The organism is Larkinella humicola (assembly GCF_008727875.1).
GTDB lineage: Bacteria > Bacteroidota > Bacteroidia > Cytophagales > Spirosomataceae > Larkinella > Larkinella humicola.
The window spans coordinates 1-115343 of record NZ_VTWS01000004.1 but is presented as its reverse complement, the minus strand read 5'-3'; the positions used below and the strand labels follow the sequence as shown (position 1 = coordinate 115343).

The window sequence follows — 115343 nt, the reverse complement described above, 5'->3', positions numbered from 1 at the left end:
CTGCGGTTTTTGAGCCCGCAGCGGTTTATTGTTTTCTGGCTTGGTATGCTTATCGGCCAACTGCCAAAACCACCTTTTTACTCGGCAACCATAGCGACTGGAAAATGGAAAGCTTGTCTGCTTAATTGGCATTTCCCGGATGACCGCGATACGCCGTCCGGTTCAGCCCGCGGGCAATTCACTGGCCGTGTTGCCCTTCGTTAACCTGGGCGATACCGACAGTAACCCCGCCTGCGAGGGACATCTGGATGATATTCATACCTCCGTCTCCCTGATCAAAAACCTGAAGGTGATTGCGCGGGCATCATCCGATGCAGATCCGTGCAGAAATTCAGGCCCTTGAAGCGGACGACGCGGTGGAAATGAATGACGATGAACCGATGCTCATTGGTAAAGCGGCCATTGAACTGGCTCTGACCAAATCCATGATGAAACGCAGGCCCGGAACTACGTTTTCTTTCGAGACTATGGAGGTATTTGGTGATGGAAACCTGGTGACCGAAACCGGAAAAACAATCACCAAAGGTGCCACTGGCAGCGTGGTCAGCACAGGAAAATACATGGCCTTTTTGAAAAACGCGACGGCAAATACAGCTGCATTCGCGACATCAGCAACAAAGACCAAAAAGAGAAATAAAGGGCTTTCTCCATCACATGCTGCACATCCTCACTGCCAATCGTATTTTCCTGGTGAACCGGTTTTTCAAGGGGCGGGAAATGGCAACGGCGTGAGCTATATTTCCTTGTATTCAGCATCGGGCAGTTGCCATTGATTGCCAGCCGATCGGGTAAAAGTATTTTCGTTTTGGTCCATTGGAATGGGCGTGGCGTAGCTTAACTTATTGGAAAATTCAACCGATGTAACGACAGGAGTTGACATGTATAAAATCATAAAAAATCTTAACCTACCAACATGCGGTTTCTCATCTTCATTTTAGCGAGTTTCCTGCTTACTTCCTGCCAACAAAAAACCGCTTCTACGTCGATTTCGGTGGCTGACTATTTTACGTATGGCGATTCCATCCAAGCGGGTGGGGTAAAAATGATACCCATTAAAACTCCGGTGGGTGATTTTAAAGTCTGGATAAAGCGCTTTGGCACCCATCCTAAAATAAAGATTCTGCTGTTGCACGGCGGCCCGGCCATGACGCATGAGTACATGGAATGTTTTGAGACCTTTTTTCAAAAAGAAGGCTTTGAATTTTATGAATACGACCAGCTAGGCTCCTATTACAGCGACCAGCCAACCGACAGCACGCTCTGGACGACTGATCGTTTTGTGGAGGAAGTGGAGCAGGTTCGGCAGGCCATCGGCGCCGACAGCTCCAATTTTTATGTACTCGGTAATTCCTGGGGCGGGATTCTTGGCATGGAATACGCCCTGAAATACCAGAAAAATTTAAAAGCGTTGCTGGTTGCCAATATGATGGCCAGTGCGCCCGAGTACGGAAAGTATGCCGACGACGTACTCGCGAAGCAGATGAAACCGGACGTGCTCGCCGAAATACGGGCCATTGAAGCCAAAAAGGATTTTGCGAATCCGCGGTATATGGAACTGCTCATCCCCAATTTTTATAAGGAACATTTATGTCGGTTAACTACATGGCCGGACGGTTTTAACCGCTCTATGAAGCACGGAAACGGCGTGATTTATACGATGATGCAGGGCCCCAGCGAATTTGGAATCGGCGGGCGGCTGGCAAAATGGGATATCAAAAACCGGTTGAAGGAAATTACCATTCCAACCTTGATGATTGGTGCCAAACATGATACGATGGATCCAAAAGCAATGGAAGAACAGAGCAAACTGGTGCAGAAAGGCCGCTACCTCTATTGCCCGGATGGCAGCCATTTGGCCATGTGGGACGACCAAAAAGTGTTTATGACCGGCGTGATTCAATTTATCCATGATGTCGATTCCGGAAACTTATGAACATCCGCTTCCTCCTGCTGAGTATACTGCTGCTCATCGCATTTTCAGCCCTGGCCCAAAAACCGAGGGCACGGGACATTGGCATTCCGTTTTCAGGAATCCCCGGAAAATGGAATGCCATCACCGACGTCAAGGGCGTCGAAGTGGGGTATAGCACCATCATTTCAGGTCAGGGAAAAAACGTTCGGGGAAAAGGGCCGGTCAGAACCGGCGTCACCGCCATTTTACCCAGAGGTCGGAGAAACAACCCGGTTTTTGCCAACTGGTATTCGTTGAACGGCAACGGAGAAATGACGGGAACGACCTGGATCACCGAATCCGGTTTTCTGGAAACGCCGATCCTGATTACCAACACGAACAGCGTGGGCGTGGTGCGCGATGCCGTGCTGAAATGGTTTGTAAAAACCGGATGGTACAAAGAAGATTACTGGTATACGTATCCGGTCGTTGCCGAAACCTACGATGGTGTTCTGAATGATATTTACGGTTTTCACGTCAAAGAAAGCCACGCGTTCGAAGCCCTGGACAACGCCAAATCGGGCCGTGTCCAGGAGGGCAATGTGGGGGGCGGAACCGGCATGATGTGTCTGGGCTTTAAAGGCGGAACCGGAACGGCATCGAGACTCGTCAAAATCAAGGACTCCACGTATACGGTTGGGGTGTTGGTCCAATCCAATTTTGGCGCCAAACGACAACTGACCATTGCCGGCGTTCCCGTTGGCGAGGAGTTGAAAGACACGCTGAATTATGAAATCAAGGGGCCGCCAGCCTACCGGGAAGAAGGCGACGGTTCCATCATTGTGGTAGTTGCCACGGATGCGCCGTTGTTACCGCATCAACTAAAACGAATTGCCACGCGCGTCTCGCTCGGCATCGGCATTGTGGGCGGGCGCGGAAACAACGGTTCCGGCGATCTATTCATTGCCTTTTCGACGGCGAACCCGACGGCTTTTCAACGGGAAAAATTGACCAAACTCGATCAGCTTCCCAACGACCAGATGAATCCACTGTTTGACGCCACCGTTCAGGCCGTGGAAGAATCCATTCTCAACGCGATGGTGGCCGCCGAAACGATGGAAGGCATCAACGGTAACAAAGCGTATGCCCTGCCGCACAAGCCGGTGATAGATTTATTGCGGAAGTACAAGCGGATCAGGTAAATTTCGGCAAAAGAACCCGCACCGAGTACTGTATGGCATGGCTTACGTCTGTTCTTTCAAAAAAATAGTCCGGAAATGTATGCTTTTTGATCTGGCTGCGAATCCCGACAAACCGCTCACTTCACCCGTTGAACAATCGCTTTCACCGGTTCCGGCGATAACACCCGAACCGTGTGTTCGGTATCCAGCGGAATGTCGACGTAATCCCCCGCCCTGAGCCGGATCGTTTCTAAGCCAATCTGGCATTCACATTCCCCTTCCAGGATCAGAAAACTCTCGCGTTCGTCGTGGTGGTCTTCAGGCTTCACGTCTTCCTTTACCCACAGAAGAAACTGCTCGATACCACTGCCGGCCTGTAGCGGATGAACATACAGATTCCGGAATTCGCGGGTGGGCTGAATCGAAGCCACGGTTCGTTGCCACTGCTCAGCGTCCGAATAGGCGTTGATGAGCGGCAGATGGTTCAAATCAAAAACCGGGGGCTCGCCGAGTTGATCCAGTGTGTTTAGGATGCGGTTTTTTAATCGTTCCTCCGGTACTATGGGCCGCGTTAATGTCCTGGCAATACGGTCTATGGCCTGTTGAACAGCGGGATACAGGCCCGCCATCCGCTCAACTTCCTGAATTTCTCCGGGCAGAAGAAGGCCACGACAATATTCTTCCAGTATTCCCGAGTTAATAAATTCCTGTACCTTACTCATGTCGTGAAAATAAATCCTGACGATTTCAGCTTTCTACCGGTTAAATCCGGTTTTAACTAAGAACGAATATACGTCGAAAAAATAAGAATAAATTATCCTGAACCATATGCGACTCACCGTTACGCCCGAAAACCTCCTCGAATGGATTGCCCTCAAAATCAATCTGGTACCGCTACCGCTTTTGCACGCCCAGATTTTCCCGATTGTGGGCAAAGCCGTGCTTGAAGCGGCCGATAAAGGCGTTTTCGAAGCGGTTCACAACGGCAAACAGACGGTGGATGAGATTGCTGCCGAGTGTCAGTTGAATCCCAAAGCGTTGCGGGAATTGATGGGCTTGCTGCTGGTTTTGGGCTATTTCAAACAACGCGATAACCGGTATACGTTAACCCGCATCAGCCGTCGCTGGTTGCTGAAAGACCAGCAGGAGTCGGTTTTTGGCATGATGCGGTTCAACAACCGGGTCGTCTGGCCGTGGCTGGAGCAGTTGGGAGATTACCTGAAAACCGGCGAAGGCATTCAGTATCATGACCACCTGACCACCGAACAATGGGCGTATTACCAACAGGCAATGGTGGCGGCCACCGGCACGGAAGCCAAAGAGTTTGGCCGGAAAGCTCCGGTGCCCAAAAACGCCACGCTCATGCTCGACATTGGCGGTTCACACGGCCAGCATTCGGTGGCTCTCTGCCGAAAACTACCAAATCTTCAGGCGGTTCTTCTGGATTTACCACCGGCCATCGAGCAGGCAGCTCCGCTGCTGGCACGGTCCGGCATGGGCGACCGCGTTCGGCACCAGGCAGGCAACGCGCTGACGGATGAGTTTGGAGAAGCTCAATACGACATCGTGCTGATGTCCAGTCTGGCGCATCATTTTTCGGAGGAACAGAACCGCGAAGTCGCCCGGAAGGTGGCCAAATCCCTGAAACCGGGGGGTGTTTACATTGTCAATGAATTTATCCGGCCCGAAGACGACGGAAATTCGGCTGGCGTCGGCACCAATCTCGTCGGCAACAGCATGGATCTGTTCTACGGCCTGACCAGCACCGCCGGGAATTACTCCGTTCGGGAAATTCAGGACTGGCAAAAGGAAGCCGGACTGAAACCGTCGAAAGTCATCCCCTACCTCTCGATTCCGGGCCGGGCCATGGTCGTTGCCAAAAAGTAACGGTTGATTTCACTCAATCGTTACGTCGAATCCCTCGGCGATTTAGCCAGCTTTTGCAGCAGTTTCAACCCCTGCTCTTTCAGGTCTTCTTTCGCCTGTTTCACCACGACATCCTTCACCTGGGTGGCCGTCCGACCCGCCAGAAACTGAAGCTGTGGTTTTTTGTAACTCCCGTTTAACGCAAAGTCGATTTTGGCACGATCGACGTTTTCGAGCGGCTGGCCCGTCAGCGACGAAAACGCTCTGGCAAACTGGACACCCGCTTTGCCCGTTGGTACATCCAGTTTCAGAACGTACTTCAGGTCTCCTTCCAGTGAATTGGAGCCCGAAACCGTCACGATATTGTCTTTGATTCTGACATCGAACGGTTTGATGGTTACAAACCCGTTTTTGACGTCCACTTTCATCAGCAGATCTTTGAACTTCGCATTCCGGAGATCAGACAGTTTTGTTTTTTCGACGAGACGTTCCACAATCGGGTTATTTTGCAATGTCGCCTGCACAATCTTCACCAGCGCATTTCCCGTCAAACTATTCAAATCCGGCATCATATCCGGCTCCAGCCGCCCGTTGACCGCAAAGGTGCTCGAAAACCGTCCGACCATGTACTGCGCCAGCGGAAAAACCACTTTGGCCAGCGTCAGATGCCGGTGAGCCTGCGAAATGTCGGCGTTGGCAATGTTGACATCAAAGGCAAACCGCGGTTTTGCCAGGTCCTTCGGGTCGTAAGTGCCGTTGGTGACAAACTGCCCGCCCAGCGAATTGAACGTCACCTGTTTCATCCGCAGGGTTCCGTCGGCCATTTCAAGTTGTCCTTTGACGTTGTTCAGCGGCATTTTGTCGTAAACCGCCTGACCGACGGCCGCATTGACGACAAAACGGATGTTATCAGGAATTTCAACCACCGACGGTTGAGCGGTTTTTGCCTGCGGCTGCGGATCGTCACTCATCCATTCGTTGATACTCAACCGATTGGCCCGTACGTTGAGCGTTCCTTCCAGCGGCTGGTTTTCGTCCAGCAGAAACGGAATGTAGTTGCTCAAAAAACCGTCGGCCGTGAAGGTGCTTGTTCCCAGCAAGCCCTGCGCCTGTTCGACGTTCAGTTTTCCGGGCAGCAGCCTCAGTCGGGCAGAATTCAGTGTCAGCCCCTGCGGCAGACTTTCACCCCGGTAGGTCAGATTTGTAATCGCCATCGTGCCGCTGGTCGGAAGCTGGTCATACCGTTTGGCTTTGGCATCCGAAAGCCGGCCTTTGGTTTCAATGCTGGCGTCGATCAGCCCGGCTAACCGGGTGCCTTCCATCGGAAAAATCCGGGTTAAACTCGTCAGATTCAGTCGGCCTTTGGCGATCACATCGAAGGTATAATCATCGAAATTCTGCACCCTGCCTTTGGCCTGAAAAGGATCACCGGCCAGTTTCAGTTGCAAATCGGCTATGTCCACGCGAGTGTCGGCCCGTTTGCCAGTCCGGTTGGAAAGGCTCGCCTGCACATTGATCGCTTCCACCGGTTCCGGAAACTTCATCGACTTCACCGATCCGTTCTGCAACCGGATCAGCCCATCGACCACCGGAAAGAGCTTGGCGGTTTTATCATAGACGCCTTTTGCTTTCAGATTCAGATCTGCCAGCCCCCGCAGCGTCATGCTATCAATCGGAAACAACTGCGTCAATTCCTCCAGATTCAGTTTGGCAGTCAGATCAGCATCGACGTTGGAACGGGTGAGACCCTGCACCAGCGCCCGCCCGCGAATCGGGTTCCGGCCCAGATCCGCAACCAGTTTTTTCAGGTTAATCACCGTATTATCAGGGTGATCGGTTGCGTTGCTGACGGTCAGATCCAGGGCAATGTGCTCGACCGCCGACGCCAAATCCGGGTATTTGAACCGCCCGTCGTTGACGACCAGATTCAGCAGAAACGCCGGGATTTGCTTCGCATTGTAAAGGCCCTTCACCGTTCCGTCGAAACGCACCGTTCCGTCGGCATCAATGTCCTGAAACCGGTCGGAATACATCCCGGGCACCAGCGACAGCAGGTTTTTGAAATCACTGTCGGGCGACCGATACGTCAAATCGAACCGCATGGACGTATCCGCCGGTGCCGACGTGCCGGTGGCAATCGAGCCGTTGAGTTCCAGTGGCAACTCATTCACGCGGATGCGGTTGTCGGCAAAGGTATAGACGGATTGTTCAAGATCGGCCCGCAGTTTCATGTCGGCATCCAGCTTTTTATCGCTCAGGTATTCCATTCCGTCGTAGGTGAGCGTGATGCGTTCTGCTTTCGTCTTCAGCACCAAATCCGCCATTTCCGCCGACAAACTGCCGCTGCCGGTATGGTTGACCGCTTCCAGCCGAACCGTCATCGGCAAACTCCGGTCGTCATACCGGATCAAACCGTTTTTTATTTCCCATTCGTCAATGTCGAGCGTAAAAGCCGTCTGGCTCGTGTCGGCCTTTTCCGGTTCGTCACTTTCAGTGGCTTTGTAGATGTCGTAGTTGGCCCGCCCATCGCGCAGAATTTTCACCAGCACGCGAGGCTGGTCGAGATACACGCCGTTCAGTTTCAATTTATCGCCCGAAAGCACACTCAGCAGGTTGACTTTCACTTCGAAGGCGCGGGTCCTGAGTAAGGTATCACCCAAAAACGGCGTCTGCCCGACAATGCTGAGTGAATCGGTTTGCAAGGTCAGATTGGGAAAATGGCGAAGCAGCGACAGGCTCACGTTTTCAGGCCGAAACGTGATCCGGGCGTTCACCCGATTGGTCAGTTCCTGCTGAAGGCGGGTTACGATTTTATCCCGAAAAAACATCGGCACAATCCAGGCGACCAGGAGCAGGACGCCCAGCAGCGAGGCAAGGATGATTCCGGCTTTTTTCATGCTAATTGCTTGTGTTCTATTTATATAGGACAAACAAAAGCCGAAAAAGTTTGAATAATTTCCGCGACCGGCTTAGGCAATCACCTGTTTCTCGATGAGCAGAATGAACAAGTGAATGACTTTGATGTGAATCTCCTGGATGCGATCGGCATAGCCAAAGTGGGGGACACGAATTTCAACGTCGGCGGTTCCGGCCAGTTTCCCCCCGTCTTTGCCGGTCAGCAAAACCACCTTCATGCCCCGCTGCCGGGCAGCTTCCACGGCCCGAATGATGTTAGCCGAATTACCGCTCGTGCTAATGCCCAGCAACACGTCCCCTTCGTTACCAAGCCCTTCGATAAAACGCGAGAATACGGAATCGTAGCCATAGTCATTGCCCACACAGGTAAGGTGGCTGGAGTCGGATATGGCGATAGCGGCCAGCGCCCGGCGTTCGGCGCGGTACCGGCCCGACAGCTCTTCGGCAAAGTGCATGGCGTCGCAGTGGGAGCCGCCGTTGCCGCAGGAAATAATTTTACGACCGTTTTGCAGGGCATCGGCCATCAATTGGGCGGCATGTCCAATGGCCGTAATCTGGTTAGCGTCGCTAAGAAACGCATCGAGAACCGAGCGGGCTTCGGTCAGTTCCTGGCGGATGATGTGGTCAAGCATTCCCGAATAGGGTTGTTAATCCGTTGGTACAGTTTCCGGTAAAATAACGACCGGAAACCGTATGAACCAACTCATTTTAAAGAACCAGGGTTCGGTAGGGCAGATTCCAGCGCAAGGCCAGGGACGTCGACGACGTGTTGTATTTCAACCGGTCGGCCTGGCTGTCGCTTTTGCGAACGAGCTGTTGAAAATCGACAAACAGGTTGTGTTTCAACATAAACGACAGCCGTACATCGGCGTAGGTGACCAGGGTTTTACGCCCCTGAGCGATGTGGTGGCCCGATCCCACAGCCTGGCCCGGCCACTCCACCCGGCTCTCATACGGTTTCAGCAAATTGCCGCCATAATTGTAGTTGGGCGGATCGGCCCCGTATTTCATGATGCCAAACGTCCCGGTCAGATTCCAGCGGTCGCGGGGCTGGTAGCGCACAATGGCCAGGCCTTCGATGAAATTGGCTCCGAGCGGATGCGCCAGCGGTTGATTGTAATGCACATAATTGGTTTGGCCGGAGCGGTGGGAATAGGTATAAGGCCGCGCCAGATTCATTTCGGCCTGCAAATCAAGATTCGGAACATCGAAGGCGTCGATGTACTTCAGGCCCGTTTGAAACGCGAATTTATTGACCCACGATCCGTTTCTCGCCCGCAGTTCGCTAATCTTGAACTCATCGAACATCAACTGACCGTAGGCCAGAAAATGACCGACAAAATTGGCTTTAAAATCCAGACCGACCAGGGCATTGTCGGCACTGCCCCGGTACGATTCGATGAAACGGTAGAAAATAACGGGATTAAAATAATTCAATTCCAGTTGGCTCCGGCTGAATACCTCCGCTTCGAACAGGCCAATGTTGAGATGTTCGCCAATGTTGACACTCAAGTGGTGAATCGCGGTGTATTTCTGCGGATTCAGTTCTTCATACGCACCGGCTGGTTTCTGGCTGTTCTGAAATTCCGTCAGCAGGTTGGTGTATTGAAACCGCCCCAACCGGGTGCTGATCTTGAGAAAAAGGTATGGAGAGCTGTTGTCTGATAGAAACAGCGAGCGATACCCGTTGCCAAAGATATTGCGATCGTGACCAAACTGAATGTTGATGATTTTTAAGGCATTGAAGGTAATGTATCCCCTAGCGGAAAGAAAATCCGCTCCGCCAAAGGTGGAATGACGGGTCTCGATGCGTTTGGTCAATCCTTCAAAGGGCGCAAACCCTTCCGCTGAATTGGTGGAATACTGGGTTCCATATTCCCAAATGTACCGGGGAAACAGTGCCTGGTTATCAGACAGGAATGTATAAAAGCTCAAGCGTTTGCGAATGCTGCCGCGAATTTCAACCCCTCTTGAATTAACGTAGGGATTAAACGACGAGCCTACCATTCCGGAATTGGTTTCGACCCCATAGCTAAAGTTGACCACCGGACTGACGTGAATGTCATAATCCTCGTTTTCGTAACTATACAGGTCGTTTTTTTTCTTGTAAAATGCCCCGAAAGCCCGTTTGCTGTCGCCCGCCCGTTTCTGACCCGCGTGTAATTCAGCCGTTCGTTCCTGCAGCAGAGGGAGAGAATCCGGATACACTTTGGGAACCCATTCCCAGCTATCGTCGCGCAGGTAGCGGACGGTGGACCGGTCTACCGGGGATAACCGAACGAAGGGGTCGGCCAGAATACTGTCGGTTAATTGAACGACTGCCTGGCGACTATACGGTTTTACGGAACTATGGAAACCGCTCGTCCACCGGCCCTGTTTGATTTCAAGCCGGTCAATCAGGTGGTAATAATCACTGTTTAAAGGTATCTTTTGGCTCTGACCTTGCGCCGACACCGACGCCAGTAAAGCAAAAGCTATCCCGATTGTAAAAATAGTCCTCATTGGAAGCTTCACACTGGCAACCGTGTGGACGGTGTACCCTAAATAACATCTTCTTAATTCAATGCACAAATTAGGGAAAGGGTTTGGATTATCCGACACATTCCCTTTAAATTACACTGAAAAAGCCCCTATGTTTGTTTTCGCCGATCATCCTTCACTTGCCGACCAATTTATTGCCGAACTCCGCGATGTAACCATTCAGAAAGATTCGATGCGTTTTCGGCGCAATCTGGAACGGCTGGGAGAACTGATGGCCTACGAAATATCCAAGTCGATGTCGTTTCAGGTCGTGAACGTGCAAACGCCACTGGGCGTGTCGTCTACACCACTGATCAAAAAACCGCCGGTTCTGGCCACCATTCTGCGGGCGAGCTTGCCGTTTCACCAGGGTTTTCTGAATTACTTCGACCGGGCCGAGAACGCCTTCATTGGCGCGTATCGCGGTTATTTGCCAACGAGTGAGGATTTTGAAGTGGCAATGGATTACATTTCTAGCCCCGATCTGAGCGGCAAAACCGTCATTCTAATGGACCCGATGCTGGCAACCGGGCGATCGCTGGAGAAAGTATATCACGCGCTGCTACGGTTTGGAACACCCGCCAAAACCCACATTGCCGCCGTGTTGGCCAGCCCCGAAGGCGTCCGGTATGTGCAGGACAAAATGCCGCAGTGTCACCTCTGGCTGGGAGCCATTGATCAGCGGCTGGATTCACATTACTACATTGTACCCGGGTTGGGCGACGCCGGTGACCTGGCCTTTGGCGAGAAAATCTGATCAGAACCCTTCTTTTTTCTCGTCAGCTTTTTCCTTTTTCTTTTCAACCACTTTTTTAGGCGCTTCTTTTGCGCCAGCCGCTGCTTTTGGTTGTGGCTTGGGTTTTTCCTTGGTTTTGTACTGGTCCATGTAGCGGTCCGTAAACTGCGTTTTCTCGAACACGTCCGCAGCAATGATGGAAATGGCCTTGCTTCCCGCTTTGCCACCCGCCATGATGCGGTCGTTCAGTTCCTGATCCGACGTCAGCAGCGCCAGCTGGGCCGTTGCGCCCCCCGACGATTTATAATCCCAGTAGTACCAGACATCCGGCGAAGCTTCCAGGTAAATGGTCGCTTCGTCGCCCCCGTCGCTCTTCCGGATTTCGACAAAACCCTCCATTTCCGCGTTGATATCGACGTTATCAATATTGGAAACCCCAATTGGCCCGGTGCTGTAGAGCGCATTGTATTTGTCCGACCAGCGCAGATTGACGTTTGACAGCACCAGCGAAGCCACAAATTTGGGGGCAGCCTGCGTAATCGAAACGTGCTGGTTTTGCGCTTTGGTGCGGTACACATCCGTCGCTTTCTGACCGATAATGGCGGCTAGTTTGGCGGTTAAGCGGTCGAGGTCGTCATCCGCGGGTTCGTCGTTCTTTTCGTCCAGATTGGCTTTCACCATCTTCTCGGCAATGGCGGCATTCACCGGCTGTGGAATGGGCAGCGCAAAACCGACCAGCGCATTCAACCGCAACGTCGAACTATCGACCTGTGCCCGGCCCGTTCCGGCGGCAAAAACAAAGTTATTCGGTGCAGAGCCCGTCATGCCGGTATTCATGACATTGACCGGTCCCTGAAAATTCATCACGCCCGTGGCATCGTTGAACGTAAATGCGCCTTCGACATCTTCCAGCCCGGCGGCATCCTTCTTCACAATCCGGAACACTTTGTCTTTCGCGTCGTAGGTCATGACGCCCGTTGCCCGGTATAAATCATCATCCTTGTCGCTTTCTTTCATCGACAAAAACGTCGGATACAGCCCGGCGGTGCCTCCGCCCCGGAAATGCAAACCGGCGGTCAGGGGCTGATTGCCGTCATTTTTGAGCGTTTGATCGACTTTGATGCTGAAGGTTTCGCCAATTTTCTCCTTCATTGGAATCCAATCACTGACCAGATTGGCCCGCTTTTTCAGCGCAATTTTAATCGCCCCTTCCAGTTTCAGATCCTGTTCGGGGGCCATCATCGTAATGCTGCCTTTGAAGGCCACTTTGGGTGCCAGCGTCACGTTGTCCCGTTCGTCCACATCGGCCCGGGCCACGGTATAATACGTTTTAGCCAGTTCATTGCTGTTTTTTCCTTTCCGGCCAACGCTCCGGGTATTCGATGCCAGCGCCACGGGAGCGGCTTCTTTCAGTTCAAAACTCCCCATCTTGATGCTGGCCGTGTCGCCTTTGGCCGCAGCGAACTGATACACGGCTTCCCCGGAAAACCGGGTCCGCGACTGCACCTGAATGTTACCGCCTTTCAATTTGTGAAACAGGCTGGTCGTGTCCAACTCCAGCCGGGCATTTTTGAGCGGCAGCATCTCCCCGTTCCGTTTGATGGTAATCAGGCCTTTTTCCGGGTAAATCCGGGCGTCGGCCGAGGTTACGTACGGCACTCCGCTGATGTTCAGCGTCGCTTTCTCCACATCATACACCGCCGATGTGGCATTGAACGTCAGTCCTTCCTGTTCCTCTGCGGTAGCCGTAAAGGTGGATGTTTTGGCGGCTTTCATCGTAATGGTTTTGGCCGCGATGTTCCACTGCGCTTTGCTGATCGACGTTTTATAGGCGGCATTCGGGAACTCCAGACTCGACAGCAGGGTGTCGCTGAACGAGGTCGTCGCATTGTTGGTGGCGATGGTCACGACACCTTTCACCTGATTGAAATCCAGATCGACCTTCGTACCCAGCAACATGGGTTTCGTCGTAGTTCCCTGCTTATCGGCCACGACGCGGAACTGGGCATTGCCCGCCGTAAAGCCTTCTTTGTTAAACTTAATGTTTTCAGACTGTGCTTCCGAATCCGCCCGTTTCACCGTGCCTTTTCCAAACAAACCGGCTGACCGGACCAGCAAATCGCCCTGCAAATTCGTCGTTCCGTTGTAAAAGCTGAAATGGTCGGCTTTGGTGGAAATTTTCATGCTGTCGGCTTTGGGAAACCACTTCATGACGTAGTTTTTCAGGTTAACCGCCGGGAAATAGGCTTTCCCCACCAGTCCTTCTTTGATCTGCCCCGACTCGCCCGACGCCAGAACCGAATCCGGGGTCATCAGGATGTCTTTGGCTGGCAAGGATGCGTTCAGGTGGGAAATAACGCCTTCAGCCCGTAATCCCTTCCGGTCCATCACCAGTTTACCGGTAAACTTCAGGTTGCCTTTTCCACCATAAAGCGGATAACCGGCCGCCGGAGCCGCGTGTTCGAAACCCAGCGAATTGTCGGGCATCGATTTCAGCGTGGTCTTAATGGGCGGGAAAATCCCGTCGGAGAAGAACGTCCCATCGAACGCAATGTCGCCTTTTCCCAGGCTGTCGTTGTCAACCGCCGGGACTTTGAAATAGACGTTTTTGTTGTAAATCAGATTTCCCCGGTTCGGCTGGTTAAAATAAACCGTCATCCCTTCCGGCATCAATAGCCGTTGCGTGGTCTTTTTGTCTTTCTGCCGCCCCGATTTATTGCCTTTGTCGGCCAGGAAAACCGTACCCGGTTTTTCATACTGAATATCACCGCCAATCTCCTGATTCTTCCCTTGTGGCGTGAAGGTAATCGAGTCGATTTTGGTCATGTTCATCGAAAACTGGTCGTAGTTGAAACCCAGTTCCTTGCCCGTATACCGCATGTTGCCGGATTTCAGTTGTCCGGTTAACGTAAACGCCCGGTTTTTCCCAATCCGTAGCGTTTTGTCCGTCGGAACTGCGGTAATTTTCAATGAATCACTGATGCTAAACCGTTCAACTCCTCTGATTGTCAAAAACTTGTCATTCAGATTGATCGTGGCGTTGGTCGTGCTGTCGTTGGAGGGATAGGTCGAGCGAATCAGGAAATTGTCGTAATCTTTCCGGCGCGCATTCGCCAGAACGTACAGAACGCCTTTCCGGCTCAGGCGCATTTCTTCGGATTTGGGGTCCATGTCGATATACCCCAGTGCCACCATACGATTCAGCACGTTGCGCATCACCGGCGGGCTAATCTTGGAAAAGGTGGCCAGATCATCGGCAAAAAACGTCTGGGTTTTCTTGACCGTCACGTAGTTAGCCGCCAGTTGGAGCGGATGAAAGCCGAAATCGGCCGACATCCCGGCATACCGCTCGGGATAGAAGAAATCGAAGGATTCAAACCGCACCGGCACTTCTTTTTTGGCACCAAGCTGGTAGAAATCAACCTTTTGACGCGGCAAATCCCAGCGAACGATTTCGGGCTGAATGTAGAATTTGTGGTAACTATCGCTGAAATAGGTGTCGGAATACCCCGATTTTTCAGCTTTGCTCAAACGGGCAATCCCGGTTTCGCGGTCATACCGGAAGGCGACGCCGGGGTGATAGAGCGTATCGACGGCGTCGATGTAGCCGGTAAACGAGACCAGCGGACTGGAAATTAACGAATCGGCGAACTCAAACCGGCGGCTGCTGGCCTTGAACGCCGGTTTTCCCTTGTAACTGACCTGCAAAAGTGACGATTGCCCATTGGCCGCCGAACCATACAGTTTCGTTCCCGCCAGCGCAATACCGCCTTTGTACGTGATGCCATTCCCCAAATTATTCAGCACGACGTCGTTGGACCACGACATAAACCGGGGGTAGGTTGGTCCCTGTCGGGCTACCCGCTTTTTGCTGTCAAACTCAAAAGTCCCTTTGATCGGTTTGGCGAGGGGCTTGTAGGTTAGCGTCACGTCGTCCGCCGTGATTTTGGGGTTGTTAACCACAAAACTGTAATCGGCCAGCGTCACAAACGTTTCCGGCTGCCCCGCCGATTCCCACGAAAACGAACCGCCTTTGCCAACCCAAATCCCGTCTTTCAACAGCAAGGCACCATCGGTTTTCTTCAAAACGACAGAGTCGTTTGCCGTCGTCACGATCAAATCCGCGCCCTTGATTTCCAGTACCGGCCCGTTCAGCACCGGAATCGGCTTTCGCTCGGTCCAGGACAGGAGCGGGCTGGCCTTTCCGGTTGAATCCAGCGGCAGATCCCAGCCGTCAGAATCGTTCGGTTTGGCGGGTTGCGGCTTTTTGGCCGAAGCAATGGTGTCGGCGGCCGATGTGGGTACGCTGCCGTTTGGATCGGCTAAACGAAGCGTGAACGTGCCGCCGTTGGCGTAAAGTTTGTTGTAGTTATTGGTGTACAAAAACCGCTTTTCGGCAAATAACCGGACGGTTTCCAGCACTTTCGCCAGGCTTTTGGCGTCGTATTTTTCAAACGACTTTTCGGCAATCGTCAGGTAATTGTCGACTTCGGCCGGGCTTACCTGCTGGGTAACGATCAGTTGGTACAGCGCTTCGTAAAACGGCGCAAACTGCTGGGCCGCCTGGTAGCGTTTGGTGTTCATTTTCCGGCTCAACGCGATCACGCGCTCTTTCTGCGGAGCCGACAGCCGGTTTTCGGTGAATAGTGTTTCGAGATTTTTTTCGGCTTTTTGGGAATAGGATCCCCCCGCGTTCATCAGTTTCTGTAAATCCGGCAGAAACTGCTCGGGGTTGTCCGACAGTTTAAACGTTTGCGCCGTTGCCGCCGTTGCCAGCAGGAGAAATATCGCTAAAATGCTGTATACCTGTCTCATCATTCCCGTACGGCACCCGGAACCTAAACGGGATCGACCGCCGGTCCGTGGGTACTTTTGATAAATCGTAGTGAAACCCACTTATTTTGGGACAATTGCCCGGTTTTCGTCAGCCCTTCGGCCAACCCCTTTTCCTCAATATCCGGCGCGTCCTGTTCGTAAAAACCGCTTACCAGCAACGTACTCTCCGGTTTCATCAGCCGGACGTAAACCGGTATATCCTCCAACAACACGTTCCGGTTGATGTTAGCCAGCACGAGGTCGAACCGTTCCGCCGGATTAACGTCATGAATCGTGCCCTGAAAAACATCGATTTGCGAACAACCGTTCAGTTCGGCATTTTCGCGGGCGTTTTCAATGGCCCACTCTTCAATGTCAAACGCGATCACCCGTTCGGCACCCTGCAAAGCCGACAGAATGGCCAGAATGCCAGTGCCGGAGCCAACGTCCAGCACGGTTTTTCCGGCCGCATCGGCGCTCAGTTGATGTTCGAGCATCATCGCCGTCGTCTCGTGGTGGCCGGTTCCAAACGACATTTTCGGATTGATGACGATGTCGTACCGAAAACCGGCATCGGGTTCATGAAACGACGCCCGAACGCGAATCCGATCCTGCACGTCGATGGGCTGGTAATTCCGTTCCCACTCTTCGTTCCAGTTCTTCTTTTCTAACGAATTGATCTGATAGGCTATTGCGGTTTGATTGGCGTATTTATCGATAACCGACTGGACCGCAGTTTCATCAAAAGCGGATTCAGAAATGTAGGCATTCAGACCTTCATCGGTTTCAACGAAGGATTCGAAGCCCAGGGCTCCGAGTTCGGCCATGAAAATGTCGGTATAGTCGGCAGCAAGCGTCAGTTGTAGTTCCGTGTAGTTCATCCGGTAAAGAAAATAAATAAGGACAAGCTTCCGGCCTGTCCTTTGTAAAACCTGTCCTTCGTAAAACCTGTCCTTCGTAAAACCTGTCCTTCGTAAAACCTGTTAGGTCTTCAAGACCTAACAGGTTTCTGTTATCAGCGAATATCAGCGAACCAACTCCATCAAATCCTTGTCATTTACCTCTTTGCGGACATCGGCCATGTCGAGAAAACGCGTATAGATGGTGTCTAAAGTCGGTTTGTCATACCGGAAACCCAGCAGTTCAAGCCGGTGTTTCAGGGCGTGGCGACCACTGCGGGCCGTCAGCACGATCGACGATTCGGGAACGCCGACGTCGTGCGGATTCATGATTTCGTAGTTTTCGGAGTGTTTCAGAAAACCGTCCTGGTGAATGCCCGACGAGTGGGCGAAGGCGTTCCGGCCTACGATGGCTTTGTTGGCCTGCACGGGCATATTCATCATTTCCGATACGAGCTGGCTAACCGGGAACAACCGCTTGGCGTTGATATTGGTCTCAAAACCCAGTTCTTTGTGCACTTGCAACGCCATCACCACTTCCTCCAGCGAGGTGTTTCCGGCGCGCTCGCCAATGCCGTTGATCGTTACTTCCACCTGGCGCGCACCCTGCTGAATCCCGGCCAGCGTATTAGCCGTGGCCAGACCGAGGTCGTTGTGGCAGTGGATGGAAATAATGGCTTTGTGAACGTTCGAAACGTGTTCGTAAATATACTTGATCTTATTTCCGTATTCATCCGGCAGACAATAACCGGTCGTATCCGGGATGTTTACCACCGTCGCTCCGGCGTTAATGACGGCTTCGGTGAGTCGGGCCAGGAACGCAAGGTCGGCCCGGCCAGCGTCTTCGGCGTAGAACTCCACATCTTCCACATACGTCCGGGCGTGCTTGACAGCCGCAATGGCCTGCTCCACAATCTGATCGCGTGTGCTGTTGAATTTATTCCGGATGTGAATGTCTGACGAACCGATCCCGGTGTGAATCCGCTTACGTTTGGCGAATTTCAACGCTTCACCGGCGGCATCGATGTCTTCTTTTTTGGCCCGCGAAAGCGCGCAGATGACCGGTTCGGTCACCGCTTTCGAAATTTCAACAATGGACCGAAAATCGCCCGGGCTCGAAACCGGAAATCCCGCTTCAATAATATCGACGCCGAGACGCTCCAGTTCTTTCGCCACCACGATTTTTTCTTCGGTAGATAATTGGCTACCCGGCACTTGCTCGCCGTCGCGCAGGGTGGTGTCGAAAATATAAATCCGTTGGCTCATGGTTAATAAGAGTAAATTGGGATAGAGTGTTCTCGCTGAATCAAAGTTTGGAAAGTAGTTGCTTTCCCATGGCCTCCGTACCTAAAATCAGGTCGGCTGGCGTGTTGGAATCCGCAATGTCGCGGGTTCGGAAACCGGCTTTCAATACCTGATCGACGGCATCGACAACGGCTTCGGCTTCGGCTTTCATGCCAAACGAAATTTCCAGCATCAGAGCCGCCGACAACACCGACGCCAGCGGATTGGCAACGCCTTTGCCCGTAATGTCGTGGGCTGAACCGTGAATGGGTTCATACAAGCCTGTGGTGTCGCCGATGGATGCCGACGCCAGCATGCCCATCGAACCGGCAATCTGCGACGCTTCATCGGTCAGAATATCCCCGAACAGGTTGCCCGTTACGACCACGTCAAACCGGCGCGGATCTTTGATGAGCAACATCGCAGCGGCATCGATAAACTGGTGTTCCACTTCGACTTCCGGATACCGTTTGGCCACTTCCTGCACCACCTCGCGCCACAGTCGCGACGATTCCAGCACGTTGGCTTTATCGACTGAACACAGCTTTTTCCGACGGGTCATGGCCGCGTCGAACGCCTTGACGGCAATTCGTTCCACTTCGTAACGGCTGTAAATCATCAGGTCATACGCCGTGTCACCGCCGTCTTTCCGTCCTTTTTCGCCAAAATAAACGTCGCCTGTAAGCTCACGAAAGAACAGAATATCAGCACCTTGCAGAAACTCTGGTTTGATGCTCGACGCCTGCAACAGTTCGTCAAACAGCTTGATGGGCCGCAGGTTGGCGTACAGACCGAGTGCTTTCCGGATGCCCAGCAAACCCTGTTCGGGCCGGACTTTCGCCGACGGATCGTTGTCGTATTTGGGGTGACCAACGGCACCAAACAAAATGGCGTCCGACTGCTTCGACTTGGTGATGGTTTCTTCGGGAAGCGGATTACCCGTGGCTTCAATGGCCGCGTGACCAATCAGCGCTTCGTCGTACGTGAATTCGTGGCCGAATTTTTCCGCAATCCGGTCCAGAACCTGTTTCCCAACGGTGGTTACTTCCTGACCAATGCCGTCGCCGGCGATGACTACAATGTGTTTTTTCATTCCTCTTTCAATGAGCGAATGAGTGAATGAGCGAATGAGTGAATAGCTCCGCTAATACCTGCTTCCCGCGAAGCTATTCACTCATTCACTCATTTACTCATTAGAAATTAGCATGGGCTAGATCAAATTTTTTAACTTCTGAACTCAGACTCAACAGGTAATCGATGTCGTCGTAGCCGTTCATCAAACACTGTTTTTTATAGGCGTTGATGGCAAATGCTTCTTTCAAACCGTTTGCCAGAATAATCTCCTGGTTCACCAGATCGACGGTGATCTGCGTTTGCGAATCGGCTTCGATGGCTTTGAAGATTTCCGCCAGAAATTCGTCCGAAACCTGAGCGGGCAACACGAAATTATTCAGGGAATTATTTCTGAAAATATCGGCGAAAAAGCTGGAGATGACTACTTTAAAACCGTAGTCATGAATTGCCCAGGCGGCATGTTCGCGGCTGGAACCCATGCCGAAGTTTTTACCCGCAACCAAAATTTTAGCACCGGCGTAGATTGGATTGTTCAGCACGAAATCGGCTTTGGGCGTGTTGTCGGCCGTATACCGCCAGTCGCGGAACAGGTTATCACCGAATCCTTCGCGCGTGGTGGCTTTCAGGAACCGCGCCGGGATGATCTGATCCGTATCGATGTTCTCAATCGGCAGGGGAGCCGCCGTCGAGACGAGTTTATGCATGGTTTCTTTGCTCATTCTGAATTTCTGTTAACTTTTCCAACAAGGCTGGCAAATATGCTTTAACAGTATTGTAAACGGTTGAAGCTGATATTCCAAAGTATTCGTGGGCCAACTTGTTCCGCATGGCTCGCATCAATTTCCATTCGACCTCTGGATACTTAGCCTTTAATTGGTCTGATAAACGAATAGTTGCTTCTCCAATTATTTCAAAACGCCGGTAAACAGCATCCTGTATCAATGTACTTTGATTAAAATCGAGTTCCGTTACTTGCCTCATATAATCAAAAATGATGTTTATACTTTCAATTATGTCCTGCAAGTAAACCGTATCATCCCGATTCATATCAAATCGACTTTCCTTGCCAATACCCGATCGCGAATAGAAGGCTTAATAGCCTTATACTCAACAATGTCAATTGATTTATGTGTTAAATTCGATAGCTCTTCTTCAAATCGCAAAATATCAAACAACGTTATTCCTTCTGCTTCAATCAGAAGATCGACATCACTTTCATTCGTCTCTTCTCCACGGGCATAGGAACCAAAGACGGAAGCCTTGCGGACATTCTTGCCCAACAGATAGGTCTGAATCGTTTGAAAAAGCGTTTGACTTTGCATCGTGTTACACCAGTTCCCTAACATCCGTCACTTTCCCGGTCACTGCTGCGGCAGCCGCCATGATCGGGCTGGCGAGAAACGTTCGCGCGCCTTGCCCCTGACGACCTTCAAAGTTACGATTGGAGGTCGAAATGCAGTATTTACCCGCCGGAACCTTGTCTTCATTCATCCCCAGACAGGCCGAACAACCCGGTTCACGAAGTTCAAAACCGGCGTCGATAAACACCTGATCCAATCCTTCGGCTTTGGCCTGATTCGACACCTGAACCGAACCCGGCACAATCCAGACTTCTACGCCTTCGGCTTTGGTCTTGCCTTTCACAAATTCGGCCACCGTCCGCAGGTCTTCGATCCGGGCGTTGGTGCAGGAACCGATGAAGACGTAATCGACCGGTTTTCCAATCAATTCCATGCCCGGTTCCAGGCCCATATACGCCAGTGACTTCGTGTAGGATGCCAGCTCGCTCTGCGGTATTTCGCTCAGATTCGGAACGTGACTGTCTACGGCAATGCCCATTCCGGGGTTGGTTCCGTAGGTAATCATCGGGCCGATGTCTTCGGCTCTGTAGTTCAACTCCAGATCAAATTCAGCACCGTCGTCGGTTTTCAATTCCCGCCAGCGTTCAACGGCCTGGTCGAACGCTTCGCCCTGGGGTGCAAACCGCCGGCCGCGAATGTATTCGAACGTCGTTTCGTCGGGGGCAATCAGTCCACCACGCGCACCCATTTCGATGCTCATGTTGCAGATCGTCATGCGGGCTTCCATCGACAACCCGCGAATCGTATCCCCCGCGTATTCAACGAAATAACCGGTGGCACCGCTGGCCGATATTTGCGCAATGACGTACAGGATGATGTCTTTCGACGTCACGCCTTTGCCCAATTTTCCGTTGATGTTGATCCGCATCCGTTTTGGCTTGTATTGCAGAATACACTGCGTGGCCAGAACCTGCTCGACTTCGCTCGTTCCGATTCCGAACGCGACGTTGCCCAACGCACCGTGGGTGCTGGTATGACTGTCACCACAGACGATGGTCATGCCCGGTAAGGTCAAACCTAATTCTGGACCGATGATATGAACGATGCCCTGAAACGGATGTCCCAGGTCGTATAGTTCAATGCCAAAATCGGTACAATTCTTCCGCAATGTTTCGACCTGATGGCGCGAAAGGGCCTCTTTGATAGGCAGATGCTGGTCTTTGGTCGGCACGTTGTGGTCCGCCGTGGCTGTCGTCCGCGCAATGTTGAAAACCCCGATGCCGCGCTTCCGCAACCCGTCGAAAGCCTGCGGGCTGGTGACTTCATGGATAAAATGTCGATCGATAAAAACCGCATCCGGTCCGTCGTTCATCGCCTTGACGACGTGGGCGTCCCAGATTTTATCAAACAGTGTTGTGGGCTGATTCATAGCTATAGTAAGTCCTTTTCAAGCTCAATAATTAGATCAATCCATACTTTGGCAACCGGGACATCATCTGTAGCAGCATCCCAAACCAATTGGTAGTCGATTCCCCAATATTGATGTATTAACACGTCACGTAATCCTGCAAAACCTTTCCAATCAAGTTCATTATAGCGATATCGTATTGCGTCAGGAACTCGTTTGCTGGCTTCGCCAATAATTTCAAGACTTCTTACAATGGCTTTGTTTAAACGAACATCGGTAACGAAATCTTCAAAATTTATACCTGAAGTTTCTTCAATTATATATTGTAATTCCTGCTGAATATGCCGGATAAATTCAATCGTTGAGGGCATATTCAATCTCATTTTCAACTTCTTTTTTAACAAAAGGAGCCATTGCTTCCCAAGTAACTAACTGTACGTCGCGGTTCAGCAATTTTTCTAGGTAGTAGGCCAGATGAACATAGTTCTTGTATTTCTTTCGTCCTTCCAGGAATTCGACTACGAAATCAATGTCACTATCTTCCCGCTGTTGATTACGTACGAACGATCCGAACAAGCCGAGTCTAGCAGCTCCAAATTGCCTGATTGCAGCCTTATGAGACTGAATCAAAGCAAAAACCTGTTCTTTATTCTGTACTGCGTCCATACTACTCAAATCAAAAACTCAAACAAATCCGGCTTGTCGTTCAAATACTCAAACTGAATTTTGGCGTCCTGCATGCGTTTTCGCAAGGGCTCAAAATCCGCTTTGTTTTTTAACTCAATACCGACCAGGGCCGGACCGCGTTCGCGGTTGGTTTTCTTGGAATATTCAAACAACGTAATGTCGTCGGTTTCGCCCAGAACACCATCCAAAAACTCGCGCATCGCCCCGGCCCGTTGCGGAAACCGGATGATGAAATAATGCTTTAGTCCTTCGTAGAGCAGGGAGCGTTCCTTGATTTCTTCCGTCCGGGTAATGTCGTTATTGCCACCGCTAATCAGGCAAACGACGTTTTTACCCCTAATTTCATCCTTCAGGAAATCCAGCGCGGCAATCGTCAAGGCTCCGGCGGGTTCGGCGACAATGGCATCTTCGTTGTAAAGTTGCAAAATCGTGGTGCAAACCTTGCCTTCCGGGATCAGAATAACCTGATCGAGGTTTTGACGGCATATTTCAAAAGTCGTGTTGCCCGGACGTTTGACGGCGGCTCCATCGACAAATTTGTCAATTTCGTCCAGGGCGATGATATGCCCGGCGTCGATGGACACCTTCATGGAGGGTGAACCCAGCGGTTCTACGCCAATCAGTTTGGTTCTTGGACTCAACTGCCGAAAAACCGTCGATACGCCGGACGCCAGTCCGCCCCCGCCAATGGCCATCAGCAGGTAGTCGATTTTGAAATTGGAATCCTTGAAAATCTCCAGTCCAACGGTTCCCTGCCCTTCCATGACTTGCAGATCGTCGAATGGATGCACGAAAATGCTCTCGTGCGTATCGACGTATTCCATCGCGGCATGGTAGGCGTCGTCGTAGGTGTCACCAATCAACACCACCTCCACAAACTCTTTTCCAAACAGCTTGACCTGTTTAACTTTCTGATTGGGCGTGGTGGTGGGCATGAAAATAATCCCCTTGACGGCCATCTTGCGGCAGGCATACGCCAGCCCCTGCGCGTGATTACCGGCACTGGCGCAAACCACGCCTTTTGCCAGCGATTCGGCGGGCAAACTGGCCATTTTGTTGTAGGCCCCCCGAATTTTATAGGACCGTACAACCTGCAAATCTTCCCGTTTCAGGAAAATGGTGGCACCGTATTTATCGGACAGGTTCAGATTTTCCTGCAAAGGCGTGTGCGCAATAACGCCCCGCAATCGCTCAGCCGCCAGATAGATGTTGTCTACGTCCGGAAAGGTTATTTTTTTCTCCGCTTCTACCACGTTACAATAAGTTAAGACCGGCTTTCCGGTTAATTTAAGAGTTTGGGTCGGGCCGCCCTTTTGCGGTTTGAAACCAGGTAGTAAAGGTACGCAACAAAGAGAGAATACGTCTCCTGCCTTTCAACCACAAAAAAGTAGCCCGGCCCCAAAATCCTTAAATTTAGTTTCTCTCCGGACGCAGGCTGCGAACGGCCGTACCAGCCCGCCACATTTCCGACTCGCGCAATTCTTTCAGTTCTTCTTCCAGTTTTTCGCGGTAATCAGACTGCGAGTTGCGGGTGATCGAGATGTTCGCCTGCTCACCGGCTTTTACGGAATTGTACAGTTGTTCAAAAACCGGCTTGGTGGCATCCCGGAACGGCTTCCACCAGTCGAGCGCACCGCGTTGGGCCGTGGTCGAGCAGTTGGCATACATCCAGTCCATACCGTTTTCGGCCACAAGTGGCATCAGCGACTGCGTCAGTTCTTCCACCGTTTCGTTGAACGCTTCGGATGGAGAGTGACCGTTGGCGCGCAATACATCGTACTGAGCGGCAAAAATCCCCTGAATAGCGCCCATCAGTGTCCCGCGTTCGCCGGTCAAATCAGACGTTACTTCTTTATAGAAATTCGTTTCGAACAGGTAACCGGAACCCACGCCGATGCCCATGGCGATGGCCCGTTGGCGGGCTTTTCCGCTGGCATCCTGATAGATAGCGAAGCTGGAGTTCAAGCCTTTGCCTTCAACGAACATCCGGCGCAGCGACGTTCCGGAGCCTTTTGGAGCCACCAGGAATACATCGACATCATCGGGTGGAACAATACCGGTCTGGTCTTTGTAGGTGACGCCGAAACCGTGTGAGAAATACAGGGCTTTGCCGGCAGTCAGGTATTTTTTAACGGTCGGCCAAAGCTCGATCTGAGCGGCATCCGATAGCAAAAAGCAGATAATAGTCCCTTTTTCGAGGGCTTCTTCGATTTCAAACAAGGTTTCGCCCGGCACCCAGCCATCACGAACGGCTTTGTCGTAGGTTTTGCCTTTCCGTTGGCCAACGATTACATTGAAACCATTGTCGCGCATGTTCAGCGACTGACCCGGACCCTGAACACCGTAACCGATGACGGCGATGACTTCGTCTTTGAGGAATTCTCTGGCTTTTTCAAGAGGAAATTCTTCGCGGGTTACGACTTCTTCTTCAACTCCGCCGAAGTTAATTTTTGCCATTGCTTGACTGGTTTATTTTAAATTAAAATTGATTACTGCTTTATGGAAAACTAATTGAATACATCAGCGAAATCACGGCACTGCTCAGCAACACCACCCGCAACTGACTGCGGGTCAGATACCGGTTCAGAATGGCCAGCGCGAAAAAGAACGCCATGAAGCCAAACGACAGCGACCGCGTTCCGTCGGCCACCAAAACCGCTACGACCATCGTCAGCAGCCAGGCTCCTCCGAGCAACACCAGTTCCAGCCACTGCCGCCGAACGGCCAACGCCCAGAACGCCACCAGCAAAATGAGCCACATGCCTTCCAGCCCCCGCGCCATCTTGTCGCCCACGTAACTCATGCTCCAGGCCAGTGTGCGGGCCGACCAGGACGCATCGTGGCCGATTTTCATGCCGTAGGTCAGTTCCAGCCATTTGCGAATACTACCGTAAATGACCACACTAACCACCAGCGCCACCAATGGCACCGGAATCTGCCGAATGTCAAACTTCCGGGTTTGAACCACGGTTTTCAATACCGGCAAGGCATACCACAAACCGATGTACGACGAGTTGATCAACGCCCGTTCGTCGCACCAGAACGCTAGCTGCGTGAACAAAATGACCAGCAACGGATTCCGGAAATACACGGCCAAAGCCATGAAACAGAACACATACCCGTCGCCGTGGCCAAAATAGTTGATAAAAAACGCGATCCCGGCATAAATAGCTGTAAAGCCCGTCAGGAAATAAAACGTCAGGACTTTATCCTGCAAAATTTTATAAACGATTCCGGTTACCGCCCACAGAAAAACCAACCCCAGCATCACCTGCAACAGATACAGCTTGGCAACGCCCAGCCGGAAAAAATGCACCAGCAGTGGAATCGTCAGCCGAAAGGTCTGATTCGCTTCGTGTGTTCCCGGTTCATACGTATTGGGTTCGAACAGATGCCCGCTTTGCCGGATGATGTCGTCCCAGAAAAACCCATCCAATAGCCCCGGACGTCGTATTTCCTCGTATAAATACCGAAAACCTCGGTCGATAAAGATGCTGTTCAGCAGTAACAGACTACCCATCGAAATCAAAAGGGCCAGGCTTACCAGTCGTAGTTTCCAAAACCGGTTATTGAAAAAAACAGAAAGCCGTTGCTCAAGCTGATAAATTGGTGCCGCTAAAGAGGGTGGTTGCTGCTGCATGAACGTGCATTAATTCGGCCGCAAATATCGCATTTCTACAAATAATATTCCCACTCATACTCAGGCAAATACTCGACCAGTCCCTTTTCGGTTTTACCAACCGCCACCCGGCCCGACCGCACGAACTCCAGAATACCGTGGGGCTTGATGTAACTGAAAAATTCAAAAATCTGCTTTTCCGAGCCGGTTTTCTCAATCACGACGTAATCCAGTTGCCAATACACCACCCAGGCATTGAAATTCTTGTTGATGTATTCAATGTCCAGCGGTTTGGACCCCAATGGCGTGGCAATCTTGAAAAGAGCGATTTCGTTCGACACGATTTCGTCGTTCAGGTATCCGAAAACCGCCATCACTTCGATGATTTTCCGAATCTGGCGCACTAATTTTTCAACCGCTTCCCGCGAATCGTGCTTGATCACGATGGTAAAGCGCGAAACGCCCATCCGTTCCGTTTCCGAAACCGTCAGACTTTCGATGTTAATCCGCCGACGGGTAAAGATGATGGTGATCCGGTTGAGGAGACCAATCGTGTTTTCGGTGAATATGCAAATGGTGTATGTATTCATATTTCGTTTAAACTTTAAACCGCACCGGCGGCCCGGCTCAAATGATACCTCATTCCAACCGAATATCCGCAACACTCGTCCCGGCAGGAACCATCGGGAATACGTTTTCCTCCTGCTCGACAATGATTTCCAGCAAATACGGCGTTTCGGAGGCCAGCAGCGTATCGAGCGATGCCGACAGATCTTCCCGTTTGGCGCAGGTGTGCCCCACAATGCCAAAGCCTTTCGCAATCGTGATGAAATCCGGATTCTGCAATTCCACGAATGAATACCGGCGTTCAAAAAACAACTGCTGCCACTGACGAACCATTCCTAAATAATTGTTATTCAGGATGATAATTTTCACCGGAAGTTTATTCTGCGCAATCGTACCCAGCTCCTGAAGCGTCATCTGGAAACACCCGTCGCCAATAATGGCAATCACTTCGCGGCTCGGATCGCCCACTTTAGCACCAAAAGCCGCCGGAAGCGCAAATCCCATCGTTCCCAAACCGCCGGAGGTAACCAGACTGTGCGGTTTTTTGAATTCATAGTACGCAGACGTCATCATCTGGTGCTGACCCACGTCGGCCACCATCACGGCTTCGCCGTTCGTCTTTTTCGACAGCAGGTTAATGGCTTCCGCCATTTTTATTTTTTCGGTCGTCGGAGCCAGTGCGGGCTGCGTAACCTTCTCCTCTTCAATGTCGTCGTATTTCCGAAACTCGTTGCGCCAGGCCGTATGGTCGTTTTCGTTCACCAGCGGCATCAGGCGGTTCAAGACTTCCTTCACATCGCCAATCACCGGGGCATCGGCCTTGATCACTTTGTCAATTTCCGCCGGATCGATCTCGATATGAACCACTTTGGCCTGACGGGCAAACAGTTCGGCGTTGCCCGTTACACGATCATCGAACCGCATGCCAATGCCAATCAGCAGATCGCACTGGTTGGTCATCACGTTGGAACCGTAGTTGCCGTGCATGCCCAGCCAGCCGGTATACAAGGGATGATCGTCCGAAAGCGCCGACTGACCCAGCAAGGTGGTGGCCACCGGAATACCGGTTTTTTCAACAAATGCGAGCAGTTCTTTTTCGGCTTTGGAAATCAGCACCCCATGCCCAACGAGCATATACGGTTTTTTGGCCTTGTTGATCAGTTCGGCGGCTTTTTCGACCTGGTCCTGTTTCGGTATCAACCGTGGGCGGTAGGTGCTTACTCGCTCACACTTTTTGTAGTGGAAAGACTTGGTCATCAGTTCCACCTGCGCATTCTTCGTAATATCGATCACCACCGGCCCCGGACGGCCCGACTGGGCGAGGTAAAAGGCTTTGGCAATAATCTCCGGAATTTCGTCGGCGCTGGTGATCTGGTAATTCCATTTCGTGATCGGCATGGTGACGCCAATGACATCGGTTTCCTGAAACGCGTCCGTTCCCAACAGTTTCATCGCCACCTGCCCCACCAGACAAACCATCGGCGTTGAATCGATCAGCGCATCGGCAATCCCGGTTACCAGATTCGTTGCACCCGGCCCCGAAGTCACCAGACAAACACCGGCCCGGCCCGTCACCCGGGCATAGCCTTCGGCGGCATGGGCGGCTCCCTGTTCGTGGCGCACCAGAATGTGGTTCAACCGGTCCTGATAATCGTACAGCGCATCGTAGACCGGCATGATGGCCCCACCGGGATAGCCGAAGATGGTTTCTACACCCTCTTCCACCAATGCCTGCATGAGTGCTTCGGCACCCGTCAGGGGTTTTAGCAATTTAGCAGACGGAACAGCCGGTTGCGGTTTTTCTGCCGTTAATTCAATGACCGTCGTATTCATCGTATTGTCTGTTTATATTCAGTCGGTTAGCACGACTATTTGTTGATTTCTATTCGTTGTTATTCATCCGTTACACAGCCTTCACTCGCCGAACTGACCAACTTCACGTATTTCCGCAGCACACCGTGTGAAGCGGCTGCTTCCATCGGCGGAACGGTCCAGTTGGCCCGGCGCTCGGCCAGTTCTTCGTCCGAAACGTGCATGTGAATGACATTATTGACGGCGTCGATCGTGATTTTGTCACCATCCTGCACCAGGGCAATGTTGCCGCCGTCCTGCGCTTCGGGCGTGATGTGGCCCACCACAAAACCGTGGGTTCCGCCCGAAAACCGTCCGTCGGTAATCAAAGCCACTTTATCGCCCAGGCCCAGACCCATAATAGCCGACGTTGGTTTCAACATTTCGGGCATTCCGGGACCGCCTTTCGGGCCTTCGTAGCGAATGACCACCACGTGACCTTCTTCAATTTCCCGTTTCTGAATAAACTCCAGCAACTGCTCTTCCCGGTCGCACACTTTGGCGATGCCTTCAAACCGTTCGCCTTCTTTGCCGGTAATCTTGGCAACGGCGCCCTGCGTGGCCAGGTTTCCGTACAGAATCTGGATGTGACCGGTTTTCTTGATCGGATTGGAGAAGGGACGAATGATTTGCTGGGTTTCGAAGTTCAGATCCGGGGCGTCTACCAGGTTTTCGGCGATGGTTTTACCCGTCACCGTCATGCAGTCACCGTGGAGATACCCCGCGTTGTAGAGGTACTTCATCACCGCCGGAACCCCGCCGATCGCCAGCACATCTTCCATGTAGTATTTACCACTCGGTTTCAGATCACCCAGATACGGCGTCCGGTCACTGATGTCCTGAATATCTTTCAGCGTCAGCGAAACCCCGACGGATTTGGCAATCGCGATATAATGCAAAACCGCATTGGTCGAACCGCCGAGGGCCATCACCACCGTCATGGCGTTTTCAAACGCCTTTTTGGTCATGATTTCGCGGGGCGTAATGTTCTTTTCCAGCAGGTTCATCATGGCCGCTCCGATTTTGCGGCACTCTTCCTGCTTGCCTTCGTGCGTGGCCGGATAGGATGAACTGTTGGGCAGACTCAAACCCAGCGCTTCCATCGACGACGCCATCGTATTGGCGGTATACATGCCCCCGCAGGCTCCCGCGCCGGGAATGGAATTCTGGATAACGCCTTTGTAATCTTCTTCGCTGATGTTGTTGGCAACTTTTTTTCCGTAGGCTTCAAACGCCGACACAATGTCCAGCTTTTGACCTTTGTAGCTTCCCGACCGGATTGTCCCGCCGTAGACCAGAATGGCGGGGCGGTTGATCCGACCTACGGCCATCAGCGCACCGGGCATATTTTTGTCGCAACCGACCACCGCAATCACCCCGTCATACCATTGCGCATGAACCACCGTTTCAATTGAATCAGCGATCAGGTCACGGGAAGGCAGTGAATAAGACATGCCGTCGTTGCCATTGGTCATGCCGTCGGAAACACCAATCGTATTGAATACCAATCCGACTAAGCCACTTTCGTTGACGCCTTTTTTCACATAAGCCGCCAGACCATTCAGGTGGATGTTGCACGGATTGCCGTCGTAACCGGCACTCGCAATGCCGATCTGGGGTTTTTTCATGTCATCTTCCGTCAGACCGATGCCGTAAAGCATGGCCTGCGCAGCCGGGTTGCTGACTTCCTGCGTCAGGGTGGCACTATACCGGTTTAGCTGGGTTTTGTCGGGGGCTATAGTAGTCATAATTTCAATTAGCGAAAATTCGCTGAAAGCGTAATTTGAGTCAAAGGAAAAAAAATGAAATGAAATACGCAAGACTTTTTGACGGATTTTTTAGCATTTTTTTTCACTATGCGTAGATACTATAGAATTGATTGTACTTTTGATAGACATAAAATAGAACTATACGATGATTACCGAAAACGCATCCCACTACGATCACCTGGAGCAAATGTCAGTGCAGGAACTGCTGACCAACATCAACGCCGAAGATAAAACCGTTCCGTTGGCGGTTGAGAAAGCCATTCCGCAAATCGAAGCCCTCGTGACACAGATCGTCAAACGGATGAAAGAAGGCGGGCGGTTGTTCTATATTGGGGCCGGAACGAGCGGCCGACTGGGCATTGTCGACGCGTCGGAGTGTCCACCCACCTACGGGGTTTCGCCCGATTTGGTCGTCGGTCTGATTGCCGGTGGCGACCGCGCCATTCGCAGTGCCGTCGAAAACGCCGAAGACGATTCCGAACAGGCCTGGAAAGATCTGGCACCTTACCACATCGACTCGCTCGACACCCTCATTGGCATTGCCGCATCAGGCCGGACGCCTTACGTGATCGGCGGTTTGCAGCAGGCCCGCGCAGCCGGTATTTTGACGGGTTGTGTCGTTTGCAACCCCGGATCGGCGGTGGCCCAGGCCGCCGAATTCCCGGTCGAAGTAGTAGTCGGGCCGGAATTTGTGACGGGCAGCACGCGCATGAAATCGGGAACAGCGCAGAAACTGGTGCTCAACATGATTTCGACCTCGGTGATGATTCAACTGGGCCGGGTGAAAGGCAACAAAATGGTCGACATGCAACTGACGAATCACAAACTGAAAATCCGGGCCGCCAACATGGTGATGAGCGAAACGGGCGTGACGCGGGAACGCGCCGAGGAATTGCTGGCAAACTATGGAAGTGTTCGGAATGCGATTTTGAATTCATCTCTATGAAAGCCATCATTCAAACTACGCTTCACCAACCGGCGCAATACGTTGATGTTGAGACGCCCGTTGCCGGACCGGGTGAGGTGATCGTCCAGATCAAAGCTGCGGCCATCAATCACCGGGATGTGTTTATTCAACACGGTTTGTATCCCAAAATGCAATTGCCGGTCATTCTGGGCTCCGATGGGGCCGGCATTGTCATTGAAACCGGCGAGGGTGTCGATCCGGCCTGGCAATCGCAGGAGGTCATCATCAACCCCGCCCTGAACTGGGGGCCGAATCCTCATTTTTACGGCCCGGATTTTAGAATTCTGGGCATGCCCGACAACGGGACCTACGCCGAGTATTTGAAAATTGAAGCCCACTACCTGCACCGGAAACCGGCCCATCTCACCTTCGAACAGGCAGCCGCCCTCCCCCTGGCGGGTTTGACCGCCTGGCGCGCTTTGATGACCCGCGCTACCCTGCAACCCCGTCGCCCGGAGCGGGTTCTCATTACGGGCATCGGCGGAGGAGTCGCCCTGACGGCCTTGCAATTTACGGTTGCACTTGGTGCGGAAGTCTGGGTGACGTCCGGTTCGGAAGAAAAGCTGCAACGGGCACTGGATTTGGGTGCCACCGGCGGAGTGCTTTACCGCGATGCGGACTGGGCGAAAACACTGATGGCCAAAACCGGGGGCGGCAAAGGCGGTTATTTCGACGTCATCGTCGACAGTGCCGCCGGGCCGGGGTTTGCCAAGCTGGTGGATGTGGCAGCGCCGGGCGGACGGATTGTTTTCTACGGCGGTACAACCGGCAACATCACCGATGTGGCTCCCTCCAAAGTCTTCTTCAAACAACTGAACATCTACGGTACGACAATGGGTACCGACTCCGAATTTGCCGACATGACCCGGTTTGTCGAAGAAAATCAGTTGGTTCCCGTGCTGGATGAGGTGTTTCTCTTGGCGGATGCCGAACAAGCGCTCCGGAAAATGGAAGCGGGTAAGCAGTTCGGGAAGCTGGTTTTACAGGTTTCCTGAATGCTGGTTCAACGCCGGGTCGATTCCCGAATAATAAGCTTGGCCGGTAAGATCACCTCCTGAGCTTCGACTTTTTTCCGGGTCATGTGTTTCAGTAGTAATTCACAACTGAGTTTGCCGATCTCGAAAGCCGGTTCGGCCACGGTGGTCAAGGTTGGGGAGATGATTTGCGACATCGGATCGTTGGTAAAACCGATAACTCCCACCTCTTTTCCAATCTGAACCTTGCGCTCTTTCAACGCCAGCATGGCACCAATCGCTTTTCGGTCGTTAACCGCGAATAAGGCATCCGGTTTTTCAGCTAAAGTCCATAACCGGGCCACATCTTCAAAACCGCATTCCTGCGAAAAACCGGAGTGAATAACCCAGTCGGATCGAACTGGTAACCCACTGTCTGTCAACGCATCTTCATAGCCTTTCCGGCGTTTTTGGGTAAACGTCAATCCAGCGGGACCGGCAAGGTGCGCAATCCGCCGATAGCCCTGATCGATCAAATGCTGTGTGGCTTCGTAGGCCCCGTGGTAATCGTCCTGCATGACTTTGGAAGTCAAAACCGCATCGGCAACCCGGTCAAAAAACACCACCGGAATTCCGTTTCGGATCAATTCTTCAAAATGCGCATACGAATCGGCCTGAGACGATACCGACACCAGCAAACCGTCCAGGCTGCTCAGGGAAAGATCCTGGAGAATCGCCTGCTCGCGTTCTGCCGAATCGTTGGTAATAAAGACAATCAGGTTGTAGCCGTTGGCGTTGGCCACCTGCTCGATCCCGGTAAACACCGTCGAAAAATAATAATTGGTGATGGCGGGCATTAACACGCCAATGTGGTGCGACTGGCTCTGCACCAGCCCAATCGCGTTGAAGTTGGGTTTATAATTTAGTTCCATCGCCTTCGCCAGAACCTTCTCCCGCGTTTTCGGATTGACATCGTACGCATCCCGCAAAGCGCGCGAAACCGTCGACACCGAAATGGCTAATTCCCGGGCAATGTCCTTGATGGTAATGTAATGGCGTCGCATCAGTGGTTTTCGGTAACGTTCTCGCTACTTTATCCGGCAAATTAATTGATTCCGCCAACGAATTCTACTTACTTCGATTCCTGACTGATTCCGCTAGACCCTGATACCCATGAACAAGAAACGCCGGGATTTTTTAAAACTGACCGGATTGGCCGGCGCCGGACTCACCACCGCGCCGTTCAGCTACGGTTTGCCGACCGTAACCCAGGCCCCGCGCCCGCCCAAGCAGACGTTTAACATGTGTGGCTACAGCGCCCCCAAAATCGATACGGTTCGGATCGGTTACATTGGCGTTGGCAACCGGGGCGCCGGGGCGTTGCAGCGCATCGTTCACCTGGAAAACGTAGTCGTTCAGGCGGTGTGTGACATTCGTCCGGAACGCGTCGAGCAGGCCCGGAAGTCGCTGGAAAAAACCGCCCACCGTCCCACCTATTACAGCGGGAAAGCCGATAGCTGGAAAACCCTCTGCGACCGGAAAGACATTGACCTGATTTACATCTGCACGCCCTGGAATCTGCACACGCCGATGGCGTTGTACGCGATGGAACAGGGCAAACACGTAGCCTGTGAAATTCCCATTGCCACGACGGTCGACGACTGTTGGAAACTGGTGGAAACCTCCGAACGAACCAAGCGGCACTGCATGATGCTGGAAAACTGCTGCTACGATTTCTTCGAACTCCTGACGCTGAACATGGCGCGGCAGGGCTTTTTCGGAGAACTGGTTCACGTGGAAGGCGCGTATATTCACGACATTTTCGACTCCTTTTTCGACAAAAGCAAACGCTATGACCTCTGGCGGCTAAAAGAAAACCAGCGCAACGGCAATCTGTATCCGACGCACGGTTTAGGCCCGATTGCGCAGGTGCTCGACATCAACCGGGGTGATCAGATGGATTACCTGGTGGCGATGTCCAGTCAGGATTTTATGATCAGCAAAAAAATCAACGAGTTGGCGGCACAGGATGCCGATTTTAAGCAATTTCAGGGCAAATCATTTCGGGGTAACATGAACACGACCACCATTCGGACCAAAAAAGGCCGAACCATCATGCTGCAGCACGACGTCAGTTCACCCCGGCCGTATTCCCGGCTTCACCTCGTCAGCGGAACGAAAGCCACTGCCCAGAAATATCCCCTGCCGGGCCGGATTTCGACGGGCCATGAATGGTTGTCGGAAACCGCCTATCAGGAGCTGGAAAAGAAATACCAGCCGGAAATCGTCAAGCGCGTGGGCGAACTGGCCAAACAGGTCGGCGGCCACGGCGGCATGGATTTTCTGATGGACTGGCGACTCATCGATTGCCTGCGCAACGGCTTGCCGCTCGATCAGGATGTCTACGATGCCGCGTTGTGGAGCAGCATCGGGCCGCTCAGCGAATGGTCGGTCGCCCATCGGTCCAACTCCATCGACGTGCCGGATTTCACCGGCGGTTCCTGGAAAACCAATAAACCGGTCGACATCAGCCTGACCACGGGCGGCACCACCGGCATCAAAGGCCTGTAGACCGGAGGCAATGACGCCCTTCAAACTGACTTTTCTTAAACCCAAAAACCGTATTCCATCGTATTCATGAACATTCTGATTTCAAAAACCAGCGAAGAGCTTGGCACCCTTGCGGGAAAGGAAACCGCTGATCTCATCCGCCAGGCCATTGCCAACCGGGGGCAGGCAAATATCATTCTGGGAACCGGAACCAGCCAGTTCGCAACGCTCGCCCAATTGATTCGGGAAGACATTGACTGGAGCCGCGTGGTGATGTTCCACCTGGATGAGTACATCGGTCTGCCGATTTCCCACCCGGCCAGTTTTCGCAAATACCTGCAGGAACGGTTTCTGGACAAGGTTTCGCCCTTAAAAGCCAGCTATCTGATCAACGGTGAAATTGACCCTCAGGAAGAAATCCGGCATTTGGGTGACTTCATCCGTTTGCATCCCATCGACGTCGCCCTGGTCGGCATTGGCGAAAACGGGCATCTGGCCTTCAACGATCCCCCGGCCGATTTTGAGACGGAAGAACCGTATCTGATCGTCGATCTCGACACGGCCTGTCGGCGTCAGCAGTTCAATGAAGGCTGGTTTCCGTCGCTGGAAGACGTTCCTGCTCAGGCCATTAGCATGTCGGTTCGACAAATCATGAAGTCGCGGCACATTATCTGCTCGGTTCCGGATGCGCGAAAAGCCCAGGCGACCAAAGACACGCTGGAACAACCCATCAGTCCGCTTTTTCCGGCCAGTATTCTACGCTCCCACCCCGCTTGTTCGCTCTATCTGGACGAGTCTTCGGCCAGTCTGCTGACGGTAGAAAGCGGTCAAAAAGAAGGCTGATCAGGCCCCGCGCAAGGTTCCCCGGAGGATTGGTTTTGAAGCAAAACCGCCATTTGTACACTCAAACATAAGTCTCTGACAATCAGGCAGTCGAACTCCATCAAATACCCCTTTTCTACAAAAAAGCTAAAACAGAGCGACTTATCCACATTCCCGTGTGGATAAGTCTTGATTTCATCCCATTTGTCCACATCGTTTTTCATCACCAGCTTCCTGATTACCTTTGTGAATAATCTGAGAATAAGGTGATAAGAGCGGATACGGCGGTACTGGAATTGCTGGAAAAACGTCGGGAGGCCGGGCTGCTCCGTCGTTTGAAAAAGCCCGAAAATTTACTTGATTTTTGCTCCAACGATTACCTGGGGCTGGCGCGGTCGGTGGTCTTGCGCGATACCATTGCCTGCGCCGTTGCCAGCCACCCGACCGGGTTGAACGGGGCCACCGGTTCGCGCTTACTGGCGGGAAATTCGGCCCTGGCCGAAGAGCTGGAAACCGAAATTGCCGCCTTTCACGACGCCGAAGCCGCGCTGGTTTTCAACTCCGGTTACGACGCCAACATTGGCCTGCTGGCCAGCTTGCCCCAACGGGGCGACACCCTGCTGACGGATGAGTTGATTCACGCCAGCATGATCGACGGCGCTCGACTGAGTGTTGCCAATCGCTTTAAATTTCGCCACAACGACCTGGAGGATCTTGAAAACCGGCTAAAACGGGCCACCGGCACGGTTTACGTCGCCATTGAATCGGTGTATTCCATGGACGGCGATCTGGCTCCTTTACTTGAAATCGTTGACTTGTGCGAACGCTACGAAGCTGCACTGATTGTGGATGAAGCTCATGCAACGGGTGTTTTTGGTGCAAGAGGGACAGGGTTGGTGCAGGCGCTCGGTTTGCAAAACCGGGTCTTTGCCCGGGTTCATACCTTTGGCAAAGCGTTGGGCGTTCATGGAGCGGCTGTGGTCGGATCGGCGGCATTGCGCGATTTTCTGATTAATTTTGCCCGCTCGTTTGTGTATTCGACGGCTTTGCCTCCGCACAGTTTGCTGGCGATTCAGAGTGTTTACCGGTTTTTGCCGCAAAACCAGCCGCTGATTGACCGATTGCAGGTCTTGCGGACTTATTTTCAGCAGCAAATTCAGGAACGGCTGCCCCATACGGAATGGACTTCGGTCGAAAGTCCCATTTTAGGGTTGATTGTGCCGGGCAATGACGCGTGCCGGGCGGTGGCTACGCAACTCCAGCAAGCCGGTTTTGACATCCGGCCCATCGTGAGTCCGACGGTTCCGACGGGGCGTGAACGATTGCGGATCTGCCTTCATGCGTTTAATTCGGAATCAGAAATCGATTCGTTGGTGCAGACGTTACAATATTTTGGTGGATAGGAACACGGCTTGAACGGATAGGTGCGGATTTTTATCCGTTTTTTATCGGTTTCATCCGTTCAAGCCGTGTTCCTATCTCAAACCTGTTAACAAAAAGCTTTGAATGCGTAATCCGTTACAACTGATCGTGGCCGGTATTGGCACTGAAATCGGCAAAACCGTGGTGTCGGCCATTGTCGTGGAAGCGTTGCAGGCTGATTACTGGAAGCCGGTACAATCCGGCGCGCTCGAAGATTCGGATCGCGAAACCGTCCGGCGGCTGATTTCCAATCCCGTTAGCCAGTTTCATCCGGAAACCTACCGGTTGCGGGAACCCTTGTCGCCCCACGCGGCTGCGGCCCTGGATGGCGTTGAAATTTCACTGAATGCCTTTCAATTACCTCAGACCTCCAATCATCTGGTGGTTGAACTGGCGGGCGGTTTGATGGTGCCACTGAATGACCAGGATTTGATAATCGACCTGGTGAGACAATTGAATCTGCCGGTTTTACTGGTTTCCAAACATTATCTGGGCAGCATCAATCACACCCTCCTGTCGGTAGAAGCGTTGCAAAACCGGCTCATTCCCATTTTGGGAATCGTTTTTAACGGCCCTGAAACCCCGGCAACCGAAGATTTTATTTTGAACTACACGGGCTTGACAAGTTTTGGGCGGATTGAGTGGGAAACGGAAGTTACGAATGGGTTTGTCAGTCGGAATGCGGATAAAATGAGAACGTTATTTGAAAAATACGATGCCGGTTTATGATGAAGATAAAATAAAGCTGTCAGGTCTTCAAGACCTGACAGCTTTGAACTTGGGGGAATTGGCCGAACGCGACCAAGCCGTCATCTGGCATCCGTTTACGCAGATGCAAACCGCTCCGCTGCCAATTCCGATTGTTCGGGGGAAAGGAACGCTGTTGTTTGCGGAAGACGGAACGACATACATCGATGCGGTTTCGTCCTGGTGGGTCAATACGCACGGACACAGTCATCCGTATATTGCGGAGAAAGTAGCGAACCAGCTTCACACGCTTGAACACGTCATCTTTGCCGGTTTTACGCACCAGCCCGCCGTTGAACTGGCCGAGCGGTTATTACCCATTTTACCAAAGAACCAGAAAAAGGTTTTTTATTCGGATAACGGTTCGACGGCGGTGGAAGTGGCGCTTAAAATGGCGTTTCAATACTGGCACAACATCGGAAAACCGCGTCGGAAGGTCATTGCGCTGGAGGACGCGTACCACGGCGATACGTTCGGAGCCATGGCCGTTAGCGGACGAAGTGCCTTTACGGCCCCATACGTGCCGTTTTTATTCGATGTTGAATACATTCCTACGCCCGTTCCGGGACAGGAGCAGGCGGCTTTGGATCAAATGCAAGCGTTGCTGAGCGACGATGTGGCGGCTTTTATCTTCGAACCACTGATTCAGGGAGCGGGCGGTATGGTGATGTACAAACCGGAAATTCTGAGTCAGCTCATCGAAATGGCCCGCAGCCACGGCGCGCTGATTATTGCCGATGAAGTGATGACCGGTTTTGGCCGTACGGGAAAATTATTTGCTTCGCATCACCTCAGCCACCAACCCGACCTCATGAGTTTGTCGAAAGGGCTGACCGGCGGAACGATGGCGATGGGTGTAACGACCTGTACGAACGCAATTTACAACGCCTTCAAGTCCGAAGACAAACACAAAACGCTTTTCCACGGCCACTCGTTTACGGCCAATCCGCTGGCCTGCACGGCGGCTCTGGCCAGCCTCGACCTCCTGCTTTCGGACGAGACCCAGGCATCCATTCAGCGAATCAGCCAACGACATGCGGTTTTTGCGGAACAACTCAACCAAAAACCGGGGATTAAAAACGTCCGCCAGCGGGGAACGATCCTGGCCTTCGATCTGGATAAGGAAGGGCAAACCAGCTCGTATTTCAGCAATATCCGCGATGCGGCCTATCAGTTTCTGCTCGAACAAGGCGTTTTGATGCGGCCATTGGGGAATGTGCTGTACATTCTTCCGCCCTACTGCATTACCGATGAGGAGTTGACGACGGTTTATTCGGCCATTGATAACCTGCTCCTGCACAACTACAACGCGTACCACCGAATCAGCAAACCGCCCAAAACCGCTCCGATGATCGGCCCCACAATGGGCACCCAGGCATAGCCCCAATCTGATGACCCTTTGCCGGGAATGGGTAACAGGGTGTGTGCGATACGGGGTCCCAGGTCGCGGGCGGGATTGATGGCGTAGCCGGTGGTGCCGCCCAGCGAAAGGCCAATGCTCCAGACCAGCACGCCCACTAAATACGGACCTAAACCTATGGCGATGGTGCCGAGGGCTTTGGCGGAAATCCCGGCAATGCCGATGATGAGTGCCAGCGTGCCGATGGTTTCACTGATGACATTCCCCAGAGGATGGCGGATCGCCGGATCGGTGGAAAAAACCGCCAGCTTGGCCCCCTGATCGGGCGTGGCCGCCCAATGGGGTAAATACTGAAGCCAAACCAGCACCGCACCCAGAAACGCGCCGATGAGTTGCGCCGGGATATACGTCGCCATCTTGCTGAAATCACCGGTGGCCACGGCGAAAGCCACGGTAACGGCCGGATTCAGGTGCCCGTCGATGCTGCCGAAAGCCTTGGCAACAAACACGCCCATCGTGACGGCAAAAGCCCAACCGGTAGTAATGACAATCCAGCCGGATGATTCGCCCTTGGTTTTCTTCAGGACAACGTTGGCAACCACACCGTCGCCCAATAAAATTAAGATCATGGTTCCAACCAATTCACCAAGGAAGGGAGAAAGTTGCATACAAAAAAGGATGGGTTTAGGAGTCAGACGACAGACCGTATTAAGTCAATAAAATATTTGTTCTGTCATAAAGCCGCCAATATACAGGAATTTTAATTATTCTGGAGAGTGGTTTCCGGTGGTTCCGTTAACTTTGCGTTTTCTTTTTCGTTCCTATGCAACTTTCCGCACTTACCGCAGTTTCCCCCCTCGATGGCCGTTACCGCCGTCAAATTGAATCGCTGGCTCCTTATTTTTCCGAATGGGGACTGATTCGTTACCGCATTCGGATTGAGATCGAATACTTTATCGAACTCTGCGAACTGCCCCTGCCCCAGTTGAAAGACATCGATCATGCGGTTTTTCCAAAATTACGGGCGTTGTACGAGAACTTTTCGGAAGCGGATGCGCTGCGGGTAAAAGAAATTGAACGCGAAACCAACCACGACGTCAAAGCCGTTGAATATTTCATCAAGGAAAAACTCGCTGATCTGAATATTTCTGACCACCTGGAATTTATCCACTTTGGTCTGACGTCGCAGGATATCAACAATACTGCTACGCCCCTCCTCCTGAGTGATGCGCTAGCCAATGAAATCGAACCGCAATACCGGGAAGTGTTCATGAAGTTGCAGGAGTTGGCGGAGACGTGGAAAGGCATTCCGATGCTGGCCCGCACCCACGGTCAACCAGCCTCGCCGACCCGGCTGGGCAAAGAACTGCTGGTTTTTTGTGAACGGATCGAGAAGCAGCTTTTCATGCTGTCGGCCATTCCGGTATCCGCCAAATTCGGGGGGGCCACCGGCAATTTCAATGCGCATTGTGTCGCCTACCCGGACATCGACTGGAAATCGTTCGGCGATGATTTTGTGGAAAAACTGGGGCTGGAGCGCAGTCAGCACACGACCCAAATTGAGCATTACGACATGCTGGCGGCTACGCTCGACGCCTTCAAGCGACTGAATACGATTCTGATCGATCTGAACCGCGATATGTGGGCGTACATTTCGATGAATTACTTCAAGCAGCAGATCAAAGCGGGGGAAGTAGGCTCGTCGGCGATGCCGCACAAAGTCAATCCGATCGATTTTGAAAATTCGGAAGGAAATCTGGGGATTGCCAATGCGGTTTTTGAACACCTCTCGGCCAAGTTGCCGATTTCCCGCCTGCAACGCGACCTGACCGACTCGACGGTTTTGCGGAATCTCGGCGTTCCGTTCGCGCATTCGCTGATTGCCTTGAAATCGTTGTTGAAAGGCCTGGGAAAACTGCAACTAAACGAAGCTGCCATTCACGCCGATCTGGAAGAGAACTGGGCCGTGGTGGCCGAAGGCATCCAAACCATTCTCCGGCGCGAGGGCTATCCCAAACCGTATGAAGCCCTGAAGGACCTAACCCGCACGAATGAGAAAATCACGGCGGACACCATCGGCCGGTTCATCGACGGACTGAATGTGGCAGAAAATGTGAAAACGGAATTACGGGCGATTACGCCATATAGTTATACCGGGATTTAAACCCTGACAGCGGCCAGCGGCCCTGTCAGCGGTTTAAATCCCCGTCAATTACAAACCGCTGACAGGGCCGCTGGCCGCTGTCAGGGTTTGCTCAATTCCGTAGCCCGGAACTGAGCGGCTTTGATGCCCGCAATCAGTGTATCCGACAAACCGCCTTCTTCAAACCGTTTCAGAGCGGCTTCCGTTGTGCCGCCTTTGGAGGCAACCGCCTTAATCAACTCGTCCAGGGATTTGTCGGCGGTATTGATCAAATGGAAAGATCCCAGCATGGTTTGTTTCACCAGCAGCGAAGCCACCGAATCGTCGAAGCCCATTTGCTTGCCAGCTTCAATCATGGCTTTTACGAGGTAGTAGAAATACGCCGGGCCGCTACCGCTGAGGGCCGTAACGGCGTCCAGCAAGGCTTCATCTTCCAGGAAAATGGACCGGCCCGTGGCATTGATCAGGTTTTCGACTTTCCGCAGATTGCTCAGATCTACTTCTTTGGCCGCCGTAAAACCGGTAATGCCCATGCCCAGCATCGCGGGTGTGTTGGGCATGGCACGAATCACCAGCCGGTGATTGAGTTTTTCCTGAATGGTCGCAATCGGAATACCTGCCATGATCGACAGCACGACCTGTTGGGGCCGGATGGTTTCCCGGAGGGCTTCCTGTAAACTGTTGAAATCCTGGGGCTTGACGGACAAAATAATCAGATCGACCTCTGAAACCCGCGAACTGATGGTATCGACCACCACGCCGGCCTTTTCCGCTTTTAAGGCTTCGGAACGTTCTGCGCTTTTCTCGACGAGCAGCAAATCTTCTTTTTTTACCAGATCATACTGCAAAAACGACTTGGCAAAAGCCATGCCCATGTTGCCGCATCCGACGATCGCAATCTTCATAATTAATGAGTTTACTGTATACCGAAAACCGTCCGTTATTTGTCCAGAATACTTCCCAGCTTTTGCACCAGTGCTTCGCCCCGCAGGTTTTTGGCGATGATTTTTCCTTCTTTATCCAGCAGATAGGTGGTGGGAATGACCTGAACCGAGTACTGCTGAGCAACCGCCGAACTGCCATTTTTCTTGCCCAGCACGTTGGTCCAGACCATCCCGTCGGCTTCGATGGCTTTCAACCAGGCGTTCTTGTTGTCGTCGAGCGAAATGCTGTAAATTTCGAAGCCCTTCTCCTTGTATTTATTGTACATCCGGACTACGTTCGGGTTTTCCTGACGACAGGGTCCGCACCACGACGCCCAGAAATCGATCAACACATACTTCCCGCGCAACGAGGACAGGCTCACCACCTGACCTTTTGTATCTTCCAGAGTGATGTCCGGGGCCAGTGCTCCCTCAACCACTGCAACCTGCGTGGCCTGGGTGGCCATTTCGCTCTTGGCCATCGTTACGAAGTTGATAAAGGCCTTGGCCTGTTTGCCGGTCAGATTGGCTTTTTGCATCTGGTCCGCCAGCGCTTCGTAGAGGGGAAAATGCTCTTTCGGATCCAGGTATTTGAGCGCAATCATGGCCACGCTGGACGTTCCCATTTGCGGAATCAGCGCTTTGATGGTGTCGATGACCTGTTTGTTGGTCGCCATCACTTCCCGATCAATCGCTTCGCCTTTTTTAAGGTCGTTTTTTTCAGCAGCCGCAGCCGCCTGCTTCTGCCACTCTTTGGATTTTTTCAGCATCATGGCATCGATGGCCACGATTTTGGGATAAAAATCCATGTTGACCGAGCCTTTTACCAGAAGCTTGTCTTTGTTTTTCAGATCGGCCGTTACGGTCAGGTTTTCTCCTCCTTCCACCAGCAAACTCGTGAATTGCTCATTGGCCAAGTTCAGCTTGTAAAAACTCCCGCCGTTCGTTTCGTTTCCTTTCAGCGAAAAGCTTCCGCTGGCGTCGATCTGGGTGGAGTCAATCCGCTTCGATACTTTTTCGTTCGTTTCCAAATAGGCTTTGCTGCCCGGTTTGGCATTCTGAACCGTACCTTTTACCGTGAATTCTTTCCCAGCTGTCTGGGCAAAAGCCGCCAGTGGCAGGGCTAAACCGACTAAAACGACGAATCCGATCCGATTTTTTTTCATTTTACCTGTACGTTATAACGGAGAAGACAACGATTTTTGAAGCAACTCATTGGTCAGTTTGGGGTCTGCATTGCCTTTCGATTTTTTCATCACCTCACCCACAAACAAGCCCAGCAACCCTTTTTTACCCTTTTTGTATTCTTTGACTTTATCGGGCCAGGCTGTCAGCACCTCATCTACCAACGCTTGCAACGTATCGGTATTGCTGTTTTGCACTAAATTCTGCTCCTGCGCCACTTGTTCCGGCGATTTCTCCGGGTGTTCGATCAGAGCCGGGAAAATCCGCTGGCTGGCGGTCGAGAAACTGACTTTTCCTGAATCCACTAACGTAATCAATTCCGCCAGTTTTTCGGCCGAAAGCGGAAACTGGCCATCCCGCAGCGATTTTTCGGGCAACTGGGCTTTCACCGGCCCCATAATCCAGTTGGAAACCGCCTTATAATTCGTCGTTAACTGACTTACGGCTTCAAAATAATCCGCCAGTTCTTTTACGTCGGCCAACAGAGTCGCATCGTATTCCGGTAAACCGTAGTGATTCAGTAACTTATCATGACGTTCTTTCGGCAAAGCAGGCATGTTGGCGCGGATTTCGGCCAGCCATTCGTCCGATACCAGAACCGGACTCAAATCCGGGTCCGGAAAATACCTGTAATCGTTCATGGTTTCTTTCATCCGCATGCCGTGGGTCAGGCCGGTTGTGGCGTCGAACATGCGGGTTTCCTGAACGATGGTGCCGCCGGTTTCGATCGTTTCCACCTGCCGCCGTAACTCGGACTCAATGGCCCGCTGGACGTTGCGGATGGAGTTCATGTTTTTGATCTCGACTTTCGTACCGAACTCCTCCTCGCCCCACAACCGCACCGAAACGTTGACGTCGCAGCGCAGCGAGCCTTCTTCCATGTTGCCGTCGCAAATGTCCAAATACCGCACCAGCCGCCGGACTTCCGTCAGGTACGCAGCCGCTTCTTCCGCACTGCGAATCACGGGGTCGGTCACCATCTCGATCAGGGGCGTTCCGGCGCGGTTATAATCCAAAACGGTATGCCAGTCGCCGTCGTGAATCGATTTACCGGCGTCTTCTTCCAAATGAATGTGATGCAGAAAAACCGTCTTTTCAACCGGCTGACCGTCGGCATCCTTGAATTTAACCGGCACTCCGCCCCCTACGCAAATCGGCGTTTTATCCTGCGATAGCTGGTAGCCTTTCGGCAGGTCGGGATAGAAGTAGTTTTTCCGGGCAAAAAGATTGTAGGACGTTATCGTTGACTGACAGGCCAATCCCATCCGAACCGCCAGTTCGACGGCTTTGCGGTTGAGTTTGGGCAGGGTACCCGGATGCCCCAGTGTGATGACGCTGATGTTGGTATTGGGTTCGCTGCCAAACTGATTGGAATCGGCGGCAAAGATTTTCGTCGCCGTCAGGAGCTGGCAGTGAACTTCCAGACCAATTACCAGCTCGTAGTTGGCCAGCACCGCAGCGGATACCGTCTTTTCAGCCGTTTCAGAAACCATGAAGCTATGTTGTAGTAAGATTTATGGTTTTCAGTTTACAGTTTACGGTTTACGGTGGCTGACGCGTCCTAATCGTGCGTCAGTCGCCGTAAACCGCAAACTGAATACCGTAAACCATTACTCTGCAAAGATACGGTTAAAATCTCATTTCACTATTCAGGGGACTACTTGTAAAAAAACGCTTTTTGTTGAACAATTTTGATATAAACGATCATTATAAAAACAACTTTTTCAATCCCTATTTGACGGTAATATAGTGTATACAAATAAGTTATAGATTTATTATCAAAATATTATGAATGCAACAGAAGCAATCTTCCAATTATTGAATTGCACTTTGTCCATTTATCAAAACATAATACAACCATGAAAAGGGAAATTTACAAGCACAGGAATCTGAAAAAAGCCTTACTGATGCTGACACTGGCGGGTGGGGTAGCTCTGAATCCGTCGCAAGCCCAAACGCTTGAAAACCTGCCCCAGACGGCGAAAGAGGATGCCGCCTTGCAGTTGGCGTTTCGGGAAGTGAGCAATCTGAAGTTCCGGATTGAAGTGACTCAGCCGTTCCAGCTTCTTCACGATGACATTCGGGTGTATATCCTCAGTAACGACCGGCAAATTTTATATGCCAACACCTATTCCCACCACGCGCTGAGAATCACGACGTTTGACCTTTCTACTTTGCAGGATGGGACGTATGGCTTTGAAGTGCGCTCGGGCAGCAAACGGGTGACGCAATTGTTTGATATCAAAACCAAATCGAAACGGGTGGTTCTGGCCCGGAATGACTAGTGTCTGGGGTACAAAAACGGCTCGATGCCCCGCATCGGGCCGTTTTTCACTGCCCGCTCCACCGAAACCGCACGTAGGTCTGGGCCAGGAGCGCGATTTTTTTCATGTCCGGCACCCGGATGCGCTCCTCCTGAATCCGGGAAGCGGGTATCTGCTTGATTTTGTTGAACAGGGTCTGGTAGTAGGTATACGCCAGATGAACGCCCATCCGGGCTCCACGCGGGAGGTTCAGAATACCCGCGTAGGCTTCGTCAAAATCCTGCTGAATGTCCTTTTCGATGAGCCGTTTGGCATCTTTCGTAAACTCGCTGAAATTGACGCCCGGGAAATAGACCCGGCCCCGGTCAATGTAATCGTCCTTCAGGTCGCGCAGAAAATTGACCTTCTGAAAAGCCGCCCCCAGCTTGCGCGCTGGTTCTTTCAGCCGGTCAAACATCGCCAGGTCGCCTTCACAGAATACCCGCAAACACATTAACCCCACCACTTCGGCCGAGCCATAGATGTATTCCTGGTAACTGTTGTCTGTGTATTCGTTAAAATACAAATCCATTTCCATGCTTTTCAGAAACGCATCGATCAGTTCCCGGTCAATGCTGTATTCCTTGACAACCCACTGAAACGAATGGAGAATGGGATTCAGGCTGATGCCGTCCGAAATGGCTTCGTAGGTATCTTTCTTGAATTTTTCCAGTAAGTATTTTTGATCGTAGTTGTAAAACGTGTCCACAATTTCGTCGGCATACCGGACAAAACCGTAGACGGCATAAATCGGAAAATGGAATTTACGGTCCAGGGTTTTGATCCCCAACGTAAATGAGGTGCTGTAATGTTCGGTGATCAGCTTGCTGCACTCTAACGCGGTTCGGTTGAATAACTCGATCATAGGGTTTCGTTGGTGGGCTGTACCCTCTTCAGACAGACACAGGAACAGCTAGTAGTAATTGTATTTTTTAAGTCAAGTCCGTTGCCCAAATTCCCTGGCAACTTCATCCGCCACCACCAATCCGGAAATAAGCGAGGGCGGGACGCCCGGCCCCGGAACGGTCAATTGGCCCGTGTAAAACAGATTGTCAACGCGTTTGCTCTTCAGTCCTGGCTTCAAAATAGCCGTCTGTCTCAGCGTGTTAGCCAGTCCGTAGGCATTGCCCCGGAAGGCGTTGTAGTCGGCGATGAAATTGCTATGGGCGTAGCTGCGTTTAAAAACGACGTGATCCCGAATGGTTTCACCCACATACGCTTCCAGCCGATCCATCACCAGGTTGTAATAGTATTCCCGCGTTTCTTCGGGGTCGTTCAGATCCGGTGCCACCGGAATCAGGATAAACAGATTCTCCATGCCCGTCGGTGCCACGCCCGGGTCGGTTTTCGACGGTGCCGAAACGTAAAAGAGCGGTTTGGTCGGCCACTGCGGTTTTTCGTAAATTTCGTGGGCGTGTAACCCAAAATCTTCATCGAAAAACAAATTGTGATGTTGCAAACGCGGCACCCGCCGGTCAACGCCCAGGTAAAACAGCAACGACGATGGGGCCATCACCCGGCTTTTCCAATACCGGTCGTCGTAATTTCGGTAGTCAGGTGTCAGCAATTTGCTATCCACATGCTGATAATCAGCTCCCGCTACCACCACATCGGCCTCGAAGGTTCCCTGATACGTTTCGACTTTGTTGGCTATACCATTTGTTACGCTAATTTGTTTAACCGGATGGTTCAATAAGATCTTCACCCCCTTCTCCTCGGCCAGCTTTACCATTGCTTTCACAATTTCGTGCATGCCCCCCATCGGATACCAGGTTCCCATCGAAATTTCGGCGTAATTCATCAGACTATACATGGCGGGCGTGTTGGCCGGCGTTGCTCCCAGAAACAAAATCGGGAATTCCATCAACTGCAAAATCCGCTCGTTCGTGAAATATTTACGGACGTGGCTCGAAAACGATTGAAAAACATCCAGCCGCATCACATCCTGTAGCAATTTCACGCTCATGAATTCTGACACCCGCCTACTCGGTTTCCAGACAAACTGATTGATCCCAACATCGTATTTATAAGCCGCCTGCTCCAGAAATTCGAGCAACCGGCGACTGGCACCCGGTTCCATTTGTTCAAAAACCGCCTGGATATTTTCGACCCCGGCGGGCAACTCGACGGCATCATTGGCCCCAAAAACGACGGTATACGACGGATCAAGCCGCACGAGCTTGTAATAGTCCGACGGTTTTTTGCCAAAACGACCAAAGTACGTTTCAAAAACATCAGGCATCCAATACCAGCTTGGCCCCATATCGAACACAAAACCGTCTTGCTCAAACATCCGGGCACGACCACCCGCCTGGCTGTTTTTTTCCAGAATCGTAACTTCAAACCCTTTGTCGGCCAGGCTTGTAGCCGCCGACAACCCGGCAAAACCGGATCCTATAACAATGACGCGTTTTGACATGTGTGAAAGTTTAGTCTCAACTCCCTGAAGACCAGGCAGCCATTGCCGGCGTTTCAGCATCCGGCTTTTAAAGAGCTTCTTCAGGAGACGGGAGTAATAAACACAAAAAAGACGGATTGAAAAATCCGTCTTTTGCTCTAACCAAAAAAGTTAGACGGAAACCATCTAACTTTTCGGAACCTTCCTCTTTTTTAACCAAAAACTACTCAATCAAATGTCTTTTGAGATGTTAGAAGATAGACAAGAGAGTAAAGACCTGTTCTATTTACTTAATTCCTTTAGTCTTTACTCTCTTGTCTATCCTCTTTACTCTAGCTCACGCCTGATACGCGTAAACTTTCAATTTATCTTTCAGCTCTTTACGAGCGATGTGGATGCGGTTTTTAACGGTTCCGATGGGAATGTCCAGACGGGCAGCGATTTCGTGGTATTTAAAACCCCGGAAATGCATCATAAACGGTGTCCGGTAGGTATCATCCAGTGCATTGACGGCCCGGTTGATGTCGTCCTGTGCAAAAGACGAGTAGGCCGTATTGTCAGTGCTACTTTCCATCGAATTGATGTAGTGCAGATTGTCCGTCGTGTCGATGAACGTGTTTTTCCGCACCATTCTCTGGTAGTTGGTGATGAAGGTATTTTTCATGATGGTATACAACCACGCTTTCAGATTCGTACCATCCGTGTATTTATCGCGGTTCGTAAAAGCCTTCAATAAAGTGTCCTGCAATAAGTCGTTTGCATCTTCAACATCCTTCGTCAAACGCAGAGCAAATGGCTTCAGCGACTTTGAAACTTTGCCGATGTTGTAGGTAAATTCAAGTGCTGTCATGATCTATAAGTCGTTTTTTGTTGAATCAATTCTGTATATCCAGTAGACAACAATGTAACCAAATCTCATTTTTTTTTGATTGATTAACGACCTATCCATTCAACACACTGAAATACAGTATTTTACATATACTGAATCGAGCAGACGGGTAATCATGCCAAACGATGTCAAGGAACGAACTGTAGAAAAAACGCCCCAGTGTGTGGAATCGCACACCCCAGTTTGTTTAATCTTTCCCAAAAATAGTTAAACAAAACTTACAAACAAGGTTTTTCCCTACTTTCTCCACAATTGATTTGAAGGTATAGTACCGGAATTCCCCCTTTCATGTGTTGCAACAAAGTTGCAAAAAATGTACTTTTGTTGCGCTCATAAATTTGTAACTATCTGAAAGTGAATCATAATCATCACAGCATTCTTAGCATAGTACTTACATTTCTGTTGGTGTGCATTTTACGCCCCACTTTTGCACAAGACCCCTGCGATTGTTTTATTAAAGGCGTCGTGCTTGACCGGGAAAGCCGCCAGCCTATTCCCGGCGCGGCTGTTTTTATCAAAGAATTGCAGAAAGGAACCGTTACCGATGCCAGCGGCCACTACCGGATCGAACCCTTGTGTCAGGGGACCTACACCCTCATTAGCCGCATTCTAGGGTATCAGGAAGTTGCCCAATCAGTTGTTCTTGTCCACACCTCCGAACAAACTGTGCTGCTGACGGAGGATGACATTCACTTACAGGATGTAAACGTGACCGCACAACGCGCCAACGCCCTCACCAGCCAGACCATCTCGCAACTGGAAGGCAAGGCTCTCGACCAGACCCGCGGTCAGTCGCTGGGCGATGCGCTCCGCACCATGACGGGCGTGACTACCCTCCAAACCGGTTCGTCGATCACGAAACCGGTTATTCACGGCATGCACAGCAACCGCGTGCTGATTCTGAACAACGGCATCCGGCAGGAGGGCCAGCAGTGGGGGTCGGAACACGCGCCGGAAATCGATCCGTTTGTGGCCAATCGCCTGACCGTGATCAAGGGCGCTACGGGCGTACGGTTTGGCTCCGATGCCATCGGGGGTGTCATTCTGGTCGAACCAGCCCCTCTGCCCACCCTTAAAACCGTTCACGGCGAACTGAATCTGGTGGGTTTTACCAACGGGCGGCAAGGCGTCGCATCGCTGCAAACCGAAGGCGGTTTTGGCAAAGGGTTCGGCTGGCGGGTGCAGGGGACGCTGAAACGGGGTGGCAACGTTCGCACCCCGAATTACTTTCTGGATAATACCGGCATTTCGGAGCAAAACTTCTCCGGGTCGCTGGGATACCGCTCCACCCGGTTTCGGTCCGAACTGTATTACAGCCGGTTTTCTACCAAACTGGGTATCTTTTCCGGTTCACACATCGGCAGCCTGACCGACTTACAGACGGTTCTGGAAAACGGCGAACCGCTGATCAAATCCGGCTTCAGCCACGCCATTCGCCGACCAAATCAGCAGATTGCGCATGATTTACTGAAATGGCGAACCGACTGGAAACCGGCTTCCGGCGGTGAACTGAGCCTGACGCTGGCCCGTCAGTTCGACGACCGGATGGAATATGATTTGCACCGCCCCAAAAACGATTCTCTGGCGGCTTTGAACCGCCCCGAACTCCGGTTCCGGCTCACGACCTACACCGGCGATCTCGTTTTTGAACACAAACCCGTTGCCAATAAACTGACGGGGAGCCTGGGCATCAGCGGTTTTTACCAGTACAACATCATGAACGGGCGGCCGCTGATACCGAACTTCCGGACTTACAACGCCGGACTTTTCTGGATTGAAAAACTGAAAGTCAACCGTTGGGAGTACGAAGCCGGACTTCGCTACGATTACCGGCACATGCAGGTGTTCCGGTATGAAAGACAGGTGCTGGAAAAACCGTTATTCGTGTTTCAGAATTTTTCGGGAACGTTGGGCGCGACGTATTCCCTGTCCGACCAGTGGACCACCCGTTTCAACGCCGGAAGCTCCTGGCGCGCGCCCAACGTCAGCGAATTGTTCAGCGACGGGGTCCACCACGGCGCAGCCGCTTACGAACTGGGCGACCGCTCACTCCGGCCTGAGGTGGCTTACAACCTGAATCTGAGTACGGAATACACCGGCAAAAAAGTACAGGCTGAGATTGGCTTTTTCTACAATACCATTCGGAATTATATTTATCTAAAACCGCAGGCCGAACCGATCCTGACTATTCGGGGCGCATTTCCATCCTTTAAATATACCCAAACCGACGCGCTTTATGCCGGGCTGGACGCCAGCGTTCAGGCGATTTTACTGCCTAAACTGAGCGGAACTTCCAAGTTGTCGTTGCTGTATGTGCAGGATTTGGTGCTCGATCAACCGGTTGTGATGACACCGCCTAACCGTTGGGAAAACGGTCTTCGGTATGATGTAGGCAAGTGGAACAAATTGCAGGAGGTTTTTGTGGGCGTCGGAAATCTGTGGGTCGCGCGGCAAAACCGCGTTCCGGCTAACAGCGATTTTCTGCCTCCGCCCCCCGCCTATTCGCTCTGGAACCTGACCGCCGGTTTTGCGCTCCCGGTATCGGCCCATCATCAGATTGATGTGGGCTTCACCGTGACGAATCTGTTCAATACCGTGTACCGCGATTACCTGAACCGGTTTCGGTATTACGCCGATGATCCGGGCCGGAATGCGTCGGTGCGGCTGAAATGGAAGTTTTAGGTATTCTGCCCCTGAATCCCCTAAAGGGGACTTTTAGCATCTTGGTTAAGCGGTGTCCAAGTCCCCTTTAGGGGATTTAGGGGCAGAAAGCAAACTTATGTTTACTTAAGGGGCGTAATAAAACGCCAGCGGATCAGGATATTGAAAAGAATACCCTATTGTCTTGATCAACTTTTCCGGGCTGATGATTTTAAACGGTTCTGGTTCCGACGGTTCTGCAAAGGTCGGGGTTTCGTAGCCAAAATCGTCGCAGTTCTTCCGGTATACCGCTTCGCGCGTCGGGTGTTCGGGGGATACCACGCTGAAGGTTTGGCCCGGCTGCGGATGGTTAATCAACGCCCGGATCACGCCAATGCCATCGTCTCGGTGAATGTAATTGACAGGAACCGAACCTGTTGTCAGGTCTTTTTTCCCGGCCACATAACGCCCCGGAATGCGGTTGTAACCCAGCAACCCGCCAAATCGCAAAACCGTTGAGTTGCCCAATCCTAGAATGAGTTGCTCGGCTTCGACGAAAGCCGGAGCCGCGGCCTGATCGGGCGTTACAACATCGTCCTCAACCACGTCACGGTTCAGATCCGGGTAAACGGAGGTCGAACTTACATAGATTGCATACGGTAGTTTCGCTCCCGACTGGCGCAAGGCATTGACCACCGCCTGAATCTGCTGCGGATGAAACCCATCGCCCAGTTTGCCAGCTTTGGGTGGAATGTTGATAATCAAAACGTCTGTATCCAGAAAATCAGCCAGATCGTCGCCCGCCGGTTCTGGATTGAAATGTAATTCGTAGGGTTTGATCCCCACTTTCCAGAAACCCGGCAGTTTATCTTTGGACGTCGTACTGCCTTTCACGATGTAGCCCTCATTCAGAAACGACTCGGCCAGTGGAAAGCCCAGCCAGCCACAGCCTAAGATACTAATGGTTTCGACGCTCATTTGGTGTTTTGTTCAGCAAGGTTGAGAAATCCGGCGGTTAGTTCTTCGATGGGTGTCTGGCTGTTGGTCAACAGGATAACGGCGGTTTGGCGCGACGGATTGAAGGCGACGTACGTCACAAAACCACCCGTTCCGCCCTGGTGCCAGAACCAGGGGCGGGGCGTTTCGGTTCGCCGGTGCCAGCCCAAACCGAGGGTCGTGGTTCCGTTTACAAAGGTCGTTTCCTGCGTTTTTTTCATCGCTTCCGCGATCTTTTTGGGTCCTTCTCCCAACTCCGCTTTTACGAATTGAAACAAGTCGTTGACCGACGAGCGAATGCCGCCTGCGCCCACCAGTGCCTGAAACTCCCAGGATGAAGCCGGGTTTCCTTTCCCATCATAACCCTGCGCGAATACTATTTTATCGGCCTCGCTCAGCGTAATCACGGTATGCACCATGCCCAGCGGTTTGGCAATCCGCTCCTGAATCAACGCTTCGTACGATTTCTTGTTCACCGTTTCCAGAATCGTGCCCAGCAGCCCGACGGCCAGATTGGAATAGTCGTATTCTTTGCCCGGCTGACGCAATAAGGCAGCGGTTTTGAGATACGTATACAGCAATTTCCGGTCGTAGTGTTTGTAGGGATTGGTCACATCCGTAGCCGTCGAAAAGAGGTTGGTCGGCAACCGGGGCAAACCGGAGGTGTGGTTAGACAAGGTTTTGAGCGTCACCGGAACCCCATCTTTCTGCAAAGCCGGAATCGAATCGGGCAGGTATTTGCTCAAGGGATCATCCAACTTGACCAGTCCGCGCTGAACGGCATCAGCCAGAAGCGTCGCTGTGAAGGTTTTGCTGATCGAGCCAATTTCAAAAAGCGTGTTGGCATCCGGAATACGACCGTTGCCTTTGGCGGTTTCGCCATAGCCGTAGGTAAACAGGCTGTCGTTTCGCAGAATGCCAAGGCTCAGGCCGACGGTATTCTGCTTTTTGATATACGACTGGGCCACCGCATCGACCTGTTTATCAAAAACCGTCCGCAACGGATTGCTGGTTAAAACCGGCGCGGTTTTGTCGGCGACATCGGCTTCGTAGGGCTTGAAAAGGAAGGTATAAATTTTACCGGCGTTATCCCGGCTGATGTAGAAGTCGATCAGGCCGTTGTCGAAAACCGCTTTGTACCGCGCAACGCCGTCTTTCACACTTCTTCGCTCCGCAGATTGCCACCGGCCCAACTGCGCTTTCAATCCCTGCGAAATCTGGGTAAACTGGGTGGCCGAAATCTGGACGTGAAACGCTTCTCCCATCAGGGCATACAGCGAGTCGGGTTGCTGAGCATTCAAATACCGTTTGGAACGCTCCGTGAGCGAGTCGAGGGGGGCGGTTTCGGGCGTTTGCGCCACCGCCGACCAGGTAACCAAAAAGAGAAAAAAGATGCCGTATTTCATAGAAAGAGGACGTAGAATTGCCAAAAATAGCGCATCCGGGCGATAACGCTGGAATAGGGGTGGGTATGAATTCGTTGAATAAAAACCAGTAGTAGCCAAAATGCTATTTTAATGACATTCGAGACACATTTTGAATCAAAACAATTAGCTATACAAAAGCCAATAAACGGAAGAATCATCTTTATTTTAAGAAAACTATTTGCTTTTTACGGTCCGAAAACTATATTCACAAACAAATCTATCTTAATGGCCTATTATAGCAATCTTTATAAGTTTATAAACCCACCGTAACGATTTATTAAGGATGGAAGAGGAAGTGGCGCTAATACCGGGCATTTACAACTATTGCGATTCGTGGTGTGAACGTTGCCCGTTTACGAAACGGTGTCAAAACTTTGCGTTACAATATCCCGACGGACTGAAGCAGCCGAACATGGACGCGGAAACGCTGGTGAAACGGCTCATGGAAACGCTGGAACTAACCAAATCCTACGTTGACAAGGCCCGTCAGCAGCGGCTTTTGCCTGAACATCGGGCCGTTGAACAGGAAACGAAAGCCGTTACATTCCAAACGGAAGGATCGGTTCGGAATCCGCTGACGGTCTTGTGTGACGAGTACCTGCGCCAGACGGCCAAATGGCTGAAACAGGAAAAAGATCTGCTCGAACAGGCCGGTCACCAACAAGCCTTTGAAACGAATCTGGGCTTACGGACGGAGGCCGAAGCAACGGCGTTGCTGAAAACGCTGAAAGACGCCTGGGAAACCCTCAAATGGTACCGGACGCTGATTCCGGTCAAAGTGGTCTCGGCTTTGCAGATCAACAACGGGATGACGCCGGATGCGGTTCTGAGGGCCTATTTCAACGGAAAAGCGAAACTGGTGCTGGTCAGCATCGATTATTCGCTGAAAGCCTGGCATACCCTGCTGGAAAATTATCCCGAAAAAACCGATGATGTGCTGGACATGCTGATTCTGCTGGATCGCATCCGGCAGCAAATGGAAACCGCCTTCCCGGAAGCCCGGCATTTCCGGCGACCGGGGCTGGATTAACCGGTTGCTCATTCCTGCTTCACAACCCGCCGAATGTCGCACTTGTACAATACCGGCACCGGGCAGACTGCTACTTTTGAATCGTTCCATCAACTTCTGTATGACGATGAAAAAGCTGGTATTTCTGTTTTCCCTGGGTGTTCTGAGTGCTTTAATAGCCGACGAGCCGGTTCGCAAACTCAATGGCGCTTACCGCCAGACGCGCTACAAATTCGGTACGATGACCGAGTGGCGCACCCGTGATTCGGTCACGGTGATCAAAGTTTTTAAAGATGGTTACTGGTTTGCGGGCTGGTATGACGACAACCGGCGCGGACGAAAGGCCTTCGATGGCGTCGGCGGAGGTACGTATGAGTTGAAAGACGGCAAATATCTGGAGAAAATCGCCTACTACTCCTGGGATTCGACGGCCGTGGGCAGCGTACTGGCCATGGATTATCAGGTTGATTCAAAGGCATTTAAACAAACCGGTTTTCTAAACTCTGAGAAATATAAAAACTACGAAGTCAGTGAAGTTGACGAGCGAATAACCCCCAAAGAACCCCTGAAAAACAACGGACTGGAAGGCGTTTGGCTCATGCAGGAAGGAACCTGGGGCAAAACCCGGCTGGGTGAAGGGCCGTATAAAGGCATTCAGGTGGTGAAAATCTTCAGTTATCCGCTGGTCGTGTATGTGTATTATAATCCCAAAACCGGCCAGTTTAATGGAGCAGGTGCCGGAACGTATCAGTACGATGGGAAGGTTTTGACCGAAACCAATGAATTTTTCTCCTGGGATGTGAGTCAGAAGGGCGTGAAGAACGAATTTAAGGTTACGAAACAAGGCGATACCTACCAGCAGGAAGGCTGGAAAGGCACGCTGCGGGAAGTATTCGCCCGAGCGAAGTAAAGCATCCCCACTTTAGTGAAGGTCAACTTGTAAAAGTAAAGTTTTTTACTGTATTTGATAGACATTATAACCTGCCTATCAATGCCTTAGGCTGTATAGTTATTCCTTCCTATCCTGACTATGAAACACATCCTCATTGCCGACGACCATCGGCTGTTTGCCGAGGGACTACAGTTTATGCTCACCTATTCCGAAGCGTATCAGATTGTCGGTATCGTCTGCAATGGGAAGGATGTGTTGCCGTTTCTTGCCGCGCATCCGGTTGATATTTTGCTGCTGGATGTTCAGATGCCGGGAATGTCAGGTATTGAGGTGACCCGGCAAATACGCCCGAAATTTCCGGATTTGCCAATCCTGACCGTGTCAATGCAGACCGATTATGCTTCGGTTCGGGCCATGTTCGATGCCGGGGTCAACGGTTTCTGTCTCAAAAGTGCCGGCCGCGACGAGCTGCTTCAGGCCCTCGACCGGGTGAGCCAGGGCCTGGTTTTTCTGAGTCCTGACTTAACGACCGTATTGACCCGCGTGGCTCCTCTGCCTGCTACACCGGAACTCATCCATTCCCTCACTCCCCGCGAAAACGAAATTGTTCAGTTGTTAATCGAAGGGTACAGTAATACCGACATTGCAGAGCAGCTATTTGTCAGTCCACGAACGGTGGAAACGCACCGGAAAAATATTTACGCCAAACTTGCCATTCACCACATCACGGAACTCACCACATTGATGCTAAAAAAATAACTTCTCTGACGGTATGCGAGTCCGGCATCTTTGTTTCGTGCTGTTTATACTGGCGACGTTTGCCCAGGCACAACCAAACAGGTTTACACACCTGACAGTCGGTGACCTGAATGCGGAAACTTCGGTTAGCCTTATTCATCAGGATCGGCAGGGTTTTCTGTGGGTAGGAACGATGAATGGCCTGTTTCGCTACGATGGGCAGAATATGGTTACGCATCGAAACCATCCTCAGAAAGAGAACACCCTCAATCACAACCTTGTGTCGGCGCTGGTCGAAACTGGTCAGGAGCTTTGGATTGGAACCTGGGGTAACGGGAATGTTGTAAACCGGCTGAATAAACGGACGGGGGCCATCAGCCGCATCCGATTGGTCAGGGACCTTAACCCCGCCTACAGTACGGCCCTAACGCTGCACGATGGTTCCATACTGATCGGTGGTGCCAATAGTATCTGCCATTTTCTTCCCGGTTCAGCCCAACATGATGTATTAGCCAGCGAACGGGTTAGCTCATTTTGGGAAGATGCTGACCACACTGTCTGGGCAGCGAGCCAGGATGGGAAATTGCTACATATCCGGGTTGAAAAGCCACGATTGGTTTTGCTGGATTCACTACGTTTTAGCCATAGCATCAACACCATTGTTCCTGATAAACAGGGGCGTGTCTGGTTTGGTACGGATAAAGGGCTGCAACAATGGCGGGGGAAACCCCAACCCATACCCGATGCGCTGAGAAATAAAGCAATTACCTCAATTTGTGCCGCCTTTGATGGAAGCTTATGGATTGGTACGCAAAAACATGGTCTGTTTCGGTGGGATTCCCAAACGAATAGAACCGATCACTTTGTAAGTGATGAACGTCCTAATAATCTGCACAGCAACGTTATTCAACACGTATTCGAAGATCAGTCTCATTTGCTCTGGATTGGTACTGAAAAAGGGCTTTATTTTACCGATTTAATCCCTTCGCCTTTTCAACAAATCCCGTTTGCCGACTCGCAAGGCAATGATGGCTTACCGCTGTACGAAGATACCAATGGGATACTCTGGGTTGGCGGGCAGAATTTTGTGTGGCAATACGACCGCCGGACGCAACGGTATTTGCCCGATAAAATTCCTACCACACGCACCACGCAGATTATTCCGAACAAGGATGGGAACATCTGGATAACCGCACTTACGGCTCAGAAGGTTGGTCCGTACCAGCCAAACCAGAAACCCCAGGTTCTGGAGCGGCTGATCGAATCGCCCCAAAAACCCGTTTATAAACCTGGCTTTTTCGTTATGACAACCCTCGAAGATAAAGCCCACAACCAATGGTTTGGCATGTATTTTCAGGGCGTTAGCATGCGTGAACCATCGGGTCAATGGCACCATTACGGGAAAGATGTCATCGGCGGTATTGCCGTAAGCCGGATCATACAAGCGCGCGATGGTACCATCTGGATTAGTAAATGGGATAGCGGTCTATCGCATTTGACGGGAGGAACCTGGCAAAAACCGGAATTTGAGCATTTTAGGCCGAATCAGGATAAGACGAAAGATACAATTGGCACGACTGCCCTGAGCTATTCCGTTGCCAGCGATCTGATGGAAGACCGTAACGGTAACATCTGGATCGCAACCTTTGGCGGAGGTATCAACGTATTGAATCCTAAAACAAAGAAAATCCAGATTTTTACGGAAAGTGATGGCTTACCCAGTAACTCCGTGCTGACCGTGCTGGAAGATAACCAGGGAATGATCTGGCTTAGTACGCTGAATGGGCTAGCCCGGCTCGATCCACAAACCCGTCGATTTGTGACCTATAAAACCAAGGATGGCTTGCCTTCCAATACCTTTCTGTTTTTTGGTAAAGCTAAAAATGCAAAAGGGGAGCTTTTCTGGGGCACAAACGGGCACATCGTTGTGCTTGACCCCAAAAAACTTACCCAGACTATAAATCACGCCCCGGTTTACCTGACCGACCTGAAGCTATTCAACCAATCCGTAATCCCATCAGCCGACGGTATTCTCAACCATCAGTTGATGTTTACGAACCAAGTCCGCGTTCCGTACAGCCAGGCCATGTTGACCCTGGACTTTGCGTCGCTCTTTTATCGAAACCCGACCCAGGTACAATATGCTTACCGGCTCAAAGGTTTTGATGATACGTGGAATTACGTAAGCAACCAACGAACCGCAACCTACACATATCCCACCCCCGGCTCCTACGAGTTTCAGGTGAAAGCGAGTCTGGACGGCCAAACCTGGACTGAACTTGTCCATCCGTTGACCATCGTTGTCGAACCGGAATGGTATCAGACCCTCTGGTTTCGGGCCGGTATGTTACTGCTATTGCTCGGTGGATTGCTGGGGCTTTATCTCTACCGACTTCACATTCTCCAGCAACGCCAGAAAGCCGAACTGGCCGTGATGACCCGCACCCAGGAAACCGAACGAAAACGTTTCGCGGAGGATCTGCACGATGGATTGGGGGCGAATCTGTCATTACTCAAATTATACCTGAATATGCTGGGAGACAGCAAAGTTCCGGTTATCGAACTCAAACAACGTTCTGAAAACCTGATTAATGACTCCCTTGACGACCTCCGTCGACTGATTCACGACCTCAGCCCGCGCACCTTAGCCAGTATCGGGCTTGTGAATGCGCTTCACGAACTAGCCCGGCGCGTCAACGCCACGGGTAAACTGGAAGTGGCATTTCAGGCAACCGGTTTTACTGAAAAGCTTGAACACTCGCTCGAAATCCACCTGTATCGGATGGTGCAGGAACTGCTCCAGAATGCGCTGAAACATGCTCAGGCCAGTCACGTTTCCCTCACGCTATCCCGAACTCCGGACGGCATTCAGCTAACTTACGAAGATAACGGCATTGGGTTTGATGTGGCACAGGCCACCAGCCGAAGCAATGGCCTCCAGAACCTGCGGCACCGCGCTCAACTCCTTGGCGGACGGTATGAGGTTATGTCAGAATCGGGTCAGGGTACGCAAACCCATATCGAAATTCCGGTCTAATAAGCCCCTTCTTCTAATTCCTCCCCAAAATACCACACCTGTGGTAGGTGAATATGCCGCGATTGCGGTATGGTATAACGTCACACTTTGGCAGACCTTTGATCCTAACGATCAGGCCATTATGAAACCACGAATCAACAGCTGGGGCTGGAAAATCATGTTATTGGTGTCAGTCTTCGCTGTATTGATTGCCATGCTGAGCCTGTTGTTCATCGTCTGACACCGGATCAAGCCATTGCCAGAATACCACGAGTCCCGTAAACGCTATTCACACAAAGCATAATAAACTATAAAACCCCTACCCATTTCCAATCCAACATTCCCACCTTTTTCAATCAAGAATCTAACCGTCTAAATTCATGATTACGGCAACACTCCTTTACCCCCAAACCGCCGACACGCGATTCGATCTGGACTATTACCTGAACCAGCATACGCCTTTGGTGCGTGAGCACCTTACACCAGACGGCCTGGTGGGCATCGATCTGGAACAAGGCCTGGCTGGAATGGCCCCGGATACACCACCGACCTACACGGTCATTGCCCGGCTCCATTTTGCCACGCTGGCGGATCTACAAACCGCCCTGATCGCTCACGCCCCCGCCTTGCTGGCCGATCTACCCAACTTTACCGATGCGCAACCGATCATGCAAATCAATCAATCCCTCTAACCGTCAATTTTTCATCCTAACAATCTAGACCAGACCATGGCAAACGTAATTTTTATCACCGGCACCAGCACCGGTTTCGGCAAACTGATGGTTCATACATTCTCAGCCGCCGGTCATACCGTCATCGCTACGATGCGGGATATACAGGGAAAAAACGTTTTGGTCGCGCAGGAATTGGCCACGTTGCCCGGTACAGAAGTACTGGAACTGGATGTCACAAGCGACACCGATGTGGAGACTGTCGTACAGCAGGTTTTGGCAATCCATGGCCGGATCGATGTGCTGATCAACAATGCGGGTATCTACGGTATTGGTATTCAGGAAGCGTTTTCGGTGCCGCAGGTCCACCGGATTATGGATGTTAATTATTACGGCGTCCTGCGATTGTATCAGGCGATTCTGCCCGCCATGCGAAAGGCTCAGAACGGACTGATTATCAACATTTCCAGCGGTTATGGTCTGGTTTCTTTCCCGTTTGTGGTCCCCTATTGTGCGTCAAAATTTGCACTCGAAGCCCTCACCGAAGGCTCCTACGCCGAATTACTAAGCCAGGGCATTGAAAACGTGCTGATCGAGCCCGGCGCTTACCCGACCGACCTGTTTACCAAGTCCTCCTATTTTGACCGGCCCGACATCGCCGATGCCTACGGAGAAGCCGTCAGTCAGTTTATGACGGTTGCCGGGAAGGCGCTGGAAGATGCGATGGCTAGAACCCAGGCGAATCCACAGGTCATTGCCGATGCGGCTCTGGCTTTAGTCAACATGGAAAAAGGAAAACGCCCCCTGCGTACGCCACTCGATCTGGCGGCCGACGGCGTGGATCAGGAATATGTGCAGGCCAAAGACGCTATAAAAGGAAAGTGGCTCGCTAAATACGGTTTTTAGTTGGTTTTTTTAACCCGGTTTTCACGCATGAAAAAGATTCTACGATGAAAGATTGTGCTGCTGTACACAGGAGGCAATGAAGCAACGTCTTTCGCTATTTCTGCGACATCCCCACAATTGGGGATGGCAGCAGAAAATGAAATCCCGGAAATTTACTCCTCACCCGATCTCTACGCAATCACCATTGACGATGAAAAAAGCATCTACTTCCGTCCTGTTGCTCCTGATCTTCGCGCTGCTGGCAGGCTGTAAAAAAGAAGAAGAAACGGTTTCCGAATTCGAACAGGAAAATGCGGCTTATACGGCCCAATTCAGTTTCAAAACCAAAAGCCAGCAGATTGCTCAGGGAAGCGATGGCAAACCGGTCGCGAAGGTCGTTATCGAAGGCACCGGATCATTTTCGTTTGCCGGCACAGTGACATTCGTGGATGAATTCGATTTTGGCGTGACCACCGGAGCCGCGACGCATAAAGTTACCCACACGGCCACCAATGGCGACAAGATTTATGCTACCATGACCACGCAGGTCGGATCGAGCAGCATCACCGGCACCACCACCTTTACGGGCGGAACCGGGCGGTTTGCCAAAATCAAAGGCAGCGGCCCCAACACCGGCCCCCTTTTGAGCGCCACCGGCGAAGGAACCTGGAAAGAAGAAGGGGGGAAAGTGACTTTCTGAAGATCGGGGGAATTGCTGGCTTCTCTCCCGTGCGCACCCCTGCAATGAAATAATCCGGTCCGACTGTTTCCACACCGTGTGGGTTTTACGACTATAACCGTATGATCTTTCTCATTAACTCACAACATCAATCTAAATCATGGGAATTGTTTTATTGGTAGCCGTTGGAATCGTAGTAGTCGCTGTTGCTGGCTACGTTATGCTGAATGATCCCACGGAAGTTCGCGTCCATGTATTTCCCCGTGAACGGATCAAGAAATTTGTAATAGACCGGCAATTCATCTGCCCCACCGCTTTCTGTAGCGTAACGATTCAATATGAGATTGATACGACTGGTGGTCGGGCATTCAATGTAATCTTATCCGTAAAAAGGCCCGATAATTCCGAACAGATTATTGGCCGCTCTCTCTCGTTCAGTCAATCCTTAGCAGGTGATAACCCTATTTTTAACGGGCCCGGTGACTATGTATTCACCGTAGCGGTCACCGGCGGAGGGCTTGCGGGGGAAGTTAAAGAGGAACGCACCGTTACGCTTTTGGGTCCAACTGGCGGAATCATCACCTTTCGACCCGTTTTTAGAAGTCAATCGATCGCTTCAAACCGAACAAACCCTGTAACCATCAGCCTCTCCGATGTTCTGGATGAAAAGAGGACGGGCGCAGTCATTTGCAAAAATACCACCCTGGAAGGGATAAGATTTGCCTCAGCGGATTTGAAGCTGGATTTTAAGATCCTTAATGTGAACGGTTTACCGGTTGCTCAGGGTGTTCTGGCCGCTGGTACCGGTGCTACGCAGATCATACCCCTCGATAACCGTCTGGATATTGAACTGGTCCTGATCGGTCCGAATCCCTTTGCTGCCGATACCCTATTAACGCGACCTATCGAACTGCTTATTGGGTGCCCGAATGCCACACCAACCACCAACCCCGCACAATAATGGCTTTGGTGGAATCCATTTATCTCCCAATACAGCCCATAATTAATCCGGTTACTTTCAATTCAATACTTACGCATCGGATCTATGTCAGTGTGCATATTTATTCATCCTTATTTTCTACGTGACTAGCGTATGGAACCGAAAACAGACAAGAACATTGGCCAGCAGGAACAAGAATGGCAGGCGTTGGCCGAACGGCTGAAAGAAATCCGTCTGACCGGATTTAGAAAACAGCGATTTGATCTAACCCATTTTGCTTTCCTCCAGCGGCTGGCGCGATACGATTCAGCACTGGCCGCCGAGATGAAAACCCAGTTGCCGGATTTATTTGATCCTCTTGCTTCCGCCGAACTCGAAACATTTAGCGTGGCCTCACCCCAGCACGGACCCGGTAAACACCTGACCCTTTCTCATGCTACCTATGTCGATGCTGGCGTGTCTGAACATTTCGACAGTGGAATCGCCGTTTTTCATTCCGGAATGATGGGAAATCTGGCCGGGCCTCCGCCAGAGTTTCCAGGGATACAACTGCTGTACCTTTTCTCGGACGATAGCCGGGTTCATCACTATACGATCACATTCAGGCTATTTCTGTATAGTATCGATCCATCGAATACACAGGGCGGACGTTTTGAATTGATTGATAGGGAATGGGGCCATCCGGCGACCGCCAACTCAAGAACCCGGGATGTTTCGTTACCCAGTAACTTTGACGAGGATACCAGTAGCTATCTGACCATTCAGGTTCCGGGAAGCCGGGTGCAAGGAAAGTTTTACCAATTTGAACTCCGACACCTCGACTGGGCCGGTTCCCCGCTGAATTGGTGGTTTTACGCTGTGAAAGTTTCAAAGACGTATTACCGGTTTTTCAGAACCTGAAATCGTAGCCATTTGGCTGTATGAAAACAAACTGCGCTGCTCCGAGAGAATATGTCGCATTTATACAATGAGAGACGACCGGGAAAGGGCATTTTTGTGGCATCAATCCCATTTTTATCCTAAAATTGTCCTCTTTCATGAAAACCGTCTTTACCCTTGTCGTGATGTTCCTGCTTTGGTCAGAAAATGTTCTGGCCCAAAAACCCGGCGAACGCTGGTCGGAAACCGACAAAAATGAAATCATGACAATGCTTGAGCAAAGTCGTCAGGAACTGCTCAATACCGTTAAACCACTCACCGAAAAGCAGTTTTTTTATCGGTTAGATGAAAAAAGCTGGTCGGCCAACGATATTGTCGAGCACCTCGGACTCATTGAAGAAGGGTATGTTCGGGAATTCTGGTGGGCACTTGCACAACCTACCATGCCTGTTTCGTACCGCGACTCTACGGCGGGTGCCGATCAGCGAATACGGGATTACGCCACGTCACCAAACAAAAGCGAAGCCCGGGGTACGAACCTGCCACTGCAACGCTATACCTCGAAGGAAACCTGCGTCCGCATCTTCAATACGGCCCGCGATCAGTCCGTCGAGTTTTTCACCAAAAATGCAACGGTCGATATGCGATCCTTCTATGTTTTCCGGAAAAGCGGCAGCGGAAAACGGGAAATTCGGGACTTACACCAGAACGCCCTCATGATGATTGCACACACCGTTCGACACACGAACCAGTTGAAGCAGATTCTGACCGATCCCCGTTTCCCGAAACCGGATGTAATTAAATAAGGGCTTTCTGGATCCAGAAAGCCCTTATTTAATAGGTATGGAATAGTGTACCCTCAACCAGGTCGCCGACTCACTCCTGCGGTTTTGCTCCCGACAGTTTCCCGGCTTTCGGAGCCACACCGGGCTGCGTGATTTCGAAGTTTTCTTTCAGTTTGGCGTCGGCCACGATCTTCTTCACGTCGGCCAGCAGTTGCTTGGCGTCGTAGACAATTCCGTCTTTCACGGTGTATTTTACCCCGCCGACCCGCGTCACTTCATTTTTATCATTCAGGTGAATCGCGCCGGTGCCGTAGAGAACCTTCAGATTGGCCAGCGGGTTTTCTTCGGTAATCACGAAATCAGCCAGCTTCCCGACTTCCACGGAACCAATCTGATCGGCCATCCCGAGTGCTTCGGCACCTTTCAGCGTGGCTGCCCGGATGACTTCGAGTGGGTGAAAACCGGCTTCGCGCAGCAGTTCCAGTTCGCGGATGTAGGCAAAACCGTAGAGTTGGTAAATGAACCCGGAATCGGACCCCGCCGTGACGCGGCCACCGCGGTTTTTGTATTCGTTAATAAACGCCATCCAGAGCTGGTAGTTGCGTTTCCAGGTTACTTCCTGCTCCGTTCCCCAGTTGTGCCAGTAGGAACCGTGCGAAATCCGGCTGGGGCCGTAAAACCGCCAGAGGGCCGGGAGCGTATACTCGTCGTGCCACTCGGCCCGGCGGGCCAGCATCAGTTCGCGGTTGGCTTCGTAGATGTTGAACGTCGGGTCGATGGTGAAATCGAGCGCAATCAGTTCGTCCATCACCTTGTTCCACTTTTCCGTTCCCGGTTTGGCAGCTTGTTGCCAGAGCTTGCCAGCTTCTTCGAAGCGGTTTTGCTCGTTGTTGTAATTGTAATCAGCGGGATAGGTCTGAATGGTTTTGTCTTCAAACAGCGCTTCGGGCAACCCATACCAGTGTTCCATCGACGTCAGACCGGCTTTGGCCGTCGCCAGCGCGTTCATCCGGGCCACTTCCAGTTGGGCGTGGTGGCAGGCCGAGCGCAGTCCCAGTTTTTTGTTTTCTTCCAAAGCCGCCTTGAATACTTCCGGTTCAGCCCCAAAAAACTTGATGCCATCGGCTCCTTTTTTAGCGTTCTCGCGCACCCAGGCGCGGGCCTGTTCCGGCGTCGAAATGGTTTCTTTGGCTCCCATTCCAAACGACGTATAGGCTTTGATGCGCGGGGCCGTAATTTCGTTGCGCTCGCTTTTTCCCCGATGGTCGAGCACCCAGTCGAGGCCGTTGCCCGCCGACGGATCGCGAATGGTGGTGATGCCATGGCCGAGCCACAGCTTGAAAACGTATTCGGAGGGCGTTCCCTGCGCCTTGCCGCCAATGTGGCCGTGCATATCGACAAACCCGGGCATCAAATACATGCCTTCGCAATTCAGTTCTTTGTCGCCCGCACCGGCCTGCGGACGTCGGGCCGCGTCGATCGGAACGCCGGGAAAGCCGACCTGCCGGATCTGGGTGATGCGGTTTTTCTCCACCACAATGTCGACCGGCCCCACCGGGGGGGCTCCGGTGCTGTTGATGAGCGTAACGCCCCGGATAATGAGCCGTTTGTGGGGGCCATCGCCTTCGTTGCGGGCGGGTGCATTGGTGACCTGAGCCTGTAGGCGGGAAAGGGAAATGAGGACGACGACGAACGTGAACAGTCGGGTAAAAACGCGGTTCATACCGTAAGGAGGGGGTTGATGAATCAGCAGAGTAAGCAAGATACAGAGTTTGTTGGTACATTTGATTTTCGGAAACACGGTTTTCATCGTCAACCGGAAAAAGCTGTGATTCAGATAACTATTGAAAGATAAAGTACAAATTATTACGGATCAGGTACCCCAAAGGCAAACAACTCACCGTAGGCGACGTTTTACAAAAAACCATTTTCCGATCTTTCACCGGCCCGACGATTTGGCCCCGAAAATCGGATGACTGTTAAGCTCTTATGAAAAATTTTCTTTTTAGCTGCGTGTTGCTCCTCACACTCGCAGCCTGCTCGTCCGACAACAGCAAGGAAGCGGACCCCACCACGGCGAAAGCTGAACCGCTTTACACGCTGATTTTCCTCGACAAATCCGTCAGCGTCAATGCCAACAAAGCCTTTGTTTCCCAGAAATACCAGGGCGCAGTCAACGAGATCATCGAGCAAAACATCCGCAACAAGGGCGATAAACTCGACGTCTATTTCATCCACGAAAACACGTCGAAAGCCCGCGCCTTGTCGGTGACCGCCCGCTCCGAAATGGAAGACATCAGCAGTGCCAACGCCACCGACCGCGAAGCCGCCCAAACCAGTTTCGATTTGTCGCTGGGCCGTGAAAAAGCCGCCATCCGTCAGCGCGTTTTGCAGCAACTGGCCGCACCGAACGCGTCGTCGTCGAACAAGGAAACCGATATCTGGGCCAGCTTGCCCGTAATTGCCAAAGCCAACGAGAGCGGTGCCACCGTCAAAGTGTATTACCTCAGCGACATGGTCGAGAGCGTATACAGTGCCGGTCGCCGGGATTTTCACAAAACCCCCCCCAAAGACAATGCGCAGGCAGATAGCTGGGCCAAAGCCGATGCCGAACAATTGAAACGTTACACGATTGGCAGTCCGGAGGTGTCGATGATTCTGCCGTTTGCACCGAATGCGTCGGTGAAAGAAAACAATCCGGCCGTGACACAGTATTGGCAAACGTTGTTTCAGGAATTGGGAGCGGGTAACGTGGAAGAACAATAAAACCGGTTTTCGCTTAGTTGGGCCGGTTGAGCGAATTGATGAAAACCGCCATTTCATCGACATCCAACACCCGGTCGATGGGAGCATGCAGAATGGCGTGCTGGGGCATAAAAGCGGCCTGAGCGGTTGCCGGTTTCTGAGCAATAAGCACTCCTCCCCTCGCTTTAATGAGATTCAATCCGGCGGTGCCGTCGGCATTGGCGCCTGACAGAAGAATGCCAACCAGCGAAGAACCGTAGACATCGGCGGCCGATTCAAACGTCACATCCAGCGAGGGACGGCTGTAGTTTACCTTCTCGGAATCATCCAGCGAAAACACTTCGTCTTTTTCAATCAAAAGATGATAATCTGCCGGAGCCAGGTAGATAGCCCCGGGAAGTACCGGATCTTTGTCTTCGACTTCGTGAAGCGGAATCATCGTTTTGGAAGACAACAGATCGGCCAGCGACGAATCCGTCGAATTTTTGCGATGCAGGACGATCATAAGGGCCACTGGCAAGGGTGAAGCTAAGGCCGGAAGTAATTTTAACAAGACTTCGATACTCCCGGCCGAACCGCCGATAACGACGGCTTTAAAAGAGGTGGTCAGCCTATTTTCCGCCATATTTTTTCTTTATTCAACTGCCGGTATTTTGCTTTAATGGATGAGAAATTCAACGTTTCTTTCGAGCCTAACGCCAGATAACCCAGCGTTCCGATGCTTTCGTCGAACAGGTTTAACGTTCGTTCCTGCAACGGTTTGTCGAAATAGATCAACACATTACGACACAGAATAAGATCGAACTCATTGAAAGACCGGTCGGAAACTAAATTGTGCGTCGAAAAGATCATTTTTTCGGCTAATGATTCCTCAAACTTAACCTGCCCGTATTGCGCCGTATAATACGCCGAAAAATCATTTTTCCCGCCCGATTCGATGTAATTTTCTGAGTACTGTTTCATTTGAACCAACGGAAAAACCCCTCGGCGCGCTTTTTCAAGAACCTGCGGGTTTAAATCCGTCGCATACAGCAAGGATTTGTGGAGCAAATTGGCTTCTTTCAACACAATCGCCATCGAAAACACTTCTTCCCCGGTCGAACAGCCCGCGTGCCAGATCCGAATGAACGGTTTGGCCGCCAGGGTCGGTACGATTTCCGTTCGCAATGCTTTATAAAACAGCGGGTCCCGGAACATTTCGGTAACCGTTACCGTCAACCCTTCGATCACCCGTTTCAGGTATCCCGGATCGGACTTCAGGCGGTATCGAAACTCGGCAAAACTGGGGAACTTATCCAGCAGAAATAACCGGCTTATCCGGCGTTTCAACGATGCCCGCGCGTAGTTGGTGAAGTCATAGCCGTATACTTCAAACAGGTCATTCAACACCAAATCAATGTCAGCCTCTTCGATCATCCTCCAGTGATTAAACACGTGACAGCAGTTGCAACAGCCGATCGACATCCACTGGTTTCGAAATATACTCCGTCGCGCCGGCCCGCAGGCATTTTTCCCGGTCGCCGACCATGGCCTGCGCCGTCACCGCAAAAATGGGGGTTTTGGCTCTCTTTTCGATGTTTTTGATGCGCGGAATGGCTTCGTAACCGTCCATTTCCGGCATCATCATATCGATCAGAATCACGTCAACCTCTTCATCGGTTTTCAGAAGGTCGAGGGCATCCGGTGCATTCGTACACGAAATGCAATCGAAGGCTTTCGCCCGTAAGGTGGCGCTCAGGGCAAAAATATTCCGTGAATCGTCGTCAATAATCAATACCCTTTTTTTACCCATGATCTCCTTTTTATTGAATTCTATTCACCCCGCGAAAAGCCCGTTTCAGGAACGTTCATAGAGCCAGACCCGTAACAAAGACATCAGTTGATCGATGTCCACCGGCTTGGTAATGTAATCGGATGCGCCCGCCTGAATGCACTTTTCGCGGTCGCCGGTCATGGCTTTGGCCGTCACGGCGATAACCGGCAGGTTCTTCCACTGGTAGTTTTCCCGGATTTTTTTAGCGGTTTCATACCCATCCATTTGGGGCATCATCATATCCAGCAAAACGACATCGATCGCCGGATTTTCCTGCAATTTCTGAAACGCTTCTTTCCCGTCCAGCGCCGTGATGACGTTCATTTTATAGTTCTCCAGCGCCTTCGAAAGGGAGAAAATATTCCGCACGTCGTCGTCGGCTATCAATACGGTTTTGTTGGCCAATACCTGACTCAAAGCCCCCAGTTTTTTATAATCGCCGGTCGCATCAGTTTTTTTCGTGTCTTCCACCAGATGCAGAAAAAGCGACACCTCATCCAGCATCCGCTGGTACGAATGGGCGGTTTTTATAATAATGGAGTCAGCATATTTTTTGATTTTCAGTTCCTCGGCCAATGACAGGCTTTTGCCGGTAAAGATGATGATCGGCAGGCTTTCCAGACCCGGATTTTTCTTGGCTTCTTCCAGCATTTCATACGCTTTTACATCCGGAATGCCCATATCCAGAATCACGCAGTCAATTTCATCCTGCTGCAGGGCAGTGACGCCTTCCGACACGTTGCTTCGCAATTCCGAATGAATGTTAAAAGTCTCCAGAAAATACGATAATGCTTTGGCGTGCCGGGGGTTATCTTCAATGATCAGGACTTTTTTGCTCGTCCGGTTCAATACGTATTCAATCTTTTTAAATACTTCGTGCATTTGCTCATACGCCACCGGTTTATCCACAAAATCGACGGCTCCTTTCAGCAAACTTTCGTTTTTCAATTTGTGCGACGACATGATGTGCACCGGAATGTGCCGGGTTTGCGGATCGGCTTTCAGCGCATCCATCACCTGCCAGCCGCTCATGATGGGCAACTGAATGTCCAGCAAAATACCGAGCGGTTTGTAGATGCCCGCCAGTTTCAGGCCTTCATCTCCCCGAACGGCCACGATGCCTTTATACCCTTTCCGGCGGGAATAATCGAGCAGCGATTTGGCAAAGTTCGTGTCGTCTTCCACAATCAGAATGGTTTTATCCCGCTCCGTAATAGCGTTGCGGTCGTCGGGGATGCTTTCCGGAATGGTGGTGCTGAGGTATTTATTCGCCGGTTCGACCTCTTTGACGGGTGTCGGCTCCGGGCTGCGGGTTACATACGGGGCCGGACTTCCTGAAATCGCATCCGACGGTTTAGCTGATACCGGAATGTTCACGGTGAACTCGCTTCCCTCATTCACTTTACTGGAAAGTACAATTTCGCCCCCCAGCAGTTTCGCCAGTTCGCGGCTGATGGACAGGCCCAAACCGGTTCCGCCGTACTTTCGCTTGGTGGAGCCATCGGCTTGCTGAAAGGCTTCAAAAATTAGCTGCTGTTTTTCGGGAGGAATCCCAATCCCGGTGTCTTTCACCACAAAACTGAGCGTCGAATCCGTCGGCGTCAATCGTTTTACTGTCAGTGTAACACCGCCTTTCGAGGTAAACTTGAGCGCATTGGAAATCAGGTTTTTCAGAATCTGCCCCAGCCGCATTTTATCGGTTTCAATGACCGAAGGCACCGTTTTCTCGACGGTAATGGTAAAGTCCAGGCCTTTTTCTTTCGCCAGCGGAGCAAACAGCGCCTGAAGCTCATCGGTTATTTCGGGCAGCGAAACATCCAGGTATTCGAGCTTCATCTGACCAGCCTCGATTTTGGAAAGATCCAGAATTTCGTCAATCAGCCCCAGTAAGCCGTTGCCGGACGACTGAATCACTTTGGCGTAGTCGATCTGGTCGTCCGACAGATTTTCCTCGTTGTTCTCGGCCAGTAACCGGCTCAGAAGCAGGATCGAGTTGAGGGGCGTCCGGAGTTCGTGCGACATATTGGCCAGAAACTCCGACTTATACCGCGTCGTTAGCTCCAGTTCTTCGGCTTTTCGCTGGATTTCTTCGTTCTTTTCTTCCAGCAGGAAACTGCGTTCTTCGAGTTCGGCGTTGGTTTGCTGCAATTCTTCCTGCTGCACCCGCAACTCCTCTTCCGACGCCTGGAGCTTCAGCGATTGCGCTTCCAGCTCCGCGTTGACGTTTTCCAGCTCATTGTGCTGGGCCTGCAATTCCTCCGACTGAGCCTGCGTTTCTTCCAGGAAGTTTTGCAATTTCGCGTAATCCAGCGCGGCATTGACCCCAATGGCGATGGTTTCCAGATTGGCTTCCAAAAACTCGACTTCCAACGGATCCGGTTTTTTCAACAGCCCGATCTCGATCACGCCAATACAGCGGTAGGCATACACCAGCGGAACGATGACCAGAGCGACGGGGGGCGTGTTTCCCAGCGATGAATTGACGCTGATGTACTGCGGAGGCAGGTCGTGAATAATCACCGGTTTTTGGCTTTTAATCACCTCGCCGATCAGCCCTTCGCCAATGCTGACGCTAGCCGGTGCCTGCGTTGCCGCAAACGTTCCGGCCAGTTTGAAGCTGGAATCATCATCAAGAATATAAACCGTTCCAATCGGCGCGTTGATATAACCGGTCAGCGTGGCAATCAGGTTATTGGCCAGTTTTTCCAGATCGCGCTCGCCCCGAATGGCTTCATTTAACTGAACCGTTCCGGCTTGCAGCCAGTTTCTATTTTTTAAATCCGTGAACGTCGTCTCCAGCGACTCGGCCATCGTATTGAGTGCTTTGGCAATTTGGCCCAGTTCATCGTCCTGGTTCTCCTGACTCCGGGCCGCATAATTCCCCTCGGCAATGTCGGAGGTAACGTCTTCCATGACGGAAATCCGCTCGGCGGTTTCCCGGTATTTTTCTTCAGCTTTTATCTGTTGGGCAATGCGGGTATCCAGATCTTTTTTTATGCGGATATACGCACTGGCCGTGATCAGGATGGAGACCAAAGCCGCCACGACCAATAAGTAGGGCGTATAGGTAATGTAAATTTGCTGCTGCTCCAGGCGCTCGTTGAGCAGGCTGTTTTCATCCCTTTTTATTCGGGTGACCAAAGCGCGAAGATCGTCCATGATCTTTTTCCCCCGAACCATTTCTGTATGACGCGCAACGGTGTCACTGGCGAATCCTCTAACCCGGCGGGTCATCTCGATAATCCGACGCATCTGGGCAAATTTGGCATCGTATAAGGCTTTCACCTCCGCCAGATTTCTTTGTTGCGCCGGGTTGTCGAAGGTTAAATCCGTCACGGTTTTATGACTTGCTTCCACCTTTCCGTATGCCCCGTCATAAGGCATTAAAAACGTAGGGTCACGGGTTAGCAAATAGCCCCGCTGGCCGGTTTCTGCATCTTTCACATACGAAATAATGTTCTCCGACTCGATCAGGATCTGGTTGGTATGGTTGACTAATTTGGAATTGCTGATCAACTTCTGGGTGCTGTAAAATGAAGCCACCAGACTGATCAACAGCAAGAATATGGAGATAGAAAAGACAATTTTTAATTGCCGGATGACGGAGTTGGATAGGGTTTGCGGCATAGGAATGCTCTTGAAAATCGCTTATCGTTGGCGAATATTTTTATTCGTTGACCTGATGGACGGGCAGAATCAGAATAAACTGGCTCCCTTCATTAACCCGGCTTCGGGCCGTAATGAGTCCATTGTGTTTATCCATATTTTTCTTGGCAATGGCCAGGCCAATACCGGTTCCCTCGTAGCTGGCCCGGTCGGTTAAACGCTGAAAGATCACAAAAATGCGATCCATAAACTTTTCATCAAAGCCTATTCCATTGTCACTCACCACGATGCGGCAAAAACGACCAGCGGATGACGGTTTACTGTCAACTTCTTTTTCTTCGATTAATTCCGCCCGAATGTGAATAACCGGTGCGGTTTCTTTTTTGGAGAACTTCAGCGCATTGCTGATCAGATTTTGAAAAACCTGACGGATCCGCCCCGGAATGGTATCCAGTACCGGCAGCGGATCGACCGTAATCACGGCCTTGCTCCGGCTGATGACGTCCTCAAAATCGGCCAGGATTTCTTGCAGTAAACTGTTCAGATCCGTCGGTTGAAACAGGGCAGGCGTCGATAATTGGGAATAGGCCAGCAAATCATTGATCAACGTAGACATCCGCGCCGACGAATTAATGGAGCGGTCCAGGTAGGACGTTGCTTCAACATTTCCGGTTAAATATTTTTCTTTAATCAGATCGTTCAGAATCTGTATTTTCCGGAGCGGTTCTTTTAAATCATGCGAAACCACCCACGTAAACTGCTGCAATTCGTGGTTGCTTCTTTCCAGTTCCAGATTTTTAATCAGCAGTTCTTTCGTTCGCGCTTCTACTTTTTGTTCGAGCAGATCCGCGGCCAGTTTCTGCGGGTGAATATCCGTAAACGTGCCGACCCAGCGCACCGGTACGCCCTGTTTTTTGATGGGCAAGATGCGCAACAAATGGTAACGATAATCACCCGTTGTCAACTCTTTCAGGCGGATTTCACGCGTAAATTCAATTCCATTTTTAAGATAGTTTTCCCACTCCGGACAAACGTCATCGTCGGCGTGGGTTTGCGGAAACGTCGTTGAATCGACGGAATACTGAAACCAGTGCTCGTTGACGTATTCAATCCGGCCATCCGGTGCAATCGTAAACGCCATTTGAGGCAGCGAAGCCAGAACAGATTGCAACTCCTGCATACGCCCGGCAATTTCTTCCTGCGCCTGCTTTCGGACCTCGATTTCCTTCTGTAAAGACGTGTGGGTTTCTTTTAACTCCTGCTGTTGTTTATACAGCCGATGCAGGGTTTTTACTTTTAAAACCAGAATGTCCGGATCAACCGGTTTGGTTAAATAATCGACACCACCAGAGGTATAGCCTTTGGTAATGAATTTTTTCTCGGTATTGACCGCCGAAAGAAAGATGATGGAGGTATCTCTCGCTTTGCTGAAGCCGGCAATGGCGTTGGCCACTTCAAATCCATCCATTCCGGGCATTTGAACGTCCAGAATGATAACGGCATAGTTGGTCTTCAATACTTTTTTCAGGGCTTCCTCACCCGATTCGGCCGAATCGACCGAAAAGCTGTGCAGCTCAAGAATTTTCTTTAAAGGTAAAATATTTTCCGGCCTGTCATCAACAATCAAAATCATACACCATGCAGGTTTTCAGGCTACAAAAAGGCCGTTCGCGTGTTTCCGTTTCCCCCTAAATGGGAACGTGAAGATAGGGCGTCAAGACGGGTGCATCCAAATCTGGCGGTGGGCAGTGGATAAATAAATCGGTATTTCGATTTTTTATTCACTGCCCACCGCCAGATTATACGTTCGGTTCACCCGTCGGTCAGAGATCGTCGGTCAAAGCGGCCCCATTCAGGTTCTCCACCTTTCCTTCGTCGCCGACACCCATGAATTCGGTATTGCCGCTAAAGAAGTTCAGCTTGAATAGTCCGAGTGCAATAACGCCGGTTTTACCGCTGATGTTCAGGCCCAGTTCTTTCGTTGTTTTCATACTAAACCCGGCCGATGCGCTTCCGACATTGAACGTTTTTAGCGCACTCCCTTCCGCGCCAATCGTCACTTCCGTTCCGCCTTCGACGGTCGACAGAATGAGGGGATTTTGCGCAACGAACACCTGGAACACAACTTTGAACTTGTTCCGCCAGTCGTCGGCTTTTTTGAGCTGCTTTGCAACCTGATTCACGTTTTCGATCACCGAGACCGTGATGACGGGCGCTTTGACCAGAAAGGATTTGTCCTGGTGAAATTTGTAGGTAACATTCGCTTGAAGCTCGCCCTGCGGATTCAGGTTGATGGCGGCACCCGTGCTGGCATCAACCACGGTGGTGTTATCCGACACAAAACTCAGGGTGGCTTCCGGCCCGGTTCCCTCCGTGAAAGTGACATCAAAATCATCCTGAATATTGCCTAATTTCTGAAATACCCCGTCGGAAATCAGGCCATAATCACCGAGCTTATACGGTGTTGTAACCGGCACCCAGGCGGCATGTACATTAAGCTGCCGCTCAACAATGGATTCGAATTGTGCTGCAAGTCCCATGTCTCTTTTTGGTTAAGGATTCGATTGGTAAAGGCTGGTAAGTATACGGCTTTTAAAATCGTATCCACCAATCAATCAGGAGGTTTTGACTGAACGGTTAGGCCGGAGAATGCTTTCCAATGCCGGTTATTCTTCTGCGGAACAATGTCGCAATTTTACAATATCGCCGTTTCAACGCACCGTAGTTTTGCTCCGTCAACCAAAACATACCTTCACACCATGAAACAAATGATCTCATTCCTCTTTTTCCTGGCAACGGTTTCAGCCCAGGCGCAATCCCGACTCTGGACCGCAGCCGACCAGAAGTATACAGTCGAAAACCTGAAACGAACCCGCGATGAGCTGATTCGGGAAACGGAAAACCTGACCGACGCCCAATGGCATTTTCACGAAACTCCCGAACGCTGGTCGATTGCCGAAGTGGTGGAACACCTGGCACTCTGGGAAATTATCTGGGCGCGGGAAATCAGCATCGGAGCCCGCAGCAAACCGCAGCCCGAACTGAACCAGACCAGCCGACCCGACCGCTATTACACTAATTTCATTATGGAGGACACCCCGCACAAAGCGCCGGACATCGCCAAACCTACGGGTTTTATTCGAGGAAAAGACAACCTGACCTTTTTCAAACGGCTTCGCGATCAGGCGATTGCATATGCCGATACAACCAAAACCGACATGCGGGCTCATTTCGAATTCACGGCAGCCGGTAATTCACCCCGCAACATGCACCAGGTTTACATCTACCAGTGGGGCCACGTCGACCGCCATCTGCGGCAAATCCGGAAGGTGAAAGCGCATCCGGGATATCCGGGTAAGTTGTAACGAAAAGTTATTTCGCAGAGTTGAGCAGAGGAAATCAGAGTTAAGCAGAGAAATTTTTAATAAAACTCTGCTTAACTCTGATTTCCTCTGCTCAACTCTGCGAAACAGCCTCTTATTTCTTCTTGATCACAAACTCCACGCGCCGGTTGGTTTGCCGTCCCTCGTCGGTGTCGTTGCTGGCCACGGGTTTGGCTTCGCCGTAGCCTTTGCTGGCGACGCGATCGGGTTCAATGCCTTTGCCGATGAAATATTCACGAACGGCATCGGCGCGATCCTGGGAGAGTTTCAGGTTGATTTCGTTGGAACCCGTGTTGTCGGTATGCCCACCGACTTCGATGATCATCTTCGGGTTTTCGTTGAAGGTGGCTACCATCCGATCCAGTTCCGGGAACGATTCGTCACGCAGCACGGCTTTGCCGACGTCGAAGAAAATGTTGTTGAGCCGCACGGCGCGACCCACTTCAATCGGAATCAGGGTCAGTTCTTTGCCTTTTATTTCCTGAAAGCCTTTCGTTTCTCTCAGGTCGATGTTGCCGCCTTCGGAAATAAAATTGGGCGCAACAGCCCTCATGCTGTACTGTTTGCCGTAGGGCAGCACGATTTTATACTCGCCCGTAACCGGGTCAGATGTCGCTTCCCCCGCTTCGAGTCCGTCGGGCAGCGTCTGGTAAATCACGCGGGCTTCAATGGGTTTACCGGTTTTCTGGTCAATTATTTTTCCGCTCACCAATGCCACCGGATCGGGGCTGGTCGCAGGTGGGGCGGTTTTGTCGTTCGGATTGGCAGTATCGATGAGTTTGATCCGAACAATATCGCCTTTGCCCAGCGTGTTTTTGAAACTCGTCATGTAGGCATATTCGCCCGAAGCCGCCACCGAATAATAAGCATCATACCCGTCAGTATTGATGGCCGGACCCAGATTGACCGGTTTCGACCAATGTTTCCAGGTTTTGTCGACGCGCTTGGCAACATAGATATCGTTGCTGCCCGAACCGCCGGGCCGGTCGCTGGAGAAATACAAGGTAGCCCCGTCGGCCGCCAGAAACGGCGTGGTTTCGGTGCCGTCTGTATTGATTTCGGGACCGAGGTTCATTGGTTTACTCCACGAACCGTCTTTCTGCCGCAAACTGACGTAAACATCATCTTCCTTGCTGTTTTTCTTTTCACTAAACGCCATCACCAGCACTTTGCCATCGGCCGAAAGATAGCCGCAATCGTATTGACCTTTGCTGATCTTTTCGTAGCCGGGGATGTTCAGCTTTTGCGGAGCCGACCAGCCCGTGGCGGTTCGTTTACTGGTCGAAAAACCGCGCGTTTCATACGTGCCGTTCGTATATGCCCCTTTGATCAGCATCGTGTTTCCGTCGGGCGTGATGCTATATGCGCAATTATACTCATCCTTGTTGAGGGGCGGAGCCATCCGTTTGGCCGGTCCCCACGTATTGCCCGGCCCCAGTTCAGAATACCAGATGTCCTGGCTGCCTTTGTTGCCGTGCGTATTCTGAGGATGACTGATTCGGGCAAAAAACAACGTCCGACCATCGGGAGAAATGACCGGATTGACCTCATTGTATTCTGAATTGACCTGATTCCCCAGGCTTTCCGCCTTTGCGGCTGGATTTTGCTGCGCAACAGCCATCGGTATGGTAATACCCAAAAGCCCCACCAGCGTGAGTTCCCGAAATTTCATTGATTACGGTGTAGAAGTGAAGTATAAGTAGAACGAAGAACGAATCTGGATTAGTTTACCGCATGTCTAAGTCAAATCAGATGCCACATTCATTTATCGGCCTACTTTTTGCTAGGATTATTTATAAAAATGAGCTTCTAAATCCAGTTTATATTAACTATTTTTTCCACCTTTATATTCTTAGTTATATTTACCGAGATGGATCCCTTTAAAAGAAGAAAAAAGAAACATACGCCATTCCATGCCGTATCCTCCCCGCGTGAACTAGTGCGGTTACTGATCAACGTGGTGTTGTGCGTAACAGGCCTGGTATTTGGCTTTATTTACCTGATTAAGGGGCTGGTAATAGGCTGGTTACTCATCGCAGCTTTCACCTTTTTCCTGCTGGTTCAATTCTCCGAGCCGACCGATTACGACATTTAAATCGCCTGTTCCCAGAATTCTTCAATCTTTGCCAACAACTCATCGATCGACTCCGATACGATAAGTAATTCCCGGTTTTCGGCTTTCAGGAAACCATCACTCACCATCCGGTCCATTTGCTGCAGGAGCAGATCATAAAACCCGTTGACATTCAGAACGCCAACGGGGCCTTCGTAAAGCCGGAGCTGGCGCCAGGCCAGAATTTCGAAGAGTTCGTCAAATGTGCCATACCCGCCGGGCAGCGCGATCACCCCTTTGGCAAATTGCACCATTTTGAACTTCCGCTCGTGCATCGTTTCAACGAAGTGTAATTCGGTGAGCGTCTCGTGAGCGACTTCCAAAGCGGCCAGAAAGTTGGGAATAACGCCCGTTACCTGCCCGCCGTTCGTCATCACGGCATCGGCAACTGCGCCCATCAGGCCCATGTTGCCGCCACCGTAGATGAGCCGGATTTCGCGTTCCGCAAATTTCTCGCCCAATTCCCGGGCGACTTCTTTATAGACAGGATTCGATCCGGGGTTCGAACCACAGTAGACGACGATGCTTTTCATTCCACAAAAATACGATTGTGAAACGGGATTTCGCGGTACTTTTTCGGACAACTATTTGGTCAGGGTGTTGCTGAGCGCCCGCCAGTCGATTTTCTTCACAATTTCGCTGGCCACATCAAGGGGCGCTTTGATCGTCACGATCATGTTTTCGATCAGCGTACCGCCTTTTTTATAGGAGTAATGGTAGAGCTTGTCTCCGCGCGGGTTTTTCTGAAGGTTATTTTTCCAGTTGCCAAGCAACACGACGGTTTCGGGCCGGGCAGCAATACCGGCATCGTTGGGTTTCAGGATGATCTGGAGGGCCAACGGGGCACCGTCGACCGGAATGGTTTTGTAGGAAGCCGCAAACCGGTTGCTGATGGGTTCTTCGACCCGGTAATTTCCGGCATTCATTTCAACGTTGATATCCACCGTCGATTGCGCCAGATCGGTCGTCCGGTTCGGATCAGCTTCCTTGTAAACGGAATCCGTGCTCATCACAAAAGACCGCTGCTGTTGCGTGATGGTATCGCCGATGGCTTTGGCACTATCCGCACGGGCTTTTTGCTGGCTGGCAGCCGATGCCTGCTGGAACGACAGATCGTAGCGATCTCCGCAGATGCGGAAAATCTTGCCGTATTCATCACTCAACTCCAGTTTGCCGAGCGAATGCCGTTCGTCGAATACCTGCCAGTTGCCCGCCGGTGGATTTTTCCGGAATTGGTTCTGCAATTCTTTCACCACCTTTTCGTAGGCGGCATTTTGCTGGGGCGTGGCCGGATCGCACTGCGCCCGGGTCTGATGGATACTAATAACCTGTATGACAAGGAGTATTGAGAATAGTTTTTTCATGGGGCTGCAAATCTAATGATTCATCCTAACAACTGGTCTGGTTCAGAAAAGTTATGAGTTGTCGGTCTCGCAACAAAAAAGTCAGACCGGAAGGCCTGACTTTTTCAGCACAGAAAGGATGGATTAGCTGACAATCGAATCGATCAGCCAGGTTACGACGGATACCAGAATACTGAACAACAACGCAGCGATGAATCCACTGACCTGAAAACCGCCCACCAGATAATCTGTCAGGTATACCATCAACACGTTAATGACCAGATAAAACAGCCCCAGCGTGATGATCGTAATGGGAATGGTCAGAAAAACCAGAATGGGCTTCAAAAAGGCATTGAGCAAACCCAGTACAATGGCGACAAGCAAAGCCGTGCCGAAACCGTCGACACCGACCCCCGGAATGATATAACTGGCCACAATAACAGCGACGGCGCTGATCAGAATACGTATGATAAGACCCATAGTGCGTTTAAAGATTAAAGTTTGACGTCTAAAGTTGTATGAAAAAATAAGCAACTCCAATCTTCAAACCGGAAACTTTAAACCATTGTTTGCCAAATTATTTGGTATGTCGCTGCTGCAATACCGCAATTACCTCGTCCAGATCAATATTTTTCTGTTCCAGCAGGATTAAATAGTGATAGAGCAGGTCGGCGGCTTCGCCTTTAAACAGGTCGGCATTGTCATCTTTGGCTTCGATCACCAGTTCAACGGCCTCCTCACCCACTTTCTGGGCAATTTTGTTGACGCCTTTCTTGAAGAGCGACGAGGTATATGATTTTTCCGTCGGATTTTGCTTCCGATCCCGGATAATTCGCTGTAAATAATTGAGAAACAATCCTTTCCCCTGATTCACTTCGTCAAAACACGTGTCGGCACCGGTATGGCAGGTGGGTCCGGCGGGATGCACTTTGATGAGCAGCGTATCACCGTCGCAATCGACCAGCATCTCTTTAACTTGCAGGAAGTTAGTGGATGTTTCGCCCTTGGTCCACAGGCGTTGCTTGCTGCGGCTAAAAAACGTCACGATATTTTCGCGTATGGTTTTTTCGTAGGCTTCCGCGTTCATGTAGCCCAGCATCAGCACTTTCCCGGTTTCGGCGTCCTGAATGACGGCCGGAATCAGGCCGTCGGTATTTTTTGAAAAGTCAATGTTCATAATTTTCGTAATTCTAACCTTAAGCTGTCGTTCGCATCGGAATTCCCTGCTGGCTCAAAAACCGTTTCAGAGCCGGTATTTCAATTTCTTTGAAGTGGAAAATACTGGCCGCCAAGCCAGCATCGGCTTTCCCGGTCGTGAACACATCTACAAAATGCGCCATCGATCCGGCTCCACCCGACGCAATGACGGGAATATTGGCCGCGCCCGAAATTTGCGCCGTCAGCTCAATGGCAAAACCGGCTTTGGTTCCGTCGGTGTCCATCGACGTCAGCAGAATTTCGCCCGCACCCCGGTTTTCGATTTCCTTCGCCCAGGCCAGGGTTCGCAGTTCGGTCGGCCGACGACCACCGTGCGTGTGAACGATGTGCTCACCGTCGACAAACCGCGTATCGATGGCCACCACAATACACTGACTCCCAAACTCCTGCGCCAGTTCATCAACCAGATCCGGATTCCGAACCGCCGACGAATTAATCGAAATTTTGTCGGCTCCAGCGTTAAGCAGGGCCGAAACGTCGGCAATGGATGAAATACCGCCCCCGACCGTAAACGGAATGTTGACGGTGTGGGCTACTTTCCGAACCAGTTCGATCAGGGTTTTACGTTCATCGACCGTGGCCGTAATATCCAGGAAAACCAGTTCGTCGGCACCTTCGCGGGCGTAAATCGCGCCCAGTTCCACCGGGTCTCCTGCGTCGCGCAGGTTGACGAAATTGGTTCCTTTCACCGTCCGCCCGTCTTTGATGTCGAGGCAGGGAATGATGCGTTTTGTGAGCATACTTGAGGGAGTTATTTCGCGGAGTTGAGCGGAGAAGAACAGAGTTAAGCAGAGTTATAAATTTCTCTGCTTAACTCTGCTCCTCTCCGCTCAACTCCGCGAAACGACTCATTTTAAAAACATCGATAACTCCTTTAACGTAACCCGGCCTTCGTAGATCGCTTTGCCAACGATGACGCCGAACAACTTCATATCGGCCAGGACTTCCAGATCCTGCATGCCACTGACACCCCCGCTGGCAATGATGTTCAAATCGGGAAAGCGGTCCTGCAAGTTTCGGTACAGGTCGAATGAAGGCCCTTCCAGCAAACCGTCTTTGGCCACGTCGGTGCTGATGATGTATCTGACGCCTTTTTCCACATACGTTTCCACAAAGTCATACACCCAGACCTGCGTATCCTCTTCCCAACCGCTGACGGCAATTTTCTCATTCTTCGCGTCCGCGCCCAGAATAATCGTTTCCGGGCCAAACTGCGACAGCCATTTTTCAAAAACGTCCGGTTTTTTGACGGCAATGCTTCCACCCGTCACCTGTTTGGCACCACATTCAAAAACCATCCGCAAGTCCTCGTCCGATTGCACCCCACCGCCAAAGTCGATGTGCAGCCGGGTTTTGGCGGCAATCAATTCCAGCACTTTCCAGTTGACGACGCGTTTTTCCTTCGCACCGTCGAGATCGACCAAGTGCAAACGGGTCAAACCGGCGTCTTCAAACTGCTGCGCCACTTCGAGTGGCCGGGCGTTGTACTCTTTTTTCTGGTTGTAATCGCCCTGCGTCAGCCGGACGGCTTTGCCTTCAATGAGGTCGATGGCGGGTATAATGTACATAATAGACAAGAGAGTTGAGGCAAGAGAGGATAGACAAAAATGATGAGAATAAAGTCTCTATTCTCTTGTCTAAGTTCTCTTGTCTACATCCAAAAAATTCTCCAAAATTCGCTGACCAACGTTTCCGCTGATTTCGGCGTGAAACTGGGCGGCATAAAAATTATCCCGGTGCAACATCGCGCTGAACGGACGGACATAGTCGCAAACTGCGATGGTTTCCGGGCAAACGTCGGCGCAATAGCTGTGGACGAAATAAACATACGGGTTTTCCGTCAATCCTTCGGTTAGCGGCCCCTGCATCGTGGTCAGGTTGTTCCAGCCCGTGTGCGGCACTTTGAAACCGGGTGTAGCCGGAAACCGCCGGACATCGACATCGAAAACGCCCATACAGGTTGTATTTCCCTCTTCGGAATACCGGCAGAGCAATTGCATGCCCACGCAGGTCCCCAAAACCGGCTGTTTCAGCGACGGAATGACTTTGTCCAGCCCCCGCTGCCGCAGATACGCCATGGCCGTGCTGGCTTCGCCCACGCCGGGAAAGATCACCTTGTCGGCCGAGCGGATTTCGGCTTCGTCGTCGGTCAGCAGGTAACTGGCGCCGATGCGCTCCAGGGCGTACATGACCGACTGCACGTTGCCGGCGTTGTATTTGATAATGACGGTTTTCATAACAAAAAACCCGGCTCGTGGCAGAACCGGGTTTGGTATCGGGAATTCGTTGTTTCTTGTTCAACCCCAAAAACGCATCCGTTCTGCCGTGCTACCAGACAGAATGATGAGGATTGCGAACGGTTTTTGTGGGATTCATGGGACAAATGTAAACCGGCTGATTCTAAATTCAAAACAAACTTCCCTGCACAACCTCCGGCCGGATGGTTGGCTCCTGTAAATTCAAGCCGCAAACCGCATTGAGTTTCCGAATCCAGTAGCGAATCAATTCGGGCGCGGTGTCGTTGTCGCCCCCGCCGTGAATGAAAAGGTAGGCGGTCTGCAAGCCGTTTTGGAACCAGGTTTTCAATCGCTCCACCCAGGCATCGGCGCGTTCATAATCAGTGGGATGGCCTTCGTTGGCGACAAACCGCAGCACCAGCCGCGGGCTGGTCAGGCTCATGTGCATGGCATCGCGCCGACCGGCTACATCCGTGATTACCAGATCGCGGTGGAGCATGTGCAGCCGTTCGAGGGTCCGCTGCCAGATTTCGGGCTTGGCAAACCAGTCGGGATGCCGGAACTCGACGGCCACTTCCAGATCGTCGGGCAGGTTTTTCAGGTAGGTTTCCAAAACCGGCCATTTGTCCGGCCCGAACGTGGGCGGCAGCTGCAGAAACGTCGTTCCCAGAAACTCTTCCAGACTCAAAACCGCATTGACAAACGCTTCGGTGAGCGATTCAGCCGCCACCAGGGCGCGATCGTGGCTGATGGCCTGCGGAAATTTCGGGCAATACACAAACCGGGGCCGAATCGGCGAACCGGCGGCTTCGGTTTTCCACTTCTCGATCATACCCGGCGTCGGACTGTGGTAATGGGTACTGTTCAGTTCGATGGTATTAAACTGCCGGGTATAATGGTACAGGAAATCTTTCTCTTTGGTTTGCGAGGGGTAAATCCGGCCCACGTAGTTTTTATTGGCCCAGATCGGTCCGCCGATGTACACTTCCGGAACCGCCGTTGGCTCGACCTTTTCCCAAACCGTCTGGTTGAACGGCGAATCGGGCGGCAGCGTGAAGTCGACCTGATCGACGGAGGGCAGTTTTCCAAAGTCCATGCGCGTAAAGAGATGGTCGTTTGAACGTAAAACTAGCAAACTCGGTATTTCGTTTTCGCGCCCGTTCTGAATTGACTAATTTTGTGGAGAAAAAGACAAGAGAGCTGAGACAAGAGAGTAAAGAGTTATCCAAAGCGTTAAGTCTTTACTCTCTTGTCTAGCCTCTCACATCTCATTGACATGATTTCGAAGACGTATAATCCCACAGACATCGAGGCCAAGTGGTATCAGTATTGGCTGGAAAACCGCTTTTTTCATTCCACGCCCGACGACCGCGAACCGTATACCATCGTTATTCCGCCCCCGAACGTAACGGGTGTGCTGCACATGGGACACATGCTGAACAATACCATTCAGGATGTGCTGGTACGGAAAGCCCGGATGGAAGGCAAAAATGCCTGCTGGGTTGCCGGTACGGACCATGCATCGATTGCGACCGAAGCGAAAGTCGTGGCCATGCTGAAGGAACGCGGGATTGACAAGTTGTCGATTGGCCGGGAAAAGTTTCTGGAATACGCCTGGGAATGGACCTATAAATACGGTGGTATCATCCTGTCGCAACTCCGCAAGCTCGGTGCTTCCTGCGACTGGGACCGGACGCGGTTTACGATGGAACCGGCGCTCTACGATGCCGTGATCGAAACGTTCGTCGATTTATACAACAAAGGCCAGATTTACCGCGGCATCCGGATGGTGAACTGGGACCCGCAGGGTCGGACGGCGGTTTCGGATGAGGAAGTGATTACCAAAGAAGTGCAGCAGAAACTGTGCTACATCCGGTATGAAATTCAGGGTGGCCATTCAGACGATGCCGGGTCGACGCTGGAAAAAGACTATGTGACGATTGCAACCGTTCGGCCGGAAACCATCATGGCCGATGTGGCGATTGCGGTCCATCCGGACGACGAGCGCTATGCCCATCTGCACGGCAAAAAAGTCCTGATTCCGTTGATTAACCGCGCCATTCCCATCATCACGGATGAGTATGTAACGATGGATTTTGGTACGGGCTGTCTGAAAGTAACCCCCGCCCACGATCCGAATGACTACGCCCTGGGCGTAAAACACAACCTGCCCGTTATCGACATTCTGAACGACGACGGTACGTTGAACGAAAAGGCGCAGATTTTCGTCGGTGTAGATCGGTTTGCTGCCCGGAAAGCAATCATCAAGCAACTGGAAGAAACCGGCCACCTGGTTGTTGCAGAGGATTACAAATCAAATGTCGGTTTTTCGGAGCGCACCAATGCCGTGATCGAGCCGAAACTGTCGTTGCAGTGGTTCCTGAAAATGGGCGACTTGTCGAAACCGGCACTGGAAAATGTCCTGAACGACACGATTCAACTGCATCCGGCCAAGTTCAAGAACATGTACCGTTCCTGGATGGAGAACGTTCACGACTGGTGCATCAGCCGCCAGTTGTGGTGGGGCCACCAGATCCCGGCTTTTTACATGAAAGACGGGCGGATTATCGTGGCGAAAACCAAACAGGAAGCCCTGCGAATTGCCCGCGAAAAATACCAGTTGTTTGCGTTGAGTGAGACGGATCTGACCCAGGATGAGGATGTACTGGACACCTGGTTTTCGTCGTGGCTCTGGCCCATGGCGGTTTTCAAGCCTTCCTACGACTCAAACGACCCGAAAGCCGCACCGGGTGACCTCGATTATTATTACCCCACCAACGATCTGGTAACCGCCCCCGAAATTCTGTTTTTCTGGGTGGCCCGCATGATTATCGCCGGGTACGAATACCAGGGCCGTGAACCGTTCAAAAATGTCTATCTGACGGGCATTGTGCGGGATAAGCAGGGCCGAAAAATGTCGAAATCGCTTGGCAACTCGCCCGATCCGCTGGATTTGATCGATCAATTTGGGGCCGACGGCGTTCGGACGGGCATGTTGTTCAGCTCACCGGCGGGCAACGATTTGCTGTATGACGAGAAACTGGTGGAGCAGGGCCGGAATTTCTGCAACAAAATCTGGAATGCGTTTCGGTTGGTCAAGGGATGGAAAGTGAGCGACGATACGAACGCTGTTGAGCCGCCCTTAGCGGTTTTGTGGTTTGAATCGAAACTGAACCAGACACTGATCGACCTGGAAGACCATTTTAGCAAATACCGCATGTCGGATGCCTTGCACACGGTTTACAAGCTGATCTGGGATGATTTCTGCTCGCAATACCTCGAAATGATCAAACCGGGGTATGAGCAGCAGGATCAGGTTCGGCCCATCGACAAGGTTACTTACGACGCGACCATCGACTTTTTCGAACGGCTGATGAAGCTGGCACATCCGTTCATGCCGTTCATTACGGAAGAAATCTGGCAGGAAATCAGCGAACGGCAGCCCGGCGAAAGCATTTGCGTATCGGCGTATCCAACCCCCGGAACCGTCGATAAATCGCTGCTGGCCGATTTTGACATGTTGTTTGAGATCATTTCCACCGTTCGGAACGTGCGCAACAGCAAGCAGATCAATCCCAAAACCGAGTTACCCGTAGCCATCAAAACGGACGATAAAAACCGGTTTACGCCTTTGGAAGGTTTGATCCGAAAGCTGGCGGTGGTTTCCGATATCCGTTACGTGACTGAAAAAGCCGACGGCCTTTCGTTCATGATCCGAAGCGTCGAGTTTTTTGTCAACATCGCGGGGGAAATCGACGTGGAGCAGGAACGGGCGAACATTGAAAAGGAACTGGCCTATACCAAAGGATTTCTGGAGTCGGTTTTGAAAAAGCTCTCGAACGAGAAATTTGTCGCCAATGCCAAACCGGACGTCATCGACCGCGAGCGGCAGAAACTGGCCGATGCCGAAGCGAAAATCAAAACGCTGGAGGAAAATCTGGCGGCACTGTAAGAGAATTTCAAATGGAAAATGGTGAACGCTAAATGGAAAAGTTAGGAGGCTAAGCACTCGTTAACTTTTCCATTTAGCGTTCACCATTTTCCATTTGAAATTCTTTTTATTCCTTCAAAATCTTCACCTCCACCCGCCGGTTCAGCCGCTTGGTTTCCTCACGTGAATTATCGGCAATGGGTTGGCTGCCCCCAAACGCCTGGGTTTGAATCCGCGACGGCGCAATGCCTTTGTTGGTGAGATAGCTTTTGACGGCATCGACGCGTTTCTGCGACAAGGCCACGTTTAGCTTCGGATCGCCAACGTTGTCGGTATGGCCTGCCAGTTCGATTTCCATCGTGGGGTTTCGCGCCATGATGGACAGCAGGGAATCCAATTCAGGATACGATTCCGGTTCAATTTCATACGCCGACTGCTTGAACAGCAGGTTATTCAACCGATACGTCCGGCCCGCTTCAACCTTCGAGCCAAAATTTTCCACTTTTTCGGCAGGTACCGGCTTGGGCGTTTCTTTTTTGGGTGGCGTCTGTGCCACGACCGAATCTTTTGGAGCCGGTTTTTGAGCGGTCGGGGTCATTGGTTTGGGCTTCGGCTTCACCGGCGATTTCTGAACGGGTGGCTTGGAGTTTCGCATGTCGTCTTTGTAAACCATGACCCGGAGATCATATACGTTATACGGCTGCTGTGACCTCGTCCTGCTTCTGTAAAACCGGACATCTTCCTCGATCAAATCAACTGAGCTGACATTCTTGCCCGGTCGCTCAAAATGCGCTTCACAGGAAATTTTATCCGCGAAATCAAATTGGGCCGCTTGAGGTTCATCTAAAAGCGCTACCTCGCGGATTTGCCCGTCATCCAGGGTTGCTTTTATGTTCTTAATATACAATAACGCGTATTCCTTATTCCCCTTTTTGTCGTATAACCGCCAGGCGTTGGGATGTCCGGGACCATAAACCGTTTGAGAGCTTTGTACGAACTGTTGCCGGTTTCGTTGCCGGTTTTCTGACTCAAAATATACAATCATTTTATGATTGGTGTACTCCACTTTCGTTACCATCCCGCCCCCTTCAACATCTCGTTGCGGTGGATTGCTATCCCGCTGGACAATCTTCTGCGCTTGCGAAGTGAGCCCACCCACACAGAGTAGCCACAAAATCAAAAAGCACCGTTTCATCATGTCGTTCATCACTTCTCTCCCGTTGTAACGTATATAGCCGCTTTTAGTAAACACGGCTTTTTTTTCTTTTTGTTACTAAAAAGAAAAAAATACTCTTTTATTTCTAGTTATTTCGCTAAAAATACTATTTATACCGTATTATTGGTGATATTGATAGGACTACCATCGGAACACACAATTCCACACACATGAGCAAATGCATTTTTCTAGACCGGGATGGCGTTTTGAATGAAGACCGGACTGATTACGTTTACCGGGTTGAAGATTTTATTATTCCGACAGGAGTCGTTGAAGGACTGCGTCTCCTGAAAAACGCCGGTTATTTACTGATTGTCGTGACCAATCAGGCCGGTATTGCCCGTGGTCTCTACTCACGGAACGACGTCATGCGTTGTCACCAATACCTTCAGGATCAGTGTGGCAACCTGATCGACGACATTTATTACTGCCCGCACCATCCCGATTTCGATTCGCAGTCGCTGCTGCGGAAACCCGATTCGCTGATGCTGGAAAAAGCCATCGCCAAATACAACATCGACGTCAGCCAATCGTGGATGATCGGCGACGCACCCCGTGATATACAGGCCGGCCAGCGGGTGGGCGTCCGTACCCTGCACATTACACACGAAATACCGGAGCGTCCCGTTGGCGATCAACAGGCTCCCAATCTGCTGGAAGCGTCAAAAATGGTGGTGAACGCTGCCTGCTGATTAAGCGAGTTGTTCGGTCGAAACCGGTTGTTTCTGCTGCAAGTGGCTGTCATAAGCCGGACACGCTCTGCGTGCACAGGAACCGAGCGATACAAGGGCCATCAGACCCAGAATGATGCTGATCTTTTTCATTGCTGGTTACATTTTCTGTCCACAAAAACCAGGTGGCTTTTGTGGACAGGGCAAAAACTGTGCTATTTTAATTTTCCTGTTTTTCTAATTCTTCAACGGCTTGTTCCTCTTCATTTTCAGCGGCTTTAGCCGCTTTAATGTCGAGCGTCACCGGCGTTGCGGTTTGTTTATACCCCAGAATTTTCAGCATCACTTCGCTATCCTGTTCGGGCGCAAAAAGCCGCGTGGTCAGATTCCCTTCACTATCCCGGTCCACGATTACATGTTGCGGAGCCGGGATGAGGCAGTGCTGAATACCGCCGTAACCACCCAGCGACTCCTGATACGCGCCCGTGTGGAAAAAGCCAATGTACTGGTCTTCCGTGTCCCGTTCAAAAATGGGCAGGTACAAATCGGCACTGTGGGCTTCCGTGTTGTAGAAATCGTGTGAGTCGCAGGTCAAACCGCCCAGATTGACTTTCTGGTAGGGGTTATCCCAGTTATTGACCGACAGCATGATGTATTTCTGACCCAAGCCCCACGAATCCGGCAATTGCGTAATGAACGAACCGTCGATCATATACCACAACTCCTTATCATTCTGCAATTTCTGATCGATTACTTTGTATATAACGGCGCCACTCTCTCCTACCGTATAACTACCGAACTCCGTGAAGATGTGCGGCACGGGAACGTTGCTCTTATTGCAGATCCACTGGATGCTTTCCACGATCTGATCGACCATCGCCTGGTAGTCGTATGTAAACTGGAACGACGTCTGAATCGGCATGCCACCACCAATGTCGATGGAGTCGAGATCGGGACAGATTTTGCTCAGTTCGCAGTATTTGTACATAAACCGGCTGAGTTCGCTCCAGTAATAGGCGCTGTCCTTAATCCCGGTATTGATGAAAAAGTGGAGCATCTTCAGCTTGAACTTCCCGCTGTTCTGAATCTTCGAGCGGTAAAGTTCATTGATGTCGCTGTAGCGAATGCCAAGCCGGGAGGTATAAAAAGCAAAGTTCGGCTCTTCGTCGGTGGCAATCCGAATACCCAGATTGACCGTCTCAGCCGTTACGCCCTCCTCGTAGGCTTCAATTTCCTTCAGATTATCGAGCACTGGAACCACGTTATACCCGTCGTTCAACAGTTCGCTGATGTACTGCGTATACAGCGGCCTTTTGTATCCGTTGCAGATAATAAACGTATTCTTGTCCACCTTTCCGTCTTTGTGCAATTCCCGGATAATCGGGATATCGAAAGCCGATGAGGTTTCTAAATGGATCTTATTTTTTAAAGCTTCTTCGAGCACAAAACGAAAATGCGACGACTTCGTGCAGTAACAGTATGTATACGTTCCCTTGTAATTATACCGCTTCATTGCATTCTTGAACAACATGCGGGCGTGTTCAATGTGCTCGGTAATTTTGGGTAAGTAGGTCAGTTTAAGCGGTGTTCCATACTGCTTGATAATTTCCATCAAAGGAACGTTGTTGAACAGCAGATGATTGTTCTCAACTTTGAATTCCAGGGTCGGGAATTCAAAGGTCTGTTCGATCAGGTCGTTGTAGCTTTTCATCCTTTCGGCAGAAGCATAAAAGAGTTTTGTTGGTTTCGAAAAAAGACTGCGAAAATGGCATAAAAAGAGCAGCTTTGCAATGGGGCAGGAACCGGTTTACAAAAACAAAATGTAACACAGACTGCGCGCCTGATTGTCAAGCTGCTGCGTGAATGTCTACTCGCAGTACTAAAAACGAAAAAATGGGGGTTTTGATTCGGAAGTTGTTGTTAATTTTTACGGCGCTAGTGCAAACGTTCCCCAAAAAGAACGACCGGTTTTCCAGCCATCTGGTCAACTTTTCAGTTTCAAATGAAAAGAACTTGTATTTTTAGCGCCACATATTCGACAGAATGAAGCCATTGACTATTCATTTTATTTCCATCGGCGGCAGCGTTATGCACAATCTGGCCATTGCGCTGCAGCAACAGGGACACCACATCACCGGTTCCGACGATGAAATTCACGAACCCTCCCACGCCCGGCTTAACCAACACGGTTTGCTGCCCGCACATATCGGCTGGAATCCCGACGCCATTCACACTGGACTGGATGCCGTCATTCTGGGCATGCACGCCCGGGCCGACAACCCGGAATTGCAAAAAGCGCAGGAACTGAAGCTGCCGGTTTATTCGTACCCGGAATTCGTGTACCAGCAAAGCCAGAACAAACAGCGTGTCGTTATTGCGGGCAGCCACGGCAAAACCACGATTACGGCCATGATTCTGCACGTGCTGCACTACCATAAGCGAAATTTTGACTATTTGGTGGGAGCGCAAATCGAAGGATTCGAGACGATGGTCAAACTGACCACCGATGCGCCTGTTATAGTGATTGAAGGGGATGAATACGGCACCTCCCCAATTGACCCGCGTCCGAAGTTTTTGCATTACCACCCGCATATGGTCCTTATCAGCGGGATTGCCTGGGACCATGTCAATCTCTATCCAACGTATGACCAGTATGTTCACCAGTTTGAACTCCTGGCCGATGCCATGTCCAAATCCGGCACCATCGTTTTTGATGATACGGACGATATGCTGGATGTCATTGCGCTGAAAGAACGGGAGGATGTGACCCGTCAGCCGTATGATGTGCATCCGTACCGGATCGAAAACGGCAAAACCGTATTGGTCTCCAAACAACATGGCGACATCCCGGTTTTGGTTTTTGGTGAGCATAATATGAAGAACATCAGTGGTGCGCTGGCGATTTGTGATCACCTGGCGATTACGGAGGAACTATTCTATGCGGCCATTCAGACGTTCAAAGGAGCCAGCAAGCGGCTGGAGAAAGTGAAAGACGATGGCTCAACCCTTGTCTTCCGGGATTTCGCCCATGCGCCCTCCAAAGTGGAAGCCACTACTGCGGCTGTGAAAGCCCAGTTTCCCAACCGTCGGCTGGTGGCCTGTGTCGAGCTGCACACTTTTAGCAGTTTGAACAAAACCTTCCTGAAGCAATACCGGGATAAACTGGATAAAGCTAATGTAGCCGTTATTTTTTACAGCCCGCACACACTGGAAATCAAACACCTTGACCCGATCGACGCAGCCGAGATTGCAACCGCTTTCGATCGCCCCGATTTGCAGGTCTTTACGGATTCGGCCGAATTGGAGACGTATCTGAAAAGTCTCTCGAATGACCAGCCTACGGTTTACCTGTTCATGAGTTCCGGAACGTTCGGCGGTTTGGACCTGAAGACCCTGTTTTAAACCGGGATTAAACTGATTAAAGGAGTAACGATGATTCGTTGAATGCGCCAGCCATCGTCGTTACTCCTTTAGTCAGTTTAATCCCGGTACAAGACGGTTAATTTCCTTTCAACAAATACGCCACCAAATCCGCGAGTTGCTGTTCCGAAAGTCCCAGTGAAGCCGGGTCCGGCATCAGGCTTGTGCTGTACTGCTTGCGGGAAGCAACCTGGGCCGTTGGCAGCGTATGCTTCTGCCCGGCGGCATCTTTTATCACCAGAGCCTCTTGTCCATCGCTGATCAGAAAACCGTAGTAAGTCTGGCCGTTTTTGGTGGTAATCAACCACGGTTCGTAGCCAAATGCCAGACCCGCACTGGGATTCAGGATCGCATCCAGTAACCCCGTGCGATCGAACTTCTGGTGAATTTTCGTTAGCTCCGGGCCAATGTCCTTCCCCTGCTGACCATGCCGGTGACAGGTCGCGCAGTTCGCTTTGAAAACCGTTAGTCCGGCGGTTTCATTACCGGACAACGATTCGATCTTTTTCTGCGAAAATGTTGCCGAACCGCCGGGGCGCGTAAAGTAGTCGCCCGCCATCGTCCGCACACTTTGATCGGTATTGGTAAAAATCACTTCGCTGATTGCCGGTTTCAGATTTTCGGGTAATTTCTTCTCGGCGGCCAGGCCCACCAGCAGTTTCCCGCCTTCCGGACTAGCCGCCATTTCTTTGGCCAGTTTCACTTTATCTTCGGCACTGGTGTACTCTTCCATCAGTTTTTGCCGCATGGCCAGGGCTTTCTGTTCCGGTTCCGACAATTTCGGTGGCATCACCTCATCCCAGTTCAGCAACGTTGCCCAGTCGTTCGACCGGCGGAAATTGGCCCAGTACTCGCCCTGCTGCGCAACGATTTTGTCCGACTGTTTTGACAAATCGATCATGGCCCGGGCGGCTACCGGATCTTTCATGAATCCTAGGGCCACAATAGCCTGTTTACGGGCATCAGCCGTCAAGGTTGGCGCCATGGCCCGTTGTTTCATCAACTCCGCTGTACTGGCCGGATGAAGCCGCCAAATCAGGTTGGCGGTTTTCTGATCCCACTGAACGGGATTCGCCAGAATGGTCGGTTTCAACGCGGCATACAAGGCTTCTTCTTTTTTGTCGGCAGCCATGCCAACGGCTTCCAGATAAAACCGGTCGGTGCCATCGTAGCCATTCGCCAGTTTAACCAGCAAGTCTTTGCACTGCTCAAACGGCACATCGCGCAAAGCAATGGCCACCTCCCGACGCACCGCCGGCGATGGATCATCGACCATCTTGCGGGCCAGTGCCACGACATCGGGTTGAGTTTGCTTCAACGCCCGGAACGCGGTTATTCGCAAATCTATTTGATCCGATTTCAACAACTCCTCAACCTTCCGCTGTCCTTTCGGACCCAGTTGCGATAGCATCCAGATGGCCCGGGCGCGGTGATACGGGTTTGGATCGGTCAACAGTTTGGAAACCGGTTTTACGACTTTTTCGCCCTGTGCTTTCAATTTCTCAAAACCCAGCAAGCGGATGTTGGTGGCGGGGTTGGTCAATGCCAGAATCTGACCTCTCGTTTTGTCGGTATTGATCACCGGCACTTTCAGGTTTTTGCCTTTGGGCGTAATGCGGTAAATCCGTCCGTAGCCTTTCTTGTCTTTCATCTGGTGTCCCCCCACCACCGGATCGAACCAGTCGGCGATGTACAAGGCCCCGTCGGTTCCAACCGTCACATCGCTCGGGCGAAACCACTTGCGAATGTCGTCGGTGATGTCGTTCCATTTGTAGTTTTCGTCTACTTTCGGAAAGGTGCTGATGAAGTCGGTCCGGGGCATCCGGTAGCCTGCGCCCTGGGGTTCGGGTTTGTAGCTAAAAATAACGTTCCGACCCGCTTCGGCACTCAGCAGCATGCCCCGGTAGTTGGCGCCAAGTTGGTCGCCTTCGTAAAAAACCATGCCCGTTGGCGACCCGGCCCCGCTGATGTCGCCCGCCGGAATGACGCCGGGATCTTCCTGGTGCCAGTGGGCGGTTGGAATGTCCTGACCCGGCCGCTGATCGCCCTGCCAATACCGGGTGCCGTCCTGGCTGAAATACCCCATGTTGCCACCTTCCATGAGCCAGCTCGTCCGACACGCGACCACCTGATCGTCGTTGTCGTTCTGCCACATGTTACCGTAAGAATCGAGGGCGGTTTCGTAGTTGTTCCGAAAATTATGGCCCATCACTTTCAGCCCGGTTCCGTCGGGGTTAATGCGCAGGGCTAAACCGCCTACCCAGACCCGGCCGTCGTCGCTGACCTGGTTGCCTTTGTTGAGTTTGTTATACGGAGTTCCGCCGGTATAGAGACTTCCCGACCGGAGCGTCCAGCCCGCTTTGTCGGTGACGGTATGCGGCCCGGCATTTCCGGTATTGAAATACCATTTCCCATCCGGCCCGGCCACCAGGGCATGCAGCGAATGGTCGTGATCAAGACCGCCAAAACCGGTCAGAAAAACCTCTTTTTTGTCGGGCTTATCATCGCCGTTTTCGTCGGTATAGATGATGAGATTCGGCGCAGCGGAGACGATGGTTTTGTTGCCAATAACCGCAATACCGAGGGGCGACACGAGGTCCTTGTCTTCGATATAGACTTTGGACTGATCGGCCTTTCCATCGCCATTGGTGTCTTCCAGAATCATGACGCGCTCACCGTTCGGGTGGTCGAGCCGGGTTTCGGGTTTGTTGTTAAAGTTCCGGTAGTTGACAGCTTCGGTTACCCAGATCCGACCCCGGGCGTCGACGTCGATGTTCGTCGGGTTGTAGAACATTGGCGCTTCGGCCCAAACCGTGGCTTCCAGATCGTCGGGTAAATAGAGTGTATTGGAGTCGGATCCGACGATCATTCCCCGGCGGGCAGGCCCGCCGGATTCCGGAAGTTGGCTAATGGCCTGAGGAGCTTGTTGCCATTGAGGCAGGCCCAAAACCAGGGTTCCCAACAGGATCGATGCGCTTAAAAACCGGGGCGGGGCAGGAATAGTAATCTTCATCTTTTAGTGTTCCACGTGGAATAATTACCTGAAAAACAACATTTAAGACCAGTCAAACTTATTATAATAAGTACTAATTACAGAAAACCGTGGAACAGTAACATCAATCAGCTACGCCAGAATTTCTCTTACAAACTTATTATTATAAGTGTAACTTTCCAACATGTTTTTCCCCTCTGGCACAGCACCTTCGATGTGAACCCAACCGCCGTACTGAATGGCGTCGATGGCCTTCCGAACCTCCGGGTAATTCACCTTGCCCTGCCCGAGGAGGTAACTATTCTCTTTAAAGTGGAATTCACAGATCTGTTTTTGCTTCCCAAGCCACCGGATTTCCTTTAAAATGTCATATCCCATAACCGTGGAATTACATACATCGTAATATACTTTCACGGCGGGCGACGCCACCGCATCGATAATGGCCATGTGTTCTTCGGCGCTCAACCACGATTCGATAGCAAGAACGATGCCTGCTTTTTCGGCTTTGGGCGCCACGGCTTTCAACCGTTCAATCACTACTTGAGTCCCCTGCGGATCGTTCTTCAAATCGCCTTTGTTAAAGAACGCGAGCAGGATATTTTTGGCACCAAGGGCTTTGGCTACCCCGACGCTATCCTGCACCCATTGCTCGGCCCGCGGATCGGACTTGTAGGGGATGTTGTTGAGTTCGCCCAGAGCCAGACCACCGATCTGAACGCCGGTTCGTTTGGCGGCTTCGCGCCACGCTTTCTGGAGGTCTTTCCGGCGCAAGTGCATGTCGTTTTTTTCGGAGCCCAGGTTCACCTGAATGCCATCGAGGCCGATGGTTTTGGCCACGTCGAAGGCTTCGATTTTACTGGATTGACCGATCGACCAGTCGCAGGCCCCAACTCGAAAGCGTTGGTTGTTTGGGTTTTGTAAACTACTTTTAGCGTTCAATACGGGCAGGGAAGCCGTGGTGCTTAACCCAATGAAACCCAGGGTTTGCCGAAGAGCCGTACGTCGGTTCATGAATGTTCAGGAATAGATTTGTTCAAAAGTACAGGCTAAAAATTATATTCACTCGTTGCCAGCGGGTTAGGCCAAAATTTATTTTAATTCCTTTCCAACCGTCCGACTTGCGTTGGGGTCAGTAGTGTTGCATTAGTATGTTGGATGAACGAGCGTTAGTTGACGGCTGTCGACATAAGGACCGAACTGCTCAGCGAAAACTCTACGAGTTATTCGCCAGGAAGCTCTTTGTGGTCAGCCAACGGTACACCAAAAACCGTGACGACGCCGAAGACGTGCTGCAGGATTCCTTCGTGAAAGCGTTCCAACATATTGATACATTTCGGTTTGAGTGCCCGCTGGAAGCATGGTTGAAACGCATTGTGATCAATACGGCACTGAAGCACATCCGCAAACAGAAGCCCTGGCAAAACCCGGCCGAGTTGGAAGACGTGCCGCCCAATACATTACCGCAGACGGAAGACAGCCTATCGGGTCTGCACTACCAGCAACTACTGAAGATGGTGCAGGAACTCCCGCCGGGATGCCAGGCCGTATTTAATCTGTACGCCATTGAAGGGTATACGCACCCGGAAATTGCGGAATTACTCGATATTTCAGAAGGTACATCCAAATCGCAGTTTTCGCGTGCCCGCATGCTGCTGCAACAAAAGATTCAGAACGAGCGTCCAATTCCGAAATGAGTCTCTCAAAAGAAGAACAAGTAAATGAAGAGTGGCGAAGTATCTTCGAAGATGCTGCCGAAAGCCCATCCGATGAGCTTTGGGACAGGATTGCGCGTCGGTTAGACGAAGAAGAAACGGAACCGATCATTCCACTCTGGCCCCGGGCAAAACCCTGGTTGTATGGTGTGGCTGCGGCCGTTATGGCCCTTTTAATTGGCTGGTGGGCCATCCAGTCCATCGACATGACGAATACGAATCAGCCGGTGGCTGGTCAAAGCGGTTTATCACCCAGGGCAACGGCGGACCAACTCGCCAGACAAGAGAAAGTAACCACTCCGGCGACGACCCCGTCCAGCGCGGACCGCCAGCCCGAATTCGCTGGCAAAACCGATGAAACCCTGGCCGCAAACCGCCGGGCCAACACCAAAAATACGCCGTCCGGCACGCCGGTTGTCCCGGAACTGGAACACTCTGAAACCGCCACGACAATTGATCAAATGATCAAAGACCAGTCCGTTTTGACGGGGAAACGAAAAACCGCTTCACCGGAAGGGCTTGCCGCTCAGAAACCGAAAACCGTCCCCTCGGCCGATCATCAGCCGAATGCTGACGCGATTCGAATCGCTGAAAACCGCCGGACGAATCAACCTTCCAAATCCAGCCGGGGAACCGAAACCAATTCGCCAGACCTCACGACGGGTACATTTGCGTCGTCAGAACGGATCACGAAAACAGCAACACCCATCCAAACTTCCCTACCGGACGAAACCGGCAGCAAAGTTGCCGATACGCAACTGACCTACGAAGCTTCGTACATAAAAAGCAAGCTGGTAGCCCTGAAGAACCCGGCTCCGATTAGCCGGATCATCTGGTATCGCGCTCCGGAAACCACGATCGAACCGCAGGAAAAAGGCCGATCGAAAAACGAGTACTGGGCGGCTCTAACGGCAACCCCCATGTCCTTTAATCCGATGACCAGCGTTCAGTCCAGTTTTAATCAGGCCTATGTTGCCAGTAATGCGGTTCAGCAGAGTAGTCGGCAGGCAATTTCTCCGTTGCAAAACCAGGCGCAGATTTCAATGGCGTGGCAGGCCAGCTCTGGCCTCCAGTTTAGCAAACACTGGTCGGTCGAAGCCGGCGTTCAGTATCTGAATGGCCGGTCACAGGCGCGGAACAATGCAACGGTGACCAACGTGTTTACGAACCAAACCGAAAATTTACTCGTAAACGCCATCCGCAACAGTAGCCCGGCGCTTCCGCAATTGGCGTCGTCTCCGAACACAAACTTTCTGCCTTCGTACGCCGACAAAAATAATCTAACGAATGCGTCTTCGCTGGTGGTGGTGCCCTCCGATCAGGTTGTTTCCAACGATTTTCAGTATTTGCAGGTTCCGGTTCAGATCGGCTATCACATTTTGCCCGAACATAAGATTAGCTATTCCGTGCTGGGCGGTTTGATGGCCAATGTGTTTCTAAAGAATACGGTCAATGGGGCGCTGGAAGTCAATCCCAGTGATCAGGTCTACCGCCCCATGTCGCTGGCGGGCACGGCCGGTTTACGCGTCAGCTATCACCCTACCCACCATTGGTCCGGTTCGTTGACGGGGTCCTACCAGCAATCACTGCAAAATGGTACGCAATCAGACGCGCAACTCCAGGTTCGCCCGCAGGCCGTTGGGGTTGGATTTGGGCTGAATTACCACTTCTAAAAGTTAGTTATCAGACAAATTCTCATTTTTCTTCTCTTTTTTTCACCCCCCTTCCAACCAATTCTTTTCCGATCGGGTCTTTGTATTGTGAGCGCTCCACATGGTTTAACAAAACCCGATTGTGATGAGAAGAATACCCTTTGTTTCCAGCCTGTTGATGGCAACGGTTTCGCTGTTGACGATAAGCGGTTGCCAAAACGATACGACACCGGACAATCCGGGAACCGGCGGTTTAACGTCGACTCCGGAAGCGCGTGCCTTTGCTCAAAAAACTAATGATTTTTCCTTCGACTTTCTGAAGCGCGTCAACGAAGACCAGAAGAAGGACGAAAATATTTTTGTTTCACCGCTGAGTCTGCACATGGCTCTCGGCCTATTGCTGAACGGAGCCGCGGGTCAGACGGCGGATGAAATGAAAAAAGCGATGCACCTGGAAGGGGTTTCGCTGGCTGATGCAAACCAAACCTATGAGTTTTTATTGAAAGGGCTGCCCACCGCTGATCCGAAAGTAACAACAAAACTGGCCAATTCAATTTGGTACCGCAACGGTTTTTCCGTTGAACCGTCGTACCTCGACGCCACGAAAAAAACGTTCAATGCCCGGATTTCGGGCGAAGATTTCAGCAATCCGACCCCGGTTATCAACAAAATCAACCAGTGGGCCAGCGACAATACGAACGCCAAAATCACGAAAGTCATTCAGGAAGTTAAGGACGAACAGGTGTTGTTTTTGCTCAATGCGCTGTATTTCAAAGGAGACTGGAAATACCAGTTTGAGACAAAGAACACCTTTGATTCTCCCTTTACCCTGATTTCCGGTTCGCAGAAACAGGTGAAGATGATGAACATGACCACCAGCCTTCGCCACGCGTTCCGCCCCACCTACGGAGCTTTTGAACTGCCGTATGGCGATGGAACGTATTCGATGACGGTTTTGGTGCCGACCGAAAGCTCCTCGGCTGATGCGATCATCAACACCCTGAGCGCAACCGAATGGGCCGACTTGCAACAGACCATGCGCGAAAGCAAAGTGGCGGTTGGGTTGCCGAAGTTTACAATGGAGTATGAAGCGACCCTCAACGATGCGTTGTCGAAAATGGGAATGCCGTCGGCTTTCTCGAACGCTGCCAATTTTTCAGGCATCAGCACCGGCCAGGGTTTGCAGGTGAGTTACGTGAAGCAAAATACGTATGTAGCCGTCGATGAGAAAGGAACCGAGGCTGCTGCCGTAACCAGCATCGGTGTTGAAGTTACTTCGGCGGGGCCTTCTCTCATTTGCGATCGTCCTTTTGTCTTTCTGATTACGGAAAAAGGAACGGGTTCAGTCTTGTTTATGGGTAAAATCGTCAATCCGGAAACAACACTGCCATGAAAATCATAGCCCTTCTCGTTGCCGGTATTCTGTTCATCGCAGCTTCCTGCAACGATAAAACGAAAGCCACCATTCAACCTCTGTCTACCACCGCCATTGCCGGTACCTATAAACTGATTGAACCGGCTTCCAAATTTGCGGTGACGCTGGTGCTGACCCCCGATTCGGCGAGCAGCGAAATCACCAACCGGGTGGCTTACCAAGTGGGGGGGCGTTCATCGGTCAACCACTACTTTGCCACGCTGACGGGTTCATCGGCTTCCAGTGGCGTGCAGATGAGTGCCATTGGTGCCACCAAAATGGCCGGTCCGGCGGATGCCATGCAGTTTGAAACCGATTATTTCAAAAAACTGCAGGCCGTAAAACGATACGAAGTAACCGGTAACCGGCTGCGACTGATTGCTGAAGGAGAAACTTCCGGCGAACTGGTGTACGAAAAAGAAAAGTAATACAACCTGAAAAATACGGAGAGAGGCCGGTATTTATCCACACCAGCCGGTCTCCTCCAATAAAACTTTGACCTCTGATTCATTGTGCAAACCGGATTGCCCGGCGGCTCTGCCTGCCGGGCAATTTTTTTATGCTTCTATTCCAACTCTTTCAGTGTCAATAGGGTCAGTTGGGCATATCCCTAAACAACCTGTTGCTATGAAACATACTCTTTACTTCCTGCTCGGAGTTCTGCTGGTGGGGCTGAACGGCTGCACCGACAAATGCAAAGAAACCCGCACTTTCCGACAATTCACACCCCGAACGTTCACCATTGCCCAAATCCGCCAGGGTGTGCAGGCTGAACAACCCCGGACGCTGGTCAATCCGGGGAAAATTTACACCAAAGACGGTTTTTTGCTGATTAACGAGATCAAGGAAGGCATTCACGTGATCGACAACCGCAATCCGTCGGCTCCGAAAACCGTCGCGTTTTTACGCATACCGGGCAACGGCGACATGGCCATCCGCAACAACATTCTGTATGCCGACAGTTTCATGGATCTGGTAGCATTCGATATCAGCGACCCGCAAAACATCCGCGAGCTTAACCGAGTCAAAGATGTTTTTCAAAATGGACAGTTCGATGGTGGTTACTGGAGTCTGAACGCCCAGCAGGAAATCATCAATGATCAGAAAGTGGAGTACGTCACGCAAACTGTCAATACGGATTGCGAAAGCAGTGTCAATACCGGCGGTTGTATCAACTGCCTTTGGGCTGCCGATATGCGGGGTGGTATTCAAAATTTCAACAGTGCGACCGGTTCGCCCGCTCCCAGCACGAACGGAACCGGTGGCTCGATGGCCCGGTTTACGCTGTATGATAACTACCTCTATACTGTCAGCCAGGCCGAAATGCAATTGTTTGATATCAAAACCCCATCGGATCCGAAGAAAGGCAATAAAGTAACGCTGGGATGGGGGATCGAAACGATTTTTCCGTATAAAGACAAACTGTTTATTGGTTCTCAGACGGGCATGCACATCTATGATAACAGCAATCCTGAAAAACCGGTACGGATGTCGACCTTCGATCATGCCCGCGTTTGCGATCCGGTGGTAGTTCACGAAGACAAAGCTTATGTAACGCTTCGTTCGGGTACGACTTGCCAGGGGTTCACCAATCAGCTCGATGTGGTGGATGTGTCCAATTTGTATAGTCCCCGACTCCTGAAGAGCTATGCGATGAAAAACCCGCACGGTTTGGGCATCGACTTTCCGAATTTGTTCATTTGCGAAGGAGCCTATGGTCTGAAAACGTTCAATGTAAGTGATGCCATGAAAATCGATCAATTGGAGCACCTGGAAGGATTTCAGGCCTACGATGTGATCCCGCTCGGGAAATCACTGCTGCTGATCGGGCGGGACGGTTTTTACCAATACGACTACAGCAATCCGCGCAAGTTGAAGCTGTTGAGCAAAATTCCCGTGCAACGGCCTTATCCGGCCAGCTAACCAACTCCCCCATGAAAAAGACTGGTAGCAAAACCGTTTGGCTGCTGTGCCTGTTTGCGCTTCCGCTCTACGCACAAAAAAGCCCGTTTAAGCCCGTTTTTACGAACATGACAGAATTCGGCGTCTTGTTCGGACAAGTCCGTTACAACGTCAATACGGCCTCTGAAAGCGTCAGAAAAAGGCAGAACATCACCGCCCAGACGTTTAATGGTGTTCAGCTCCGGCCTAAACTGGCGGTGGGCGGAACGGTGGGCGTCGATTGGTACAATGCGGCCCTGCTAATGCCGGTATGCGCGGGGGTGCGTTACGATCTGGCGCAACCGGGCCAGAAGAACCTGCGGGTGTTCACCAGCCTGGATACCGGCTACGGTTTTGCGTGGCTGAACGAAGATCCAACGGGCTATGAAACCCGGGGCGGGTGGGTAATTGCTCCGGGTATTGGCTTCCGAATCGGGCGACCGCAGAATACCAATTTCACTCTATCGCTCAATTACAAACGGCAGGAAGCCAATGCCGACAAACCGCTCGGCTGGAATGAAATTTATAAATACGAAAGCCGGGTTTATAACCGGATTGCTTTTCGGCTGGGGCTCAGTTTCTGAAAATACCTCTTCTCCGTATGAAATCTCTCTCTTTAATTATCATAGGCACGTTGCTGGCGTAAGCTGGCCTGCGGTTCAATCGGCTTTACGTTTCTACGACCCTAAATCCGCTGATCGGCGATGAAAGTTTCGTGAAAAAATTTGGTTCAACGGAACAAACGTGGCTCTAATCGGAGCGCAATTGATGAACCGTCGAGTGCGTATAAAAAAACGTATCCATTTCGGTGTATAGCCCTCTGATCGGCCATTGGTTAACAAGTCGTAAAGCAGCTTTAACCACCCGTTCTTGACGCAAATCACCTGCAATGTGTCGCATTCGCACCGCATTCGTATACTTTCGGGAGGGTACATTTGGGGGTTACTAACAAACCCCGATATGAAAGAAAAAGCTGAAAGCCACCCGTTCGATCAACTGGCAAAACCGGCCCAACGCGCTTTGGCGAATGCCGGAATTAAAACACTGGAACAACTGGCCGACCTAAGTGAAACGGAATTTATGGCACTGCACGGCATTGGAAAAAATGCACTGCAAACCCTGAAAACCGCCTTGACGGACCGAAACCTTTCATTTGCGCAGGGCGAGCGGAAGTAGAATCAAGAAAGTCGGTGCCGGTTAATAAAAAAGCCCCGGTGTGTGTTCCGGGGCTTTCAATTTTAGGCCATTTCAAATTTGCTCTGGTTCCGTTTCCGCTCGTTTTCATCGAGGAAAATTTTGCGAATCCGCATCGACTTCGGTGTCACTTCCAGATACTCATCTTTCTGGATGTATTCCATCGACTCTTCCAGCGAGAACATGATTTTCGGAGCAATCCGGACGTTGGTATCCGAACCGGAAGCGCGCATGTTGGTCAATTGCTTCGCCGTTTGCACGTTCACCACGATATCATTCTGACGGTTGTGTTCGCCGATTACCTGACCGGTGTAAATTTCGTCGCCCGGTTCGATAAAGAAAACACCCCGATCCTGCAATTTATCAATCGAATAGGCCGTAGCGGCTCCGCTCGTCATCGAAATCAGCGAACCGTTGATCCGCTCCGGAATGGCTCCTTTATACGGTTCAAAGCTCTTGAAACGGTGGGTCATAACGGCCTCACCGAACGTGGCGGTCAGGACGTTGGAACGCAACCCGATCAACCCACGTGACGGAATTTCAAACTCTAAGTGCTGTAAGTCACCTTTCGGTTCCATAATCAGCAACTCGCCTTTCCGCTGCGTTGCCAATTCGATCACTTTCCCGGCTGTTTCGGCCGGCACGTCTACCACCAGGGTTTCGACGGGTTCCAGGCGGTTGCCATGATCATCGTATTTGAACAACACCCGGGGCTGACCAACCTGCAATTCGTAGCCTTCCCGGCGCATGGTTTCGATCAAAACCGACAAGTGAAGAATCCCGCGTCCGTAAACCAGGAACCGGTCTTCGCTGTCGGTATTTTCAACCCGCAGGGCGAGGTTTTTCTCAATTTCTTTGTATAACCGCTCCCGCAAGTGGCGCGAGGTTACAAACTTGCCTTCCTTGCCAAAAAACGGGGAGTTGTTGATCGTAAACAACATGTTCATCGTTGGCTCATCGACGGCAATCCGTGTGATGGCTTCCGGGTTTTCCAGATCGGTCAGCGTATCGCCAATCTCGAAATCTTCCAGACCGGTTACGGCACAAATATCACCACACTGCACTTCCGCTACCTTTTGTTTGCCAAGGCCCTCGAACGTCTGCAGTTCTTTAATTTTTACTTTTTTAATGACATCGCCCACTTTCACCAGCGCCATGTTAGCGCCTTCTTTCAGCGTTCCGCGAACCACCCGACCGATGGCAATCCGACCCACAAAGGCCGAATAATCGAGTGAGGTAATCTGCATTTGCGGGGTTCCTTCAGTAACGGGAGCAGGTTGGATGTGCTCAACGATGGTATCCAGCAGGTAGGTGATGTTATCGGTCGGTGTTTTCCAGTCCGGGCCCATCCAGCCTTGTTTCGACGATCCGTAAACCGTCGGAAAATCCAACTGGTCTTCGGTTGCCCCCAGGTTGAACATCAAGTCGAACACCTGCTCGTGAACTTCTTCCGGGCGGCAGTTTTCTTTATCGACTTTGTTGATTACCAGAATCGGTTTCAGACCCAGTTGCAGGGCTTTACCCAATACGAAACGCGTTTGGGGCATGGGGCCTTCAAACGCATCGACCAGCAGGCAAACGCCATCGGCCATTTTCAGTACACGCTCTACTTCACCCCCAAAATCGGAGTGACCCGGTGTATCGATGATGTTGATTTTAACATCATTGTACCGGACTGAAACGTTTTTAGAGACAATGGTGATGCCCCGCTCCCGTTCCAGATCGTTGTTGTCTAATATCAGGTCACCAAACTCCTGGTTGTCCCGGAAGAGCTTGGAAGCATGAATAATTTTGTCAACCAACGTAGTCTTACCGTGGTCAACGTGCGCTATAATAGCTATGTTGCGAATGGATTGCATACTTTTTTGAGACAATAGCACTTAGACAAGCGAGCAAAGAAACCAGCAAACGATCCGGTCTTTTCTCTATTCTCTTTTGTCTTTTCAATTAAAGTGCAAAGATACGGATTTTTTAGCTGAATAGTAGTATTTTACAATTTATTAACCTACTGAAAAACAAAAAGCCGGGTTGCCCCGGCTATAAGTACAATTTACGATCCGTACGAATTAAAACTTTGGGCAACCACACGCGTTTTTCTTGCGAAATAATCCCCACATGAAGCCTTTTTTCTTTTTATAACCGCGTGCTTTCTTCCGTTTATAGACTAACTCACTTTTTAGTTCGCTCTGCGCCGACTTTACAACGGCTGCTTCAACCGGCGCTTCCAGTGGCAGCAACATAGATAAGGTAATACCCAGCAACAATAGCTTTTTCATACGTTTTATCGGCCTTTCTCTATCTTTAAACGCAAAGACTTACGAAAAGTACGTAAAAAAGAGCAAGTTTTTCTAGTCCTCCCCGTTGATTTCAACTCATTTACCGGATCAATCTGGTTTGAAAACTAAAAAACCGCCCCTATCGAGACGGTTTTTGAAGTTCTTACCGGGGTCCCCGACTCCGTTGTGAACGATAGCCGTAGTGCTGCGGAGCCCCGCGACGGTAGCTATTTCGATAACTGTTACGGTACTGCGGTTCGCGGTACCGTCTGGGCTGCGATCTGTAATAGACCCTCGGTGGAGGGGTTACAATGATCGGCGGTTGACGGTATCCGTATCGATAAGGATTATAACCATAACTGGGTCCATAACCATAATCAGTCCTAACTCCGACACCCACTGAGGGCGCGCAACTGGTCAGGACGGAACCGATCAGGACAATCGCCAGCATTGAAATCAGATTACGCGTTTTCATGATGATAACAGTCTACAGGTTCACTTTATCAATGCCTGTTAGACTCGTTTGGTACACATAGGTTTAACGCATAAATCGAAAAAGTTGTTCGTTTTTCGGAATCAACCCTCAAACCCACAGCTAGACTTTTAGCTTGGTTTTCAGATAATTCAAGGTAATCTGGTACGCATCCGCCGTGGCTTCCTTATTGAAACCCGGATTGCTTGGATTGGCAAAAGCGTGGGGCGCATCATACATCTGGATGGTCGTTTGCTTACCGGCTTCCTTCATGTTTTTCTCAAACTCGGCCACGGTTGCGGGCGGAATCCCGGAGTCTTTAGCACCAAAAATGCCCAACACGTCAGTATTCAGCATTTTCAACCGCTCCACGTTCTTTTCCGGTTGTCCATAATACATCACACAGCCAACGGTTTGCTTCCCGCCCAGAATGGCCGATTGCAGCGACATGCCTCCACCGAAACACCAGCCGACACTGGCAATCTGCGCCTGTGGTCCTACATAGGAAATCGCACCCTGCATGATCGCCCCCAGCCGTTCGCGCGGCACCTGCACCAGTTTCGAAGCTTCTTCGCGCGTGGTGGCGACTTTGCCATCGTACATGTCAACCGCCAGCACGTTCACATCTTTCAGGTCATTGTAGAGTTTTTCGGCTTCCTGCTTGATGTAGTCATTCAGACCCCACCACTCCTGATAGACGAGCAGCCATTTGTTGGAGGGATTGGCCGCCTTGAGCAGAAAACCGTTGGCTTCGGTGCCATCCGCCGTTTTGAATTTCACCATTTCACCGGCCGCACTCTGGTAGGTGAACGGAAGTGGTTCTTCGTGCAGCATCACAAACGATTGGTTACTGGCCAGCAAAGCCATGTCATTCGAGACCTGAGCAACCGGCTGGTCGCAGCAGGACGGAGCCTGGGCATACAAGGTCAGCGAGCCGAAAAGTCCGCAGGCCAGTAGAAAAATCTTTTTCATCATCAAGAAGGTTTATGCTTTTTTCAATTCAAAAATGGTGATTTCCGGTAAAATTCCGACCCGGCCCGGATAGCCCAAATACCCGTATCCACGATTCACATAGAGATATTGCTCACCCTCCTGATACAAACCCGCCCATTGTTTATAGACGTATTGCGACGGACTCCAGCGGACGTTTCCGATTTCAACTCCAAACTGCATCCCGTGAGTATGACCGGCAAACATGACGTCGATATCCGAAAATTGCGGCCGTACCTGGGCATCCCAATGGCTGGGATCGTGGGAGAGCAACAATTTCACCGGGGCGTCTTCCGTTCCCTGGCGGGCCTTCTCCAGATTGCCGTATTTGGGCCAACGCCCCGAACCCCAGTTCTGGATACCTACTAAAGCGATTTTGTCGCCGTTTTGTTCTAAAATGCGGTTTTCGTCCATCAACAGATCCCAACCGAGCAGTTTGTGAGCCGCTTTCAGGTTGTTCAGATTTTGGGTTTTTGCCTGTGCATTCGGCCAGTTTACGTAATCGCCGTAGTCGTGGTTGCCCAAAGTCGAATAGACGCCCATCGGGGCTTTCACTTTATTGAAGATGTCGATGTAATTTTCTACCTCATCCGCCGTGTTGTTCACCAGATCGCCGGTAAAAAAGACAACATCCGGTTTTTCGCGCAGCAGCATGTCAACGCCCCCCTTCACGGCCACTTTATTGAAAAAACTGCCGGAATGAATATCCGAAAGCTGGGCAATTTTCATTCCATCAAAACCCGATGGCAGGTTTTTGAGCGACAGCCGGATGCGCCGGATGCGGTAATCGTGTGCGCCGGAAACAATTCCGTAGGTAAACGCCACCAGCGGCACGGCCCCCGCAATGAGGGCGGTTTTCATCAGAAATTCGGAGCGCGGAATGACGTTCGTAGCCGGAATGTTGGGCTGCGACGTGTCGTTGACCGCGGCCCGGATGTCAGGGCTGTAGAACAGTGAAGCCACCCAGCGTACAAAACGGCCCAGATCGTCCACGAAAATGAACAGAACGGCAAAAACTTTCGAAAAATAGGGAATCAGAATGGCCGTCCAGATAAAACCGCGGGCTACCCGGCCAACGGCATCGGGTGGTAACAACTGCATGGTCAGGTAGGTAACGATGGTGACGCCCGTAAATCCCCAGTAAAGCATCGAGACCATCCGCTGGGTGTTTTCGGTGGCCGACCGGGTGACGGTTTTGATGGCTTGAAATACGTACCAGTCAATGAGCAATAAGATGGCAGAAACGACGAAAAAAAGAACGATACGATTCATAATGGTGCATAAAGAAAACCCACAGCGTTAACAGACACTGTGGGTTTTTGGTTTACAGTTAGTACTTTACTTATTCGTTTACCAATTCCGGCTCACGTTCCTTCTTCGCTATTCTTTCCTTGAATTTATCCCGGATCCGTTCATTCACCCAGTACATACAGGGCACGATGACCAGCGTCAAAACCGTTGAGAAGGTCAAGCCGTAGATGATGGTCCAGGCCAGAATGTTCCAGAACACGGCGCTATCTCCGCCAATAATGATGTGCGGGTCCAGATTTTGGAATAGTCCCACAAAATCGACGGTTAAACCCACCGCCAGCGGAATCAGACCCAGAACGGCCGCCGAAGCCGTCAGCAATACCGGCGTCAACCGAATCCCGCCCGCATCGATGATGGCCTGACGCAGCGGAATCCCGCGTCCCCGCAACTCTTCGATGAACTCGATCAGCAGAATACCGTTCTTCACCACAATCCCCGCCAGGGCGATGATACCGACCCCGGACATGACCACCGAGAACGTTTTGCCCGTTACCATAAAGCCCAGCAACACCCCGATCAACGAGAGAATGATCGTGAAGAAAATAATCAGCGGCTTCACGGCGGAGTTGAACTGCGTGGCCAGAATCAGGTAAATCAACAACATGGCCAGTCCGAAAGCCGATACCAGGAAGTTCATTGACTCCTGCTGATCCTCCTGTTCGCCCCCCATCCGGACGGTATAGCCGTTCGGCACCTCCGTGTCTTTCACCAAAGCCTGAATTTCCTGAACGATCTCGTTGGCATTGTAACCTGGCACCACATCCGAACTGAGCGTAATGACCCGCTCCTGATTGATCCGGTTAATCTGGCTAAAGGTCGTCGAATAGGCAATGTTGGCTACCGACTGAATCGGAACCTGACGAAGCTGCCCCCCCGCATTCATGTCGCGGTAAACAATGTTCAGACTCAACAGTCGTTCGATCTGACTGCGGTCGTCCTGTTTCAGACGAACCATGATCGGGTATTCATCCTTCGCATCCCGGAATTTTGATACTTCCGTACCAAACAAGGCCGTCCGAACCGCCAGCGCAATCTGCGACGATGAAATGCCTTCACGCTCGGCTTTATCACGGTCGATGTTGATGACGATTTCCGGTTTGTTCGTAATCAAATCTGACTTCAACTGGTCGATTCCTTTGATGCCGGATGCGGTAATCCGTTGCCGAAGCTGTTTTTCCAGTTTTTGCAGGGTGGCAAACTCTTCACCGGCAATTTCGATGGCAATCGGTTTACCCGTCGGTGGGCCGCTGTTTTCGCGTTCAACCGAAATCTCGGTGCCCGGAATGCCCTGCATGGCCGCCCGAACCTTGTTCAAGATCGTTTCCGTCGACAGACCGTGCCGGTTTTCACCCTTGACAAACGCAATCGTCACTTTCGATTTGTGCGGAGTAGCCGAGCGGTCGGGGTTAAAAGGATCACCCGCGTTTTTACCCACGTTGGCAATCACCGAGTTCACAATATCCGTTGCTTTATTCTCATCGAGTACCTTGAAAACCCGTTTCTCAATGATTTTTGTCACCGAATCCGTCACACGGGAATCTGTCCCGATCGGCATTACATTGTAGACGTACACATAATCCGGATCACCGCTGGGGAAGAAAATTACTTTCGGCGGGAAAACACCCATCAGAAAAAATGTACCGACCAACAGCATAAATACCGCAACGATGGTCCAGATTGGTCGCCAACCCGTCAAGATCCACGAAATCAGCTTCCGATAACCATTCTTTAAGGCTGGCAACAAGCGTTCCTGAAACGGCACGATAATGCGGGGCGTCAGCACATAGTGATTGAACGCATACAGAATCAGCACAAACAGGAACAAATTCCCAATACCCCGGTCGATCACGTAGCCCAGACCGGCCAAAACCGCCAGAATCAACAGCGGCCGACGAATCGTGGCAAAGCCCTGGTTGTCTTCGTGATTATCCTCATCGTACCGTTTCATGAACGTGACGGCAAAAACCGGGTTCATGACATAGGCGACAAACAAGGAGGCAAATAAGGTCAGAATGAGCGTTAAAGGCAGGAACTTCATGAACTCACCCACAATGCCCGGCCAGAACAACAGCGGGAAGAAAGGGGCAATGGTCGTCAGCGTTCCGGAAAATACCGGGATGAACACCTCGCCCGCAGCCGCTTTCACCGACTTCTTGATGTCCCAGTCTTTGTGCTCATTGAATAACCGGTGTGTGTTTTCGATGACCACAATGGCATCATCCACCACCAGACCCAGACCCAGCAGAAAACCAAACAAAACGATGGTGTTCAGCGTAAACAGGGTGCCAACTGCCGGCCCGACGATGGGCATACAGACAAAGGCTACCAAGGCCGACAAGGGAACGGACAAACCGACAAAAATAGCGTCGCGAACGCCCATGAAGAACATCAACACCAGCACCACAAAGATGAAGCCCAGCACAACGGTGTTGATCAGATCGTGAATATCGGCGCGGGTCCGTTCCGATTGGTCAGCCGTCACCCGAATGTCGAGTCCGGCCGGAAACCGGTTTGCCTTGTATTCCTTGATCGTTTCTTCAATCTGGTCAGCGGCCGCAATCAGGTTGGCTCCCGAGCGCTTGATGACGTTCAATGTTACAACCGATTTGTTATCCAGTCGGGCAAAATCCTGCTGCTCTTCAAAGCTATCCTGCACATCGGCCACATCGCCCAGACGAACCGTAGCACCCGTCGCCGTCCGGATCTGAAGATTCTGCAACTGCTTCATCTCACTGAACTCGCCTTTCACGCGCAACGTCCGGCGTACACCTGCCACATTCAATTCACCACCCGACACGTTGATGTTTTCGCCCTGAACCGCCTGTTGAATGTCGAAAAAGGCCAAACCGGCCGATTGCATGCGTGGCAAATCCACATTGATTTGAATTTCGCGTTCCAGTGCGCCCACAATATCCACCCGGCTGATCTGCGGCATGGCTTCAATGGCGTCCTGCATATCTTCCGCGTATTCTTTCAGCCGCTTGAGCGAAAAGTTACCGGCGAGGTTGATGTTCATGATCGGAAACTCCGAGAAGTTTACATCCTGCGCCGTTGGCCCCGCATCCATTTTCTGGGGCAAATCCTGCTTCGCTTTATCGATGGCATCCCGCACCCGTTGCAACGCTTCCGGCACCTGAACATCCGGGTTAAATTCGACCAGAATCACCGACACGTCCTGCAACGCGTTCGATTTGATCTTTTTAACGCCCGAAATGGACTTCAACTGCTTCTCAATCGGTTTGTTAATGGTGTTTTCAACGTCGGCCGGGGCCGTTCCCAGGTATATGGTGTTGACGTAAATCTGCGGTATTTTAATATCCGGGAATTGCTCTTTCGGCAGGTTATTGTACACAAACAACCCGCCCAGCGTAATGATGAACGTGAAGATGTAAATAGCCGTCCGGTTTTCGACGCACCAGTTGGTAAAACCGAGGGTTTTGTATTGTTCAAATTTCATGGCCTTGGTCAGATGGGATCGGCGCCTGAATTGCAGTTCAATCCGGGCGCCGATCTGTTTTTAGAAATTTATCGGTTGTCCATCAACTAACTCCTGATAGCCTTGCGTAATGAGCTGATCGCCGGAATTCAGCCCGGTAATAATTTCAACTTGTCCACCGTAGCTCAATCCGGTTTTTACCGGACGGGCCTTGGCGAGTTTTTTGTTCCCTTCCGAAACCGCCACGTAAACCAGTTGGCCATTTTCCGTGTTCTGAACGAGGTTTTGATCAATGACGATCGTTTTTGCTTTCGAAATATCGTTGATCTTCACCTGTGCCAGCATGTTCGGTTTCAGGCTGTTGTCCGATGGCAGCGGGGCTTCGATGCTGAACGTCCGGGACAATGGATCGACGGTTGTCGAAACGAAGCTGATGCGGGTGGTGAGTTCTTTGTTAATGTCCGGGAAACGCACGACGACAGCATCCCCTTTCCGAACGCTACCAGCATACGAATCGGCCACCTTGGCGACCACTTTCAACTGCGACAGGTTCACCACCCGAACAATGCCCATCCCTGGCATGGCTGTTTCACCGGTTTTTACATTCACCTGGTCTACGATGCCCGAAATTGGCGAGGTCACACTCGATTGCGACAGTTGGACGTTCAATGTAGCCAGGCGTTTCTCCAGCCCTTCCTTGTTGTTTTTAGCCTGCAGATACTGAATTTCCGTACCGATCTGCTGCTTCCAGAGGCTGGCCTGCTTTTCAAAAACCGTGTTGGCTAACGACAATTGGTTCCGAACTTCTTCAACAGATTCGCGCAGAATCTGATCGTCGATTTTAGCCAAAACCGTTCCTGCTTTCACCGCATCGCCTTCCTTGACATAAACCGCCGTAACGGCCCCGCCCGATTTCGGCGTTACCTGGACATTATTCTTGGCATCGATCGTACCTTGCAATTCCACAAAATGCTTGAACGTGGTTGCCGACAAGGGAGCCACCACCACCTCTTTTACTTTAACCTGCTCAGCCTGGGTCGGATCCAGTTTGGCCACTTCCGATTCCAGCGCCTTGATTTTGGTGGTCAGTTCAGTCTGCTGTGTTTTCAGATCAGCCAATTCCTGCTTTTTAGACGCCAAATCAGACTTCTTTTCCGATGAGCAGGAAAGAAGTAAGGAGGTTGCCAATCCGATGATGTAGTATGCTTTCATAGGGGTTATCAATAAAACTGCTTTGAACAGTGTGAATGTGAAGGGAGATTACTGACCGGTGTACAATTTTCCTAAGGCTTTATCGAGATCGACTTTCGTGATCATGTAGTCCAGCAGCGAAGCGAAATAATTGGTTTGTGATTCCCGAAAAGAGGTTTCAGCATTCAATACTTCGATGTTCGAACCAACGCCTTCCTTGTATTTAATTCGGGTAACCCGTACGATTTCCTGCGCCAGATCCAAATTCCGTTTCTGGTTTTGGAGCGTCTGGAGGTTGTTCGACAACATAACGGTTGCCTGCCGAATTTGCAGATCAATCGAATTTTTGAGCAGTTCGCCACTTTGACGGGCCTTATCGACGGTTATTTTCCGTTGCTGGGCTGCATAGCGTTTCTGAAACCCGTCAAAAACCGGGATATTTAGGTTTACCGAAATAGCCGCCGAATTGAACCATTGGGTCGTCCAGAAATCACCAAAACTGTTCCGGCCATTGTTATGCCCATAGGTCGCGGCCGCCGTCAGGCGTGGATAATACTGCTTTGCAATGCTTTGCAAGTCTAAATCAGCCAAGTTGATCTGCGTCTGCAAGGTCGAAAATTCGATGCGCTGGCCATAATCAAAAGCCGAATCCAAAACCGCTGCCCGATCCAGATCACTCTGACTGTAGGTTTCGATCCGGTCTGTCAACTGAATGGGCGCGTTAATGGGCAATCCCATCTGAAATTTCAGCAGATAATAGCTCAGATCGACCAGGTTCTTCACATTCTGCCGTTCCGTTTTCAAGTTGTTCAACTGTACTTCCAAACGGTCTACGTCAATTTTTTCGACAAATCCCTGGGTATTCATCGCCCGGGTTTCGCGCAACAGCGTATCGACCCGGGAAATATTCAAATCCAGCAGCTTCATGCGTTCTTCACTGACCAGAACACCGTAGTAGGCTTTAGCGACCTGTTCGGCCACGTTGATTTTCGAAGCCGTAATGTTCTTTTGGGCCAGTTCCCGGTAGGTCGAAGCGGCTTTCAACCCAATTTTATACGAAGCATCAAAAAGTAACTGGTTTACGTTGGCCGAGACGTTCCCCTGAAGCTTTACACCAAAAGGAATGGCTGTAACTGCATTTTTATCAGTACTGCCACCGGTTGAATCGGCCGAAGCACCAAAACCGCCCGCCGGAAAGATAAATTTCTGAATAATGGCATTATACGTAACCGTACCGCCCACATTGACTTGTGGTAAAGCGAGTCCTTTGACTTCTTTAATACGGGCTTCGGCACTCAGCGCATCCAATTGCGTATTTTTGACATTCAGATTTTGCTGCGTTGCAAAGCTGATCGCATCATTCAGCGAAAATTCACGGGGTGCCTGCGCTACCGCCGAGCCGAAAAAACCGAGTGTCAACGCTAAACTATAGAGGGGTTTACAAAGTCGTAGAAGCGGGGTCATTCTGGTGTTCTTTAACATATTGGTTGTAGATAAGGATTCCTTTTTCGGTAAGTATGCCGCGAACAAAATGATGCAGTAATTGAATTTGAACTTCTATCATGGCCGTTACTCCTCTGGGAAACACATCGGTGTCAAATGCCATGCGTATTAATTCCATTCGTAACCGGGCCATAATCTCTACATCGATCTCGGGTCTGTACAACGCCTGCTCAATACCCCTTTTCAAATTGTTCCGAATCGATTCGAGCAAAAACTTCTCTTTGAATTCCGTACAAACTTCCCACGCTCTTGGATAATGGCGCTGCACATCGATCCACAAGGCAGGATTCATTTCGGCTAAATGTTGCCGCATCATCTCCGATGCCAGCAGGATTTCTTCAATCGGGTCACGAGCCGTTGCCATGTAGCAACTTACATTCTCGCGGTTTTTCTCCAGCCGATAGTGCATGACTTGGTACACAATGTCATCCTTATCGGTAAAATGCTGATAGAGTGTTTTTTTGGAGATACCTATATCCCGGGAGATATCGTCCATGGTAATACTACGGGTACCGAATTTCCAAAACAAAGCTTCAGCCTTCAACAGAATTCGCTCTTTGATCTCCAACGCTATAGGACTATTTTAAGCCATAAACTGAGGAAACTATTTTAAAGTTCATAGTTTCCTCAGTTTCTTATAGGCACTGGTAGTAGACAGGTATGACAAAGTTCAAATTCTCCCTGATCTTTATCAATAATTAAGGCGCGAAGCGGCTAATTTCCCGGATGAACTATTGGTTTTTCAGAGACGAAAGGTAAATGCCCGGTTTTCATTGGATTGGTTCTGAAGACTTATGAAAATTGGGTAGGGTAATCAAGACAAATATTAAGTTACAATTTGACTAATAAATATGATTTTTCGCATATTTTTGTAGATATAGGTCACAAAAAAAGCTCCCCGCTAATGCGGGGAGCTTTTGTAATCTGTGGTGGCGGCAACCTACTCTCCCGGAAGTGACT

At 51.2% G+C, this 115343-nt stretch carries 98 protein-coding genes and 1 pseudogene (1 of these 99 running past the window's edge); 40 read left to right on the top strand and 59 right to left on the bottom strand.

The features are described from left to right. The 5 genes and pseudogenes from F0P93_RS16400 to F0P93_RS16380 form a co-directional block, all read left to right on the top strand. A protein-coding gene (locus tag F0P93_RS16400; protein WP_150877773.1) for a hypothetical protein crosses the window boundary here: on the top strand, positions 1 to 204 show its 3' portion. Its footprint begins 153 nt before the window's first position; 204 of the gene's 357 nt are visible here — the last part of the coding sequence; its start codon lies beyond the left edge, outside the window; the stop codon is at positions 202 to 204. A 107-nt stretch (positions 205 to 311) separates the two neighbouring features. Further along, positions 312 to 773, top strand: a complete 462-nt coding sequence (locus F0P93_RS31505; protein ID WP_191908836.1) for a Cif family virulence factor — start codon at positions 312 to 314, stop codon at positions 771 to 773. Between the two features lie 19 nt (positions 774 to 792). After that, positions 793 to 864, top strand: a pseudogene (locus F0P93_RS32030) (DUF418 domain-containing protein); the annotation flags it as partial. A gap of 49 nt (positions 865 to 913) precedes the next feature. Continuing rightward, complete coding sequence (locus tag F0P93_RS16385; protein ID WP_150877771.1) at positions 914 to 1933, top strand: proline iminopeptidase-family hydrolase; 1020 nt, start codon at positions 914 to 916, stop codon at positions 1931 to 1933. Beyond that, positions 1930 to 3093: a DmpA family aminopeptidase gene (locus F0P93_RS16380; protein ID WP_150877768.1), complete on the top strand. Its 1164-nt coding sequence runs from the start codon at positions 1930 to 1932 to the stop codon at positions 3091 to 3093. Before F0P93_RS16385 ends, F0P93_RS16380 begins: the two co-directional genes overlap by 4 nt. Positions 3094 to 3209: 116 nt before the next feature. Here the strand turns inward: F0P93_RS16380 and F0P93_RS16375 are convergent, their stop codons facing one another. After that, positions 3210 to 3794 carry a cupin domain-containing protein gene (locus F0P93_RS16375; protein WP_150877766.1) on the bottom strand — a complete coding sequence of 195 codons (585 nt, stop codon included), beginning with the start codon at positions 3792 to 3794 and terminating at the stop codon, positions 3210 to 3212. 106 nt (positions 3795 to 3900) lie between these two features. On the opposite strand from F0P93_RS16375, the gene F0P93_RS16370 reads away from it, so the two are divergent. Next, positions 3901 to 4959 (top strand): class I SAM-dependent methyltransferase, encoded by a 1059-nt coding sequence (locus F0P93_RS16370; RefSeq protein WP_150877764.1) that lies wholly within the window; start codon positions 3901 to 3903, stop codon positions 4957 to 4959. 20 nt (positions 4960 to 4979) lie between these two features. Here the strand turns inward: F0P93_RS16370 and F0P93_RS16365 are convergent, their stop codons facing one another. The 3 genes from F0P93_RS16365 to F0P93_RS16355 all read right to left on the bottom strand — a co-directional run bounded on the left by F0P93_RS16365 (position 4980) and on the right by F0P93_RS16355 (position 10356). Continuing rightward, positions 4980 to 7835 carry an AsmA family protein gene (locus tag F0P93_RS16365; RefSeq protein WP_150877762.1) on the bottom strand — a complete coding sequence of 952 codons (2856 nt, stop codon included), beginning with the start codon at positions 7833 to 7835 and terminating at the stop codon, positions 4980 to 4982. A 72-nt stretch (positions 7836 to 7907) separates the two neighbouring features. Further along, a complete protein-coding gene (lpcA, locus tag F0P93_RS16360; RefSeq protein WP_150877760.1) occupies positions 7908 to 8486 on the bottom strand; it encodes a D-sedoheptulose 7-phosphate isomerase in 579 nt (192 codons plus the stop codon). Positions 8487 to 8562: 76 nt separating this feature from the next. Beyond that, a complete protein-coding gene (locus F0P93_RS16355; protein WP_150877759.1) occupies positions 8563 to 10356 on the bottom strand; it encodes a hypothetical protein in 1794 nt (597 codons plus the stop codon). A 130-nt stretch (positions 10357 to 10486) separates the two neighbouring features. Here F0P93_RS16355 and upp point away from each other — a divergent pair, with 130 nt between their 5' ends. Further along, positions 10487 to 11131 carry a uracil phosphoribosyltransferase gene (gene upp / locus F0P93_RS16350; protein WP_150877758.1) on the top strand — a complete coding sequence of 215 codons (645 nt, stop codon included), beginning with the start codon at positions 10487 to 10489 and terminating at the stop codon, positions 11129 to 11131. Here upp and F0P93_RS16345 read toward each other — a convergent pair whose 3' ends face one another. The 16 genes from F0P93_RS16345 to ilvD all read right to left on the bottom strand — a co-directional run bounded on the left by F0P93_RS16345 (position 11132) and on the right by ilvD (position 30363). After that, complete coding sequence (locus F0P93_RS16345; protein WP_225309512.1) at positions 11132 to 15928, bottom strand: hypothetical protein; 4797 nt, start codon at positions 15926 to 15928, stop codon at positions 11132 to 11134. A gap of 20 nt (positions 15929 to 15948) precedes the next feature. Next, on the bottom strand, positions 15949 to 16806 hold the full coding sequence (gene prmA, locus F0P93_RS16340) for a 50S ribosomal protein L11 methyltransferase (RefSeq protein ID WP_150877757.1): 858 nt from the start codon (positions 16804 to 16806) through the stop codon (positions 15949 to 15951). A gap of 144 nt (positions 16807 to 16950) precedes the next feature. Then, positions 16951 to 18090, bottom strand: coding sequence for a 2-isopropylmalate synthase (locus tag F0P93_RS16335; RefSeq protein ID WP_150877756.1), 1140 nt, complete (start codon positions 18088 to 18090; stop codon positions 16951 to 16953). A gap of 40 nt (positions 18091 to 18130) precedes the next feature. Further along, entirely contained in the window at positions 18131 to 19201 is a 1071-nt protein-coding gene (gene leuB, locus F0P93_RS16330; protein WP_150877755.1) for a 3-isopropylmalate dehydrogenase, read from the bottom strand. Positions 19202 to 19301: 100 nt separating this feature from the next. Continuing rightward, positions 19302 to 19901 carry a 3-isopropylmalate dehydratase small subunit gene (leuD, locus tag F0P93_RS16325; RefSeq protein WP_150877753.1) on the bottom strand — a complete coding sequence of 200 codons (600 nt, stop codon included), beginning with the start codon at positions 19899 to 19901 and terminating at the stop codon, positions 19302 to 19304. After that, positions 19879 to 20229: a HepT-like ribonuclease domain-containing protein gene (locus F0P93_RS16320; RefSeq protein WP_150877751.1), complete on the bottom strand. Its 351-nt coding sequence runs from the start codon at positions 20227 to 20229 to the stop codon at positions 19879 to 19881. The genes leuD and F0P93_RS16320 overlap by 23 nt, the downstream gene beginning before the upstream one ends. Then, positions 20226 to 20504 (bottom strand): nucleotidyltransferase family protein, encoded by a 279-nt coding sequence (locus F0P93_RS16315; RefSeq protein ID WP_191908835.1) that lies wholly within the window; start codon positions 20502 to 20504, stop codon positions 20226 to 20228. Before F0P93_RS16315 ends, F0P93_RS16320 begins: the two co-directional genes overlap by 4 nt. Before the next feature lie 4 nt (positions 20505 to 20508). Further along, positions 20509 to 21912, bottom strand: coding sequence for a 3-isopropylmalate dehydratase large subunit (gene leuC, locus F0P93_RS16310; RefSeq protein ID WP_150877747.1), 1404 nt, complete (start codon positions 21910 to 21912; stop codon positions 20509 to 20511). 2 nt (positions 21913 to 21914) lie between these two features. After that, a complete protein-coding gene (locus tag F0P93_RS16305) occupies positions 21915 to 22262 on the bottom strand; it encodes a HepT-like ribonuclease domain-containing protein (protein ID WP_150877745.1) in 348 nt (115 codons plus the stop codon). Beyond that, entirely contained in the window at positions 22246 to 22557 is a 312-nt protein-coding gene (locus F0P93_RS16300; protein ID WP_150877743.1) for a nucleotidyltransferase family protein, read from the bottom strand. The genes F0P93_RS16305 and F0P93_RS16300 overlap by 17 nt, the downstream gene beginning before the upstream one ends. A 5-nt stretch (positions 22558 to 22562) precedes the next feature. Beyond that, a complete protein-coding gene (gene ilvA / locus F0P93_RS16295; protein WP_150877741.1) occupies positions 22563 to 23831 on the bottom strand; it encodes a threonine ammonia-lyase IlvA in 1269 nt (422 codons plus the stop codon). A gap of 160 nt (positions 23832 to 23991) precedes the next feature. Next, the gene (ilvC, locus tag F0P93_RS16290; protein ID WP_138994824.1) at positions 23992 to 25035 is read right to left on the bottom strand and encodes a ketol-acid reductoisomerase; all 1044 of its coding nucleotides are present in this window, start codon (positions 25033 to 25035) and stop codon (positions 23992 to 23994) included. A 40-nt stretch (positions 25036 to 25075) separates the two neighbouring features. Next, positions 25076 to 26218: a hypothetical protein gene (locus F0P93_RS16285; RefSeq protein WP_191908834.1), complete on the bottom strand. Its 1143-nt coding sequence runs from the start codon at positions 26216 to 26218 to the stop codon at positions 25076 to 25078. 35 nt (positions 26219 to 26253) lie between these two features. Next, complete coding sequence (gene ilvN / locus F0P93_RS16280) at positions 26254 to 26787, bottom strand: acetolactate synthase small subunit (RefSeq protein WP_114407724.1); 534 nt, start codon at positions 26785 to 26787, stop codon at positions 26254 to 26256. A gap of 49 nt (positions 26788 to 26836) precedes the next feature. Continuing rightward, positions 26837 to 28597 (bottom strand): biosynthetic-type acetolactate synthase large subunit, encoded by a 1761-nt coding sequence (ilvB, locus tag F0P93_RS16275; protein WP_150877737.1) that lies wholly within the window; start codon positions 28595 to 28597, stop codon positions 26837 to 26839. A gap of 59 nt (positions 28598 to 28656) precedes the next feature. Next, a complete protein-coding gene (ilvD, locus tag F0P93_RS16270) occupies positions 28657 to 30363 on the bottom strand; it encodes a dihydroxy-acid dehydratase (protein WP_150877735.1) in 1707 nt (568 codons plus the stop codon). Positions 30364 to 30529: 166 nt separating this feature from the next. On the opposite strand from ilvD, the gene murQ reads away from it, so the two are divergent. Next, positions 30530 to 31330 carry an N-acetylmuramic acid 6-phosphate etherase gene (murQ, locus tag F0P93_RS16265; RefSeq protein ID WP_150877733.1) on the top strand — a complete coding sequence of 267 codons (801 nt, stop codon included), beginning with the start codon at positions 30530 to 30532 and terminating at the stop codon, positions 31328 to 31330. Further along, complete coding sequence (locus F0P93_RS16260) at positions 31327 to 32346, top strand: quinone oxidoreductase family protein (RefSeq protein WP_150877731.1); 1020 nt, start codon at positions 31327 to 31329, stop codon at positions 32344 to 32346. Before murQ ends, F0P93_RS16260 begins: the two co-directional genes overlap by 4 nt. A gap of 8 nt (positions 32347 to 32354) precedes the next feature. Here the strand turns inward: F0P93_RS16260 and F0P93_RS16255 are convergent, their stop codons facing one another. Next, positions 32355 to 33368, bottom strand: a complete 1014-nt coding sequence (locus tag F0P93_RS16255) for a LacI family DNA-binding transcriptional regulator (RefSeq protein WP_150877730.1) — start codon at positions 33366 to 33368, stop codon at positions 32355 to 32357. Positions 33369 to 33477: 109 nt separating this feature from the next. On the opposite strand from F0P93_RS16255, the gene F0P93_RS16250 reads away from it, so the two are divergent. The 5 genes from F0P93_RS16250 (at position 33478) to bioA (ending at position 39226) form a co-directional block, all read left to right on the top strand. Then, positions 33478 to 34875: a Gfo/Idh/MocA family protein gene (locus F0P93_RS16250; RefSeq protein WP_150877729.1), complete on the top strand. Its 1398-nt coding sequence runs from the start codon at positions 33478 to 33480 to the stop codon at positions 34873 to 34875. A 66-nt stretch (positions 34876 to 34941) separates the two neighbouring features. Beyond that, positions 34942 to 35697, top strand: coding sequence for a glucosamine-6-phosphate deaminase (locus F0P93_RS16245; RefSeq protein WP_150877728.1), 756 nt, complete (start codon positions 34942 to 34944; stop codon positions 35695 to 35697). A 245-nt stretch (positions 35698 to 35942) separates the two neighbouring features. Continuing rightward, positions 35943 to 37079: an aminotransferase class I/II-fold pyridoxal phosphate-dependent enzyme gene (locus F0P93_RS16240; RefSeq protein WP_150877727.1), complete on the top strand. Its 1137-nt coding sequence runs from the start codon at positions 35943 to 35945 to the stop codon at positions 37077 to 37079. 103 nt (positions 37080 to 37182) lie between these two features. Further along, on the top strand, positions 37183 to 37827 hold the full coding sequence (gene bioD / locus F0P93_RS16235) for a dethiobiotin synthase (protein WP_150877726.1): 645 nt from the start codon (positions 37183 to 37185) through the stop codon (positions 37825 to 37827). Between the two features lie 49 nt (positions 37828 to 37876). Continuing rightward, the gene (bioA, locus tag F0P93_RS16230; RefSeq protein ID WP_225309553.1) at positions 37877 to 39226 is read left to right on the top strand and encodes an adenosylmethionine--8-amino-7-oxononanoate transaminase; all 1350 of its coding nucleotides are present in this window, start codon (positions 37877 to 37879) and stop codon (positions 39224 to 39226) included. On the opposite strand, the gene F0P93_RS16225 is transcribed toward bioA, so the two are convergent. Beyond that, a complete protein-coding gene (locus tag F0P93_RS16225) occupies positions 39148 to 39873 on the bottom strand; it encodes an MIP/aquaporin family protein (RefSeq protein WP_150877725.1) in 726 nt (241 codons plus the stop codon). The genes bioA and F0P93_RS16225 overlap by 79 nt on opposite strands. A gap of 155 nt (positions 39874 to 40028) precedes the next feature. Between F0P93_RS16225 and purB the strand changes: the two genes are divergently transcribed. Continuing rightward, complete coding sequence (purB, locus tag F0P93_RS16220) at positions 40029 to 41369, top strand: adenylosuccinate lyase (RefSeq protein ID WP_150877723.1); 1341 nt, start codon at positions 40029 to 40031, stop codon at positions 41367 to 41369. A gap of 80 nt (positions 41370 to 41449) precedes the next feature. Here purB and proC read toward each other — a convergent pair whose 3' ends face one another. Genes proC through gatB form a run of 3 tightly spaced genes read right to left on the bottom strand, consistent with a single transcriptional unit; the run spans position 41450 to position 44949 of the window. Continuing rightward, a complete protein-coding gene (gene proC / locus F0P93_RS16215) occupies positions 41450 to 42253 on the bottom strand; it encodes a pyrroline-5-carboxylate reductase (RefSeq protein WP_150877721.1) in 804 nt (267 codons plus the stop codon). Between the two features lie 35 nt (positions 42254 to 42288). Next, positions 42289 to 43437 carry a TlpA disulfide reductase family protein gene (locus F0P93_RS16210; protein ID WP_150877719.1) on the bottom strand — a complete coding sequence of 383 codons (1149 nt, stop codon included), beginning with the start codon at positions 43435 to 43437 and terminating at the stop codon, positions 42289 to 42291. Between the two features lie 12 nt (positions 43438 to 43449). Beyond that, positions 43450 to 44949 (bottom strand): Asp-tRNA(Asn)/Glu-tRNA(Gln) amidotransferase subunit GatB, encoded by a 1500-nt coding sequence (gatB, locus tag F0P93_RS16205; protein WP_150877717.1) that lies wholly within the window; start codon positions 44947 to 44949, stop codon positions 43450 to 43452. A 366-nt stretch (positions 44950 to 45315) separates the two neighbouring features. Here gatB and F0P93_RS16200 point away from each other — a divergent pair, with 366 nt between their 5' ends. After that, positions 45316 to 45741 (top strand): hypothetical protein, encoded by a 426-nt coding sequence (locus tag F0P93_RS16200; RefSeq protein WP_150877715.1) that lies wholly within the window; start codon positions 45316 to 45318, stop codon positions 45739 to 45741. A 46-nt stretch (positions 45742 to 45787) separates the two neighbouring features. Here the strand turns inward: F0P93_RS16200 and F0P93_RS16195 are convergent, their stop codons facing one another. The 3 genes from F0P93_RS16195 to F0P93_RS16185 all read right to left on the bottom strand — a co-directional run bounded on the left by F0P93_RS16195 (position 45788) and on the right by F0P93_RS16185 (position 49007). Continuing rightward, positions 45788 to 46624: a phytoene/squalene synthase family protein gene (locus tag F0P93_RS16195; RefSeq protein ID WP_150877713.1), complete on the bottom strand. Its 837-nt coding sequence runs from the start codon at positions 46622 to 46624 to the stop codon at positions 45788 to 45790. 72 nt (positions 46625 to 46696) lie between these two features. Then, positions 46697 to 48178, bottom strand: a complete 1482-nt coding sequence (crtID, locus tag F0P93_RS16190) for a bifunctional phytoene desaturase/3,4-desaturase (RefSeq protein WP_150877711.1) — start codon at positions 48176 to 48178, stop codon at positions 46697 to 46699. A gap of 316 nt (positions 48179 to 48494) precedes the next feature. Beyond that, positions 48495 to 49007: an RNA polymerase sigma factor gene (locus F0P93_RS16185; RefSeq protein WP_114407740.1), complete on the bottom strand. Its 513-nt coding sequence runs from the start codon at positions 49005 to 49007 to the stop codon at positions 48495 to 48497. Between the two features lie 504 nt (positions 49008 to 49511). Here F0P93_RS16185 and F0P93_RS16180 point away from each other — a divergent pair. After that, a complete protein-coding gene (locus tag F0P93_RS16180; protein ID WP_229315730.1) occupies positions 49512 to 51728 on the top strand; it encodes a TonB-dependent receptor in 2217 nt (738 codons plus the stop codon). A 105-nt stretch (positions 51729 to 51833) separates the two neighbouring features. On the opposite strand, the gene F0P93_RS16175 is transcribed toward F0P93_RS16180, so the two are convergent. Both F0P93_RS16175 and F0P93_RS16170 read right to left on the bottom strand, forming a co-directional pair. Continuing rightward, positions 51834 to 52664, bottom strand: a complete 831-nt coding sequence (locus tag F0P93_RS16175; protein ID WP_150877707.1) for a Rossmann-fold NAD(P)-binding domain-containing protein — start codon at positions 52662 to 52664, stop codon at positions 51834 to 51836. Then, positions 52661 to 54088, bottom strand: a complete 1428-nt coding sequence (locus tag F0P93_RS16170; RefSeq protein ID WP_150877705.1) for a serine hydrolase domain-containing protein — start codon at positions 54086 to 54088, stop codon at positions 52661 to 52663. Before F0P93_RS16170 ends, F0P93_RS16175 begins: the two co-directional genes overlap by 4 nt. 304 nt (positions 54089 to 54392) lie before the next feature. Here F0P93_RS16170 and F0P93_RS16165 point away from each other — a divergent pair, with 304 nt between their 5' ends. The 10 genes from F0P93_RS16165 (at position 54393) to F0P93_RS16120 (ending at position 64624) form a co-directional block, all read left to right on the top strand. Beyond that, the gene (locus tag F0P93_RS16165; RefSeq protein WP_150877703.1) at positions 54393 to 55139 is read left to right on the top strand and encodes a hypothetical protein; all 747 of its coding nucleotides are present in this window, start codon (positions 54393 to 54395) and stop codon (positions 55137 to 55139) included. Between the two features lie 106 nt (positions 55140 to 55245). Further along, positions 55246 to 56028 carry a hypothetical protein gene (locus F0P93_RS16160; RefSeq protein ID WP_150877701.1) on the top strand — a complete coding sequence of 261 codons (783 nt, stop codon included), beginning with the start codon at positions 55246 to 55248 and terminating at the stop codon, positions 56026 to 56028. A 120-nt stretch (positions 56029 to 56148) separates the two neighbouring features. Then, a complete protein-coding gene (locus F0P93_RS16155; RefSeq protein WP_150877699.1) occupies positions 56149 to 56769 on the top strand; it encodes a response regulator in 621 nt (206 codons plus the stop codon). A 13-nt stretch (positions 56770 to 56782) separates the two neighbouring features. After that, positions 56783 to 59785 carry a sensor histidine kinase gene (locus F0P93_RS16150; RefSeq protein ID WP_150877697.1) on the top strand — a complete coding sequence of 1001 codons (3003 nt, stop codon included), beginning with the start codon at positions 56783 to 56785 and terminating at the stop codon, positions 59783 to 59785. A gap of 359 nt (positions 59786 to 60144) precedes the next feature. Beyond that, a complete protein-coding gene (locus tag F0P93_RS16145) occupies positions 60145 to 60456 on the top strand; it encodes an EthD family reductase (protein WP_150877695.1) in 312 nt (103 codons plus the stop codon). Between the two features lie 36 nt (positions 60457 to 60492). Beyond that, positions 60493 to 61341: an SDR family oxidoreductase gene (locus tag F0P93_RS16140; RefSeq protein WP_150877693.1), complete on the top strand. Its 849-nt coding sequence runs from the start codon at positions 60493 to 60495 to the stop codon at positions 61339 to 61341. 190 nt (positions 61342 to 61531) lie between these two features. Continuing rightward, a complete protein-coding gene (locus F0P93_RS16135) occupies positions 61532 to 62020 on the top strand; it encodes a hypothetical protein (protein ID WP_150877691.1) in 489 nt (162 codons plus the stop codon). Positions 62021 to 62159: 139 nt separating this feature from the next. After that, entirely contained in the window at positions 62160 to 62960 is an 801-nt protein-coding gene (locus F0P93_RS16130; RefSeq protein WP_150877689.1) for a hypothetical protein, read from the top strand. 132 nt (positions 62961 to 63092) lie between these two features. Then, a complete protein-coding gene (locus tag F0P93_RS16125; protein WP_150877687.1) occupies positions 63093 to 63839 on the top strand; it encodes a hypothetical protein in 747 nt (248 codons plus the stop codon). A gap of 137 nt (positions 63840 to 63976) precedes the next feature. After that, entirely contained in the window at positions 63977 to 64624 is a 648-nt protein-coding gene (locus F0P93_RS16120) for a DinB family protein (protein ID WP_150877685.1), read from the top strand. Positions 64625 to 64694: 70 nt separating this feature from the next. Here the strand turns inward: F0P93_RS16120 and F0P93_RS16115 are convergent, their stop codons facing one another. Then, a complete protein-coding gene (locus tag F0P93_RS16115; protein WP_150877683.1) occupies positions 64695 to 66326 on the bottom strand; it encodes an amidohydrolase family protein in 1632 nt (543 codons plus the stop codon). A 266-nt stretch (positions 66327 to 66592) separates the two neighbouring features. Here F0P93_RS16115 and F0P93_RS16110 point away from each other — a divergent pair, with 266 nt between their 5' ends. Continuing rightward, complete coding sequence (locus F0P93_RS16110; protein WP_150877681.1) at positions 66593 to 67369, top strand: hypothetical protein; 777 nt, start codon at positions 66593 to 66595, stop codon at positions 67367 to 67369. Positions 67370 to 67382: 13 nt separating this feature from the next. Here the strand turns inward: F0P93_RS16110 and F0P93_RS16105 are convergent, their stop codons facing one another. The 6 genes from F0P93_RS16105 to F0P93_RS16080 all read right to left on the bottom strand — a co-directional run bounded on the left by F0P93_RS16105 (position 67383) and on the right by F0P93_RS16080 (position 75307). Continuing rightward, positions 67383 to 67973, bottom strand: coding sequence for a chemotaxis protein CheB (locus F0P93_RS16105; RefSeq protein WP_150877679.1), 591 nt, complete (start codon positions 67971 to 67973; stop codon positions 67383 to 67385). Continuing rightward, positions 67955 to 68764 (bottom strand): CheR family methyltransferase, encoded by an 810-nt coding sequence (locus F0P93_RS16100; protein WP_150877677.1) that lies wholly within the window; start codon positions 68762 to 68764, stop codon positions 67955 to 67957. Before F0P93_RS16100 ends, F0P93_RS16105 begins: the two co-directional genes overlap by 19 nt. Positions 68765 to 68774: 10 nt before the next feature. Next, positions 68775 to 69140, bottom strand: coding sequence for a response regulator (locus F0P93_RS16095; protein WP_150877675.1), 366 nt, complete (start codon positions 69138 to 69140; stop codon positions 68775 to 68777). 45 nt (positions 69141 to 69185) lie between these two features. Beyond that, complete coding sequence (locus tag F0P93_RS16090) at positions 69186 to 72788, bottom strand: response regulator (RefSeq protein WP_150877673.1); 3603 nt, start codon at positions 72786 to 72788, stop codon at positions 69186 to 69188. A gap of 40 nt (positions 72789 to 72828) precedes the next feature. Further along, entirely contained in the window at positions 72829 to 74400 is a 1572-nt protein-coding gene (locus tag F0P93_RS16085) for a hybrid sensor histidine kinase/response regulator (RefSeq protein ID WP_150877671.1), read from the bottom strand. 190 nt (positions 74401 to 74590) lie between these two features. After that, positions 74591 to 75307, bottom strand: a complete 717-nt coding sequence (locus F0P93_RS16080; protein WP_150877669.1) for a hypothetical protein — start codon at positions 75305 to 75307, stop codon at positions 74591 to 74593. Positions 75308 to 75526: 219 nt separating this feature from the next. Between F0P93_RS16080 and F0P93_RS16075 the strand changes: the two genes are divergently transcribed. Beyond that, positions 75527 to 76132: a DinB family protein gene (locus F0P93_RS16075; protein ID WP_150877667.1), complete on the top strand. Its 606-nt coding sequence runs from the start codon at positions 75527 to 75529 to the stop codon at positions 76130 to 76132. Positions 76133 to 76244: 112 nt separating this feature from the next. Here the strand turns inward: F0P93_RS16075 and F0P93_RS16070 are convergent, their stop codons facing one another. Beyond that, on the bottom strand, positions 76245 to 77771 hold the full coding sequence (locus F0P93_RS16070) for an OmpA family protein (RefSeq protein WP_225309552.1): 1527 nt from the start codon (positions 77769 to 77771) through the stop codon (positions 76245 to 76247). 249 nt (positions 77772 to 78020) lie between these two features. On the opposite strand from F0P93_RS16070, the gene F0P93_RS16065 reads away from it, so the two are divergent. Continuing rightward, on the top strand, positions 78021 to 78245 hold the full coding sequence (locus F0P93_RS16065) for a hypothetical protein (RefSeq protein ID WP_150877663.1): 225 nt from the start codon (positions 78021 to 78023) through the stop codon (positions 78243 to 78245). Here F0P93_RS16065 and F0P93_RS16060 read toward each other — a convergent pair. The 8 genes from F0P93_RS16060 to F0P93_RS16025 all read right to left on the bottom strand — a co-directional run bounded on the left by F0P93_RS16060 (position 78242) and on the right by F0P93_RS16025 (position 84157). Then, complete coding sequence (locus F0P93_RS16060; protein WP_150877661.1) at positions 78242 to 78796, bottom strand: LOG family protein; 555 nt, start codon at positions 78794 to 78796, stop codon at positions 78242 to 78244. The two genes, F0P93_RS16065 and F0P93_RS16060, sit on opposite strands and share 4 nt — an antisense overlap. A gap of 51 nt (positions 78797 to 78847) precedes the next feature. Beyond that, positions 78848 to 79627 (bottom strand): hypothetical protein, encoded by a 780-nt coding sequence (locus F0P93_RS16055; RefSeq protein ID WP_150877659.1) that lies wholly within the window; start codon positions 79625 to 79627, stop codon positions 78848 to 78850. Positions 79628 to 79750: 123 nt separating this feature from the next. Beyond that, complete coding sequence (locus F0P93_RS16050; RefSeq protein WP_150877657.1) at positions 79751 to 80086, bottom strand: phage holin family protein; 336 nt, start codon at positions 80084 to 80086, stop codon at positions 79751 to 79753. Positions 80087 to 80183: 97 nt separating this feature from the next. Further along, positions 80184 to 80783: a bifunctional phosphoribosyl-AMP cyclohydrolase/phosphoribosyl-ATP diphosphatase HisIE gene (hisIE, locus tag F0P93_RS16045; RefSeq protein ID WP_150877655.1), complete on the bottom strand. Its 600-nt coding sequence runs from the start codon at positions 80781 to 80783 to the stop codon at positions 80184 to 80186. 19 nt (positions 80784 to 80802) lie between these two features. Further along, positions 80803 to 81564: an imidazole glycerol phosphate synthase subunit HisF gene (gene hisF, locus F0P93_RS16040; protein WP_150877653.1), complete on the bottom strand. Its 762-nt coding sequence runs from the start codon at positions 81562 to 81564 to the stop codon at positions 80803 to 80805. Between the two features lie 108 nt (positions 81565 to 81672). Beyond that, the gene (gene hisA, locus F0P93_RS16035) at positions 81673 to 82392 is read right to left on the bottom strand and encodes a 1-(5-phosphoribosyl)-5-[(5-phosphoribosylamino)methylideneamino]imidazole-4-carboxamide isomerase (protein WP_150877646.1); all 720 of its coding nucleotides are present in this window, start codon (positions 82390 to 82392) and stop codon (positions 81673 to 81675) included. 69 nt (positions 82393 to 82461) lie between these two features. After that, a complete protein-coding gene (gene hisH / locus F0P93_RS16030) occupies positions 82462 to 83061 on the bottom strand; it encodes an imidazole glycerol phosphate synthase subunit HisH (RefSeq protein ID WP_150877644.1) in 600 nt (199 codons plus the stop codon). A gap of 169 nt (positions 83062 to 83230) precedes the next feature. Further along, positions 83231 to 84157, bottom strand: a complete 927-nt coding sequence (locus F0P93_RS16025) for a DUF72 domain-containing protein (protein ID WP_150877642.1) — start codon at positions 84155 to 84157, stop codon at positions 83231 to 83233. Between the two features lie 180 nt (positions 84158 to 84337). On the opposite strand from F0P93_RS16025, the gene F0P93_RS16020 reads away from it, so the two are divergent. After that, positions 84338 to 87013: a valine--tRNA ligase gene (locus tag F0P93_RS16020; protein WP_150877640.1), complete on the top strand. Its 2676-nt coding sequence runs from the start codon at positions 84338 to 84340 to the stop codon at positions 87011 to 87013. Between the two features lie 106 nt (positions 87014 to 87119). Here the strand turns inward: F0P93_RS16020 and F0P93_RS16015 are convergent, their stop codons facing one another. Further along, on the bottom strand, positions 87120 to 88190 hold the full coding sequence (locus F0P93_RS16015) for an OmpA family protein (RefSeq protein WP_191908833.1): 1071 nt from the start codon (positions 88188 to 88190) through the stop codon (positions 87120 to 87122). A gap of 188 nt (positions 88191 to 88378) precedes the next feature. Here F0P93_RS16015 and F0P93_RS16010 point away from each other — a divergent pair, with 188 nt between their 5' ends. Beyond that, the gene (locus tag F0P93_RS16010) at positions 88379 to 88900 is read left to right on the top strand and encodes a D-glycero-alpha-D-manno-heptose-1,7-bisphosphate 7-phosphatase (RefSeq protein ID WP_150877636.1); all 522 of its coding nucleotides are present in this window, start codon (positions 88379 to 88381) and stop codon (positions 88898 to 88900) included. Here the strand turns inward: F0P93_RS16010 and F0P93_RS31900 are convergent, their stop codons facing one another. Then, positions 88901 to 89032: a hypothetical protein gene (locus tag F0P93_RS31900; protein WP_255472175.1), complete on the bottom strand. Its 132-nt coding sequence runs from the start codon at positions 89030 to 89032 to the stop codon at positions 88901 to 88903. It abuts the gene before it with no gap. 67 nt (positions 89033 to 89099) lie between these two features. After that, on the bottom strand, positions 89100 to 90590 hold the full coding sequence (locus F0P93_RS16005) for a type III PLP-dependent enzyme domain-containing protein (protein WP_150877634.1): 1491 nt from the start codon (positions 90588 to 90590) through the stop codon (positions 89100 to 89102). 332 nt (positions 90591 to 90922) lie between these two features. On the opposite strand from F0P93_RS16005, the gene F0P93_RS16000 reads away from it, so the two are divergent. Then, on the top strand, positions 90923 to 92281 hold the full coding sequence (locus tag F0P93_RS16000) for a UDP-N-acetylmuramate--L-alanine ligase (protein ID WP_150877632.1): 1359 nt from the start codon (positions 90923 to 90925) through the stop codon (positions 92279 to 92281). 97 nt (positions 92282 to 92378) lie between these two features. Here the strand turns inward: F0P93_RS16000 and F0P93_RS15995 are convergent, their stop codons facing one another. Both F0P93_RS15995 and F0P93_RS15990 read right to left on the bottom strand, forming a co-directional pair. Continuing rightward, entirely contained in the window at positions 92379 to 95312 is a 2934-nt protein-coding gene (locus F0P93_RS15995) for a PVC-type heme-binding CxxCH protein (RefSeq protein ID WP_150877630.1), read from the bottom strand. 111 nt (positions 95313 to 95423) lie between these two features. Continuing rightward, entirely contained in the window at positions 95424 to 96302 is an 879-nt protein-coding gene (locus F0P93_RS15990; RefSeq protein ID WP_150877628.1) for a sugar phosphate isomerase/epimerase family protein, read from the bottom strand. Positions 96303 to 96439: 137 nt separating this feature from the next. On the opposite strand from F0P93_RS15990, the gene F0P93_RS15985 reads away from it, so the two are divergent. The 7 genes from F0P93_RS15985 to F0P93_RS15955 all read left to right on the top strand — a co-directional run bounded on the left by F0P93_RS15985 (position 96440) and on the right by F0P93_RS15955 (position 103186). Continuing rightward, on the top strand, positions 96440 to 96985 hold the full coding sequence (locus tag F0P93_RS15985) for an RNA polymerase sigma factor (protein WP_114407768.1): 546 nt from the start codon (positions 96440 to 96442) through the stop codon (positions 96983 to 96985). After that, the gene (locus F0P93_RS15980) at positions 96982 to 98676 is read left to right on the top strand and encodes an anti-sigma factor (RefSeq protein ID WP_150877626.1); all 1695 of its coding nucleotides are present in this window, start codon (positions 96982 to 96984) and stop codon (positions 98674 to 98676) included. The genes F0P93_RS15985 and F0P93_RS15980 overlap by 4 nt, the downstream gene beginning before the upstream one ends. Positions 98677 to 98800: 124 nt before the next feature. Next, positions 98801 to 100048, top strand: coding sequence for a serpin family protein (locus tag F0P93_RS15975; protein ID WP_150877624.1), 1248 nt, complete (start codon positions 98801 to 98803; stop codon positions 100046 to 100048). Next, entirely contained in the window at positions 100045 to 100497 is a 453-nt protein-coding gene (locus F0P93_RS15970; RefSeq protein WP_150877622.1) for an META domain-containing protein, read from the top strand. Before F0P93_RS15975 ends, F0P93_RS15970 begins: the two co-directional genes overlap by 4 nt. 199 nt (positions 100498 to 100696) lie before the next feature. Then, a complete protein-coding gene (locus tag F0P93_RS15965; RefSeq protein ID WP_150877620.1) occupies positions 100697 to 101992 on the top strand; it encodes an LVIVD repeat-containing protein in 1296 nt (431 codons plus the stop codon). 11 nt (positions 101993 to 102003) lie between these two features. Then, positions 102004 to 102594 carry a hypothetical protein gene (locus F0P93_RS15960; RefSeq protein ID WP_150877618.1) on the top strand — a complete coding sequence of 197 codons (591 nt, stop codon included), beginning with the start codon at positions 102004 to 102006 and terminating at the stop codon, positions 102592 to 102594. Positions 102595 to 102970: 376 nt separating this feature from the next. After that, positions 102971 to 103186, top strand: a complete 216-nt coding sequence (locus F0P93_RS15955; protein WP_150877616.1) for a helix-hairpin-helix domain-containing protein — start codon at positions 102971 to 102973, stop codon at positions 103184 to 103186. A gap of 62 nt (positions 103187 to 103248) precedes the next feature. On the opposite strand, the gene typA is transcribed toward F0P93_RS15955, so the two are convergent. The 8 genes from typA to F0P93_RS15915 form a co-directional block, all read right to left on the bottom strand. Beyond that, positions 103249 to 105063 (bottom strand): translational GTPase TypA, encoded by a 1815-nt coding sequence (gene typA, locus F0P93_RS15950; protein ID WP_150877614.1) that lies wholly within the window; start codon positions 105061 to 105063, stop codon positions 103249 to 103251. A gap of 207 nt (positions 105064 to 105270) precedes the next feature. Beyond that, positions 105271 to 105480, bottom strand: coding sequence for a hypothetical protein (locus tag F0P93_RS15945; protein ID WP_150877612.1), 210 nt, complete (start codon positions 105478 to 105480; stop codon positions 105271 to 105273). Between the two features lie 595 nt (positions 105481 to 106075). Next, positions 106076 to 106924, bottom strand: a complete 849-nt coding sequence (locus tag F0P93_RS15940) for a dienelactone hydrolase family protein (RefSeq protein ID WP_225309511.1) — start codon at positions 106922 to 106924, stop codon at positions 106076 to 106078. Between the two features lie 12 nt (positions 106925 to 106936). After that, the gene (locus F0P93_RS15935) at positions 106937 to 108214 is read right to left on the bottom strand and encodes a metallophosphoesterase (RefSeq protein ID WP_150877608.1); all 1278 of its coding nucleotides are present in this window, start codon (positions 108212 to 108214) and stop codon (positions 106937 to 106939) included. Between the two features lie 70 nt (positions 108215 to 108284). Then, on the bottom strand, positions 108285 to 111710 hold the full coding sequence (locus F0P93_RS15930) for an efflux RND transporter permease subunit (protein WP_150877606.1): 3426 nt from the start codon (positions 111708 to 111710) through the stop codon (positions 108285 to 108287). A 60-nt stretch (positions 111711 to 111770) separates the two neighbouring features. Then, positions 111771 to 112901 carry an efflux RND transporter periplasmic adaptor subunit gene (locus F0P93_RS15925; protein WP_150877604.1) on the bottom strand — a complete coding sequence of 377 codons (1131 nt, stop codon included), beginning with the start codon at positions 112899 to 112901 and terminating at the stop codon, positions 111771 to 111773. A gap of 48 nt (positions 112902 to 112949) precedes the next feature. Next, positions 112950 to 114344, bottom strand: coding sequence for a TolC family protein (locus F0P93_RS15920; protein ID WP_150877602.1), 1395 nt, complete (start codon positions 114342 to 114344; stop codon positions 112950 to 112952). Beyond that, the gene (locus F0P93_RS15915) at positions 114319 to 114951 is read right to left on the bottom strand and encodes a TetR/AcrR family transcriptional regulator (protein WP_225309510.1); all 633 of its coding nucleotides are present in this window, start codon (positions 114949 to 114951) and stop codon (positions 114319 to 114321) included. Before F0P93_RS15915 ends, F0P93_RS15920 begins: the two co-directional genes overlap by 26 nt. Positions 114952 to 115343: the final 392 nt, after the last annotated feature.

What these genes read in the sequence shown, in the direction of transcription:
- F0P93_RS16225 (WP_150877725.1), bottom strand. Translation starts at nt 39,873, where the DNA reads ATGCAACTTTCTCCCTTCCTTGGTGAATTGGTTGGAACCATGATCTTA.
- proC (WP_150877721.1), bottom strand. Translation starts at nt 42,253, where the DNA reads ATGAAGATTGCGATCGTCGGATGCGGCAACATGGGCATGGCTTTTGCC.
- F0P93_RS16345 (WP_225309512.1), bottom strand. Translation starts at nt 15,928, where the DNA reads ATGATGAGACAGGTATACAGCATTTTAGCGATATTTCTCCTGCTGGCA.
- F0P93_RS16095 (WP_150877675.1), bottom strand. Translation starts at nt 69,140, where the DNA reads ATGGGTAAAAAAAGGGTATTGATTATTGACGACGATTCACGGAATATT.
- F0P93_RS16380 (WP_150877768.1), top strand. Translation starts at nt 1,930, where the DNA reads ATGAACATCCGCTTCCTCCTGCTGAGTATACTGCTGCTCATCGCATTT.
- F0P93_RS16010 (WP_150877636.1), top strand. Translation starts at nt 88,379, where the DNA reads ATGAGCAAATGCATTTTTCTAGACCGGGATGGCGTTTTGAATGAAGAC.
- F0P93_RS16185 (WP_114407740.1), bottom strand. Translation starts at nt 49,007, where the DNA reads ATGACAGCACTTGAATTTACCTACAACATCGGCAAAGTTTCAAAGTCG.
- F0P93_RS15985 (WP_114407768.1), top strand. Translation starts at nt 96,440, where the DNA reads ATGTTGGATGAACGAGCGTTAGTTGACGGCTGTCGACATAAGGACCGA.
- F0P93_RS16195 (WP_150877713.1), bottom strand. Translation starts at nt 46,624, where the DNA reads ATGATCGAGTTATTCAACCGAACCGCGTTAGAGTGCAGCAAGCTGATC.
- F0P93_RS16125 (WP_150877687.1), top strand. Translation starts at nt 63,093, where the DNA reads ATGGAACCGAAAACAGACAAGAACATTGGCCAGCAGGAACAAGAATGG.
- F0P93_RS16160 (WP_150877701.1), top strand. Translation starts at nt 55,246, where the DNA reads ATGAAAAAGCTGGTATTTCTGTTTTCCCTGGGTGTTCTGAGTGCTTTA.
- F0P93_RS16315 (WP_191908835.1), bottom strand. Translation starts at nt 20,504, where the DNA reads ATGCAAAGTCAAACGCTTTTTCAAACGATTCAGACCTATCTGTTGGGC.
- F0P93_RS15935 (WP_150877608.1), bottom strand. Translation starts at nt 108,214, where the DNA reads ATGAATCGTATCGTTCTTTTTTTCGTCGTTTCTGCCATCTTATTGCTC.
- hisH (WP_150877644.1), bottom strand. Translation starts at nt 83,061, where the DNA reads ATGAAAACCGTCATTATCAAATACAACGCCGGCAACGTGCAGTCGGTC.
- gatB (WP_150877717.1), bottom strand. Translation starts at nt 44,949, where the DNA reads ATGGTTTCTGAAACGGCTGAAAAGACGGTATCCGCTGCGGTGCTGGCC.
- leuD (WP_150877753.1), bottom strand. Translation starts at nt 19,901, where the DNA reads ATGAGCAAAGAAACCATGCATAAACTCGTCTCGACGGCGGCTCCCCTG.
- F0P93_RS16105 (WP_150877679.1), bottom strand. Translation starts at nt 67,973, where the DNA reads ATGGCGGAAAATAGGCTGACCACCTCTTTTAAAGCCGTCGTTATCGGC.
- F0P93_RS15940 (WP_225309511.1), bottom strand. Translation starts at nt 106,924, where the DNA reads ATGAAAAAGATTTTTCTACTGGCCTGCGGACTTTTCGGCTCGCTGACC.
- F0P93_RS16110 (WP_150877681.1), top strand. Translation starts at nt 66,593, where the DNA reads ATGAAAAATTTTCTTTTTAGCTGCGTGTTGCTCCTCACACTCGCAGCC.
- F0P93_RS16050 (WP_150877657.1), bottom strand. Translation starts at nt 80,086, where the DNA reads ATGGGTCTTATCATACGTATTCTGATCAGCGCCGTCGCTGTTATTGTG.
- F0P93_RS16255 (WP_150877730.1), bottom strand. Translation starts at nt 33,368, where the DNA reads ATGCGACGCCATTACATTACCATCAAGGACATTGCCCGGGAATTAGCC.
- F0P93_RS16210 (WP_150877719.1), bottom strand. Translation starts at nt 43,437, where the DNA reads ATGAAAAAAAATCGGATCGGATTCGTCGTTTTAGTCGGTTTAGCCCTG.
- F0P93_RS15930 (WP_150877606.1), bottom strand. Translation starts at nt 111,710, where the DNA reads ATGAAATTTGAACAATACAAAACCCTCGGTTTTACCAACTGGTGCGTC.
- F0P93_RS16100 (WP_150877677.1), bottom strand. Translation starts at nt 68,764, where the DNA reads ATGATCGAAGAGGCTGACATTGATTTGGTGTTGAATGACCTGTTTGAA.
- typA (WP_150877614.1), bottom strand. Translation starts at nt 105,063, where the DNA reads ATGCAATCCATTCGCAACATAGCTATTATAGCGCACGTTGACCACGGT.
- F0P93_RS16385 (WP_150877771.1), top strand. Translation starts at nt 914, where the DNA reads ATGCGGTTTCTCATCTTCATTTTAGCGAGTTTCCTGCTTACTTCCTGC.
- F0P93_RS16015 (WP_191908833.1), bottom strand. Translation starts at nt 88,190, where the DNA reads ATGATGAAACGGTGCTTTTTGATTTTGTGGCTACTCTGTGTGGGTGGG.
- F0P93_RS16305 (WP_150877745.1), bottom strand. Translation starts at nt 22,262, where the DNA reads ATGCCCTCAACGATTGAATTTATCCGGCATATTCAGCAGGAATTACAA.
- F0P93_RS16115 (WP_150877683.1), bottom strand. Translation starts at nt 66,326, where the DNA reads ATGAACCGCGTTTTTACCCGACTGTTCACGTTCGTCGTCGTCCTCATT.
- F0P93_RS16320 (WP_150877751.1), bottom strand. Translation starts at nt 20,229, where the DNA reads ATGAATCGGGATGATACGGTTTACTTGCAGGACATAATTGAAAGTATA.
- F0P93_RS16020 (WP_150877640.1), top strand. Translation starts at nt 84,338, where the DNA reads ATGATTTCGAAGACGTATAATCCCACAGACATCGAGGCCAAGTGGTAT.
- F0P93_RS16375 (WP_150877766.1), bottom strand. Translation starts at nt 3,794, where the DNA reads ATGAGTAAGGTACAGGAATTTATTAACTCGGGAATACTGGAAGAATAT.
- ilvN (WP_114407724.1), bottom strand. Translation starts at nt 26,787, where the DNA reads ATGAATACATACACCATTTGCATATTCACCGAAAACACGATTGGTCTC.
- F0P93_RS16155 (WP_150877699.1), top strand. Translation starts at nt 56,149, where the DNA reads ATGAAACACATCCTCATTGCCGACGACCATCGGCTGTTTGCCGAGGGA.
- F0P93_RS16130 (WP_150877689.1), top strand. Translation starts at nt 62,160, where the DNA reads ATGGGAATTGTTTTATTGGTAGCCGTTGGAATCGTAGTAGTCGCTGTT.
- F0P93_RS15925 (WP_150877604.1), bottom strand. Translation starts at nt 112,901, where the DNA reads ATGAAAGCATACTACATCATCGGATTGGCAACCTCCTTACTTCTTTCC.
- F0P93_RS16065 (WP_150877663.1), top strand. Translation starts at nt 78,021, where the DNA reads ATGGATCCCTTTAAAAGAAGAAAAAAGAAACATACGCCATTCCATGCC.
- F0P93_RS16075 (WP_150877667.1), top strand. Translation starts at nt 75,527, where the DNA reads ATGAAACAAATGATCTCATTCCTCTTTTTCCTGGCAACGGTTTCAGCC.
- F0P93_RS16025 (WP_150877642.1), bottom strand. Translation starts at nt 84,157, where the DNA reads ATGGACTTTGGAAAACTGCCCTCCGTCGATCAGGTCGACTTCACGCTG.
- F0P93_RS16080 (WP_150877669.1), bottom strand. Translation starts at nt 75,307, where the DNA reads ATGGGACTTGCAGCACAATTCGAATCCATTGTTGAGCGGCAGCTTAAT.
- F0P93_RS15955 (WP_150877616.1), top strand. Translation starts at nt 102,971, where the DNA reads ATGAAAGAAAAAGCTGAAAGCCACCCGTTCGATCAACTGGCAAAACCG.
- F0P93_RS16250 (WP_150877729.1), top strand. Translation starts at nt 33,478, where the DNA reads ATGAACAAGAAACGCCGGGATTTTTTAAAACTGACCGGATTGGCCGGC.
- F0P93_RS16170 (WP_150877705.1), bottom strand. Translation starts at nt 54,088, where the DNA reads ATGAAATACGGCATCTTTTTTCTCTTTTTGGTTACCTGGTCGGCGGTG.
- ilvC (WP_138994824.1), bottom strand. Translation starts at nt 25,035, where the DNA reads ATGGCAAAAATTAACTTCGGCGGAGTTGAAGAAGAAGTCGTAACCCGC.
- F0P93_RS16140 (WP_150877693.1), top strand. Translation starts at nt 60,493, where the DNA reads ATGGCAAACGTAATTTTTATCACCGGCACCAGCACCGGTTTCGGCAAA.
- murQ (WP_150877733.1), top strand. Translation starts at nt 30,530, where the DNA reads ATGATTACCGAAAACGCATCCCACTACGATCACCTGGAGCAAATGTCA.
- F0P93_RS16060 (WP_150877661.1), bottom strand. Translation starts at nt 78,796, where the DNA reads ATGAAAAGCATCGTCGTCTACTGTGGTTCGAACCCCGGATCGAATCCT.
- F0P93_RS15960 (WP_150877618.1), top strand. Translation starts at nt 102,004, where the DNA reads ATGAAAAAGACTGGTAGCAAAACCGTTTGGCTGCTGTGCCTGTTTGCG.
- F0P93_RS16165 (WP_150877703.1), top strand. Translation starts at nt 54,393, where the DNA reads ATGGAAGAGGAAGTGGCGCTAATACCGGGCATTTACAACTATTGCGAT.
- upp (WP_150877758.1), top strand. Translation starts at nt 10,487, where the DNA reads ATGTTTGTTTTCGCCGATCATCCTTCACTTGCCGACCAATTTATTGCC.
- F0P93_RS16175 (WP_150877707.1), bottom strand. Translation starts at nt 52,664, where the DNA reads ATGAGCGTCGAAACCATTAGTATCTTAGGCTGTGGCTGGCTGGGCTTT.
- F0P93_RS16300 (WP_150877743.1), bottom strand. Translation starts at nt 22,557, where the DNA reads ATGGACGCAGTACAGAATAAAGAACAGGTTTTTGCTTTGATTCAGTCT.
- F0P93_RS15975 (WP_150877624.1), top strand. Translation starts at nt 98,801, where the DNA reads ATGAGAAGAATACCCTTTGTTTCCAGCCTGTTGATGGCAACGGTTTCG.
- F0P93_RS16200 (WP_150877715.1), top strand. Translation starts at nt 45,316, where the DNA reads ATGAAAAGGGAAATTTACAAGCACAGGAATCTGAAAAAAGCCTTACTG.
- leuB (WP_150877755.1), bottom strand. Translation starts at nt 19,201, where the DNA reads ATGAAAAAACACATTGTAGTCATCGCCGGCGACGGCATTGGTCAGGAA.
- ilvD (WP_150877735.1), bottom strand. Translation starts at nt 30,363, where the DNA reads ATGACTACTATAGCCCCCGACAAAACCCAGCTAAACCGGTATAGTGCC.
- crtID (WP_150877711.1), bottom strand. Translation starts at nt 48,178, where the DNA reads ATGTCAAAACGCGTCATTGTTATAGGATCCGGTTTTGCCGGGTTGTCG.
- F0P93_RS16085 (WP_150877671.1), bottom strand. Translation starts at nt 74,400, where the DNA reads ATGATTTTGATTGTTGATGACAGGCCGGAAAATATTTTACCTTTAAAG.
- F0P93_RS16150 (WP_150877697.1), top strand. Translation starts at nt 56,783, where the DNA reads ATGCGAGTCCGGCATCTTTGTTTCGTGCTGTTTATACTGGCGACGTTT.
- F0P93_RS16090 (WP_150877673.1), bottom strand. Translation starts at nt 72,788, where the DNA reads ATGCCGCAAACCCTATCCAACTCCGTCATCCGGCAATTAAAAATTGTC.
- F0P93_RS15995 (WP_150877630.1), bottom strand. Translation starts at nt 95,312, where the DNA reads ATGAAGATTACTATTCCTGCCCCGCCCCGGTTTTTAAGCGCATCGATC.
- ilvB (WP_150877737.1), bottom strand. Translation starts at nt 28,597, where the DNA reads ATGAATACGACGGTCATTGAATTAACGGCAGAAAAACCGCAACCGGCT.
- F0P93_RS16120 (WP_150877685.1), top strand. Translation starts at nt 63,977, where the DNA reads ATGAAAACCGTCTTTACCCTTGTCGTGATGTTCCTGCTTTGGTCAGAA.
- F0P93_RS16285 (WP_191908834.1), bottom strand. Translation starts at nt 26,218, where the DNA reads ATGCAGCAGCAACCACCCTCTTTAGCGGCACCAATTTATCAGCTTGAG.
- F0P93_RS16370 (WP_150877764.1), top strand. Translation starts at nt 3,901, where the DNA reads ATGCGACTCACCGTTACGCCCGAAAACCTCCTCGAATGGATTGCCCTC.
- bioD (WP_150877726.1), top strand. Translation starts at nt 37,183, where the DNA reads ATGCGTAATCCGTTACAACTGATCGTGGCCGGTATTGGCACTGAAATC.
- F0P93_RS16005 (WP_150877634.1), bottom strand. Translation starts at nt 90,590, where the DNA reads ATGAAAAGCTACAACGACCTGATCGAACAGACCTTTGAATTCCCGACC.
- F0P93_RS15945 (WP_150877612.1), bottom strand. Translation starts at nt 105,480, where the DNA reads ATGAAAAAGCTATTGTTGCTGGGTATTACCTTATCTATGTTGCTGCCA.
- F0P93_RS15990 (WP_150877628.1), bottom strand. Translation starts at nt 96,302, where the DNA reads ATGAACCGACGTACGGCTCTTCGGCAAACCCTGGGTTTCATTGGGTTA.
- F0P93_RS15970 (WP_150877622.1), top strand. Translation starts at nt 100,045, where the DNA reads ATGAAAATCATAGCCCTTCTCGTTGCCGGTATTCTGTTCATCGCAGCT.
- F0P93_RS16335 (WP_150877756.1), bottom strand. Translation starts at nt 18,090, where the DNA reads ATGAGCCAACGGATTTATATTTTCGACACCACCCTGCGCGACGGCGAG.
- F0P93_RS31900 (WP_255472175.1), bottom strand. Translation starts at nt 89,032, where the DNA reads ATGAAAAAGATCAGCATCATTCTGGGTCTGATGGCCCTTGTATCGCTC.
- F0P93_RS16245 (WP_150877728.1), top strand. Translation starts at nt 34,942, where the DNA reads ATGAACATTCTGATTTCAAAAACCAGCGAAGAGCTTGGCACCCTTGCG.
- F0P93_RS15980 (WP_150877626.1), top strand. Translation starts at nt 96,982, where the DNA reads ATGAGTCTCTCAAAAGAAGAACAAGTAAATGAAGAGTGGCGAAGTATC.
- prmA (WP_150877757.1), bottom strand. Translation starts at nt 16,806, where the DNA reads ATGAACTACACGGAACTACAACTGACGCTTGCTGCCGACTATACCGAC.
- F0P93_RS15965 (WP_150877620.1), top strand. Translation starts at nt 100,697, where the DNA reads ATGAAACATACTCTTTACTTCCTGCTCGGAGTTCTGCTGGTGGGGCTG.
- lpcA (WP_150877760.1), bottom strand. Translation starts at nt 8,486, where the DNA reads ATGCTTGACCACATCATCCGCCAGGAACTGACCGAAGCCCGCTCGGTT.
- hisF (WP_150877653.1), bottom strand. Translation starts at nt 81,564, where the DNA reads ATGCTCACAAAACGCATCATTCCCTGCCTCGACATCAAAGACGGGCGG.
- F0P93_RS16260 (WP_150877731.1), top strand. Translation starts at nt 31,327, where the DNA reads ATGAAAGCCATCATTCAAACTACGCTTCACCAACCGGCGCAATACGTT.
- hisIE (WP_150877655.1), bottom strand. Translation starts at nt 80,783, where the DNA reads ATGAACATTGACTTTTCAAAAAATACCGACGGCCTGATTCCGGCCGTC.
- F0P93_RS16055 (WP_150877659.1), bottom strand. Translation starts at nt 79,627, where the DNA reads ATGAAAAAACTATTCTCAATACTCCTTGTCATACAGGTTATTAGTATC.
- F0P93_RS16000 (WP_150877632.1), top strand. Translation starts at nt 90,923, where the DNA reads ATGAAGCCATTGACTATTCATTTTATTTCCATCGGCGGCAGCGTTATG.
- leuC (WP_150877747.1), bottom strand. Translation starts at nt 21,912, where the DNA reads ATGAATCAGCCCACAACACTGTTTGATAAAATCTGGGACGCCCACGTC.
- F0P93_RS16070 (WP_225309552.1), bottom strand. Translation starts at nt 77,771, where the DNA reads ATGGCTGTTGCGCAGCAAAATCCAGCCGCAAAGGCGGAAAGCCTGGGG.
- F0P93_RS16135 (WP_150877691.1), top strand. Translation starts at nt 61,532, where the DNA reads ATGAAAAAAGCATCTACTTCCGTCCTGTTGCTCCTGATCTTCGCGCTG.
- F0P93_RS16145 (WP_150877695.1), top strand. Translation starts at nt 60,145, where the DNA reads ATGATTACGGCAACACTCCTTTACCCCCAAACCGCCGACACGCGATTC.
- F0P93_RS16355 (WP_150877759.1), bottom strand. Translation starts at nt 10,356, where the DNA reads ATGAGGACTATTTTTACAATCGGGATAGCTTTTGCTTTACTGGCGTCG.
- F0P93_RS15920 (WP_150877602.1), bottom strand. Translation starts at nt 114,344, where the DNA reads ATGACCCCGCTTCTACGACTTTGTAAACCCCTCTATAGTTTAGCGTTG.
- hisA (WP_150877646.1), bottom strand. Translation starts at nt 82,392, where the DNA reads ATGTACATTATACCCGCCATCGACCTCATTGAAGGCAAAGCCGTCCGG.
- F0P93_RS31505 (WP_191908836.1), top strand. Translation starts at nt 312, where the DNA reads ATGCAGATCCGTGCAGAAATTCAGGCCCTTGAAGCGGACGACGCGGTG.
- F0P93_RS16365 (WP_150877762.1), bottom strand. Translation starts at nt 7,835, where the DNA reads ATGAAAAAAGCCGGAATCATCCTTGCCTCGCTGCTGGGCGTCCTGCTC.
- purB (WP_150877723.1), top strand. Translation starts at nt 40,029, where the DNA reads ATGCAACTTTCCGCACTTACCGCAGTTTCCCCCCTCGATGGCCGTTAC.